At 70.7% G+C, this 103,260-nt stretch carries 101 protein-coding genes and 1 tRNA gene (1 of these 102 running past the window's edge); 39 read left to right on the top strand and 63 right to left on the bottom strand.

What is annotated here, in order from left to right; all coding sequences use genetic code 11:
* Positions 1-96: 96 nt before the first annotated feature.
* The 9 genes from ACFC1W_RS09265 to ACFC1W_RS09225 all read right to left on the bottom strand — a co-directional run bounded on the left by ACFC1W_RS09265 (position 97) and on the right by ACFC1W_RS09225 (position 9,499).
* Positions 97-181 (bottom strand) — tRNA-Tyr (locus ACFC1W_RS09265).
* 99 nt (positions 182-280) lie between these two features.
* A complete protein-coding gene (locus tag ACFC1W_RS09260; protein ID WP_375991319.1) occupies positions 281-1,201 on the bottom strand; it encodes a PfkB family carbohydrate kinase in 921 nt (306 codons plus the stop codon).
* The gene (locus ACFC1W_RS09255; RefSeq protein ID WP_375991316.1) at positions 1,198-1,698 is read right to left on the bottom strand and encodes an FBP domain-containing protein; all 501 of its coding nucleotides are present in this window, start codon (positions 1,696-1,698) and stop codon (positions 1,198-1,200) included. Before ACFC1W_RS09255 ends, ACFC1W_RS09260 begins: the two co-directional genes overlap by 4 nt.
* Before the next feature lie 54 nt (positions 1,699-1,752).
* Complete coding sequence (locus ACFC1W_RS09250; RefSeq protein ID WP_375991314.1) at positions 1,753-2,661, bottom strand: bile acid:sodium symporter family protein; 909 nt, start codon at positions 2,659-2,661, stop codon at positions 1,753-1,755.
* 56 nt (positions 2,662-2,717) lie between these two features.
* Positions 2,718-3,503 carry a hypothetical protein gene (locus tag ACFC1W_RS09245; RefSeq protein WP_375991311.1) on the bottom strand — a complete coding sequence of 262 codons (786 nt, stop codon included), beginning with the start codon at positions 3,501-3,503 and terminating at the stop codon, positions 2,718-2,720.
* Positions 3,500-5,470, bottom strand: a complete 1,971-nt coding sequence (locus tag ACFC1W_RS09240) for a glycoside hydrolase family 13 protein (protein WP_375991309.1) — start codon at positions 5,468-5,470, stop codon at positions 3,500-3,502. Before ACFC1W_RS09240 ends, ACFC1W_RS09245 begins: the two co-directional genes overlap by 4 nt.
* Positions 5,471-5,590: 120 nt before the next feature.
* Positions 5,591-6,511 carry a sugar ABC transporter permease gene (locus ACFC1W_RS09235; protein ID WP_375991484.1) on the bottom strand — a complete coding sequence of 307 codons (921 nt, stop codon included), beginning with the start codon at positions 6,509-6,511 and terminating at the stop codon, positions 5,591-5,593.
* A 47-nt stretch (positions 6,512-6,558) separates the two neighbouring features.
* Complete coding sequence (locus tag ACFC1W_RS09230; protein ID WP_375991306.1) at positions 6,559-8,154, bottom strand: ABC transporter permease subunit; 1,596 nt, start codon at positions 8,152-8,154, stop codon at positions 6,559-6,561.
* A gap of 100 nt (positions 8,155-8,254) precedes the next feature.
* A complete protein-coding gene (locus ACFC1W_RS09225) occupies positions 8,255-9,499 on the bottom strand; it encodes an extracellular solute-binding protein (RefSeq protein WP_375991303.1) in 1,245 nt (414 codons plus the stop codon).
* Positions 9,500-9,770: 271 nt separating this feature from the next.
* On the opposite strand from ACFC1W_RS09225, the gene ACFC1W_RS09220 reads away from it, so the two are divergent.
* Positions 9,771-10,259 carry a YajQ family cyclic di-GMP-binding protein gene (locus ACFC1W_RS09220; RefSeq protein ID WP_375991301.1) on the top strand — a complete coding sequence of 163 codons (489 nt, stop codon included), beginning with the start codon at positions 9,771-9,773 and terminating at the stop codon, positions 10,257-10,259.
* Positions 10,260-10,292: 33 nt separating this feature from the next.
* Here the strand turns inward: ACFC1W_RS09220 and ACFC1W_RS09215 are convergent, their stop codons facing one another.
* Positions 10,293-11,885, bottom strand: a complete 1,593-nt coding sequence (locus tag ACFC1W_RS09215) for a serine/threonine-protein kinase (protein ID WP_375991298.1) — start codon at positions 11,883-11,885, stop codon at positions 10,293-10,295.
* Between the two features lie 287 nt (positions 11,886-12,172).
* Between ACFC1W_RS09215 and ACFC1W_RS09210 the strand changes: the two genes are divergently transcribed.
* Positions 12,173-12,673 carry a hypothetical protein gene (locus tag ACFC1W_RS09210; protein WP_375991295.1) on the top strand — a complete coding sequence of 167 codons (501 nt, stop codon included), beginning with the start codon at positions 12,173-12,175 and terminating at the stop codon, positions 12,671-12,673.
* Between the two features lie 55 nt (positions 12,674-12,728).
* Positions 12,729-14,594 carry a lipase family protein gene (locus tag ACFC1W_RS09205; RefSeq protein ID WP_375991292.1) on the top strand — a complete coding sequence of 622 codons (1,866 nt, stop codon included), beginning with the start codon at positions 12,729-12,731 and terminating at the stop codon, positions 14,592-14,594.
* 341 nt (positions 14,595-14,935) lie between these two features.
* Here ACFC1W_RS09205 and ACFC1W_RS09200 read toward each other — a convergent pair whose 3' ends face one another.
* The 5 genes from ACFC1W_RS09200 to ACFC1W_RS09180 all read right to left on the bottom strand — a co-directional run bounded on the left by ACFC1W_RS09200 (position 14,936) and on the right by ACFC1W_RS09180 (position 19,958).
* Positions 14,936-15,943, bottom strand: coding sequence for an alpha/beta hydrolase (locus tag ACFC1W_RS09200; protein WP_375991290.1), 1,008 nt, complete (start codon positions 15,941-15,943; stop codon positions 14,936-14,938).
* Positions 15,944-15,999: 56 nt separating this feature from the next.
* Positions 16,000-17,370, bottom strand: a complete 1,371-nt coding sequence (locus ACFC1W_RS09195; protein WP_375991287.1) for an FAD-dependent oxidoreductase — start codon at positions 17,368-17,370, stop codon at positions 16,000-16,002.
* Between the two features lie 78 nt (positions 17,371-17,448).
* Positions 17,449-18,504, bottom strand: a complete 1,056-nt coding sequence (locus tag ACFC1W_RS09190) for a polyprenyl synthetase family protein (protein ID WP_375991285.1) — start codon at positions 18,502-18,504, stop codon at positions 17,449-17,451.
* Between the two features lie 84 nt (positions 18,505-18,588).
* Positions 18,589-19,335, bottom strand: a complete 747-nt coding sequence (locus ACFC1W_RS09185; RefSeq protein ID WP_375991282.1) for a demethylmenaquinone methyltransferase — start codon at positions 19,333-19,335, stop codon at positions 18,589-18,591.
* 74 nt (positions 19,336-19,409) lie between these two features.
* Entirely contained in the window at positions 19,410-19,958 is a 549-nt protein-coding gene (locus tag ACFC1W_RS09180) for a DUF402 domain-containing protein (RefSeq protein ID WP_375991279.1), read from the bottom strand.
* A 22-nt stretch (positions 19,959-19,980) separates the two neighbouring features.
* Here ACFC1W_RS09180 and ACFC1W_RS09175 point away from each other — a divergent pair, with 22 nt between their 5' ends.
* Positions 19,981-21,273: an isochorismate synthase MenF gene (locus tag ACFC1W_RS09175; protein WP_375991276.1), complete on the top strand. Its 1,293-nt coding sequence runs from the start codon at positions 19,981-19,983 to the stop codon at positions 21,271-21,273.
* Between the two features lie 191 nt (positions 21,274-21,464).
* On the opposite strand, the gene ACFC1W_RS09170 is transcribed toward ACFC1W_RS09175, so the two are convergent.
* Together ACFC1W_RS09170 and ACFC1W_RS09165 are read right to left on the bottom strand one after the other, a co-directional pair.
* Positions 21,465-22,361: a permease prefix domain 1-containing protein gene (locus ACFC1W_RS09170; RefSeq protein WP_375991274.1), complete on the bottom strand. Its 897-nt coding sequence runs from the start codon at positions 22,359-22,361 to the stop codon at positions 21,465-21,467.
* On the bottom strand, positions 22,358-22,711 hold the full coding sequence (locus ACFC1W_RS09165; protein WP_375991272.1) for a PadR family transcriptional regulator: 354 nt from the start codon (positions 22,709-22,711) through the stop codon (positions 22,358-22,360). Before ACFC1W_RS09165 ends, ACFC1W_RS09170 begins: the two co-directional genes overlap by 4 nt.
* Positions 22,712-22,791: 80 nt before the next feature.
* Between ACFC1W_RS09165 and ACFC1W_RS09160 the strand changes: the two genes are divergently transcribed.
* Positions 22,792-23,556 carry a class I SAM-dependent methyltransferase gene (locus ACFC1W_RS09160; protein WP_375991269.1) on the top strand — a complete coding sequence of 255 codons (765 nt, stop codon included), beginning with the start codon at positions 22,792-22,794 and terminating at the stop codon, positions 23,554-23,556.
* 15 nt (positions 23,557-23,571) lie between these two features.
* On the opposite strand, the gene ACFC1W_RS09155 is transcribed toward ACFC1W_RS09160, so the two are convergent.
* The 3 genes from ACFC1W_RS09155 to ACFC1W_RS09145 all read right to left on the bottom strand — a co-directional run bounded on the left by ACFC1W_RS09155 (position 23,572) and on the right by ACFC1W_RS09145 (position 26,924).
* A complete protein-coding gene (locus ACFC1W_RS09155; protein WP_375991267.1) occupies positions 23,572-24,435 on the bottom strand; it encodes a polyphosphate kinase 2 family protein in 864 nt (287 codons plus the stop codon).
* 192 nt (positions 24,436-24,627) lie between these two features.
* Positions 24,628-26,439, bottom strand: a complete 1,812-nt coding sequence (menD, locus tag ACFC1W_RS09150; protein ID WP_375991481.1) for a 2-succinyl-5-enolpyruvyl-6-hydroxy-3-cyclohexene-1-carboxylic-acid synthase — start codon at positions 26,437-26,439, stop codon at positions 24,628-24,630.
* A gap of 5 nt (positions 26,440-26,444) precedes the next feature.
* A complete protein-coding gene (locus tag ACFC1W_RS09145) occupies positions 26,445-26,924 on the bottom strand; it encodes a PLD nuclease N-terminal domain-containing protein (RefSeq protein WP_375991264.1) in 480 nt (159 codons plus the stop codon).
* Between the two features lie 109 nt (positions 26,925-27,033).
* Between ACFC1W_RS09145 and ACFC1W_RS09140 the strand changes: the two genes are divergently transcribed.
* Positions 27,034-27,324: a DUF4229 domain-containing protein gene (locus ACFC1W_RS09140; protein ID WP_241112050.1), complete on the top strand. Its 291-nt coding sequence runs from the start codon at positions 27,034-27,036 to the stop codon at positions 27,322-27,324.
* Positions 27,325-27,354: 30 nt separating this feature from the next.
* Here ACFC1W_RS09140 and ACFC1W_RS09135 read toward each other — a convergent pair whose 3' ends face one another.
* Positions 27,355-28,335 (bottom strand): 1,4-dihydroxy-2-naphthoate polyprenyltransferase, encoded by a 981-nt coding sequence (locus tag ACFC1W_RS09135; RefSeq protein ID WP_375991261.1) that lies wholly within the window; start codon positions 28,333-28,335, stop codon positions 27,355-27,357.
* A 115-nt stretch (positions 28,336-28,450) separates the two neighbouring features.
* On the opposite strand from ACFC1W_RS09135, the gene ACFC1W_RS09130 reads away from it, so the two are divergent.
* Positions 28,451-28,834: a VOC family protein gene (locus tag ACFC1W_RS09130; protein WP_375991259.1), complete on the top strand. Its 384-nt coding sequence runs from the start codon at positions 28,451-28,453 to the stop codon at positions 28,832-28,834.
* A 37-nt stretch (positions 28,835-28,871) separates the two neighbouring features.
* Here the strand turns inward: ACFC1W_RS09130 and ACFC1W_RS09125 are convergent, their stop codons facing one another.
* From ACFC1W_RS09125 to ACFC1W_RS09105, 5 genes are all read right to left on the bottom strand, one after another.
* Positions 28,872-30,026 (bottom strand): AMP-binding protein, encoded by a 1,155-nt coding sequence (locus ACFC1W_RS09125; protein ID WP_375991257.1) that lies wholly within the window; start codon positions 30,024-30,026, stop codon positions 28,872-28,874.
* A gap of 4 nt (positions 30,027-30,030) precedes the next feature.
* Positions 30,031-30,927, bottom strand: coding sequence for a 1,4-dihydroxy-2-naphthoyl-CoA synthase (locus ACFC1W_RS09120; RefSeq protein WP_375991254.1), 897 nt, complete (start codon positions 30,925-30,927; stop codon positions 30,031-30,033).
* Between the two features lie 32 nt (positions 30,928-30,959).
* A complete protein-coding gene (locus tag ACFC1W_RS09115; protein ID WP_375991252.1) occupies positions 30,960-31,760 on the bottom strand; it encodes an LLM class F420-dependent oxidoreductase in 801 nt (266 codons plus the stop codon).
* A 62-nt stretch (positions 31,761-31,822) separates the two neighbouring features.
* Entirely contained in the window at positions 31,823-32,785 is a 963-nt protein-coding gene (locus tag ACFC1W_RS09110) for a permease prefix domain 1-containing protein (RefSeq protein ID WP_375991249.1), read from the bottom strand.
* A gap of 3 nt (positions 32,786-32,788) precedes the next feature.
* Positions 32,789-33,124 (bottom strand): PadR family transcriptional regulator, encoded by a 336-nt coding sequence (locus ACFC1W_RS09105; protein ID WP_191763904.1) that lies wholly within the window; start codon positions 33,122-33,124, stop codon positions 32,789-32,791.
* 134 nt (positions 33,125-33,258) lie between these two features.
* Here ACFC1W_RS09105 and ACFC1W_RS09100 point away from each other — a divergent pair, with 134 nt between their 5' ends.
* Genes ACFC1W_RS09100 through ACFC1W_RS09085 form a run of 4 tightly spaced genes read left to right on the top strand, consistent with a single transcriptional unit; the run spans position 33,259 to position 37,135 of the window.
* On the top strand, positions 33,259-34,224 hold the full coding sequence (locus tag ACFC1W_RS09100; RefSeq protein WP_375991246.1) for a TIGR03885 family FMN-dependent LLM class oxidoreductase: 966 nt from the start codon (positions 33,259-33,261) through the stop codon (positions 34,222-34,224).
* A complete protein-coding gene (locus ACFC1W_RS09095; RefSeq protein WP_375991244.1) occupies positions 34,221-35,882 on the top strand; it encodes an alpha-amylase family protein in 1,662 nt (553 codons plus the stop codon). The genes ACFC1W_RS09100 and ACFC1W_RS09095 overlap by 4 nt, the downstream gene beginning before the upstream one ends.
* 58 nt (positions 35,883-35,940) lie before the next feature.
* Entirely contained in the window at positions 35,941-36,117 is a 177-nt protein-coding gene (locus ACFC1W_RS09090; RefSeq protein ID WP_375991242.1) for a hypothetical protein, read from the top strand.
* A gap of 10 nt (positions 36,118-36,127) precedes the next feature.
* Positions 36,128-37,135, top strand: a complete 1,008-nt coding sequence (locus tag ACFC1W_RS09085; RefSeq protein ID WP_375991478.1) for an o-succinylbenzoate synthase — start codon at positions 36,128-36,130, stop codon at positions 37,133-37,135.
* A gap of 25 nt (positions 37,136-37,160) precedes the next feature.
* Here the strand turns inward: ACFC1W_RS09085 and ACFC1W_RS09080 are convergent, their stop codons facing one another.
* The gene (locus ACFC1W_RS09080) at positions 37,161-37,802 is read right to left on the bottom strand and encodes a TetR/AcrR family transcriptional regulator (protein ID WP_375991240.1); all 642 of its coding nucleotides are present in this window, start codon (positions 37,800-37,802) and stop codon (positions 37,161-37,163) included.
* A gap of 130 nt (positions 37,803-37,932) precedes the next feature.
* Here ACFC1W_RS09080 and ACFC1W_RS09075 point away from each other — a divergent pair, with 130 nt between their 5' ends.
* A complete protein-coding gene (locus ACFC1W_RS09075) occupies positions 37,933-40,860 on the top strand; it encodes an MMPL family transporter (RefSeq protein WP_375991237.1) in 2,928 nt (975 codons plus the stop codon).
* A complete protein-coding gene (locus tag ACFC1W_RS09070) occupies positions 40,857-42,878 on the top strand; it encodes a YhgE/Pip domain-containing protein (RefSeq protein ID WP_375991236.1) in 2,022 nt (673 codons plus the stop codon). The genes ACFC1W_RS09075 and ACFC1W_RS09070 overlap by 4 nt, the downstream gene beginning before the upstream one ends.
* 632 nt (positions 42,879-43,510) lie before the next feature.
* Here ACFC1W_RS09070 and ccsB read toward each other — a convergent pair.
* From ccsB to ACFC1W_RS09035, 7 genes are all read right to left on the bottom strand, one after another.
* Positions 43,511-44,572 carry a c-type cytochrome biogenesis protein CcsB gene (gene ccsB, locus ACFC1W_RS09065; RefSeq protein WP_375991233.1) on the bottom strand — a complete coding sequence of 354 codons (1,062 nt, stop codon included), beginning with the start codon at positions 44,570-44,572 and terminating at the stop codon, positions 43,511-43,513.
* A 4-nt stretch (positions 44,573-44,576) separates the two neighbouring features.
* Entirely contained in the window at positions 44,577-46,280 is a 1,704-nt protein-coding gene (locus tag ACFC1W_RS09060; RefSeq protein ID WP_375991230.1) for a cytochrome c biogenesis protein ResB, read from the bottom strand.
* The gene (locus tag ACFC1W_RS09055) at positions 46,261-47,124 is read right to left on the bottom strand and encodes a cytochrome c biogenesis CcdA family protein (protein ID WP_375991227.1); all 864 of its coding nucleotides are present in this window, start codon (positions 47,122-47,124) and stop codon (positions 46,261-46,263) included. The genes ACFC1W_RS09060 and ACFC1W_RS09055 overlap by 20 nt, the downstream gene beginning before the upstream one ends.
* On the bottom strand, positions 47,121-47,756 hold the full coding sequence (locus ACFC1W_RS09050) for a TlpA family protein disulfide reductase (protein WP_375991224.1): 636 nt from the start codon (positions 47,754-47,756) through the stop codon (positions 47,121-47,123). The genes ACFC1W_RS09055 and ACFC1W_RS09050 overlap by 4 nt, the downstream gene beginning before the upstream one ends.
* A complete protein-coding gene (locus ACFC1W_RS09045; RefSeq protein WP_375991221.1) occupies positions 47,756-48,385 on the bottom strand; it encodes a histidine phosphatase family protein in 630 nt (209 codons plus the stop codon). The genes ACFC1W_RS09050 and ACFC1W_RS09045 overlap by 1 nt, the downstream gene beginning before the upstream one ends.
* A 42-nt stretch (positions 48,386-48,427) precedes the next feature.
* A complete protein-coding gene (locus tag ACFC1W_RS09040; protein WP_375991219.1) occupies positions 48,428-49,141 on the bottom strand; it encodes a DedA family protein in 714 nt (237 codons plus the stop codon).
* Positions 49,142-49,255: 114 nt separating this feature from the next.
* Positions 49,256-49,627 (bottom strand): hypothetical protein, encoded by a 372-nt coding sequence (locus tag ACFC1W_RS09035; protein ID WP_375991216.1) that lies wholly within the window; start codon positions 49,625-49,627, stop codon positions 49,256-49,258.
* A 35-nt stretch (positions 49,628-49,662) separates the two neighbouring features.
* Between ACFC1W_RS09035 and aspS the strand changes: the two genes are divergently transcribed.
* Positions 49,663-51,003, top strand: a complete 1,341-nt coding sequence (aspS, locus tag ACFC1W_RS09030; protein WP_375991213.1) for an aspartate--tRNA(Asn) ligase — start codon at positions 49,663-49,665, stop codon at positions 51,001-51,003.
* A 245-nt stretch (positions 51,004-51,248) separates the two neighbouring features.
* Here aspS and ACFC1W_RS09025 read toward each other — a convergent pair whose 3' ends face one another.
* From ACFC1W_RS09025 to ACFC1W_RS09005, 5 genes are all read right to left on the bottom strand, one after another.
* Entirely contained in the window at positions 51,249-51,494 is a 246-nt protein-coding gene (locus tag ACFC1W_RS09025; RefSeq protein ID WP_375991211.1) for a glutaredoxin family protein, read from the bottom strand.
* Between the two features lie 7 nt (positions 51,495-51,501).
* Complete coding sequence (locus ACFC1W_RS09020) at positions 51,502-51,795, bottom strand: rhodanese-like domain-containing protein (RefSeq protein ID WP_241112081.1); 294 nt, start codon at positions 51,793-51,795, stop codon at positions 51,502-51,504.
* 79 nt (positions 51,796-51,874) lie between these two features.
* A complete protein-coding gene (locus tag ACFC1W_RS09015) occupies positions 51,875-51,973 on the bottom strand; it encodes a 30S ribosomal protein bS22 (RefSeq protein WP_003792170.1) in 99 nt (32 codons plus the stop codon).
* A gap of 82 nt (positions 51,974-52,055) precedes the next feature.
* A complete protein-coding gene (locus ACFC1W_RS09010; protein ID WP_019182077.1) occupies positions 52,056-52,247 on the bottom strand; it encodes a helix-turn-helix domain-containing protein in 192 nt (63 codons plus the stop codon).
* Positions 52,248-52,365: 118 nt separating this feature from the next.
* Positions 52,366-53,295, bottom strand: coding sequence for a TetR/AcrR family transcriptional regulator (locus ACFC1W_RS09005; RefSeq protein ID WP_375991207.1), 930 nt, complete (start codon positions 53,293-53,295; stop codon positions 52,366-52,368).
* An 82-nt stretch (positions 53,296-53,377) separates the two neighbouring features.
* Between ACFC1W_RS09005 and ACFC1W_RS09000 the strand changes: the two genes are divergently transcribed.
* Positions 53,378-54,292 (top strand): ATP-binding cassette domain-containing protein, encoded by a 915-nt coding sequence (locus tag ACFC1W_RS09000; RefSeq protein ID WP_375991204.1) that lies wholly within the window; start codon positions 53,378-53,380, stop codon positions 54,290-54,292.
* Positions 54,289-55,095, top strand: a complete 807-nt coding sequence (locus ACFC1W_RS08995) for an ABC transporter permease (protein ID WP_375991201.1) — start codon at positions 54,289-54,291, stop codon at positions 55,093-55,095. The genes ACFC1W_RS09000 and ACFC1W_RS08995 overlap by 4 nt, the downstream gene beginning before the upstream one ends.
* A gap of 191 nt (positions 55,096-55,286) precedes the next feature.
* Here the strand turns inward: ACFC1W_RS08995 and ACFC1W_RS08990 are convergent, their stop codons facing one another.
* A complete protein-coding gene (locus ACFC1W_RS08990) occupies positions 55,287-55,691 on the bottom strand; it encodes a metalloregulator ArsR/SmtB family transcription factor (RefSeq protein ID WP_241112085.1) in 405 nt (134 codons plus the stop codon).
* 63 nt (positions 55,692-55,754) lie between these two features.
* Between ACFC1W_RS08990 and ACFC1W_RS08985 the strand changes: the two genes are divergently transcribed.
* From ACFC1W_RS08985 to ACFC1W_RS08975, 3 genes are read left to right on the top strand one after another with little or no spacing between them, the layout of a single operon-like run.
* Positions 55,755-57,194 (top strand): TrkH family potassium uptake protein, encoded by a 1,440-nt coding sequence (locus ACFC1W_RS08985; RefSeq protein WP_375991197.1) that lies wholly within the window; start codon positions 55,755-55,757, stop codon positions 57,192-57,194.
* Positions 57,187-57,858 carry a TrkA family potassium uptake protein gene (locus ACFC1W_RS08980; protein ID WP_241112087.1) on the top strand — a complete coding sequence of 224 codons (672 nt, stop codon included), beginning with the start codon at positions 57,187-57,189 and terminating at the stop codon, positions 57,856-57,858. The genes ACFC1W_RS08985 and ACFC1W_RS08980 overlap by 8 nt, the downstream gene beginning before the upstream one ends.
* A gap of 32 nt (positions 57,859-57,890) precedes the next feature.
* On the top strand, positions 57,891-58,277 hold the full coding sequence (locus ACFC1W_RS08975; RefSeq protein WP_375991194.1) for a nuclear transport factor 2 family protein: 387 nt from the start codon (positions 57,891-57,893) through the stop codon (positions 58,275-58,277).
* A gap of 61 nt (positions 58,278-58,338) precedes the next feature.
* On the opposite strand, the gene proC is transcribed toward ACFC1W_RS08975, so the two are convergent.
* Positions 58,339-59,181: a pyrroline-5-carboxylate reductase gene (proC, locus tag ACFC1W_RS08970; RefSeq protein ID WP_375991191.1), complete on the bottom strand. Its 843-nt coding sequence runs from the start codon at positions 59,179-59,181 to the stop codon at positions 58,339-58,341.
* A gap of 82 nt (positions 59,182-59,263) precedes the next feature.
* Between proC and ACFC1W_RS08965 the strand changes: the two genes are divergently transcribed.
* The 5 genes from ACFC1W_RS08965 (at position 59,264) to ACFC1W_RS08945 (ending at position 63,537) form a co-directional block, all read left to right on the top strand.
* A complete protein-coding gene (locus tag ACFC1W_RS08965; protein WP_375991188.1) occupies positions 59,264-59,683 on the top strand; it encodes an ArsR/SmtB family transcription factor in 420 nt (139 codons plus the stop codon).
* Between the two features lies 1 nt (position 59,684).
* A complete protein-coding gene (locus tag ACFC1W_RS08960) occupies positions 59,685-60,359 on the top strand; it encodes an SRPBCC family protein (protein ID WP_375991185.1) in 675 nt (224 codons plus the stop codon).
* A gap of 115 nt (positions 60,360-60,474) precedes the next feature.
* On the top strand, positions 60,475-61,587 hold the full coding sequence (locus ACFC1W_RS08955) for an alpha/beta hydrolase (RefSeq protein ID WP_375991182.1): 1,113 nt from the start codon (positions 60,475-60,477) through the stop codon (positions 61,585-61,587).
* A 51-nt stretch (positions 61,588-61,638) separates the two neighbouring features.
* Complete coding sequence (locus ACFC1W_RS08950; RefSeq protein WP_375991179.1) at positions 61,639-62,604, top strand: cation diffusion facilitator family transporter; 966 nt, start codon at positions 61,639-61,641, stop codon at positions 62,602-62,604.
* A gap of 3 nt (positions 62,605-62,607) precedes the next feature.
* Complete coding sequence (locus ACFC1W_RS08945) at positions 62,608-63,537, top strand: LLM class F420-dependent oxidoreductase (protein WP_375991177.1); 930 nt, start codon at positions 62,608-62,610, stop codon at positions 63,535-63,537.
* Between the two features lies 1 nt (position 63,538).
* On the opposite strand, the gene ACFC1W_RS08940 is transcribed toward ACFC1W_RS08945, so the two are convergent.
* Positions 63,539-64,273, bottom strand: coding sequence for a DUF2306 domain-containing protein (locus ACFC1W_RS08940; RefSeq protein ID WP_375991175.1), 735 nt, complete (start codon positions 64,271-64,273; stop codon positions 63,539-63,541).
* A 153-nt stretch (positions 64,274-64,426) separates the two neighbouring features.
* Between ACFC1W_RS08940 and ACFC1W_RS08935 the strand changes: the two genes are divergently transcribed.
* Complete coding sequence (locus ACFC1W_RS08935; protein ID WP_375991172.1) at positions 64,427-65,401, top strand: alpha/beta hydrolase family protein; 975 nt, start codon at positions 64,427-64,429, stop codon at positions 65,399-65,401.
* Between the two features lie 49 nt (positions 65,402-65,450).
* On the opposite strand, the gene ACFC1W_RS08930 is transcribed toward ACFC1W_RS08935, so the two are convergent.
* Complete coding sequence (locus ACFC1W_RS08930) at positions 65,451-65,882, bottom strand: nucleoside deaminase (protein ID WP_375991475.1); 432 nt, start codon at positions 65,880-65,882, stop codon at positions 65,451-65,453.
* 107 nt (positions 65,883-65,989) lie between these two features.
* Here ACFC1W_RS08930 and upp point away from each other — a divergent pair, with 107 nt between their 5' ends.
* The gene (gene upp / locus ACFC1W_RS08925) at positions 65,990-66,622 is read left to right on the top strand and encodes a uracil phosphoribosyltransferase (protein ID WP_241112097.1); all 633 of its coding nucleotides are present in this window, start codon (positions 65,990-65,992) and stop codon (positions 66,620-66,622) included.
* Positions 66,623-66,652: 30 nt separating this feature from the next.
* Here the strand turns inward: upp and ACFC1W_RS08920 are convergent, their stop codons facing one another.
* The 4 genes from ACFC1W_RS08920 to ACFC1W_RS08905 all read right to left on the bottom strand — a co-directional run bounded on the left by ACFC1W_RS08920 (position 66,653) and on the right by ACFC1W_RS08905 (position 72,619).
* On the bottom strand, positions 66,653-67,981 hold the full coding sequence (locus tag ACFC1W_RS08920) for a type III PLP-dependent enzyme (RefSeq protein WP_375991169.1): 1,329 nt from the start codon (positions 67,979-67,981) through the stop codon (positions 66,653-66,655).
* Positions 67,978-68,508, bottom strand: coding sequence for a hypothetical protein (locus ACFC1W_RS08915; RefSeq protein ID WP_375991167.1), 531 nt, complete (start codon positions 68,506-68,508; stop codon positions 67,978-67,980). The genes ACFC1W_RS08920 and ACFC1W_RS08915 overlap by 4 nt, the downstream gene beginning before the upstream one ends.
* A 205-nt stretch (positions 68,509-68,713) precedes the next feature.
* Entirely contained in the window at positions 68,714-69,034 is a 321-nt protein-coding gene (locus ACFC1W_RS08910) for a DUF3467 domain-containing protein (RefSeq protein WP_241112100.1), read from the bottom strand.
* Between the two features lie 42 nt (positions 69,035-69,076).
* Entirely contained in the window at positions 69,077-72,619 is a 3,543-nt protein-coding gene (locus tag ACFC1W_RS08905) for a TM0106 family RecB-like putative nuclease (RefSeq protein WP_375991164.1), read from the bottom strand.
* A gap of 133 nt (positions 72,620-72,752) precedes the next feature.
* Between ACFC1W_RS08905 and ACFC1W_RS08900 the strand changes: the two genes are divergently transcribed.
* Entirely contained in the window at positions 72,753-74,819 is a 2,067-nt protein-coding gene (locus ACFC1W_RS08900) for an NAD(+) synthase (RefSeq protein ID WP_375991162.1), read from the top strand.
* A gap of 148 nt (positions 74,820-74,967) precedes the next feature.
* Here the strand turns inward: ACFC1W_RS08900 and ACFC1W_RS08895 are convergent, their stop codons facing one another.
* Positions 74,968-75,546 carry a hypothetical protein gene (locus ACFC1W_RS08895; RefSeq protein WP_375991160.1) on the bottom strand — a complete coding sequence of 193 codons (579 nt, stop codon included), beginning with the start codon at positions 75,544-75,546 and terminating at the stop codon, positions 74,968-74,970.
* A gap of 243 nt (positions 75,547-75,789) precedes the next feature.
* Between ACFC1W_RS08895 and ACFC1W_RS08890 the strand changes: the two genes are divergently transcribed.
* The 3 genes from ACFC1W_RS08890 to ACFC1W_RS08880 all read left to right on the top strand — a co-directional run bounded on the left by ACFC1W_RS08890 (position 75,790) and on the right by ACFC1W_RS08880 (position 79,448).
* Complete coding sequence (locus tag ACFC1W_RS08890; RefSeq protein WP_375991158.1) at positions 75,790-77,253, top strand: phytoene desaturase family protein; 1,464 nt, start codon at positions 75,790-75,792, stop codon at positions 77,251-77,253.
* Between the two features lie 4 nt (positions 77,254-77,257).
* Positions 77,258-78,781, top strand: a complete 1,524-nt coding sequence (locus ACFC1W_RS08885; protein ID WP_375991156.1) for a lipase maturation factor family protein — start codon at positions 77,258-77,260, stop codon at positions 78,779-78,781.
* Positions 78,782-78,890: 109 nt separating this feature from the next.
* Entirely contained in the window at positions 78,891-79,448 is a 558-nt protein-coding gene (locus tag ACFC1W_RS08880) for a nucleoside phosphorylase (protein ID WP_375991154.1), read from the top strand.
* A gap of 3 nt (positions 79,449-79,451) precedes the next feature.
* On the opposite strand, the gene ACFC1W_RS08875 is transcribed toward ACFC1W_RS08880, so the two are convergent.
* Positions 79,452-79,628: a hypothetical protein gene (locus ACFC1W_RS08875; protein ID WP_375991152.1), complete on the bottom strand. Its 177-nt coding sequence runs from the start codon at positions 79,626-79,628 to the stop codon at positions 79,452-79,454.
* Between the two features lie 79 nt (positions 79,629-79,707).
* On the opposite strand from ACFC1W_RS08875, the gene ACFC1W_RS08870 reads away from it, so the two are divergent.
* A complete protein-coding gene (locus ACFC1W_RS08870; protein WP_375991149.1) occupies positions 79,708-80,766 on the top strand; it encodes a hypothetical protein in 1,059 nt (352 codons plus the stop codon).
* Positions 80,767-80,825: 59 nt separating this feature from the next.
* On the opposite strand, the gene ACFC1W_RS08865 is transcribed toward ACFC1W_RS08870, so the two are convergent.
* The 3 genes from ACFC1W_RS08865 to ACFC1W_RS08855 all read right to left on the bottom strand — a co-directional run bounded on the left by ACFC1W_RS08865 (position 80,826) and on the right by ACFC1W_RS08855 (position 85,986).
* Positions 80,826-81,680 (bottom strand): SGNH/GDSL hydrolase family protein, encoded by an 855-nt coding sequence (locus ACFC1W_RS08865; protein WP_375991147.1) that lies wholly within the window; start codon positions 81,678-81,680, stop codon positions 80,826-80,828.
* Positions 81,681-81,832: 152 nt separating this feature from the next.
* Positions 81,833-84,835, bottom strand: coding sequence for an AAA family ATPase (locus ACFC1W_RS08860; protein WP_375991144.1), 3,003 nt, complete (start codon positions 84,833-84,835; stop codon positions 81,833-81,835).
* Positions 84,832-85,986, bottom strand: a complete 1,155-nt coding sequence (locus tag ACFC1W_RS08855; protein ID WP_375991142.1) for an exonuclease SbcCD subunit D — start codon at positions 85,984-85,986, stop codon at positions 84,832-84,834. The genes ACFC1W_RS08860 and ACFC1W_RS08855 overlap by 4 nt, the downstream gene beginning before the upstream one ends.
* Before the next feature lie 93 nt (positions 85,987-86,079).
* Here ACFC1W_RS08855 and ACFC1W_RS08850 point away from each other — a divergent pair, with 93 nt between their 5' ends.
* From ACFC1W_RS08850 to ACFC1W_RS08835, 4 genes are all read left to right on the top strand, one after another.
* Positions 86,080-86,553, top strand: a complete 474-nt coding sequence (locus ACFC1W_RS08850; RefSeq protein WP_375991139.1) for an NUDIX domain-containing protein — start codon at positions 86,080-86,082, stop codon at positions 86,551-86,553.
* 63 nt (positions 86,554-86,616) lie between these two features.
* Positions 86,617-87,174, top strand: coding sequence for a hypothetical protein (locus ACFC1W_RS08845; RefSeq protein ID WP_375991137.1), 558 nt, complete (start codon positions 86,617-86,619; stop codon positions 87,172-87,174).
* A gap of 22 nt (positions 87,175-87,196) precedes the next feature.
* The gene (locus ACFC1W_RS08840) at positions 87,197-87,931 is read left to right on the top strand and encodes an alpha/beta fold hydrolase (RefSeq protein ID WP_375991134.1); all 735 of its coding nucleotides are present in this window, start codon (positions 87,197-87,199) and stop codon (positions 87,929-87,931) included.
* 100 nt (positions 87,932-88,031) lie between these two features.
* Entirely contained in the window at positions 88,032-88,274 is a 243-nt protein-coding gene (locus tag ACFC1W_RS08835) for a hypothetical protein (protein ID WP_375991131.1), read from the top strand.
* Between the two features lie 87 nt (positions 88,275-88,361).
* Here the strand turns inward: ACFC1W_RS08835 and ACFC1W_RS08830 are convergent, their stop codons facing one another.
* The 10 genes from ACFC1W_RS08830 to ACFC1W_RS08785 all read right to left on the bottom strand — a co-directional run bounded on the left by ACFC1W_RS08830 (position 88,362) and on the right by ACFC1W_RS08785 (position 98,282).
* Positions 88,362-88,961: a hypothetical protein gene (locus ACFC1W_RS08830; protein ID WP_375991128.1), complete on the bottom strand. Its 600-nt coding sequence runs from the start codon at positions 88,959-88,961 to the stop codon at positions 88,362-88,364.
* A complete protein-coding gene (locus ACFC1W_RS08825) occupies positions 88,961-89,188 on the bottom strand; it encodes a hypothetical protein (protein WP_375991126.1) in 228 nt (75 codons plus the stop codon). The genes ACFC1W_RS08830 and ACFC1W_RS08825 overlap by 1 nt, the downstream gene beginning before the upstream one ends.
* 71 nt (positions 89,189-89,259) lie before the next feature.
* On the bottom strand, positions 89,260-89,700 hold the full coding sequence (locus ACFC1W_RS08820; RefSeq protein WP_375991472.1) for a DUF1622 domain-containing protein: 441 nt from the start codon (positions 89,698-89,700) through the stop codon (positions 89,260-89,262).
* Positions 89,701-89,741: 41 nt separating this feature from the next.
* Complete coding sequence (locus tag ACFC1W_RS08815) at positions 89,742-90,041, bottom strand: GNAT family N-acetyltransferase (RefSeq protein ID WP_375991124.1); 300 nt, start codon at positions 90,039-90,041, stop codon at positions 89,742-89,744.
* A 187-nt stretch (positions 90,042-90,228) separates the two neighbouring features.
* On the bottom strand, positions 90,229-91,683 hold the full coding sequence (locus ACFC1W_RS08810) for a GH1 family beta-glucosidase (protein WP_375991121.1): 1,455 nt from the start codon (positions 91,681-91,683) through the stop codon (positions 90,229-90,231).
* Positions 91,680-93,917, bottom strand: coding sequence for an alpha-xylosidase (yicI, locus tag ACFC1W_RS08805; RefSeq protein ID WP_375991118.1), 2,238 nt, complete (start codon positions 93,915-93,917; stop codon positions 91,680-91,682). Before yicI ends, ACFC1W_RS08810 begins: the two co-directional genes overlap by 4 nt.
* On the bottom strand, positions 93,917-94,804 hold the full coding sequence (locus ACFC1W_RS08800) for a carbohydrate ABC transporter permease (RefSeq protein ID WP_375991116.1): 888 nt from the start codon (positions 94,802-94,804) through the stop codon (positions 93,917-93,919). Before ACFC1W_RS08800 ends, yicI begins: the two co-directional genes overlap by 1 nt.
* The gene (locus tag ACFC1W_RS08795) at positions 94,804-95,775 is read right to left on the bottom strand and encodes a carbohydrate ABC transporter permease (protein WP_375991113.1); all 972 of its coding nucleotides are present in this window, start codon (positions 95,773-95,775) and stop codon (positions 94,804-94,806) included. The genes ACFC1W_RS08800 and ACFC1W_RS08795 overlap by 1 nt, the downstream gene beginning before the upstream one ends.
* 52 nt (positions 95,776-95,827) lie before the next feature.
* Positions 95,828-97,135 (bottom strand): ABC transporter substrate-binding protein, encoded by a 1,308-nt coding sequence (locus ACFC1W_RS08790; RefSeq protein WP_375991110.1) that lies wholly within the window; start codon positions 97,133-97,135, stop codon positions 95,828-95,830.
* A 106-nt stretch (positions 97,136-97,241) separates the two neighbouring features.
* On the bottom strand, positions 97,242-98,282 hold the full coding sequence (locus ACFC1W_RS08785; protein WP_375991107.1) for a LacI family DNA-binding transcriptional regulator: 1,041 nt from the start codon (positions 98,280-98,282) through the stop codon (positions 97,242-97,244).
* 606 nt (positions 98,283-98,888) lie between these two features.
* On the opposite strand from ACFC1W_RS08785, the gene ACFC1W_RS08780 reads away from it, so the two are divergent.
* Complete coding sequence (locus ACFC1W_RS08780; RefSeq protein WP_375991104.1) at positions 98,889-99,665, top strand: winged helix-turn-helix domain-containing protein; 777 nt, start codon at positions 98,889-98,891, stop codon at positions 99,663-99,665.
* Between the two features lie 356 nt (positions 99,666-100,021).
* Positions 100,022-101,002, top strand: coding sequence for a DNA-3-methyladenine glycosylase family protein (locus ACFC1W_RS08775; protein ID WP_375991101.1), 981 nt, complete (start codon positions 100,022-100,024; stop codon positions 101,000-101,002).
* A gap of 187 nt (positions 101,003-101,189) precedes the next feature.
* Here the strand turns inward: ACFC1W_RS08775 and ACFC1W_RS08770 are convergent, their stop codons facing one another.
* Positions 101,190-102,359, bottom strand: a complete 1,170-nt coding sequence (locus ACFC1W_RS08770; protein ID WP_375991098.1) for an RtcB family protein — start codon at positions 102,357-102,359, stop codon at positions 101,190-101,192.
* Between the two features lie 392 nt (positions 102,360-102,751).
* On the opposite strand from ACFC1W_RS08770, the gene ACFC1W_RS08765 reads away from it, so the two are divergent.
* Positions 102,752-103,168, top strand: coding sequence for a VOC family protein (locus ACFC1W_RS08765; RefSeq protein WP_375991095.1), 417 nt, complete (start codon positions 102,752-102,754; stop codon positions 103,166-103,168).
* A 46-nt stretch (positions 103,169-103,214) separates the two neighbouring features.
* A protein-coding gene (locus tag ACFC1W_RS08760; protein WP_241112133.1) for a hypothetical protein crosses the window boundary here: on the top strand, positions 103,215-103,260 show its 5' end (the start). The gene runs 179 nt beyond the window's last position; 46 of the gene's 225 nt are visible here — the first part of the coding sequence; its start codon is at positions 103,215-103,217; its stop codon lies off the right edge, out of view.

The following is a 103,260-nucleotide window of genomic DNA, read 5'->3' as shown; positions in this document are numbered from 1 at the left end:
CGCAACACGATGAAAGCCCCCGGCCGCTGGCCAGGGGCTTCCAAAACGTGACCTATGACGCGACTCAGGTGAGACCTATGTCGCGACTCATCACAATGGTGGCGAGTGAGGGATTCGAACCCCCGAATGCTGAGCAGTCTGATTTACAGTCAGATCCCTTTGGCCGCTTGGGTAACTCGCCAGACGCACCCGTCCGACTTTTACAGCCGACCGGAGGCGCGATTACACATCTTACGCTGTCTCGCGCGCTTGCTCGAAATCGAAGTGGCGCGAGCGGCGATCAGGTGCCGATCCGGTCCAGATCGAGCGCCTCGAGAGCCGCCGGCGTGCGCAGCAGCGCGCCTTCGAAACGGCAGGTCGCGGCCGCGGCATCCATCGCGCTCTTCAGTGTCTCAGCCCACTCGTCCTCGCCCTCGGGGTCGCGGTCGAGCACCGACTCGATCGCCGCGGCGAAGGCGGCGTCGCCCGCGCCCATCGTGTCGATGATCTTTCCCGGCAGCGCCGTCACCGGCGCGGTGACGACGACGTCGCCCGCCTCGAGCGTCCCGCCCGCCGCCCCCTCGGTCGCGAGAACCGCGCCCACACCGAGGTCGACGAGCCGCTCGCGCAGCCAGTCGAGCGGACGGTCATAGAGCAGAGTCGCGTCGTCCTCGCCGACCTTGACCAGCGTCGCACCGGCTGCAAGCGCCTCGAAGCCCCGGACGAACTCCTCCGTGTCGCGCATCATGCCGCTGCGCGGGTTCGGGTCGATCGCGACGGGCACGCCCGCGCTCTTCACCGCGTCGATGAGTTCCGCCGCCTGTTCGGCGTCGTCGAACGCGAAACAGCTGACGACCACGATGGGGGCGTCCGCGATCGCGCGCTGCGCATCATCACCGAATCGGATGCGGCGCCGCCGGGACGCCTCGTTGAAGTCGTACTCCGGCTCACCGCCGCCCGTGCGCACGCTCGCTGCGCGGGCGGTGCCGAGCGGCGACTCCGTGGCGACGAGCTCGACACCGTAGTCCGCCAGATACGAGCGGATGTGCGCTCCGGGCTCGTCGTCGCCCACCATCGCGATCAACGTGGCCGGCACACCCAGCCGGGAGAGGCCGACCGCGACGTTCAGGGCAGCACCTCCGACGAACTCGCGCACGCCGTTGTCGTCGCGCAGCTCATCGATGAGCGCATCGCCCACCACGACCACACGCCCGGCGGTCATCGGCGGCTTCCGGCGGTCTCGAGCACGCGCTCGACGAACGCCTCCGCGCGACGGCGGGTGCCGTCGATCTTCAGGTCGACGCTGGCCCGCACCTCGTTGGGGGCGAGCGGCAGGGCGAGCCGCACGTTCTCATGGCACGACAGATCGGTGCAGATGTAGGTGCCGACGCTGTCACCGGCGTGACCGGCCTCCCCCGCCTTCCGTGCTGTGAAGAGCGCGACCTGGTCGGCGGGCTGCATCGTGTGGCACAGGTTGCACATCGCCGAGCGGGCGCTCGAGGTGCCGTCGGCGGCGCGCAGCACGATGCCGCGGGGTTCGCCCTCGACCTCGGCGATCACGTAGCCACGACCACGCGTGCGCGGATCGCGCCACGCGAAGAAGTCGAGGTGATCCCAGTCGGTGAGCAGGAAGTCGGTCGGCAGGGCGACCAGGCGGAGCTCTTCGGGTGAGGCGTTCGCGAACGCGGAACGCACGTCGTCTTCGGTCAGTGGGCGCATGGCACCTCCTCGCGCCCCCAGTCTACGAAGGACGGATGCCGCCGCCACCCCGGGTCAGGGGCGCGCGGCGGCCTCGGCGTCGCCGGCGGCGACGGCGATCTCGTCGTCGGACGCACCGCGGCGCTCCCGGATCAGGAAGCCGAACCCGAAGGCGATGAAGAACATCAGCACACCGTAGACGGCGGCGGGAAGGCTGAGCTCGACCGACCCGAGCACCGTCTGCGCGATGACGATCGCGAGAGTGGCGTTGTGGATGCCGATCTCGAACGACGCTGCGATCGCCTGACGCTTGCCCACCTTGAGCAGACGCGGAACGAGGTAGCCCACCGAAAGGCTGATCAGGCAGAAGACGATCGTGATGACCGACAGGCGCGCGAAGTTCTCGACCAGGAGGGTCCAGTTCGAGGCGACCGCACCGGCGATGACGACCACCAGGATGATGATCGACGCGATGCGCACCGGCTTGTCCATCGCCTTCGCGAACGCCGGCCACAGGCGCCGCACGACCATGCCGATCGCGACCGGCACGAGCACGATCGCGAACACCTCGAGCACCTTCGACCACTGCATGCCGAGCTGGCTGTCGAACGGGTCGAAGTAGATGATCGCGAAGTTCGTGATGAGAGGCAGGGTCACGACCGAGATCACCGAGTTGACCGCCGTCAGCGAGATGTTCAGGGCCACATCGCCCCGGAACAGGTGACTGTAGAGGTTCGCGGTCGTGCCGCCGGGCGATGCCGCCAGCATCATCATGCCGACGGCGAGCACCGGAGGCAGCTGGAACGCGAGCACGAGACCGAAGCAGATCGCCGGCAGGAGCACCAGCTGACAGAGCAGGGCGACGATCACCGCCTTCGGCTGCTTCAGGACGCGGGCGAAGTCGCCGAGGGTGAGGCTCAGGCCGAGCCCGAACATGATGATTCCGAGGGCCACGGGCAGGCCGATGGTGGTCAACGCTGACATGGCACTCAGTGTGCCCGATGCCGCGACGGCGTGTCACGCCCCTGTGGAAACCGCTGTCACCAGCCGAGGCGCGCGGCCACCGCGTCCGCAGCCGCCGTCGGGAAGTCGGCCCACCCCGGCTCGAGGATCTCGCGCGTCAGCGCGAACAGGTCGCGCGCAGCGTCTTCGGCGGGCTGGGCCACCACCTCCGCGATGCGACGCCCACACTCGGGGTGGTCCAGCTCGAAACGACGCACTGGATCGATCGTGTCCCTCCGGGTCATCGAGGCATCGTCGAATCGGCCGCGGATCGCCCGCACGAGCAGCTGCGGCGCCCACTGGCGGATGAACTGGCCGCCGTTCAGCACCTCGCCGCGGCGCACCCGGCCGGTGCCGATCAGCAGCTTCACGAGCACGAGGCGCACATCGTTCGCCGGATCGAACCGGTCCGCGGCTGCGGCCCGCGCGCGCGACTCCGCGATGAGCGTCGCGGTGGTTCCGGCGTCGTCGTCGACGACCACCGTCGCGTCGCCGGCCAGTGCGCCCGAGAGCTCGGCCGCGTCGGAGAACGCGAACTCGAAGACATGCCCGTCGTCGTACAGCGCGGCGAAGCCGATGTCGCCCTCTCGCGCGATCAGCACGACGCGCTCCTGATCGGGCAGCCATGACAGATCCGGCCGGATCTCCCGCCCGCGCCCTTCCGAGGTGATCGCGAAGAAGTCGTGATCCGACCATTCGTCGCGACGATCGGATGCCTCGTCCGACGCCGACCCGAGCAGCACGAGCCCGATCAGCCCGTCGCGGGCGCGCACACCTGCGGCGAGCCCCTCACTCAGCGCGGCGAACCGCTCCGGCGAGGTCACTCCCCTCTCACCTGCTGCGCGGGGGTCTCGTCGTCGGCGTCGACGACGCCTCGCGAGACCTCGTCGGTCGCGTCGGCGGGGAACGCCTCCGGCGCCGCGACGCCCGGCAGAAGCCACACGGCGAACGCCGGGCCCTCCGCCGTCAGCAGCACCGCGCCGTCGTCCGCCACCGCGAGCGTGGCGTCGCCGTACAGGACCTCGGCCGCCGCGGCACCGGGCAGCGCACCGGCGTCGATCGAGGCATCCGCCCCTTCTCTCGTCGCCAGCACGAGCAGCGTCTCATCGACGGACTCGCGCACGAACACGACCGTCTCGTCGTCGGTGTGCACCCAGCGCATCCCGCCCGTCTGCAGCGCGGGGTGGGCACTGCGCAGGCCGATGAGGTCGCGGTACAGCGCGATGCGCTCCGCCACGTCGGGCTCACCCTCGGTGCCCCACGGGATGGGGGTGCGGCTCGCCTCGCCGTCGGCACCCACGAGCCCGAACTCGTCGCCCGCGAACACGACCGGCAGTCCCGGCATGGTCATCGAGAGCCCGACCGCGACCGGGATCGCGCCGGGCGCCGCGTTCGTCGCGAAGCGCGCGGTGTCATGGGTGTCGAGCGGCTGCATGTTGCCGAGGCGCACCCGCCACGGGATGCCGGCGGTGAACCGCGTCACGGCCTCGGCGAACTGGCGCGCCGAGTAGCGCGGGATGCCGCCGATCGGCTGGCCGAAGAACCAGGACTCGGTCAGCTCGCCGCCGTCCGCGTCGAGGTAGGGCACCCCGGTCGGCTCGCTGAGCCACCCCCACAGCGGCCGCGTGAACGACGGGTACGTCATCGCGCCGTGCCAGCCGTCGCCCTGCAGGTCGCTGACGGCGTCGTTGGTGGACTCGCCGAGCAGGATCGTGTCGGGGTTGATCTCGAGCATCGTCTCGCGCAGCAGCTGCCGCACTTCGGCGTTCAGGTCGACGGCGCCGAGGCGGCCGGTCATGTTCGCCACATCGATGCGCCACCCATCGGCGTTGTAGGGCGGCTTCAGCCACTTCGCGACGACCGAGTCCTCGCCCGAGATGAACCGGCGTCGCAGCTCCTCCGACGACCAGTCGAACTTCGGCAGACTCGCGTAGCCGAGCCACGAGACGTATGCGGTGTTGGCCTCGTCGGTGAAGTAGTAGAAGTCCTCCTCGGGGGCTCCCGGGTTGCCGAGCGCGGCCCGGAACCACTCGTGGCTGTCGCCGGAATGGTTGCTCGTGAGGTCGCCGATGACCCGGATGCCGCGGGCATGCGCCTCCTCGACGAGCCGGATGTACGCCTCCTCCCCGCCGAGCAGCGGGTCGATGCGATCGAAGCTGGCGGCGTCGTAGCGGTGGTTCGACTCCGCCGGGAACACCGGGGTGAGGTAGAGCAGGTTCACGCCCAGCGAGACCAGGTGATCGAGCTTCTCGATGATCCCGGGCAGGTCACCGCCGTAGAACTGCTGCGAGCGTGCCGGCATCACGGGGTCCACCGGGTCACTCCACGTGGCAGGGATCGCCCATTCGGGGGTGGGGTGCTCGTCGGCCGCCGCGGAGCGCGCGAACCGGTCGGGGAAGACCTGGTACATCACCGACTCGTTCAGCCAGGCGGGCGGTGCCGGGTGGGCCACGAGCGCGAAGTCCTCGGAGTCGAGGGTCTCGATGCAATACAGGCCGGTCTGGTTGAGCCATTCGACGCGGCCGTCGGCGTGCTGCAGCATCCATCGATATCCGTGTCGCGGGTTGCGGACTGTCACCGGCGCATCCCACCACTCCCACGCGTCGGCGGCACCGACGCGCACGGCTTCGGTCCACTCGGGCTCGTGGTCGGGGTTGGAGCGCGTGCGCACGGCCGCGAGCGGTCCGTACCCGGCGGGCACGCGCAAGCGAACCGTGACGACCTCGCCGAGCGCCGGCGCGAGGTTCGACACGTGCAGCGATGAGCCGTCGTGGTGGGGAGCAGGAGTCATGGCATGCCTTTCGATCGGTCGGCAGCGCGCGCCGCCGGGTGCGACGTGGTTGCACGGCCGGAAGCCATGACAGAGCCCTTGAGTTGTGTGATCCAGGATGCCGCGCCCCGCGGCATCCGTCTACTTGACGCTGCCGGCCGTGAGGCCGCCCGCGATGTATTTCTGCGAGACCAGGAAGAAGACCATCACCGGGAGCGCGGCGAGCACGGCGCCGGCCGCGAAGATGCCCCAGTTCTGCGACATGAAGCCCGACACGAGCTGGAAGAGGCCGATCGCAACGGTCTGCTGGTTCGGGTCGGTGAGGATGACGCTCGCGATCGCGAACTCGCCGATGATGCCGATGAAGGTCAGCAGCCCGATCACGATGAGGATCGGCGTCACGAGGGGGAGCATGATCGTGAAGAAGACGCGGGCGTGCCCGGCGCCGTCGATCTTCGCGGCCTCGTCGATCGCCGTCGGCACGGTGTTGAAGAACCCATACATGAGGAACGTGTTCACCCCGAGCGCGCCGCCGAGGTAGATCATGATGAGGCCTGCATGCGTGCCGAGGCCGATCGCAGGGAACACATCGCCGATCTGGATCATCAGCAGGAAGATCGCCGTGATCGCGAGCAGCTGCGGGAACATCTGCAGCACGAGCAGAGTCGCGAGCCCGAACCTGCGTCCCTTGAAGCGCATGCGCGAGAACGCGTACGCGCCGAGCGCGCACAGAAGCACCGTGAACACGCTCGTGATGACCGCGATGATCAGCGAGTTCACGTACCAGCGGCCGTACGGGATGTCGGGGCTGTTGAACAGCCGCACATAGTTGGAGATGTCGATCGTGCGGAACAGCTGGTTGGATCCCGTCAGCGTGCCGATCGGGTTGAGTGACACAGACAGGATGTACAGCAGCGGGAAGAGCGCGAACACGATCGCGATCCACGCGATCACGTGCCGCCATCCGGTGTCGGTGAACCATGCGCCGAACGAACGGCGCCGGTCGGTCTTGGTGCGACGCAGGGTCTTCTCGCCGAAGGCGGTGACGCCGCCGGCGCCCATCGTCTCGATGCGCTCGAATTCGCGCACGTTCTGGCCGAGATCGGACATCAGTTCAGGTCCTCCAGTGCCTTGGTCTGCCGGAAGCTGATCACGGCGACGATCGTGACGATGATGAAGATCAGGATCGACAGCGCCGACGCGAGGCCGAGATCGCGGCCGCCGCCACCGCCGAACGCCACCTTGTAGACCATCGTGATCATGATGTCCGTCGCGCCGATGTCGAGCGTCGTGTCGGTGAACCGCGGATTGCCTCGGGTGAGCATGTAGATCACGCCGAAGTTGTTGAAGTTGTACGCGAAGGTCGCGATGAGCAACGGGGCGACGGCCACGAAGAGGAGCGGCATCTTCACTGAGCGGAAGATCCGCCAGGCGCCGGCACCGTCCATCTTGGCCGCCTCGACGATGTCGTCGGGCAGCGACTGCAGCGCGCCCGTGCACACCAGGAACATGTACGCGTAGCCGAGCCACATGTTCACGAAGATGACGCTGAATCTCGCGAGCCACGGATCACCGAGCCACGGGATCTGCGCTCCGCCGAGCAGCACTTCGTTGATGAAGCCGAACTCCGTGTTCAGCATGCCCGCCCAGACGAGACCTGTTAGGTACGCGGGGAACGCGTACGGCAGGATCACCAGTACGCGGTAGGCCTTCTTGCCGCGCAGCGTCGGGTGGTTGAGCACGATCGCGAGGAACAGGCCCAGGGCGAAGCAGACCAGGGTCGACAGCGCGGCGAACGCGAACGTCCAGATCGTCACACGCAGCAGCGGATCGCGGATCTGCTCGTTGGTGAAGGCGAACGCGAAGTTGTCCCAGCCGATCACCACGCGCCAACCTGGCGTCAGCGTCTCGCCGCTCTCGGCGCGGAAGTTGCCCTCGCCGTCGTCGGAGTAGACCTGTCCGCTCTCGGTGTCGGTGAAGGTGTCGGCAGCCTCGTCGTACTCGAGGCTCGAGGTGAAGACGAACGCCTTGCGCCCGTCGGACGTGCGGAGGGTGCCGTCGTTGAGGTCGTCGCTCACCGGCACGTTGAGCGCGAGCACCTCGTCCTGGAAGCGGATGATCTGGTTGAGGTTGAGCTGCTCCCAGCCATCGGGTGCGCTCGATGCGTCCTGAAGGGGCTGCTCGTTCGTGCCGAACGAGGTGCCGCCGCCCGGCTCGGCCACGAGGAGCCCGAACTGGTCGGCCTGCTTGTAGACCTCGACGGTGTACTCGGGCGAGTCGGGCACGCGCTCCTGCGAGGTGCGGATGATCTGCTCGATCGCATCCTGCTTGGTGCTGTTGTGCTGATCGCCGGCGTTGGTGAACGCGATGTAGCCGGTGTAGATGATCACGAAGATCTGGAAGACGGCGAGGAACGCGAGGCCGGGAGTGAGGTACTTGCCCGGCAGCAAGCCGGGACGCAGATAGAGGTAGTTCACGCCTGCCACGACGAGGAGGAGCACGCCGGCGGCGATCCAGTCGCCCTTCGCGACCAGCACCCACGCCCCGAAGACGGTGAGGGCATCGATGATCGCGAGCAGCACGACCTTGACGATGAGGGCGACCAGACCCCCGGTCGTGAGCCGCCGAGCAGGCTTGTGGAACGGGTCGTCGCCCCAGGCGCTGGGTGCCGTGGGTCTCGTCGCGGCGGTCTTGACGTCGGCCATGGAGGGACGCTCCTTCATCGCAGGTCGTGGAGGTTCAGAGAGAGTAGAAGAGAAGGCGGGTGGAGCCGCGGAAGGCCCCACCCGCCTGTCACTGCGGCTGTCAGCCGATCTTGGACTGGATGTTCGTCGCAGCGGTCTCCCAGACCTGCGCGGGCTCACCCTCGCCCTTGATGAGCTGGAGCTCGGCGTTGCCCCAGTCCGACCACACGGCACCCATCTCGGGGATCGCGGGCATCGGAGCACCTGTCTGGCCGATCGCCCCGAACGCCTCGACATCGGGGTCCGACGCAGCGGCGGTCTCGTAGGCCGAGACAAGTGCCGGCGGGCGACCGCCGACCTCGAACAGGCTCAGCTGAGCGTCCTCGGTGCTGAGGTAGTTGACGATGAAGTCGGTCGCGGCGAGCGCGTTCTCCGACTTGCTCGACAGGAAGAAGCCGTTGACGCCGACGAACGGGCGGGCCTCCTGGCCACCGGCGCTCGGAAGCGGGTCGATGACGTAGTTGATGCCGGCCTCGGCGATCGCGGGGATGTTCCACGGACCCGTGAGGTAGTACGGCGACTGGCCGGCGACGAAGAACTCACGCGCCTTGTCACCGTCGATGTTGGCGTTGAGGATGCCCTCGGCGCCCCACTGCTTCAGAGCGGTCGCGAACTCGACACCCGCGGCGTCGCCGAGCACCAGCTGGGACGGGTCGTACGAGCCGTCGGCGTTCTGCGCGAACACCTGCGAGCCGAACGAGGTCTGTAGCGGGTACAGGTGGTAGGGGTCACCCTGCTCGGGCGAGAGACCCACGAGGAAGGGGTACTCCGTGCCGGCGGCCTTGCCGTTGGCGATGACCTCGTCGAACGTCTCGACGGGCTCCGACACGAGGTCGGCGTTGCGGACGAGCGCGACGTTCTCGATCGAGTACGGGACGCCGTAGACCTTGCCGTCGTACGTCATGGCCTGGACGGCCGCCTCGGCGAAGCCGTCGGCGACGTCGCCGAGCTCGAGCGGCGCCACGACGCCGGCCGACACGTAGGCGCCGAGCTTGTCGTGGGGGCTGACGATGACGTCGGGGCCCTTGCCGGTGGGAACCTGGCTGATGAAGTCCTGGTCGACCGTGGCGAAGTCCTTGGTGACGAGCTTGACCTCGACGCCGGTCTCTTCGGTGAAGGATGCCGCGACGTCCTCGAGCGCGGGCTTGCGCTCGATGTCGACCCAGACGGTGATGGGGGTCGTGTCCGCGTTCTCGTTGTTGTCGCCGCCGTTGTCTCCGCCGCCGCTTGCGCAGCCGGAGAGCACGAGCGCGCCGCCCGCGATGAACGCACTGATCGCGAGCGCGCTCTTCTTGTTCACCTTCATCGGTGTGTGCCTCTCTTAAGTGCTGTTGGGGTTAGACCGGCCCGGGCCGGCGCCAAGCACCGTCGAAGGCCGTTCTTCTGCTCGCAGAAGATGCAAGCGCTTACATTGTTATCATCTTCGGCCAGAAACGCAACCCACGATTGGGATGATCGATACGCGTTCGTGACTTGCGGCATAACGCGGATCATCCGCGAAACCCCGTCGTTTGCAAGCGCTTCCAAGACCTGCTCGGTCTTCGCGGCGTCACGCGAGCGCGGATAGACTGCCCGTCATGGCCGATTCTTCGTTCGACATCGTCAGCAAGGTGGACCACCAGGAGGCCGAGAACGCCCTCAACCAGGCGCGCAAGGAGATCGAGCAGCGCTACGACTTCAAGGGCACCGGCGCCTCGGTCGAGTGGAGCGGCGAGTCCATCCTGATCAAAGCGAGCACCGAGGAGCGCGCGAAGGCGGTGCTCGACGTCTTCCAGTCGAAGCTGATCAAGCGGGGGATCTCGCTGAAGAGCCTCGACTCGGGCGAGCCGTTCGCCAGCGGCAAGGAGTTCCGCATCGTCTCGACGCTTAAGGACGGCATCTCCTCCGAGAACGCCAAGAAGATCTCGAAGCTCATCCGCGACGAGGGCCCCAAGTCGGTCAAGTCGCAGATCCAGGGCGACGAGCTGCGCGTGCAGTCGAAGAGCCGCGACGACCTCCAGGAGGTCCAGCGCATGCTCAAGGCCGCCGACCTCGACGTCGACCTGCAGTTCGTCAACTACCGCTGACGCCGACCAGTACGCCGGGCGCCGGCCGTCGGGTCAGCCCGAACGCTCCGAATCCTTAGCCGCGCCCTTGCCCTTGCCTCGCTGAACCTTCTCGGCGTCCTTCGCCGCCTTCTCGGCGTCCTTGGCGGCCTTCTCGGCGTCCTTCTCCCCGGCCTTCGCCGCCTTGCGCTCCTCCTTGGCGAGGTCGCGTGCCGCCTTGTCGGCGGCTTTCTCGGCCTTCTTGGCTGCCTTGCGCTCCTCCTTGGCGAGGTCTTTCGCAGCTTTGTCGGCCGGCCTATCGGGCCCGCCCTTCGACAGCTCGACGACATTGGATGCCGGCTCGATCGACAGCTCGTCGTCCGCGACAGGGCTCACATCGGCGATCGATGACGCCGCCTCCTTCGCACCGCCGTCGATCAGAGGCGCCGGCACGGTCGAGGACGTGGCGTCGCGCAGTTCGCCGTACGAGGTGGCAGGGGTGGCACCGGGCACGCCTGCGCCAAGGACGAGGCCGAGTGCGACAGTTGCTGCGGCCACCGCCCCGCCTCCGGCTGCCAGCATGCGGCGTCGGCGAGCGGCGAGCGCCCGCGCACGCCTGCGCCGGGCGGGCCGGGCACGCAGATTCGGGGCCGCGAGCGTGAACCCGCCCACGGCGACCGCGGTCGCGGCCGGTGCGACGGGGACCGCAGCCAGGGGTGCCACCGGAACCGACGGAAGGGTCGGCGCGGGGGGAATCGACGGGAGATCGCCGACCACCGGCATCGCCGGCTGCGTCACCTCGGGGTCGCCGATCACTTCTGGGGCGATGTCGATCGGCAGAGCGGCGGCGCGCAGAGCGATGTCCAGCGCAGCGGGCCGGTGCGCAGCATCCGTCGCCGTCATCTCGGTCAGGAGGCGAGCCCACTCGGGTCCCACCCACCCCGGGACCGGCGGCGGATCGATGAGCCGTGCCATCACCGCGGCGATCCCCGACGACTGCCCGTAGGCGCGCACTCCGGTCAGCGCCTCGAGGAGCACGAGTCCGAGCGCGTAGACATCGGACGCCGGTCCGGCCGCTTCGCCCCGCACCTGCTCGGGGGCGAGGTAGGCGGCGGTGCCGACGATGGTGCCGGCGGCGGTGATCCGCGTGCCGTCGACGAGTTGGGCGACGCCGAAGTCGCCGAGCTTCACCTGCTCGCCGAGACCGGGCACCGGGTTCTCGGCGAGCAGGATGTTCGAAGGCTTGAGGTCGCGATGCACCACTCCCGCCCTGTGGACGACGTGCAGTGCCGAGGCGAGCTCGGTGGCGAGATGACGCACCCGCGCGGCGGGCAGCGGACCACGACCGAGAGTGGCCGCAAGGGTCTCGCCGTCGACGTATTCCATGACGAGGTAGCTCGGCCCGTCCGACCGCACCCGGCCGTCGTAGAGCTTGACCAGCGCCGGGTGGCTCAACGAGGCGAGCACGGTCATCTCGTTCTGCGCGCGCTCCGGGGTGCAGAGATCGTCGGAGCCGTCCCGCATGAGCTTGACGGCGACGGTGCGACCGAGCTGCTCGTCGACGGCGCGATGCACCCGCGCCACACTCCCCGAGCCCACGCACTCTTCGAGCCGATACCGGCCATCCAGACGCCCGGTCACCGCGGCGCCCTGCTGCACGACTGCCACCGTTGCCTCCCCCGCGCCACTCATCCGGGTGACGACCGTTCACACGCTATTCGGAGCAGGGTCCAGGCCGTCCCCTCTTGACAAATCGTCAGAAGTCCGCATGACCCGAAGGCCCGGCGTGCGTGGACTGTCGACTGCGCCTCGGAGGGATGGACACGCCGGGTGTCAATACCGCGCGGGACCCCGGCAGAGGGCGTAGTCTCAGCCGCGCCCCGAGCGAAGTGGGGCGATGGTGAGCCGGGAAGCCTGGTCGGCACAGTGTGAACCGACGATTGCGAGGCCGATCCATGACCGAGACCGCCGACTACATCGTGCGGGGCGACCACCTTGCGGTCCTGAGCGCGCTCGCCGTGAGCCAGGCCAGTGGTCTGGAGTCGCCGAAGACCCTGGTGTGGGGACTGGACCTCGCGTCGGCTCCGACCCGGCGAGCAGCGCACAAACAGCTGCGGCTCGAATCGCGCGGCATCGCGCGGGCGTGCCAGGCTCAGTCGAGCCTCACCCACCTCTTCGTCGTGTACACCCACGGAGCCTCGCTCCCGGAAGGCAGCTGCCTGTCCGCTGCCGCTCAGACCGCGACCAGGCTCCACGCCGAACTCGAGCGCTCGCGCGGCCGCTTCATCGAAGTGATCCTCATCGACGCGACCGGGTGGGAGAACGGCGACGATCTGCGCGACCGGGTCGTGCAGTCTGCGTCCACCCCGGCAGGCGTCGCGGGCGACCTCGCCCTCGGGTGGCACGACATCACCGACATGTCCATCCACCAAGCCGCCACCGCGAAGATCTGCTGACGGCGACGGGCGCCGTCGGCGGAGCGCGCCCTCCTGGCGCGAATATCATGTGGCGATGGCGCGAAAGCCGTCCGTGAGACTTCTCCCGCGCAAGGGCGCACTGCCCATCCTTCTCGACCGCGCGCCCGTCCCGGTCGCGATCATCGTCGGGTTCGGCCTGATCCTGCTCGGCGCTCTGATCGTCACACGACCGCTCACCTCGATCGTCCTCCTCGGGATCTACGTGGGGTGCAGCGCGGTCGTCTCCGGGCTGGCCGAGCTGCTGGGCCGACGCGGCGAGCGCGCGTGGTGGCCGCGACTGGTGGCGAGCGCATGGCTCCTCGCGGGCGCGATCATCCTGCTGTTCCTCGAGCGAAGCCTGCAGCTCCTGCCTCCTGCGATGGCGCTGCTCCTGGTGCTGGGCGGGCTCGCCTCGCTCGGCGACGCACTGTCCCCGGCGTCGGTCAGCCAGCGCGTCCTCACCCTCGCGTGGGGTGTGAGTCAGATCGTCTTCGGGATCCTCGCGCTCGCGTGGCCGGACGTCACGGTCCTCGTGGTGGCGGTCGTGTTCGGTATCCGAACCGTGCTGTACGGGGGCTCCCTCGCCGCCCGCGCGATTCGAGCGGAGGGCGCCCAGGGCACCGCGTCGCCGGAAGCGAACGCACCGCTGGCGGCGAGCACCGACCGTCTGCATCAGTCGAGCTTCTGGATGGCTGCGGGCCGCTATGCGCTCACCGCTGTCCTGCTCGCCGTCTGCGCAGCGGGTTGGGCGCTCAACAGCTGGCTCGCCGAGGGAGCGCCCGTCGCCGACGCGTTCTACGATCCGCCCGCCACCGTTCCCGCGGAGCACGGTCGCCTCATCCGCGCGGACGAGTTCGCCGGCCAGAGCCCGCCTGATGCCGACGTGATGCGGATCCTCTACACGACCCGCGACGCGTTCGGCGCGCCGGCCGTCGCCAGCGCGTTGGTCATCGCTCCCCGTGAAGACCAGGCCGGCGCTCGGCCCGTGGTCGCGTGGAACCACGGTACGACCGGCGTCGCCCGTGGCTGCGCACCGAGTCTGCGCGACGCTTCCGCGACCCACTGGGCGATTCCGGCGCTCAACGACGCAGTGGCCCGGGGATGGGTGGTCGTCGCCACGGACTACTCCGGCCAGGGGGCCCCGGGGGTCTTTCCCTATCTGATCGGCGCCGGCGAGGCGCGCTCGTCACTCGACGCCGTCCTGGCCAGCCGCGAGCTCGAGGGTCTCGCCCTCCGTCCGGAGACCGTCGCGTGGGGACACTCGCAAGGCGGTCACGCGGCGCTGTGGATGGCGCAGCTGGCCGAGCGCTACGCGCCCGAGATCGACTTCCGCGGCACGGCGGCGCTCGCGCCCGTCACGGCGCCGCTGGAGCTCGCCCAGGAGCTGTCGGTTCGCGATGCCGACCCGCTCCTGTCCGTCTTGGTGTCGTGGGTGCTCGTGCCGTACGCCGACACGTACCCCGAGATCGACCTGAGGAACTATGTCGCCCCGGGATCGCGGACGATCGTCCGCGAGATGACACAGCGATGCCCCAGCGAGCCCGGCGTCATGGTGTCGGTCCTGACGTCGCTCGGGGTCTCGGAGGACCGACCGCTCTACGTGGGCGATCTCACTGCCGGTCCACTCGGCGAGCGGCTCGCACAGAACGCGGTCACCGGTCCGTTCACGACGCCCGTGCTCGTCGCCTGGGGCGATGCCGATGAGGTCATACCCCCGCGCCTCCAGCAGCGGTTCGTCGACCGTCTCTGCGAGCAGGGCGACCGTGTTCGGTGGGCCGTCTACGGCGGCTATGACCACCTGCGACCGCTGCTGCCCGGATCGCGCTTCCTGCCCCTGCTCGTGAACTGGACCGAGTCTCAGCTTCTCGGTCGCGACGCGCCGACGGACGACTGCGCGCGCTACGGTGCCGGATCGCCCTGACCGGCGGCCAGGCCTGGTACGCCGACGACGCCGGGTGGACAATGAGCCATGGCCGTCGACCCTGCCGCCGACGACGCCTCGCCGGCGCCGGACACCGCGGAGTCCGACGCCGCCCTGGGTCGGCGCGCGCAGATCCTCGCGACCGAGCACTGGGGACTGCTCGCCGCCCGCGGCACCGCGCAGAGCGAGGTGCTCACCCGCATCACCATCTGGGATGGGCGATCGCCACCGGCATCCTCGTTGCCCTGGTGCTCGTCGCGTGCTTCATGGCCTACGGCTTCTGGACCTATCGCACAGCGTGGTCGAACCACCGGCCGCTGCGGACGACCCCGCTCTCGCAGTCAGACAAGAGGACGGATGCCGCGTCCGACGGCGTCGACGACCCACCGCCGCAGGACCCGGTACGCCTCCGCACGCGCCGCCGGTCCTGAGAGGAACACGTCGTGGACGGCATCCGGGATCCGCGCGATCGTGACGAGCCGCCCGATCCGCGTCGCGCTCTTGGCGATGTCGTCCACCACGAGCACCGAGTCCGACGTCGTCATCGCCTCGTTCCACGCAAGCGGCGGCGTCGACCGGGATGAGAGGAGGACGAGCGCCGGGCACCCGACGTCGACGCCTGCCGCGATCCGCCGGTGCCCGTCCAGGATCGCCGCCAGCCACGCCGGCCGTGTGGGGAAGCCTCGTTCGGGCCGCCAGTCGGGATGGTCGACGGCGAGCGGCAGGACGCCGAGCTCTGTCAGCGCTCGCGTGTAGAAGCCGAGGTCGACCGCGGGCTGGTTGCCCCGCGGATCGAACCGCGCCCGCGCGTTCACGAGCGGCGCGATCGCCTGCCGACCCACCGCCCCGAACTGGAACTCGAGCCACGGGCTGTTCAGAACCACCGCACTCGCCCGGCCCGGATGCCGGGCCGCCCAGAGCGTGAGCGTGAGGCCGCCCGTCGAGTGGCCGACGAGTACGAGCCGGCGGCGGGGCGCGGCATCCGTCCCCTGTCCCATCACCGTGAGCGCCGCCTCGATGTCGACGTCGTAGTCGTCGAGCGCATCGATGTAGCCGGGCGAGTTCCCGGCACGGAGGCTGCGGCCGTAGCGACGAAGGTCGAGGGCGTGGAAGCGCGCGCCGAGCCCGGTCCAGAAGCGCGCGAGCTCGGCCTGGAAGAAGAAGTCCGACCAGCCGTGCACGTACAGCACGTCGACGTCGCGGAGCGGCTGCAGCACGGCCACGACGGGATTGGGCAGGAGGCGCACGAGGCTCGCCGCGAGCGGTCCGTCTTCCTCGTCGAGGCCGAGATCGAGCGTGAACTGCTCGAACGGCTCCCCGAGCACGTCGGTCTGCCACTGGCCCGCCATGACGCGAGCCTATCCAGCCGCGCGCCGGCTGGAGGAACCCGCGACCCGGGCGGCCGTCAGTCGCGCGAGATCGTGACCATCTCGTCGCGGGGGACGACCTTGATGCGGGCACGACCGTGCGGGGCACCGAGCGCGACCTCGTGGGAGTCGAGGCGATGCCAGCCGTCGAGGTCGGTCCAGATCACGCCACGCGACGCGAGCAGCGCAGGGATCGCGTCTTCCGACGGATCGGCCGGCTGCCACCACGACCCCTGGTCGTTGATGAGGTGGCGGATCGTCTCCATCGCATCGGACTTCGTGTGACCGATGAGGCCGACCGGGCCGCGCTTGATCCAACCGGTCGCGTAGACGCCGGGCACGCGCTCGTTCGATTCGCGTCGCAGCACCTGGCCCTCGTGGTTCGGGATCACGCCGTGGCGCTTGTCGAACGGCACGCCGGGCAGCGGCGAGCCGAAGTAGCCGACGGCGCGATAGATCGCCTGGATCCCCACCTCGCGGATCTCGCCGGTACCGACCACGCCGCCCTCGCCGTCGGGCCGCGTGCGCTCGTACCGGAACGCGCTGACGCGGCCGTCGGCATCCTTCACGACCTCCAGGGGCTTCGCGTAGAAGTGCAGATGCAGGCGGCGGGATGCCTCTCCCCCGGCGTTGTTCACCGAAGGGCGCTGGCGCCACGACTGCAGCACGCGATCGATGACCATGACCTGCTTGTTGCTGGCGATCGCCGTCCTCGACGCCTCGTCGTAGTCGAAGTCCTCGTCGTAGACGACCATGTCGACGTCGCGCAGCTCGCCGAGCTCGCGCAGCTCGAGCGGCGTGAACTTCACCTGCGCGGGACCGCGGCGACCGAAGATGTGCACGTCGGTGACGGGGCTCGCCGCGAGGCCGGCGTGGACGTTGTCGGGGATCTCGGTCGGCAGCAGGTCTTCGGCGTGCTTGGCCAGCATGCGCGCGATGTCGAGTGCCACGTTGCCGTTGCCGATCACGGCGACCGATTCGGCGTCGAGCGGCCACTCGCGCGGCACGTCGGGGTGGCCGTCGAACCAGCTCACGAAGTCAGCGGCGCCGTACGACCCCACGGCGTCGATTCCGGGGATGTCGAGATCGGTGTCGCGCACGGCGCCCGTGGCGAAGATCACGGCGTTGTAGTGGTGCTTGAGGTCTTCGAGGGTGATGTCCTCGCCGAAGCGCACGTTGCCGAAGAGACGGATGTCACCGCGGTCGAGCACCTCGCGGAGGGCCGTGATGATGCCCTTGATGCGCGGGTGGTCGGGGGCCACGCCGTAGCGGACCAGGCCGTACGGGGCGGGGAGCTGCTCGAAGAGGTCGATCGAGACATCGAACTTGCGCTCGGCCTTCAGCAGGATGTCGGCCGCGTAGATGCCGGCCGGGCCCGCGCCGACGATCGCCAGTCGGAGCTTCGTCATGGTGGTCCTTTCGTGTCTCGAGTCGCGGCGCCGCCGCTGCTCGACAAACCAGGTGAGGTGGACTGCCGGGTCGGCGCCTCAGCTCGAGCGGTCGGCCACAGCCTGCGCGAAGCGCGTCAGCGCCTCGCGCACCGGGCCGTCGGGGAGGGGGGTGAGCGCGTCGACGGCCTCGCGCGACCACGCGTTCGCGAGATCGAGCGTGGCCTGCGTGGCCTCGTGGTCGCGGAGCTCCGCGAGCGCATCGTCGAGGATCGCCGGGTCGGCGCCGTCGGAGATGCGCGCGACGCCGTCGTCGATCTGCGCGCGCAGGGCGACGGAGCCGGCGTCGGTGCGCTGCCCGAGCACGAGGTACGGCATCGTCGGCACACCGGCGCGCAGGTCGGTGCCGGGCACCTTGCCGGTCTCGTCGGGGTCGGCCGAGAGGTCGATGACGTCGTCGAGCAGCTGGAAGGCGACACCGGCCTTCTCGCCGAAGGTCACCATCGGCGCCTCGAACTCGGTGGGGCCGTTCGAGAAGATCACGCCCGCCTGCGCGGCCGCGGCGATGAGTGAGCCCGTCTTGTCGGACAGCACCTGCAGGTAGAAGTCGACCGGGTCGTCGCCCTCCTGCGGACCGACCGTCTCGTGCATCTGGCCGAGCACCAGACGTTCGAACGTGTCGGCCTGGAGCTTGATGGCATCGTCGCCGTACCGGGCCATGATCTGGCTCGCACGCGAGAACAGGATGTCGCCGGTGAGGATGGCGATGCTGTTGCCCCAGATCGCGTGCGCGCTGGGGACTCCGCGGCGCTTGTCCGCGGCATCCATCACGTCGTCGTGATACAGCGAGCCGAGGTGCGTCATCTCGAGCGCGGTCGCACCGTCGATGACGCGCTCGGTCGCGCCGTCGCCGAGCTGAGCGGTGAGGAGGGCGAGCATCGGGCGCACGCGCTTCCCACCGGCCTCGTAGAGGTAGCGGCTGGTGGCGTCGGCGAGCGAGTCCGCTACGCGCAGTTCGCGCTCGAGCGCGTGGTCCACACGCTTCAGGCCCGCCTCGACCGCGGAGAGGAGCTTGCGGGACCTCGGCCCCGCGAAGACACGGTCGGTGAGGCCCAGCTTGCCCGCGATGCGCGAGCCCGGCGCTGAGGGAGTCACACGCCCAGCCTACCGGGGCTGCGATTCGCCTCGGTCCGCGCGGTCCCCCACGGCGGCCGGGGATGCTTGTCTCGCGTCCCCCGCTCACCGACCGGGGGCGACGAGCGGCTTGGTGGCGCGGTGCAGGGCGACGATGCCCATCGAGAGGTTGCGGTGCGCGACATCCGTCCACCCCGCCTTGCGGATCCACGCCGACAGCGTGCGCTGATCCGGCCAGTCGCGGATCGACTCGTTGAGGTAGTCGTACGCGTCGGCGTTCGAGCTCACGGTCTTGGCGACCACCGGCAGCACGCGGTCGTTGTAGAAGCGGTAGAGACCGTTGAAGACCGGCGACGGCGGGTGCGAGAACTCGCAGATCACGAGGCGGCCGCCGGGTCGGGTCACGCGCAGCAGCTCGGCGAGCGCCTTCTTCGGCTCGTTCACGTTGCGCAGCCCGAACGACATCGTGACCGCGTCGAACCCGTCGTCGTCGAACGGCAGGTCGGTCGCGTCCGCCTCGACGAAGGTCAGATTCGGGATGCCGCCGTGCCGCCGGCGTCCTTCCGCGATCATCCCCGGCGAGAAGTCGGCGGCGACGACGCTCGCGCCGCTGCGAGCGAGCGCGACACTCGAGGCACCGGTGCCGGCCGCGAGGTCGAGGATGCGCTGACCCCGCCGCGGCGCGACGGCCCGCGTGGTCGCCGCCCGCCAGAAGCGGTCGTTGCCCATGCTCAGCACGGTGTTGGTGCGGTCGTACGCCGGCGCCACCTGGTCGAACATGCCGCTCACGCGCGACGGGTCCTTATGCAGGTCGGCGCGATTCGGCTCGTGCTCGGAGGGGTGCGATGCCACCCGTCGAGTCTAGGCGGCGAGCCGGGCACGGCGCCCGGGGTCACCGGAGGCCGAGCTCCGCCAGTCGGGTCAGGTCACTGGAGGCCGAGCTCCGCCAGTCGGGTCAGCCACACCTCGGCCGTGGCGTCGTCGAAGGGCGGGATGCGTCCGAGGACGCGCGTCTCGAGGTCGGCGGCGAGCGCTTCGAGGCGCACGACGACGTCGAGCGGGTAGCCGTACGCGACGCGGTGCTCGTCCCATTCGTCCTGATCGTCGATGTAGACGCCGCGGTCGACGTGGTCGACGACGTCGAGGTCCATGTCGATGCCGGTGGGCTCGCCGTGCTGCCAGCGGAGGTCCCAGGCGATGTCGATGTAGATGCGGGTGCGGTGGGGAGCGGCATTGTGCGTATAGGCGAAGTCGCCGCTGGGCGGGAGGAGGGTGACATTCGGATGCTGCGGCTCGAACACCCTGCCGGGCCGCGAGCTGTCCCACCCGGGCAGCTGGCCGAACCAGTCGCCCCAGCGGTCGCGGCCGAGGTAGACGCACTCGTGCACCCAGTGCGGCCCGCCGTCCCATTTGCGCCAGCGGAACAGCAGCCGGGTGCCCGGGGCGGGACGTGCGGAGACGGCGTCGTCGGTCACGGGGCGAGTCTAGGCTTGACGTGTGACCTCTTCGCTCCGCCCGCCGAAGCTGGTGGTCGAGACCCGTGAGATCGCGACCGTCGACGATCTGCTGTCGTACACCGATCCGGGGTCCCCGCTCGCCTGGCTGCGGCGCGGCGAGGGCATCGTCGGCATCGGCACGGTCGGCGGCTACGAGACCGGCCTGCCGGGGGCGCTTCCCGGGGCCGGGCAGCCGAGCCCGGCCGACTGGTGGCGCGGACTCTGCGCCCATGCCGAGATCGATGACCCGATCGGACTGCATGGAACCGGCCTCGTCGCCTTCGGCACCCTCGTGTTCGACGCCCGCTCGCAGGCGTCCAGCCGCCTGATCATCCCCCAGCTCGTCGTCGGACGGCGCGACGGACGCTCGTGGATGACCCGCATCCGCTGGTCGGACACCGAGCTGCCCGAGCCGCCGGCCGAGCCCGTGCCCTACGGTCCGTACTGGTCGGCCACCCTCGGGCCGGGCGCGCTCGACCCCGAGGGCTACCAGGCCGCCGTGCGCGCCGGGCTCGACGCCATCGCCGCCGGCGAGGTCGACAAGGTCGTGCTCGCCCGCGACCTGGTGGGAACCGTTCCCGCCGGCTCCGACCTTCGCCGGCTCGTGCGCGCGCTGTCGACCGGCTATCTCGACACCTGGACCTTCGCGGTCGACGGCCTCATCGGCGCGAGCCCCGAGACGCTCGTGACCGTGTCGGGCGGCGAGGTCACGGCCCGCGTGCTGGCGGGGACGTTCCCGCGCGGCGCCGACGCAGACGACGACGCCGCGGCATCCTTCCGCCTCTCGCACAGCGGCAAGGACCTCGACGAGCACCAGTTCGCCGTGCAGAGCGTGCTCGATGCGCTGGCGCCGCACGTCAGCTCCGTCCGCGCCGACGATGAGCCGTTCGCGCTCGAGCTGCCCAACCTCTGGCACCTCGCGACCGACGTGGCCGGCGAGATCGCCGACCACGCCTCCGCGCTCGACCTCGTCGCGGCGCTTCACCCGACCGCGGCGGTGGCGGGGACGCCGACGGATGCCGCACTCGAGCTCATCCGCCGGCTCGAGCCGTTCGACCGCCGCCGCTACGCCGGCCCGGTCGGCTGGGTCGACGCCCACGGCGACGGCGAGTGGGCGATCGCGCTGCGGTGCGCGCAGATCGGCGCGGAGCCGGCGCGGCGCTTCGCCGAGTACAGCGACACCATCCCCGTCGTCGCGCACGCCGGCGCCGGGATCGTGGCGGGCAGCGACCCCGAGACCGAGCTGCTCGAGACCCGGGTGAAGTTCCGCCCGATCGTCGACGCCCTCGCCTGAGGCCGGGGCCGGGCGGGGCCCGGCGTGACGCCCGACCGTCCGTCCGTCCGTCCGTCGCAACATCGGAGATCGTGACGACACGCCGGGGCGCGTGCTCACCGGCCCGGCGTGGCGGCCGCGGCATCCGATTCTGCGCACACGCCCGCCGCGCCACCCCGCACCCGCGCCCGCCGCACCCCCGGCGCCCGGGGTCAGGACATCCGGTCGGAGGCGAAGAGCATGCGTGCGAGGACGAGCATCATGACCGCGAAGCCGCCGGCGAACGCCAGGGGCGCCCACCACCAGCCCACGGTGAAGACGAGCACTGCGATGACGGCGAAGGTGACGATCCAGATCGCGACGGTGTAGAGGCCGAAGCGCGCCGCGGTCTCGGGCTCGCGCTCGAATCGGTTCGCGGGCTCGCGGGCGAGCGCCTGGCGCGTCCACGCCTTGTGCCGGTTGGTCTGGCTCGCCCCCAGGAAGGCGAACAGGATGATCGACGCGATCACGCCGAGCGCGGCGAAGACGACGCACCAGACCGGCAGCGCGCCGACGGCGACCAGGAATCCGAACGCCACGCCGTAGGCGGCGAGGAACGTCGCGCCGGCGAAGCCGCCGGCCCGGTTCTCGGGCATCGGGTGGTTCGTCGTGGTCTCCTGCGCGAGGGTATCGCCGACGAGGAGTCCGAGTCCGGTCGACGCCATGCCGAAGAGTCCGATGAGGGGCCCGGCGACGAGCGGGAGGACCCCGGTCGCTCCGAGCACGCCGAGCACGACGCCGACGATCGCGGCGAGCGACCAGACCACGGCGCGCACGACATAGCCGACCTTGGGCTTCACCCGGTGGCGCTGCTGCAGGGCCGCGTAGTCCTCGCGCGGCGTCGTGGCTGCGGCATCCGTCGACTCGGCGACCAGATCACGCACGTCACCCAACTCCGCGACCGCCCGTCGAGCGGCATCGGCGGGCGTGCTGCCCGCCTCCTCCAGTTCGGCGGCGCGTGCGAGAAGGTTGGCACGCATCTCCTCCTTGAGATCCTGCGCGTCGGCGGTCATGTCGATGCTCCGGAACGCTTCGTCGAGAAGGCGGTGGATGTCTGTGTTCTCTGTCATTTCTCCGTGCCCTTCACGTCGAGGAGCGAGTCGATGATGCGGCGGGTGGCGTTCCACGCCGTGACGTTGTTGCTGAAGACCGCGCGGCCGGCGTCGGTGATGCGGTAGTACTTCCGGCGGCCGCCCTGCGTCTCGTCGCCCCAGTACGACTCCACGAGTCCGTCCTTCTCGAGGCGGCGATACGTGGCGTAGAGGGTGGCTTCCTTGATCTCGTGGTCGCCACCGGTCGCGTCGCGGATCGTCTTGTAGATCTCGAACCCGTACCGGTCGCCCCGCCGGAGCACGCCGAGCACGATCGTGTCGGTGTGGCCGCGCAGCAGGTCTGCTGCGAACGCATCGTCCTTTGCCATGTCGGGTACTATATCAGATCAAGTACTCGATGCAACACGCTTCTATGTCCGATCCACCACCCTCGTCCTAGACTGCGGGCATGTCGTTCGATGTGGCGGCGGATGCCTACGACCGGTTCATGGGGCGCTACTCCGCGCCGCTGGCCGAGAGCTTCGCCGAATGGGCGCGACTGCCCGAGCACGGCCGCGCGCTCGACGTCGGTTGCGGTCCGGGCGCGCTGCTCGCGGTGCTGTCGCGACGGTTCGGCCCCGACGAGGTCGCGGGTGTGGATCCGTCCGAGAGCTTCGTCGCGGCGGCGCACGACCGGCACCCGTGGGCGGACGTACGGCACGGCACGGCCGAGGCGCTGCCGTTCGAGGACGACACGTTCGACGCCGCGGTCGCGTCACTGGTGGTGCATTTCATGACGGATGCCGCGGCCGGCGCCCGCGAGATGGTGCGCGTCACCCGCCCCGGCGGTGTCGTGGCGGCCTGCGTGTGGGACTTCCCGGGGCGGCGCGCACCGCAGTCGGCGTTCTTCTCGGCGCTGTCGGCGGTGGTCGACGGCATCGACGACGAGACCGACCGCATGGGCGCCGCGTCCGGCGACCTGGTCGCGCTCCTGCGGGGCGCCGGCTGCACCGAGGTCGAGGAATCCGAGCTGTCCGTCGCCGTCGACTTCACCGGGTTCGACGAGTGGTGGGAGCCGTACACGCTCGGGGTCTCCCCCGCCGGCAGGCAGCTGCAGGCGCTGTCAGCGGAACAGCGCTCGCTCGTGCGCGAGCGGTGCGTCGAGTCGATGCCCGCCGGGCCGTTCACCGTGACGGCCACCGCCTGGGCGGCGCGGGGCGTGGCGCCGCGTTGAGCGCGCGTCGCTCAGTCAGGTCAGCGCAAGCCGCTTCTTCTCGGCCTCAACGTCGAAGTCCGCCTTCGGCCACTGCGGGTCGATCGCCTCGAGTGCTTCGAGCAGCAGGTGCTGCACCGCGAGGCGCGCGTACCACTTGCGGTTCGCGGGCACAACGAACCAAGGCGCGTGATCGGTCGACGTACGCTCGAACACCTGCTGGTAGGCGTCCATGTACTGCGGCCACAGCTGGCGCTCGTCGACGTCGCCGGGGTTGTACTTCCAGTGCTTGTCGGGGCGGTCGAGCCGCTCGGTCAGCCTCGCCTTCTGCTCGTCCGACGAGATGTGCAGCATCACCTTGACCACGCGGGTCCCGCTGCCGGCGAGCTGTTCCTCGAACGTGTTGATCGCGCCGTAGCGCCGCTCGATCTCCTCGTGCGGGGCGAGTTCGCGCACTCTGCCGATCAGAACGTCCTCGTAGTGCGACCGGTCGAAGACGCCGATGATGCCCGGCTCGGGCACCCGCTTCGCGACGCGCCAGAGGAAGTCGTGCTCGAGTTCCTCGGGCGTCGGCTTCTTGAACGCGGTGATCGATACGCCCTGCGGGTCGACCGAGCCCACGACGTGACGCACGATCCCGCCCTTGCCGGCGGAGTCCATCGCCTGCAGCACGAGCAGCACGGCGGCGTTCGTCGCATCGACGCGGCTGCGGGCGTAGAGGCGCTCCTGGTACTCGTCGAGCTGCATCGAGCCCGCCGCCAGGTCCTCGGCCGCCTGCACCTTGCCCTCCTCGTATCCCGGCGTGGCCTGCGCGTCCACGTCGGCGAGCACGAAGCCCTCTCGTACGCGGAGCATGTCTGCGACATCGCCCGACCAGTGCTTCTGACTCTTCGCGATCATGTGCCCATCATGCCGACCCCGGCCGGGTGCGCGCGTGCCCGATTCAGGAGACACGCCGCGCGGGGCGCGAGCGGCGACCGCCGGCCGCGGCGCGTCTCCTGCCGGTGTCACGCGAACCGTCGCCGGCGCGGCGCGTCTCCTGCCGGAGTCACGCGAACCGGGGGTGCGGAAGAGCGGCGAGCGGATGCCGCGCTACCGCGCGAGCGGGACTTCGATGAGCTGCCGCCCGCCGGCGGGTGCGGTGAGCGCCTGGTCGAGCGCAGTGCGGGTCGTCACGCGCTGGTACTCCCAGCCGTACGCGAGCGCGAGGTGCTCGAGTCGCACCGAGTGCGGCGTGTACAGCACGCGGTCCATCGCGTCCGCACCGGCGACTCCGGCGACCTCGAGACCGTCGAAGATCGTGCCGCCGCCGTCGTTGCCGACGATGACCTGGATGCGCGGCTCGGTCTCGCCGGGTGGGAGGAGCAGCGCACCGACGTCGTGCAGCAGCGCGAGGTCGCCGAGCAGCACGCGCGTGACGCCGGGACGCCCGGCGGTCTGACTCGCGATCGCGATGCCCGTCGCCGTCGCGACCGTGCCGTCGATGCCGGCGAGACCCCGGTTGGCATGCACCGGCACCTTCTTGCCACCGAGGAGGTCGTCGGCGACGCGCACCAGGCGGGATGAGCCGAACATCAGCCGGTCGTGCGGCCAGGTCGCGCGCCATACCGCGTCGGCGAGCACGGCCCGGTCGATCGGTGCGCGCGCCGCCGCCAGCTCGGCGGCGATCGCGCCGAGGCGTTCCTGCGGCACCGCGGACGTGAGCCCCTCGGCGTCGGGAGGCGGCGGAGCGAGATCGACGGATGCCTCGCGCGACGCGTGCAGCCAGGCGCCGAGCCATTCCCGGTCGGCGTCGCCGGTCGCGACGGCGACGGTGTCGACCGCGGTCGTGGCACCGTTGAGGTTGAGCGGCTCGCCCGGGCCGCGCAGCGCGATGACCTCGACCGCGGGGTCGGAGAGGAGCGCTGCCACCTCGCGGCTGAGGGTCGGATGGCCGAGCACGATCGCGCGCTCCACGCGGCCGCCGAGCTCGGGATCCCGCAGCAGCGCGCGGTAGCCGTGGACGAGGTACCGGCCGAAGCGAGCCCCGCTGACGATCTCGGCGATGAGCGGCCACCCGCCCGCATGCGCGAGCACCTCGGCGTCGGGGCCGGCGTCCGATCCGGCGACGACGACCGTGCGCGGTCCGCGCACGACGACGAACGGCTGCTCCTCGGGATCATCGGGCACGTCCGAGACGCCGATCCCGCCACCGCCCTGATAGAGCGCACCGGATGCCTCGTCCTCTGCCGCCTGGTCGGGAGCAGGTGGACCGTCGGGGTCGTCGCCGGCGGTCGACGCGAGTTCCGCGGTCGGCACGCCGAACCACGCGGGCAGGTCACCGGCGAGCGGCTCACGGTAGGGGAGGTTGAGGTGCACGGGCCCGGCCGAGCGCAGGCCCGCCCCCAGCGCTGCGGCGACGGCCTCTTCGGCGACCCGCCGCAGCATGACGCTCTGCTCCTCGTCGCCCTCGGTGTCGCAGCCCTCGGGCACCGGGAGGTCGGCCTCGTAGCGCACGCTCGGCGAGAACATGCCCGGCTGCCGTGTCGTCTGGTTCGCGCCGACACCGCGCAGCTCGGGAGGCCGGTCAGCCGTCAGCAGCAGCAGCGGCACACCGGCGTGGTGCGCCTCGAGCGCAGCGGGCATGAGGTTCGCGACGGCGGTGCCGGACGTGCAGACCACGGCCGCCGGCATGCGTGATTCTCGTCCGATGCCGAGCGCCGTGAAGCCGGCCACGCGCTCGTCCACGCGCACATGCAGGCGAGCTGCTCCACGCCGCTCGAGCTCGGCGGCGACGAGGGCGAGCGCCTGCGAGCGTGATCCCGGGCTGAGCACGATGTGCTCGACGCCGAGTTCGACCAGTCGGCACAGCAGCGCCGCGGCGGCATCGGTGGCGGCGGAGGCGAGTCCGCTCCCGCCGCTGATCTCGGTCAGTTGACGGCTCCGCGCTGGCCGCGCTCGTCACCTTCGTCCGACGGGCGGACGGGCGGATCGGCGGGGGCGTCGGCCGGCGGTGCCGAAGCGGTCGGCGACGTGTCGGCCGTGGCGGGTCCGGCTGCGGCGTCGGGTCCGTCGATGCTCCACCGCGGGTCATCGGCCTCGGCGTCGAGCTGTGCGAGCTCTTCCTCGAGGCGGCGGATGCGCTCGTCCTGGTCGCTCACCACGCCGATGCGTCCGAGGAACTCGGGATCGTCGTCGGGTGCCCGCCGTGCGGCGAGCGTGGCGCGGCGCGTGCGGCCGACGAGCAGCCAGAGCACACCGCCGAGCACGGGGATGAACACGACGATGAGGATCCAGATCGGCTTGCTCACACCGCGGTGCCTCGTGGGAGGCTGCACCGCGCAGTCCACGATCGTATAGACCCAGAAAGCCGTCGCCACCAGGGCCAGGATGAGCAGGGCCCGTGTCATGCTCCCCATCCTAGGCGAGCATCGTGGAACGCGGCCCTGTCGTGACCGAACCGTCGTCTGGCAGGACCGCCCCGCCGGAGCGCACCGCCGGCTCGATTACGATGGACCCGTGAAAGCCCGCTCCGCCCTCGTGTACACGGTGCTGCGGCTCCTCGCGTTCCTGGTGCCGTTCGGCCTGCTGATGCTGCTGCCGATCATGCGCGAGTACTACTGGCTCGCCGCGATCTTCGCTGCGCTCATCGGCTTGAGCCTGTCGATGCTGTTCCTGCGTCGTCCGCTCGACGAGATGAGCGCAGGCATCGCCGAGCGCCGTGACCGTTCGCGCGCGGAGCGAGCGGTGAGCGACGAAGATGCGGAGGATGCCGCGGCCGGCTCGACCGAGTCCCGCTCCGGCGACTGATCCCGGGCTGCGCCGGCACTCAACGGGCGCTCAGCCGATGAGGGCCCAGGCGAGAAACGCCGCGTAAGCGAGCGAGGTCAGCGACGTGAGCCCGAGCGCGACCACGAGTTCACGCGGGTCGCGGTAGGTCCAGACGATCAGGATGGCCGGCAGCGCCGCCAGCAGCACGAGCAGCGACAGCCACGCGATCGGATAGAAGAGCGCGAGATAGGCGGCGATCACGAACGGCGCGAGCACGAAGATCGTGAACAGCCAGCGCGTGGCCGTGCGTCCGATGAGGGTCGTGAGGGTGCGCTTGCCCGAGGCGCGGTCCTGGTCGATGTCGCGCAGGTTGTTCGCGAGGAGCACGGCACACGCCAGCAGCCCGATGGCTACTGCGCCGCACCACGCCTCCTGCGGCAGGGCGAACGCCTGCACCCACGTCGTGCCGAGCGTGGCGACCAGGCCGAAGAACACGAAGACGAAGAGCTCGCCCAGGCCGTAGTAGCCGTACGGCCGCTTGCCGCCGGTGTAGAACCACGCGGCGTGGATGCACGCGGCGCCGACGGCGAGGAACCACCACTGCTGGGTGCGGATCGTGATCGCCAGCCCGGCGATCGCGGCGATTGCGAAGAAGACCAGCGCGACCGTCAGCACCGCGCGGGGCTTCGCCTTTCGCGACGCCGTAAGCCTGGCCGGACCGACCCTGTGGTCGTCGGTTCCCCGGATGCCGTCGCTGTAGTCGTTGGCGTAGTTGACGCCGATCTGCAGCGACACCGACACGATGAGGCAGAACAGCGCGATCACCCAGTGGAAGACGTCGACGACGAGGATCGCCGCCGCGGTGCCGACGATGACGGGGCTGACCGCGAGGGGCAGCGTGCGCAGGCGGGCCGCGCCGATCCAGTCCCGCGCGGTGGCCGGCTCGACGGCGCGGGGATCACCGGACTGACGCGCCTTCTGCGGGTTGCCGCGGGAGGGCTGCTTCTTCGGACCCGGATGCTTGCGCTTCTTGCTGGAGGTGCCTGCCACGAATCGCCATCCTAGAGGGCGCCGCCATGAGCCGCCCCGAGGCGACGCCGGGTTGCGGGCACGCGTACGCACAAGCCCCTCGCGGGACGCGTCGTGCGGGCGCACACTGGCTGCCATGCTGAGCATCGGAACGATCGTGCTGACGGTGGAGGACATCACCCGCGCCGGCGACTTCTGGCGGCGCGCCTTGGGCTACGTGAACCGGGGCGAGCCGAGCGACGACTGGCTCATCCTCGACCCGCCGGACAAGGCGGACTGGGCGTCGCCGGGTGCGAGCGTCGCGCTCTCGGTCACGGGGTATCCGCAGCACTATCCACCTCGTATCCACCTCGACCTCTACGCCGAGGACCAGGCGGCGGAGGTGCGCCGGCTGCTGGCGCTCGGCGCGCGCGAGGTCGACTGGCACGACTACCCCGACGACGCCGACTGGATCGTGCTCGAAGACACCGAAGGCAACCGCTTCTGCGTGGTCGACACCGGCCCCTACCCCGGTCACTGAACGAGCACGGCGAGCTCGGCGGGGCCGAGGCACGGGGTCAGTGGAGGGACGCGACGGCGCGTCGGATCGCCTCGCGATCCGGCTTGCCCGACGGCAGGGTCGCCAGCTCGTCGACGAGCACGAGCCTCGCCGGGCGCGCGTGCGGGCCGATCGCGTCCTTGACTGCGGCCCGCGCTTCTTCGAGCTGCACGGACTCGCTGCGGCGCAGCACTTCACCCCGGATGGCGACGACGACGGATGCCTCGCCCCAGCGCTCGTCGGGCACGCCGACGACCACCGCGCCCGACAGTCCGGGCACGGTGCGCACGATGCGCTCGACGCGATCCAGCGAGATGTTCACGCCGCCCGAGACGATCACGTTGTCGATCCGGCCGCGCACGCGCAGGACGCCGTCTTCGAGGATGCCGGCGTCACCGGTGCGGTACCAGCGGGCCCCGTCGGGGGTACGGGGGAACACGGCATCCGTCAGCTCCGGATCACCGAGGTAGCCCTCGGCCAGCACCGGCCCCGAGACCTGGGCCTCGCCGCGCATGATCCGCAGGCTCACGCCGCGGAGCGGCACGCCGTCGTAGACGCAGCCCCCGCAGGTCTCGGTGGCGCCGTAGGTGCGGACGATGCGCGCGCCCGCGGCCTGAGCCCGCTCGAGGGTCACCGGCGGCAGTGCCTGCCCGCCGACGAGGATCGTCTCGAACGATCGGAGGGCGGTCAGCACCGTGCTGTCGTCCTCGGCCGCATCGAGCAGGCGCGACAGCTGCGCCGGCACGAGCGACGTGTAGGTGGGGATGCGCTGGCCTCGGTCGCTCGACGCCATCATCAGCGCGGCGGCCGCGAACCCCTGGGGGGTGAACGATCCGCTGAGGACGGCGGGCTCGCGATCGGCGACGATCGAGCGGACGAGCACCTGCAGACCGGCGACGTAGCTCGCGGGGAGCGCCAGCAGCCAGGCCCCCTCGCCGACGCGGTCCGCCGTCGCCAGCGCGCTGGCGGTGAGGGCGTCGCGGCTGAGCACCACGCTCTTGGGCACGCCGGTGGATCCGGAGGTCGTCACCACGACGGCCGTGCCCGGCCGCACGTCGCCGGGCAGCTCGCTGACCATGCCGAGCCCGAGCGCCGGACCGGCGCCGTGCAGTGCGCTCTTCAATGCCCTCAGGATGTCGCGGGGGTCGTCGCCGATGACGGGCTCGAGCTTCATCGCTTCAGTACTGCCAGGGGTACGGGGCCCAGTCGGGTTCGCGCTTCTCGAGGAACGCATCGCGTCCTTCGATGCCCTCGTCGGTGCCGTAGGCGAGGCGCGTCGCCTCGCCGGCGAAGACCTGCTGGCCGACCAGGCCGTCGTCGACGGCGTTGAACGCGAACTTCAGCATGCGGATCGCGGTCGGCGACTTCGTGAGGATCGTGCGCGCCATCGCGACCGCCTCGCGCTCGAGCTCGGCGTGCGGCACCACCCGGTTCACCGCACCCATCGCGTAGGCACGCTGCGCCGAGTACTCCTCGGCGAGGAAGAACACCTCGCGCGCGAACTTCTGGCCGATCTGCCGGGCGAAGTACGCCGAGCCGTAGCCGGCGTCGAAGGATCCGACATCCGCGTCCGTCTGCTTGAACCGTCCGTGCTCGGCGCTCGCGATCGACATGTCGCACACCACGTGGAGCGAGTGGCCGCCGCCAGCCGCCCAACCCGGGATCACGGCGATGACGACCTTGGGCATGAAGCGGATGAGCCGCTGCACCTCGAGGATGTGGAGCCGGCCGGCGCGCGCCGGGTCGGTGACCGTGTCGGTCTCGGAGTACTTGTAGCCGTCGCGCCCGCGGATGCGTTGGTCGCCGCCCGAGCAGAACGCCCAGCCGCCGTCCTTCGGGCTGGGCCCGTTGCCGGTCAGCAGGATGACGCCGATCCGCGGGTTCTGGCGCGCGGTATCGAGCGCCTGGTACAGCTCGTCCACGGTGTGCGGGCGGAAGGCGTTGCGCACCTCGGGCCGGTCGAATGCGATGCGCGCGATGCGCCCGTCCTTCGACACGTGCGAGGTGATGTCGGTGAAGCCGTCGGCGCCGGGTGCCGGCATCCACTCGGCTTCGTCGAAGAGCTCCGAGACCATGGGCTCCAGCCTAGAGCGCGGGATGCCGCCGCTCACCCGCCGTTCTTGGCATCACGCCACCGCAGCCACGACTTCACGAGGTCGTAGTCCCAGTCCGGACCGCCGAAGCCGAGCGTGAACAGCCGCACCCCGGCGTCATACAGCTCGTCGGCGACGTCCTCGCCGCGTCTCTTGAGCTCGTTCGAGACGACGAGCCCCGAGGTGTCGCGCCCTTCGCGGTCGGCCCAACGCTCGATCACGTCGAGCTTGTGCTCAAGGTCGTCGGGCCGCACGAAGCTGTGCCAGATGTCGGCGTGGCGCGCCACCAGCCGGAGGGTCTTCTGCTCGCCCTTGCCGCCGATCATCACCGGGATCCGCCGGGTCGGCGCCGGGTTCAGCTTCTGCCAGCGCGCCTCGATGCGGGCGAGCCCGTCGGCGAGGTCGTCGAGGCGCGAGCCTACGGTGCCGAACTCGTAGCCGTACTCGTCGTAGTCGCGCTCGAACCAGCCCGAGCCGGTTGCGAAGATGAAGCGGCCGGTGCCGCCCTTGGCCGAGATGTGGTCGATCGTGCGGGCCATGTCCGCCTGCAGGTCGGGGTTGCGGTAGCTGTTGCAGTTGACCAGCGCCCCGAACTCGACCCGCTCGGTCTGCTCGGCCCACGCGGCGAGCATCGTCCACGACTCGAAGTGCATCCCCTCGGGATCGCCCGACAAGGGGAAGAAGTGATCCCAGTTGAAGAGGATGTCGACGCCCATCTCCTCGAGCCGGATGACGGCGTCGCGGAAGGCGGAGTAGGGGGCGTGCTGCGGTTCGAGCTGCACGCCGAGGCGCACGGGGGTGTCCAGAAGGGGCATGGGAAAAGCCTAAGCGGGTGGGATGCCGGGGGCTCCGGCATCCCACCCGCCCTTCTCCTGCGTCAGCGGGCGCGGTACGCCTTCAGGTACGCGTCGACGGAGTCCCACGCGGCGATCGCGATGACGCCGAATCCGAACACGGTGGTGACGACCGCGGTCACGGTGCCGGCGTCTTCGGGCACGAGCGTGGGGAACAGCGCGGGGTTGACCAGCAGCTGCTGCGAGAGCAGCCACAGCGCACCGCCGGCGATCACGAGGTTCAGGAACAGGTTCACGGTCGCGGATCCCATGTTCCAGCCGCCCTTGGCGTAGACCGAGATGGCCAGCAGCGCCTCGAAGACCATGAGCACGAAGAGTGCACCGATCCACCAGGGCCACAGCGCCGGCGAGAGGAAGGGCATCCAGCCCTCCGGCGCGGCGTACACGACGCCGACGAAGTGGTCCCACAGGATCGCGCCGGCCGCGATCGCCAGGAAGACCAGCGACGCGACCAGGTCGCTGAGACTCGCGCCCCGGTCCTTCGGCTCGGGCAGGTCGTCGGGTGTCCAGGGTTCGACGATGCCCGATCCTGATGCGCGCTCGGAGCGTTCGACGATGAAGAACACCAGCGTGACCCAGAACGCGAGGTGCACGATGACAGCCAGCGTGACGCTGACGACGTTGCCGACGATGGTGCCGAACGGCTCGCCCGCCAGCGTCTGGCCGAGTGCGACGCCGAACGCAGCGCACGCCGGCACGATCGCCCACAGCAGCTTGAGCAGGCGCCACCACGTCAGGTAATAGCGCGGGCCGATGAGCCAGAGCGGCCGATCGGTGTAGCCCGCGGCGAGCTTGTCGGGGTCGCCGAGATCGGTCAGGACCGCACGCTCGGCCGCCTCCCGCGGCTCGCCCTGGGCGATGCGGGCCTCGACCTGGTCGTCGATCGAGCCGCGCAGCTCGGCGGACAGGTCGGCGCGCTGCGCCTCGGGAACGGTGCGCATCGCGGCCGCGACGTATCGGTCGGTCAGGGTCGTCTTCATTGCCATGTGTCAGTCCTCCTGCGGAAGGGAGTCGATCGCGGTGGCGATCGCGTGGAACTCGTCGGTGAGGGCGGCCGCGAGGCGCGAGCCTGCGGCGCTGGTGCGGTAGAACTTGCGGGGCCGGGCCTCGTCGGTGTTCCACTCGCTCGTGAGGTGCCCCTGCTTCTCGAGCCGGCGCAGCAGCGGGTACAGGGTGTTCGCGTCCGTCGGGAATCCGCGATCCCCGAGCTGTTCGAGCAGGCCGTACCCGTACCCCGGCTGCTCGAGCAGGCGGAGGCAGGCCAGCACGATCGTGCCGCGCCGCAGCTCCTGCAGGTGCGTGTCGAGGATCTCGGATTCGCTCATGGCTCACACTGTACTGTGTGTCACACACTATCGTCAATGGCACTATGTAAGCGATGACACCTTGTTTGCGGAGACCCACTCCTGTCGCCCGCAAGTGCCTTGAGCAGGGCGGGATCCCCGTCGAGACTCGGACGATGGTCTTCGTCGGATACCACGCCTCGCACGAACAGCTCCCTCCCAGCGCACTGCTGACCTCCGTCGTCGGCGCCGAGCGCGCCGGCTTCGACGGAGCGATGTGCTCCGACCACCTGGCGCCGTGGGGTGTGCGGCAGGGCGAGTCGGGCTTCGCCTGGTCGTGGCTCGGTGCTGCGCTGGCCTCGACCTCGTTCTCCCTCGGCGTCGTCAACGCCCCCGGACAGCGCTACCACCCCGTCGTGATCGCGCAGGCCATCGCGACGCTCGAGGAGATGTTCCCCGGACGGTTCTGGACGGTGCTCGGCAGCGGTGAGGCGATGAACGAGCACGTCACCGGCGACCCGTGGCCCTCGAAGGACGACCGCAATGCGCGGCTCGACGAGTCGATCGACATCATCCGGCGCCTGCTCGCGGGGCACGAGGTCTCGCACGACGGGCACGTCCGCGTGCACCGCGCGCGCATCTGGTCGCTGCCCGATCAGCCTCCCCCGTTGTTCGGCGCCGCTGTCAGCGCCGAGACCGCCGGATGGCTCGCCGGACGAGTGGACGGCCTGGCCACCGTCGCGCAGGAGCCGGCTGCGCTGCGCCGCGTCGTCGACGCATACCGCTCCGCCGGAGGCGCCGGACCGTGCACCCTCCAGGTGCATCTGTCGCTGGCGGAGACGGATGCCGCGGCCCTGGCCCTCGCGAAGGATCAATGGCGCAACGGCCTGATCGGGCCCCCGGAGGCGTGGGACTTCGACCAGCCCGAGGACTTCGACGCCGCGGTCGGCGAGCCGGACGAGGGCGAGCTGCGCAAGGCGGTGCTGGTGGACTCGGATGCCGCCTCCCTCGCCGAGCGCATCACCGAGCTCACCCGCATCGGCTTCGACCGCGTCTACCTGCACCACGTCGGCAAGGACCAGAACGCGTTCCTCGACCGCGCCGCGTCCGAGCTGCTCCCGGCCCTGCGGAGGACCCTGTGAAGATCACCGACACGAGCGACCTGTGGTGGAAGACCAGCGTGGTCTACTGCCTCGACGTCGAGACCTACCTCGATTCGAACGGCGACGGGATCGGTGACTTCACCGGCCTCGGCCGGCGCATCGACTACCTCGCCGACCTCGGCGTGACCTGCCTGTGGCTCATGCCGTTCTACCCGACCGCCGACCGCGACGACGGCTACGACGTGACCGACTTCTACGGCGTGGACCCGCGGCTGGGCACGCACGGCGACCTCGTCGAGGTGGTGCGCACGGCGCGTGACCACGGCATCCGGGTGATCGTCGACCTCGTGGTGAACCACACGAGCGACAAGCACCCCTGGTTCGTCGCCGCGCGTCGATCGAAGACCTCGCCGTTCCGCGACTTCTACGTGTGGCGCGACGAACCGCCGGCGAACAACGTCAACGCGGTGTTCCCGGGCGAGGAGAGCACGCTGTGGGAGCTCGACGAGAAGACCGGCCAGTACTACCTGCACAGCTTCTACAAGCACCAGCCCGACCTCAACATCGCCAACCCCACGGTGCGCGACGAGATCGCGAAGACGATCGGCTTCTGGCTCCAGGTCGGCGTGTCGGGCTTCCGCGTGGACGCCGTGCCCTTCCTCCTCGAGGTGCCCGAAGGTGAGGCCTTCGCCGATCCGCACGAGTACCTCCGGGATCTGCGCCGCTTCCTGCGGCGGCGATCGAAGGAAGCCGTGCTGCTGGGCGAGGTCAATCTCCCCTACAAGGAGCAGCTCGACTACTTCGGAGCCGGGAAGGGCGAAGAGCTCACGCTGCAGTTCGACTTCATCGGCATGCAGGCGCTCTATCTCTCGCTGGCCCGCTCCGATCCCCGGCCGCTCGCCAAGGCGCTGCGCTCGCGTCCGCCGATCGAGCCCGAGGCGCAGTGGGCGAACTTCGTGCGCAACCACGACGAACTGACGCTCGACAAGCTCACCGACAAGGAGCGCGACGAGGTCTTCGAGGCCTTCGCCCCCGACGAACGGCAGCGCGTCTACGGCCGCGGGATCACCCGCAGGCTTCCTCCGATGCTCGGCGGCGACCCGCGCCGCATCCGCATGGTCTACAGTCTCCTGTTCTCCCTCCCCGGCACCCCGGTGCTCTTCTACGGCGAGGAGATCGGCATGGGCGAGAACCCCGAGATCCCGGGCCGCCTGGCCGTGCGCACGCCCATGCAGTGGAACGACACCCGTAACGGAGGCTTCTCGACCGCCCCGCCGTCGCGGCTGACGGCGATGCCGCCCGAAGGCGGCTATGCGCCCGCGCACGTCAACGCATCGGCTCAGCTCAACGACGAGGGCTCGCTGCTGCAGTTCATCCGCCGGCTCGCGGCGCGCTACCGCATCTCGCCCGAGATCGGGTGGGGCGAGGTCGAGATCCTCGAGCACGACGCCCCCGCGGTGCTCGCCCACTCCGTCGCGGCCGACGTCGGACGCATGATCGCACTGCACAACTTCTCCGAGGAGCCGACCCGCGTGCAGCTGACGCTGGACGACGAACCGGAGGGCACACAGCTCAGCGACCGCTTCGGTCCCGACCGTCGCGAGCTCGACGACCGCGGGCGCGTCGACATAGAGCTGCCGGCGTACGGCTGGACGTGGCTGCGCGTCGCGCGCCCCGGAGACGGACGCCTCGGCTGAGCGGAAAGTGATTGCCGTGGCCGCGGCGCCGTGCGACGATGACCCGAAGGAGGCCACCATGACCGCCACGCCCTCGTTCTTCACCCGCATCCGCCACGCCCTCTTCGGCAAGCCGCTGACCCACGAGCAGGCGCAGGCGCAGCGCGCGGCGCAGGCGGGCGCGGCGCGCGGTTCAGCCTCCTTCGAGAACGGCGCGCGCGCACGTTCCGTGCAGAGTCAGACCTATTGGTTCTGACCCGGGCATGATGGGTCGCGTGAGCCACGCCACCCCGCCGCTGTCCGAAATCCTCGCCTCGGCCCGCGTGGTCGCGCTGCCGCTGGCGACGCGCTTCCGTGGCGTCGACGTGCGCGAAGCGCTCCTGTTCGAGGGGCCTGAGGGCTGGACCGAGTTCTCCCCGTTCGCCGAGTACGACGACCGCGAGGCGGCGACGTGGCTGGCCGCCTCCGTCGACTTCGGATGGATGCCGCAACCCGCGCCCGTCCGGAACGAGATCCCCGTCAACGCCACGGTGCCGGCGGTGGCCGCGGCATCCGTCTCCGCCGTCCTCGCCAGGTTCGACGGCTGTCGCACCGCGAAGGTCAAGGTCGCCGAGGCGGGTGAGCGACTGTCGGACGACGTCGAGCGGGTGCGGGCGGTGCGCGAGGCGATGGGCCCGGAGGGGCGCGTGCGGATCGACGCGAACGGGGCCTGGAACGTCGACGAAGCCGAGCGGGCGCTCCATGCCCTCGCCGAGTTCGACCTCGAATACGCCGAGCAGCCGTGCGCCACGGTCGAAGAGCTCGCCGAGCTGCGTCGCCGCGTGAAGTACATGGGCATCCCGATCGCCGCCGACGAGAGCGTGCGCAAGGCGGCGGATCCGCTCGCCGTCGCCCGCGCCGGCGCGGCGGACCTGCTCGTCGTCAAGGCGCAGCCGCTCGGCGGCGTACGGCGAGCGCTCGCGATCGTTGCGGAGGCCGGGCTTCCTGCCGTCGTCTCGAGCGCGCTCGACACGTCGATCGGGCTCTCGATGGGCGTCGCCCTCGCCGCCGCCCTGCCGGGCCTGGAGTACGACTGCGGACTCGGCACGGCGTCGCTGTTCACCGCCGACGTGACCGCGCGCCCGCTCGCTCCGGTGGGCGGCGTGCTGCCGGTCGGCCGCGTGCAGGCCGATCCGGCGCTGCTGGCTCGGCATGAGGCATCCGCCGATCGCCGCGACTGGTGGCTCGACCGGCTCGCGCGTTGTCACGCCCTGCTCATCGAGCGCGCCGGCTGAGACGCGGTTCTGCGATGCTCCCGACTCAGCCTTCGGAGGGGGCGATGAGCAGCTGTGCGACCCGGGCGAGCTCTTCGTTCGTCGCCTGGCGCAGCTCGGCCTGACCGGCTCCCGCCATGACCGACCGCACGGCGGCGCCCTCCCAGACGGTGAGCAGCAGGCGCGCCGCGTCGAGGGGCGGCAGCCGGAAGGTGAAGGACTCGGCCCGCCCGATGTCGTCGATGATCTGCGCGACGCTGCGGAGCATCTCGTCGGTCTGCGCCAGATAGGCGGCGGCGAGCGCGGGCGTGCGGAGCGCGTGGATGCGGATCTCGCTCAGGAGCAGGACCCCCAGGCGATCGTCGGCCGACATGTCCAGCACCTGCTGCACGATCTGCAGCGCGTTGGAGGGCACGTCGGCGAAGGCACCGTCACGCTCGAGTTCGGCGACGCGATCCCGTACGGCGGCGACGCGACCGAGTGACACTCGTCCCGCCAACTCGAGGAAGAGCTCGTCCTTCGTCTCGAAGTTCGAGTAGAAGGCGCCGCGGGTGAAGCCTGCACGCTCGCAGACCGCTTCGACGGATGCCGCGTCGAGCCCCACTTCGGCGAAGACCTGGGCAGCGGCATCCAGCAGCTTCTGGCGCGTCGCCTCGCGGCGGGGCGACGTGACGCTCGTGTCGCTCAAGAGATCCTCCTTCGCCAGTCTCACACGCACTACTCAGTTTCAAGGCGCCGACCCCCTTTACGATACACTCATGTATCCGATACAGCGCTGTATCGACAGATCGTGAAATCGTCCGGAACGCGGAGGCGCTGTGTCCACCCTGCTGTATGCCCTCGGTCGCTGGTCCTACCGTCACCCGTGGCGGGTGCTGGTCGCATGGGTGCTCCTCCTCGGCCTCGCCGGTGGCGGGGCGCTCGCCTTCATGAAGGGCACCGACAACTCGTTCTCGATCCCCGGCACCGAGGCGCAGGAGGGCATCCAGCTGCTCGACCGCAGCTTCCCCCAAGCAAGCGGCACGAGCGCCCAGCTGGTGATCGTCGCCGCCGACGGCGACACGGTCGCCGAGGCGCCCTACGCGGGTGAGATCGACGACACCGTCGCGGCGCTGGAAGACATCGACGGCGTCATCGCGGTCACCGATCCCTTCAATGAGATGGTCACCGGGATGGTCTCCGACGACGAGTCGGCCGCGATCATCCGCCTCCAGTTCGATGGGCAGTCCACCGACGTCTCGGACGAGACGAAGGATGCGCTCACGCTGGTCGCCGACGATCTGCGCGACACATTGCCCGAAGGCTCGCAGGTGGCGATGGGCGGCGACTTGTTCTCGACGTCGGTCCCGGCGCTCTCGCTCATCGAGGCCGTCGGCGTGCTCATCGCGCTGTTCGTGCTCATCGTCACCTTCCGCTCCTTCGCGGTCGCCTGGTTCCCGCTGATCTCCGCGATCATCGGCGTCGGGCTCGCGATCGCGCTCATCTACGTCTCCACGGCGTTCGCCTCGATCTCTTCGACCACCCCCATGCTCGCGATCATGCTGGGGCTCGCCGTCGGCATCGACTACGCGCTGTTCATCGTCGCTCGACATCAGGATCAGGTGCGCACCGGCGTCGAGCCCGAGGAGTCCGCTGCCCGCGCCACCGGCACCGCGGGCTCCGCCGTCGTGTTCGCCGGAGCCACCGTGCTCATCGCCCTCATCGGCCTGGGCTTCGCCGGCATCCCGTTCCTCACCACGATGGGCATCGCCGCGGCCGTGGCGGTCGCCATCGCCGTGGTCGTCGCCCTGACGCTCACGCCCGCGCTCCTCGGCTTCGCAAAGGGTCGCGTCGCAGGCTGGGGCCACGGCAAGGCGCGTTCGGGCGTCGCGCTGCCCGCGCGGCGCCGCTCGTCGAGCGCGGATGACGACCGGGCGTCTGTGGCGGCGGGCGAGGAGCCCGTCGCCGACGAGGCAGTCGCCGAGGAACTCGACGCTGCTGCGCCCGTCGGCACCGCGCCGAAGAAGACCAACCGCTGGGTGATGCTCGTGACGAAGCATCCGGTGATCACCACTGTCGCGGTGATCGTGACGCTGGGTGTGATGGCGATCCCCGCCGCCAGCCTCGCGCTCGCGCTCCCCAACGCGGGCCAGCAGCCCCAGTCGAGCCAGGCGCGTCAGGCCTACGACCTCACCGCCGAGCACTTCGGCGCGGGATCCAACGGACCGCTCATCATGACGGGCACCATCGTCACCTCGACCGATCCGCTCGGGCTGATGGCCGACCTCGCCGAGGAGCTCGAGCAGGTGCCGGGCGTGAAGTCGATCGCGCTCTCGACCCCCAACGAGACGGCCGACACCGGGCTCATCCAGATCGTGCCCGAGACGGCTCCCGACGACCCGGCGACCGCCGAACTCGTGCGCGAACTGCGCGCGCTCGCGCCGGAACTGGAGGAGGAGTACGGCGTCGATCTGAAGGTGACGGGCTTCACCGCCGTCGGCATCGACATCTCCGACCGCCTGGGTGCGGCGCTGCTGCCGTTCGGCATCTTCGTCGTCGGCCTGTCGCTGGTGCTCCTGATGATCGTGTTCCGGTCGATCTGGGTGCCGGTCAAGGCTGCGCTCGGCTATCTGCTCTCGGTGCTCGCCGCCTTCGGCGTCGTCGCGGCCGTGTTCGAGTGGGGCTGGGGCGCCGAACTTCTGCACGTCGATCGGACGGGCCCGGTGATCAGCTTCATGCCGATCATCCTCATGGGAGTGCTCTTCGGTCTCGCGATGGATTACGAGGTGTTCCTCGTCAGCCGCATGCGCGAGGACTACGTGCACGCGCGCCGGGCCGCGTCGGGGCACGCCACGCGCAGCGATCGCGACATCGCCCTCGGGGCCGTGCGCTCGGGCTTCTCGGCCTCGGCGCGGGTGGTGACGGCGGCGGCGGTCATCATGTTCGCCGTGTTCGCGGCCTTCGTACCCGAGGGCGACTCGTCGATCAAGCCGATCGCCCTGGGTCTCGCCGTCGGCATCGCGGTCGACGCGTTCCTCGTGCGGATGACCCTGGTGCCGGCCGTCATGGCCCTGCTCGGCGACAAGGCATGGTGGATGCCGCGCTGGCTCGAGCGCATCCTCCCCCACTTCGACATCGAGGGCGAGGCCGTCGAACGCGAGCTCTCGCTCGCGGAGTGGCCCGAGCCTCACACGACCGCCGCGGTCGTCGCGGAGGACCTCGCCGTGCGCGCCGAAGGGGGTGAGGACTCCGTCGCACTGTTCGACGGCGCGACGTTCCGGGTCGAGCCGGGCGGCACGCTCATCGCGACGGGCGACCCCCGTGCAGCCCGGGCGTTCGGGCTCGCGGTCGCCGGCCGCATCACGCCGAACGACGGGTGCCTGCGCGTCGCCGGCCACCTGCTCCCCGAGCGGGCGGCCTGGGTGCGCGCCCACGTCGGCGTCGCGATCCTCGGCGGCTCCGACGACCCCGTGCGCGAGCTGCGCCGTGCGCTGAGCGGCCGCACCACCCTCGTGGTGATCGACGGCCTCGACGCGCTCGACCCCTCCGACCGCGATCAGGCGGCAGCGCTGCTGCGGGATGCCGAAGCCGCGGTCCGAGCGCGGCCCGGCGCGGCATCCGCTCGCCTCACCGTCATCGCGACCGCGAAGGCCGACGGCCCCGCGCTCGCCCTTCTCGCCGATGCCCGCCGCTCCGACGTGAGCTCGCTCGCGCTGCGCACCGGCACCGCCCCTGCTTCCCCTTCCATCGCCGAGGTGACCGCATGACCCTCCACATCGAACGCGCGCGCTCGCGCCGGCCCGTGACGTGGCTGACGCTGATCGGCGTCCTGCTGCTGCCCGTCGTGATCGGGGGCGTGCTCGTCGCGGCGCTGTACAACCCGGTCGAGCGCCTCGACGGCCTGCAGGCTGCCATCGTGAACGAGGACGAACCCGTCACGATCGACGACCAGATCGTCCCGCTCGGTCGTCAGCTGACCGCCGGGCTCGTCGAAGGCTCCGAAGACCAGCCCAGCAACCTGACGTGGACGATCTCGAACGCGGATGACGCCGCCGAAGGCCTCGCCGACGGCACGTATGCGGCCGTCGTGACCATCCCCGAGAACTTCTCGGCGGCCGCGACATCGACCCAGCCCGGCGAGACGCCGCAGCGCGCGACCATCGAGGTGCAGACGCCGCCCGACAGCCTGATCGTCGACGACGCCATCACGGCGCAGGTGACGACGGCCGCGGCATCCCTCATGGGAGAGCAGCTCTCGCAGGTCTACCTCGAGAACGTCTTCCTCGGCTTCACGACGCTCGGCGACCAGCTCGGCGAGGCCGCCTCGGGGGCGGCTCAGTTGGCCGACGGCGCATCGCAGGCGGCGGACGGCGCGACCCAGCTCGCCGGCGGCATGCCGCAGCTCGCGTCGGGCGCCAGCGGCCTGTCGTCCGGAGCCGGCGACCTGCAGAGCGGGCTCGGGCAGATCGCGGGCGGCATCGGCGGTGCGGCCGGCGGTGCGCGCGACCTGGGGGCGGGACTTGACACAGCCGCGGCGAAGGTCGTCAACCAGCAGCTGCAGGATGCCGCGGACGCCACAGCGAGCTACGCCGGCGCGGCCGCGGACGAGACCCTCGCCCTCGCCCTGCTGCTGGGCAACGACGACCCCGCCCGCGGCCCGCTGGGCCTGGCGCAGACGCTCGGCGGCCTCGCCCAGCAGTGCATCGCGTCGGGCGGCTCGATCGACTTCTGCACGCAGCTCGGCGCCGCCGCGGCGACGGCCGGGACCGCCGCTCAGAACGCCGGAGCGGCGGCGACGAACGCCGGGTATGCCGACGGATACGCCGGCGGGACCGCATCGGGCATCTCGGAGCTCATGTCGCAGACCAGCGCCGGGCTCACCGAAGCCGCGGACGGTGCGCGCGCGCTCGGCTCGGGCCTCGACCAGCTCGCCGCCGCGACCTCGCAGTCGGCCGACGGCGCGGGTCAGCTCTCGTCGGGCGCCGCCCAGCTCGCGGGCGGCATCGGCCAGGCCGGCGAGGGGGCGGACTCGCTCGCCGGGGGCGTGTCACAGCTCGCCGAGGGGACCACGACGCTCGCAGACGGCCTGGAGGAGGCATCCACCGCCCTTCCGTCGTACTCGGATGCGGAGGCCTCGAGCCTCGCGGAGGTCGTCGCGAACCCGGTCGAGGCCGACGGCGTCGGCACGTCTTTGTTCGGCGCGTCGGCGATCCCCCTGCTGGCCACCCTCGCGCTGTGGTTCGGCGGTCTCGCGACGTTCGTCGCGCTCCAGGCCGTGTCGCGGCGAGCGCTCACCGCACGCGAGCCGTCCGTGCTGCTGGCGCTGCGCGGGTTCGCCCCGGCGGCGGCGCTCGGCGCCGCCCAGGGCCTCCTGGTCGCCGGCGTCGTGCAGCTCGCCGCCTCGTATGAGTGGAGCCAGTGGTGGGTGTTCGCCGGCGTGAGCGTCGTCGCGGGCATCGCCTTCGCGGCGGTCAACCAGGCGCTCGTCGCCGTCTTCGGCGGCGCCGGCCGCTGGATCTCGGCGCTCATCGGGGTGCTCGCCGTCGCGACCGGCGTCGTCTCCACCGTGCCGGGCGTGCTGGCGGACCTCGCCGCGCTCATGCCGATCTCCCCCGCGTACCAGGGGATGGTCGCCGCGCTCACCGACGCAGGTGGCATCGGCGCGGCGTTCGCCGGGCTGATCGTCTGGGCGCTGCTCGCGTTCGGAGCGACGATCCTCGCCGTCGCCCGCCGCCGCACGACGTCGGCCCGCGCGATCCTCGACGCCGCCCCGGCCACGGCGTAGCGCGAACGCACTGCGCCCGGCCACGCGCTGTGCAGGCCGGGCCGGGGCGTTGCCTCAGCTCGCCTGTCACAAGATGCCGCCCACACCGACGCTTTGTGACAGGTGAGCCTCCGGCCGCCGCCCGCACCTTTGCTCACCTGTCAAGAAACGCCGCCTGCGCCGACACATCGTGACAGGTGAACCCAGGCGGGGAGACGTCGCACCGCCCGCGGCGCCGGGGCGGAGGCATCCGATCGCCTGTCACGAAACGCGGCCTGCGCCGACACATCGTGACAGGTGAACCCGGGGGGGTGACGTCGCACCGCCCGCAGCGCCGGGGCGGAGGCATCCGATCGCCTGTCACGAAACGCCGCCTGCACCGACGCTTTGTGACAGGTGAACCCAGGCGGGGAGACGTCGCACCGCCCGCAGCGCCGGGGCGGAGGCATCCGGTCGCCTGTCACAAAACGCCGGCTGCGCCGACACATCGTGACAGGTGAGCCTCCGATCGCCGCGCGCACCTTGCTCACCTGTCACGAAACGCCGCCTGTCCCGACACATCGTGACAGGTGAACCCAGGCGGGGGAACGTCGCGTCGCCCCGGCACGACGCGGGCGGTGCCACGAGCGCACCTCGATCGAGGCCGCGCCGCGTCAGCTCAGGCCGGAGTAGGCGTGAAGTCCCTTGAAGAACATGTTCACGATCGTGAAGTTGAAGAGCACCGCGGTGAAGCCGATGATCGACAGCCAGGCCGATCGGGCGCCGCGCCAGCCGCGCGTCGCGCGGGCGTGGATGTAGCCGGCGTACAGCACCCAGATCACGAAGGTCCAGACTTCCTTGGTGTCGAAGCCCCAGTAGCGGCCCCACGCGTCGTTGGCCCAGATCGAGCCGGCGATGAGCGTGAACGTCCAGAAGATGAACCCGAGGATCGCGAAGCGGTACGCGAGCGACTCCAGCGCCTCCGAGCCCGGAAGGGTGGCGAGGAACCGCGGCCCCGTCTTGACGGGCTGAGCGGATGCCTCGGCCGACGCCGCGAGGAGTGCGCGGCGCTCGCGCCGCGCCTGCATGAGCTGCATCACCGACAGGCCGAAGGCGAGGGCGAAGAGCGCGGTCGACAGCGTCGCCACGAACACGTGGATGACGAGCCACACCGACTTGAGCGGGTCGGCGAGCGGCGTGATCTCGACGTAGAAGGCCAGCGTCGAGGCCCCGAGCAGCACGACGGTGAGTCCGGTGATGAATGAGCCGAGGAACCGCAGGTCGTAGCGGATCAGCACCGCGAGATACACCGCGACGATGAGCATGGTGCCGGTGAGGGCGAACTCGTACATGTTCGACCACGGCACGCGTCCGGCCGCGATGCCCCGCGTGACGTCGCCCGCGACGTGGAACAGGAAGCCGAGCACCGTCAGCGACGTGCCGATCCGCGCCCACACGAACCGCTTCCGGCGCCCCAGCGGGGCGTTGAGGTTCTCCTCAGCCGCCTTCTCCTGCGCGCGCAGCTCACCGATCGAGCCGCCGTTGGCGGCGCCGCCTGCCGCGACCAGTTCTCGTTCGCGCACCTGCAGCTGGGCGTCCTTGGCGTCGACCGCGTCCGCGCCGCGGCGCGCGAGGTCGACGGCGTACGCGATGAAGGCGAGCGCGTAGATCGTGATCGCGGTCCACACCAGCAGCACCGACACGGAGTCGAGCGTGAGAGCGGAGGATTCAGGCATTGTCTCAGTCTACTTTCGGGGACGTCGGGGACTGCAGGCCGTCGAAGTGGCGCTGAGCGAACTGCGCCACCGCGGCATCGAGCGTGGGATCCTCGCCACGGGCGAGTCCCGCGTACTCGAGGTGGAGCGACCCGCCTCGCGGCGTCGCCTTCACCCACATGCGGCGGCGCGGCACGAAGAGCGCGGCGAGCAGGCCCGCGGTCGCCAGCACCGCGAACACCAGCACCCACGTGGCCGCGGCATCCCGGTGGATCGACAGCGACACGTACCGCTTCACCGACTCCTCGTAGCCCTGCGCACCCTCGGGCGCCTCGTTCTCGAACGTGATGCTGCCGAGCCCGTCCGGAAGGTCGGCGGTCTCGCCCGGCGCGAGCTCGATCGGCTCGACGTCGGTGCCGCGTCCCGCGAGCTGCGTCATCTCGGACGGATCGAGCGTGTATACGGAGCGGGGGGTGCCATCGTCGATGCCGAGGTCGCCGACCCACACGTTGAGCGACACGACCGGGTTGATCAGTGCGGGGTAGGCCGATGCGAACGCACCCGTGTGCAGGGGCGCCTGGGTCGGGTAGAAGAAGCCCTGCAGCGCCATCTGGTCGGGCAGGCCGTCGGTGATCTTCACGACGCCCAGCGAGGTCATGTTGGTGTCCTGCGGGAGGAACGGCACCGACTCCGAGAAGACGATCTCGCCGTCGGCGTCGCGCACGGTCAGCGTCGGCGCATAGCCGTTGCCCATCAGGTAGATGCGGTCGCCGCCCATGTCGAGCGGGTGGTTGACCCGCACCTCGCCGGCGACCGGCTGCTCCCCCGCGTACTGCGTGGTGAGGTTCGCGACGAAGTCCCCGGCCTGACCCTGACCCTGCGCGCCGAGCGGCTGGTATGTGACGTCGAAGCGGTCGAGCGTCAGCGCGTACGGCTCGAGGGCCTCCTCGTCCACGAACCGGCCCGGGTTGAAGGACGTGTAGTCGAGCATCGTGTTCACGAAGGTGCGTCCCTCGAGGATCACGGTCTGGCCGGTGTAGGTGAAGCCGCCGCCGAACCCGACCGCGAGCAGCACGCCCACCAGCGAGGCGTGGAAGACGAGGTTCCCGGTCTCGCGCAGGTAGCCGCGCTCGGCCGACACCGACAGCGTCGCACCGGAGTCGTAGCGCTCGACGCGGTACCCGGCCTTCTTCAGCTGCTGCTGCGCGGCCTCGATCGCGGAGGTCGCGGCGGCCGCGGCATCCGTTTCGGAATAGAACTCGACGGTCTCGGAGCGATGCGCGTCCAGACGCGCGAGGCGCGCGGGCGTGCGGGGCGGCTTGGCGCGGAGGGCCTTCCAGTGGTGCTTGGTCCGCGGGATGACGCAGCCGATCAGCGAGATGAACAGCAGGATGTAGATCGCGGAGAACCACGGCGACGAGTAGACGTCGAACATGCTGAGGTTGTCGAGCACCGGCGCGAGATCGGGGTTGTCGGCGAAGTACTGGGTGACGCCGTTGGGGTCGGCGCTGCGCTGCGGCACGAGCGAGCCGGGGACCGCGGCGATCGCGAGCAGGAGCAGCAGCACGAGCGCGGTGCGCATCGACGTGAGCTGGCGCCAGCCCCAGCGCAGCCAGCCGACCACGCCGAGTGCGGGCTGGGTGATGTCGGACGCCTCGGCCTCGGCGTGATCCGACGGCCGCAGCGGGTCGGCCGTCGCCGTGGCGGATTCAGAGCGGGAGCGGGACATCGGCGAACACCCCCTGCAGGCTCGCCATGATCTGGGTCCAGACTCCGGTCACCATCAGCAGGCCCAGCACGATCAGCAGGGCTCCTCCGATCAGGTTCACGACGCGGATGTGCCGGCGCACGAAGGTCACCGAGCGTGTCGCCCACCCGAAGCCGAGAGTGAGGAGGATGAACGGGATGCCGAGGCCCAGCGAGTACGCCAGGCCCAGGGTCGCCGCGCGTGCGGCGGAGCCCGAGTCGAACGCCATCGCGAGGATCACGGCGAGGGTGGGCCCTATGCACGGCGCCCACCCGATGCCGAGCGCAATGCCGAGCAGCGGGGCGCCGATGAGGCCGAGGCTGCCGCGCACCTGCGGGCGCGCGATGCGCTGCGCGAGGCCGAAGACGCCGATGAAGACGAGTCCCATCGCGATGACCACGACGCCGAGGATGCGGGTGATGAGGTCGGCGTACTCGATGAAGAACCGGCCCAGCGTGCCGCCGAGCGTCGCGACGCTCACGAACACGAGGGTGAAGCCCGCGATGAACAGCAGCACGCCGAGGAGGAGCTTGCCGCGCGTCGGGGCCTCCGGCTCGACGGCCTCGGCCGTCCCCGTCGAACGCCCGGGAGAAGTCGCCGCATTCGCCGCGGAATCGGCCGTGCCAGCCGGGATCTCCCGGCCGTTCGACACCGCCGCCCCGCGAGCCGTGGCCGGCCGCGCGCTCACCGCGCCGCCGATGAAGCCGAGGTAGCCGGGGACGAGCGGCAGCACGCACGGCGAGAGGAACGAAAGCAGCCCAGCGAGGATCGCGATCGGCACGGCGATGAACAGCGATCCGCCGGCTACCAGGTCGGCCGGGGTCACGACTCCTCCAGCGCGTCGCGCACGAGCGTCTGCAGGATCGAGGCGCTCTCGAGCTGCCCGATGATGCGCGCGGCGACGCGACCCTGCTTGTCGAGCACGAGCGTGGTGGGCGTGGCGTTGATCGGCGTCTTGTCGGCGAAGGCGAGCTTGATCGCGCCGTCCTGCGCGGCCATGAGGCTCGGGTAGGTGACGCCGTACTGCTCGGCGAACGCGGTCGCGGTCTCGGGCGCGTCGCTCGTGTTGATGCCGATGAACGAGACGTCCTCACCCTCGAACGACGCGTTCACCTCCTCGAGCGCCTCCGCCTCGGCCCGGCACGGACCGCACGCGGCGTACCAGAAGTTCACGACCACCACGTCGCCGGCCACGTCATCGCTTCCGAGCTTCTCCCCAGTCTCCGTGGTGCCGTCGAACACGACGGGCTCGGTGCGCTCACCCTCGGGGATCTCGACGATCTGGAACCCGTTGGCCGCGATGAAGCCCTTGTTGTCGCCGGCGCGGTACTGCTCCGCGAGCGGATCGTTCGCGCAGGCGGCGAGACCCCCGATCAGTCCGAAGACGAGCAGAGCGGATGCCGCGCCCCGCGCTCGCCGGATGCCCGAGCGCCCACGCGCCGATGCCTGTGACCCCATCACACCGCTCCCACATCGACCGAGCCCGACAGCGACGCCGGCTCGGCGTACGCGGTCTCGGACCATTTGCCGTCCGTCATCTCGAAGCTCGTCACGCTCGACAGCGCGCAGCGCCGCGCGCGGGGGTCGTGACGCAGCGGCAGCGAGGCCACCGCGAGATGCGTGATCCAGATCGGGAGCTGATGCGACACGATCACGACGTCGCCGGAGTCCGCGGCATCCCACGCCTCCGTCATCGCCTCATTCATGCGGCCCACGACGTCCGCGTACGGCTCGCCCCAGCTGGGGAGGGCCGGCTTGCGCAGGTGACGCCAGTTCCAGGGGTTGAGGAGCGCGCGCGCCATGCGCCGCCCCTCGAAGACGTTGGTGGGCTCGATCACGCGCTCGTCGATGCGCGGCTCGAGGCCGAAGAGCTCGGTGAACGGCTCGGCCGACTCCTGCGTGCGCTGCAGCGGCGAGCACACGAGCGCGGCGACCGGACGATCGAGCGACTGGATGTACTCCGCCGCCTGCCGGGCCATGCCGCGGCCGTCCACGCTGAGGCCGTATCCCGGCAGTCGCCCGTAGAGCACGCGTCGGGGGTTGTGGACCTCCCCATGGCGCACGAGATGAAGGCGATCAGCGGGCACCCGCCCAGTCTACGTGGGCGCGTTCTGTGGGGCGGCTGAGCGTCAGTCCCGACGGGAGGAGGTCGACGAGGCGAGCTCGCGGTCGTCCTCGTGCTGCGCAGCAGACCGCCGGTCGCGGGACGCCTCGACCAGGGCACGGGTGCGCACGAAGACGAACCACGCGCCGGCCACGGCGACCACCGCGATCACGACGTACTGCAGGACGTCGACGTACTGCTCGACCACGTGCCACGACTCGCCGAGCAGGTAGCCGGAGAGCACGAAGATCGTGTTCCAGATGAGGCTTCCGGCCGCGGTGAGCAGGCCGAACCTCCATAGCGGCATGCGGGTCACGCCCGCCGGAATGGAGATGAGACTGCGGAAGATCGGGATCATGCGACCGAAGAACACGGCCTTGCCGCCGTGGCGCTGGAACCATCCGACGGTGCGGTCGATGTCCTCCGGGTGGAGCAGCGGCACGCGACCGGCGATGCGGCGCAGCCGTTCGACGCCGAGCCAGGCGCCCAGGCCGTAGAGCAGGAACGCCCCGACGATCGAGCCGCCGGTGGTCCAGGCGAGGGCCTCGAACAGCGTGAACGAGCCCGTGCTCGCAGCGAGCCCCGCCATGGGCAGCACGACCTCGCTCGGCAGCGGCGGGAACAGGTTCTCGAGCGCGATGGCCACTCCGGCGCCGGCCGGGCCGATCACGTCCATCAGCGAGACGGACCAGTCCAGAAGGGCGGAGAGCCAGGAGGTGTCGGACGAGGTTTCGGTCATCGGGGGCTTCGCTCTCGGTGATCGGATGCCGCGGCGAGGCCGGGCGGGACTCCTCCACGCTAGGCGCCCCACGTGTGCTCTTCCTGGGTGCTGGCCCCCGGATCCCGCTTCCGGTCAGCCCGTCGGCACTCCCGCCGCGGCGATGAACGCGCCCAGGAACCACGACGCGACGACGAGCGGGGCGGCGGCGAGCGGCACCCAGAAGGCGAGCCTGCGGAGCACGAGCAGCAGGATCGTGACGACCGCGGCCGCGAGCAGGAACACCCAGGGCAGGGCGACCGCGGTGATCAGCCCCGCGCCGATCAGCTCCGAGCTGCAGTCGCGCACGCCGCAGGGGTCGGACGCCATCGCGAGGAAGAAGCCGAAGAACGACATCACCGCGGCGAGCAGGGCGAGCAGCACCAGGAGGATCGACGAGACGACGATGTCCCACACGCGCACCGGCCGGCGGGTCCGTGCGGGGCCCGGGGCGGCGTACGTGGTCACGGCGCCATCCTAGGGCCCACGTACACTGGTTCCTCGTGAGTGAACGCGTCCTCGTCAACCAGCTCCTCGGCCTCGCCGACGGCCCCGTCTCCGTCTCCGGATGGGTCGAGACCGTCCGCGATCAGAAGAAGGTGCAGTTCGTCATCCTCCGGGATGAGACCGGCGCGGTTCAGCTGGTGAATCCGGCCACCCGTCCCGCCGAGGACGGGTCGGAGCAGGATGCCGCGGCCCTCGCCCTCACCGACCTCATCTCGAACCTGTCCACGGGCACGTTCCTCACGGTGCACGGCGAGCTCAAGCACGACGAGCGCGTGAAGCTCGGCGGCGTCGAGATCAAGATCGGCGCGCTGGACATCGCGGCCGCAGCGCTGCCCGAGACGCCCATCGCCGCGGACTCGGGTCTGGACAAGCGCATGGACTGGCGGTTCCTCGACCTGCGCCAGCGTCGCAACAACCTCATCTTCCGCGTGCAGACGACGCTCGAGCACGCCATGCGCACCTACTGGATCGAGCGCGACTACATCGAGGTCCACTCCCCCAAGCTGATGGCGTCGGCATCCGAGTCCAATGCCGAGCTGTTCGAGGTGCCGTACTTCGAGGACAAGACCGCGTACCTCGCGCAGTCACCCCAGTTCTTCAAGCAGATGGCTCAGGTCGCCGGCTTCGGGAAGATCTTCGAGATCGCGCCCGCCTTCCGCGCCGACCCCTCCTTCACGAGCCGTCACGCCACCGAGTTCACGTCGATCGACGCCGAGATCAGCTGGATCGACTCGCACGAGGACGTCGCGAAGATGCAGGAGGAGCTCCTGCAGACCGCGTTCCAGGCCGTCAAGGACAAGCACGGCGCCGAGATCGAGGAGCTCTTCGGGCTCGAGGTGCAGGTGCCGGCCATCCCGTTCCCGCGCATCCCGCTCGCCGAGGCGCTCGAGATCGTGAAGAGCCGAGGCTACGAGGTGCCGCGCACGGACGGCGACCTCGACCCCGAAGGCGAGCGCCAGATCTCGGCCTACGTCGAGGAGACCTACGGCCATCAGTTCGTCTTCATCACCGACTACCACCCGGAGATCCGCGCGTTCTACCACATGCGCAACGAGGAGACCGGGCTCACCAAGAGCTACGACCTCCTCTTCAAGGGCGTCGAGATCACGACGGGCGCGCAGCGTGAGCACCGCGTCGACGTGTTGATCGAGCAGGCGAAGGAGAAGGGCCTCGAGCCCGAGCACCTCGAGTTCTACCTCGACTTCTTCCGGTACGGCGCTCCGCCCCACGGCGGCTTCGGCATGGGCCTCGCCCGCGTGATGATGCTGCTGCTCGGTCAGGATTCCATCCGCGAGGTCACGTACCTGTTCAGAGGCCCCACGCGCCTCGCCCCCTGACGGCACTTCCGCGGCCCGACGCGCCCTGCGCTCGCGCCCTGGCGTTCGCGCCCTGGCGTTCGCGCCCCGGCTTTCCGCGCCCGCAGCCGCCGCTTCACTTCGCCAGATCAGGGGATCTTGCCCAGTCAGGACGCTTTTCAACGGATCATCCTGATTGCGCCAGATCCCCTGATTTCGGAGACGGATGCCGCGCCTCGGCCGCGGAGACGGAGGGTGCGGCAGAGCCGGCCGCGGGATGCTGCGGCTCAGGCGCTCAGCGCGGCGCGCAGCCGGTCGGGCGACACACGCCAGTGGCCGTGCAGCTCGCCGTCGATGAGTACGACCGGGATCTTCTCCCACCACTGGGCGTAAAGGGCGGGATCGTCGGCGATCGACAGTTCGTCGACCTCGACGGAGTCCTCGGGCAGGTCGGCGAGGACCGTCTCGACGACCTCCCGCGCGACGTCGCACAGGTGGCAGTCGGGCTTGCTGATCAGGGTGAGTGTGGTCACGGCGCGCTCATGCCTCGACGGGATACCCGGCTGCGATCCACTCGTCGGTGCCGCCGTCGACATTCGTGGCGTCGTAGCCGCGCGCAGCGAGGGCCTCGACAACACGCCCCGAACGGCCGCCGACCTTGCAGATGACCGCGAAGGCACCGTCGGGAAGCTCATCGAGGTGCTCGCCGATCGTCGACATCGGCAGGTTGACCGCGCCGGGCACCCTTCCCCCTTCGAACTCCCACGTCTCGCGCACGTCGATGACGGGCGTGCCGGGGTTCTCGCGCAGCTGGTGGACGGTGATCGACTGCATGGCGGCCTCTCGGGTAGCGGGGTGTCGGGCGCATACACGAAGCGCCCATCCGGAGACAGGCGCTTGGTGTCGATGCCGCTTACTTCTTGTTGCGGCGCTGGTGGCGAGTCTTGCGAAGCAGCTTGCGGTGCTTCTTCTTCGCCATGCGCTTGCGGCGCTTCTTGATGACTGAACCCACGGAAAACCTCACAATGTCGGGGTCTGGGCGCGACGCGTGCGCGCCCGGGAACGGGCAGATGCGGAAAATGCCTCGGGACAGTCTAGCCGACGTCGGCGATGGGCCGTTGCAGAGCCTCGGTGACCGCCGATTCGGGAACCCGGTAGCTGCGACCGAAGCGCACCGCAGGCAGCTCGCCCGAATGGACGAGGCGATAGACCGTCATCTTCGAGACGCGCATGAGCTCGGCGACCTCGGCGACGGTCAGGAAGCGCACGTCGGGCAGTTCCGCCATGTCGACCCTTTCCCCAGAGAGTGATCGGGGTTTTCCCCAGTTCTGAGCACACTCTAGAGCGCCGGAGGGACGCGTGTAAACCTGTGTGACTCGTGGTGATGCTGTGATCCTCGCCGAGTCATTTCTCAGGGCGTTGCCGGGCACGACGCTCTCGGGCCTCCCGCGCGACCTGCCGCTCGATCCGGCGGGCGTCGCGCAGCGCCTTCTCCGCCTGGCGTACGGCTTTGCGCGCCTCACGGAACTTCTTGTCGTCGGCGATGTCGGCGTCGTCCATCCCGGTCCAGGGCGCGCGATCCGCGCGCCGTCCCTTGTCCACTCCGGCGATGTAGGCCGCCACGCCGTCGAGGCTGCGCTCGAGGTTGAACGCGAAGGGGTCGGACTCGTCGAGGAAGACACCGGCATCGATCGCCGCACGCAGGTCGGGGTAGGCGTCAGCCGTGATGAGCTGGCGGTAGAGCGCGTCCTCCGTACGCGTGATGTCGGCGTCGGTCACGCCGCGCTCGCGCTCCACGCGCGCGTAGCCTGCGAGGACCATGCCCGTCCATCGGGCGTGACCGGTGACCAGCAGCATCACCGACAGGCGCTCCTCGTGAGTGAGCGGAGTGTCCGCGAGGGCATGGAGCCCGGCATCCATCCATGCCGCGCTGTTCGGCGTCGTGGGCGATCCGGTGATCGGGACGTCGAGCACCCACGGATGCTCGAGGTATCGCTGGACCTGCTCACGATAGACGGCGTGCAGTCCCTCGCGCCAGGTGCCGGAGGCGCGGATCTCTTCGGAGGGCAGACCCGTCGCCTCCTCCTGCATGAGCAGCAGAAGGTCATCCTTGGCGGTGACGTAGCGGTAGAGCGACATCGGCGTGTAGCCCAGCCGCGCGGCGACCGCTGCCATCGACACGGCGGCGAGCCCGTCGGCATCCGCGATCTCGACGGCGGCCTCGACGATGCGCTCGACGCTCATCTCGCGCTTGGGGCCACGCTGCGGGTTCGCTGCGACGCCCCAGGCGAGGGCGACTCCACGCGGAAGCTCGGTCTCTGAGGCATCCGTCATGCCGTCAGTCTAGGACTGTTTATCTGATAAACAGTGTGTTAGCGTCATAAACAGTTTCGACCATACACAGTGGAGGTATCGCATGACCCCCGAGATCAGCACTCCCGCCATCGACGTCCGCGGCGCACGAAAGGCGTTCGGTGCGCAGGTCGTGCTCGATGACCTCGACCTCGTCGTCCGCCGCGGCGAGGTCTTCGCACTGCTCGGACCCAACGGGGCGGGCAAGACGACGACGATCAACGTCCTCTCCACTCTCACTCGCCCCGACGCGGGCGCTGTGGCGGTCGCCGGCATCGACGTCGTCCGCGATCCCGACGGCGTGAAGCGACGCATCAGCCTGACCGGTCAGGCCACCGCCGTGGACGATGTGCTGACGGGCATCGAGAACCTCACGATGCTGGGCCGGCTGTCGGGGCTCTCTCCCCGGCGCGCACGACGCCGGGCCGCCGAGCTGCTCGAGCGCTTCGACCTCGCCGATGCTGCGACCAAGCGCGTCGGCGCCTACTCCGGTGGTATGCGGCGTCGACTCGACCTGGCGCTGAGCTTCATCGTCACCCCCGAGGTGCTCTTCCTCGACGAGCCGACCACGGGGCTCGACACGCGCAGCCGGCGCGAGCTGTGGGACGTGATCCGCTCGCTCGCCGACGCGGGCACGACGGTGTTCCTCACCACCCAGTACCTCGAGGAGGCCGACCAGCTCGCCGACCGCATCGCCGTGCTGGACGGTGGCCGCATCGTCGCCACCGGCACCGCCGCCCAGTTGAAGGCGCGCGTCGGCGGCGACACCGTCGAACTGCATGACTCCCACGGCGACCTGCTGCGCGAGGTGCCGACCGACGGCACCGTCTCGGGCCTGCGCCGCGCGCTGGACGTGCTCGATGAAGCCGGCGCCGAGGGCGTCGTGACACTGCGGCGCCCGAGCCTCGACGACGTGTTCCTCGCCCTCACCTCACCCGACACCCGCCACACGGCGCCCGCAGCGAAGGAGATCGCATGACCACTCTGACCCTCTCCCCCGACGCGCCCGCGCTGCGGCCGCGCGTCGGCGGGCTCGTCGCCGAGAGCGTGTTCGTCGGCCGCAGTCTGCGTCACTCCCTGCGCGACGGCGAGTCGCTCCTGATGGCGATCATGCTCCCCGTCCTGCTGATGCTGCTGTTCACCTACGTGTTCGGCGGCGCGATCGACCCCACCGGCGGCTACGTCGATTACGTCGTGCCCGGGATCATCCTGCTGTGCGCCGGGTTCGGAGCATCCAGCACCGCGGTCTATGTCGCGAGCGACATGAAAGCGGGCATCATCGACCGGTTCCGCACGATGCCGGTACGGGCGAGCGCCGTGCTGACCGGCCACGTCGTGGCGAGCCTGCTGCGCAACCTCGTCGCGACCGGGCTCGTCGTGTGCGTCGCGCTGCTGGTCGGATTCCGGCCCACCGCCGACGCGTGGGGGTGGGCGGGTGCGCTCGGGATGATCGCGCTGTGGATCCTCGCGATCACCTACCTGTTCGCGGCCCTCGGCCTCGCGTCGAAGAGCCCCGAAGGCGCCAACGCCTACGGGTTCATCATCCTGTTCCTGCCGTACCTGTCGAGCGCGTTCGTGCCGGTGGACTCGATGCCGCAGTGGCTGCAGTGGATCGCCGAGAACCAGCCGGTGACGCCGATCATCGAGACCATCCGGGGGCTGCTCATGGGCACGCCGATGAACGGTCAGGCGTGGTGGGGAGTCGGCTGGTGCGTCGCGATCCTGTTCGCGTCGTTCGCGTGGGGCGCCTGGCTGTTCCGCCGCAAGGCAGGGCGCCGCTGAGGCTGGTAGCCGCTGAGGCTGGGGGCGCTGAGGCTGGATGCGCTTCGGGACGTCGCGTCAGCGAAGCATGCCCCCGGCGGCCTCCTTCGTCGGTCGCCTCCCGCCAGACCCGATGCCAGCTTCGCTGACGCGACATCCCTCCGCTCCGGCGTCGGGCGCGCGTCGCATGCGGCTCGGGTAAGAGAAGAGATCTAGCGGCCGGGGAGCTTCTTGAAGGCGTTCTCGATCGCGTACTTGGCGGATGCCGCAGCCCGTCCCACCACGTCGGCGGCATGCGCCGCCGAGTCGGGCAGCGTCGAACCTGCGTACTGCGGGGCGTCGTCGTCGCCGAGAAAGGGGAGCAGCCAGTCGTCGACCTCGTCGAGAGGCTCGGCCGACAGACTGTAGTACCGGTGCTGTCCTTCCTCTCGCACCGAGACGAGGTGCGCTTCGCGCAGCACCTTGAGATGCTTCGACACGGTGGGCTGGCTCGCCCCGAGCTCATGCACGATGTGCGAGACGCTCGTCCCCCGTTCTCCGGCGGCGGCGCGGTCGAGCAGGAGTCGCAGGATGTCGCGACGTGTGCCGTCCGCGATCACGTCGAAGATATCCGCCATGTGCTCAGATTAGTCAAGAGCCCCGCGGAGTACCATGACGGGAGTCTCGGCGAAGGGGGCGACATGGCGACTGACCCGGCAGGGTCGATCGTGCGCCGCGTGCCATCGGCGCTGAAGGCCGCGTGGGACCGCCTGCGCAATCTCACGACATCGTCGCCCGCGCGTTTCGCCGTCCTCGTCTTCGCGTCGCTCGTGCTGCTGTTCACGGCGCTGCTGTCGCTTCCTGCGGCGAGCGCCGACGGCCGTCGGCTGCCCCTCGCCGACGCCCTGTTCACTGCGGTGTCGACGATCTGCGTGACGGGACTCACGACGGTCGACATCGCCACGACGTTCTCGCTGCTCGGCAAGGTTTTCATCTTCATCGGCGTCAACATCGGCGGGATGGGGGTGCTGACCCTCGCCTCGATCCTCGGTCTGGTGATCTCGAAGCGGCTCGGCCTGCGTGCCAAGCTCATCGCGGCGAGCGACTCGAACCCGCTGCGCTCGCACGGCGGCCCGGTGAACGAGGGCCAGACCGTGAGGCTCGGCGAAGTCGGCACGCTGCTGCGCACGGTCGCACTCTCGACGCTCCTCATCGAGGCGCTCGTCGCGATCGCCCTCTACCCCTCGCTCGTCTTCGCGGGGATCCGCCCCCTCGAAGCCCTGTGGGAGGCGCCGTTCTACGCGGCGATGGCCTTCACGAACACCGGCTTCACCCCGAATCCGGGCGGCCTCGTGCCGTTCGCCGACGACTACTTCCTGCTCACGGTGCTCATGGCCGGTGTGTTCCTCGGCAGCATCGGCTTCCCTGTCATCTACGCACTGTGGAAGCACTACTGGCACGTGCGCCGCTGGCCGCTGCACACGAAGCTCACGATCATCACCACAGTGCTGCTGTTCTTCGCCGGCGCGGCGGCGTTCCTCGCGCTGGAGTACGGCAACCCCAAGACGTTCGGCTCGATGGACGCGTGGGACACGACGTTCCAGGCGTTCTTCCTCTCGGCGATGACCCGCTCGGGCGGGTTCGCCGTGGTCGACATCGGCGACCTGTACGGCTCGTCGCTCATCGTGGGCTGCATGCTGATGTTCGTCGGCGGCGGATCGGCGTCCACCGCCGGCGGCATCAAGGTCACGACGCTCGCCGTCCTCGCGCTGGCCGTGTGGTCCGAGGCCAAGGGCCGCCAGTCCGTCGAGGCGTTCGGGCGCCGCATCCCGAGCGACGTCCAGCGCGTCGCGCTCTCCGTCGTCGCCTGGGGCGCCACGATCGTCGCCCTGTCGACGATCACCATCGCCCAGATCAGCCAGGCTCCGGTCTCCGACGTCCTCTTCGACGTCATCTCCGGGTTCGCGACCGTCGGCCTGTCGACCGGACTCACCTCCGAGCTCACCGACCCCGCGGTGTACGTCATGGCCCTGACGATCTTCATGGGGCGCATTGGTACAGTGACACTCGCCGCGGCGGTGGCCGCGACATCCCGTTCGCAGCTCTACTCGCTGCCGGTGGAAAGGCCGATCGTTGGTTGAGCGCATCAGGAGCGACGCACCGGTTCTGGTGATCGGACTCGGACGATTCGGCGCCGCCTGTGCCGGCGAGCTCGACAGGCTCGACCGCGAGGTGCTCGCGATCGACGAGAACCTCGAGCTGGTGCAGAAGTGGTCCGAGCGCGTCACGCACACCGTGCAGGCCGACGCGCGCAACATCGAAGCGCTCAAGCAGATCGGCGCGCAGGACTTCCAGGTGGCCGTGGTTGCCGTCGGCTCGTCGATCGAGGCATCCGTTCTCATCACCGCCAGCCTCGTCGACTTGAAGGTCCCCCAGATCTGGGCCAAGGCGGTGTCGCAGTCGCACGGCAAGATCCTCGCCCGCGTCGGCGCGAACCACGTCATCTATCCCGAGCGCGAGGCCGGCGAGCGTGTCGCGCACCTCGTGAGCGGACGCATGCTCGACTTCATCCGCTTCGACGACGACTTCGTGCTGGCCAAGATGTACCCGCCGAAGTTCATCCGCGGCGTGGGCCTCAACGAGTCGGGCGTGCGCACCAAGTACAACGTGACGGTCGTGGGCGTGAAGAGTCCCGGCAAGCCGTTCCGCTACGCGGAGGCGAACACCGTGGTGACCAACCACGACCTCATCATCGTGTCGGGCACGAACTCCGACATCGAGCGCTTCGCCGCCCTCGACCGGTAGCCGATGTCGCAGGCCCGGAGAAGACTCGGGTGATGATCGAGAGAGCTGAAGCGGATGCCGCGGCCCGCCGCTGGATCGCGCGGTACGTCACGGCGTGGAACAGCAACGACGAGGCCGATATCCGCGGCCTGTTCACCGACGACGCGCGATACCGGTACGAACCGTGGCGCCCGGCCATCGAGGGGTCCGACGCGATTGTCGCCTCGTGGCTCGAGCGCCGCGACGAGCCCGGCACATTCACGTTCGAAGGCGACGTCGCCGGGATCGACGGACGCACGTTCTTCTACAGCGGCGTGACGCGCTACGACTCCGGCACCGTCTACAGCAACCTCTGGGTCGTCGCGCTCGCCGACGGTCTCGAGCGGGCCGAGTCCTTCACCGAGTGGTGGATGGACCAGGCCGAGAAGAGCGGGGACTGAGCGCCGTCGGCGAGGGTCTCGATACACGGCTGCGCCGCACTCGACCGCCGGGGAACAGCAGCTAGGCGCCCGCCGCCAGCTCCTTGGCCCGGGCCAGGGCGGCGTCGGTCGCCCGGGCGAACACGTCGTCGAGCCGGGCATCGTGCAGCACCGCCACCGCACGCTCGGTCGTGCCCTTCGGGCTCGTCACGCGGCGGCGCAGCTCGGCGGGGTCATCGTCGGAGGCCTCGAGCAGCGCGGCGGCGCCGATGAACGTCTGCTCGGCCATGAGCCGGGCGTCCGCATCGGAGAAGCCCTTGCCGATCGCGGCCTTGGTGAACTCCTCGACCACGAGGAAGAAGTAGGCCGGCCCCGAGCCCGAGATGGTCGAGAGCGCGTCGATCTGCCCCTCCGGAACCTCCACGACCGTGCCGACCGTCTCGAACAGCCGCCGGACGACCGCGACGGCGTCCGCCTCGGCGTGCGTTCCGGCCGCCAGCCCCGTCACGCCCCGCCCGACGAGCGACGGGGTGTTCGGCATCGAGCGCAGCACCGCCACGTCGTCGCCGAGCAGTGACTCGAACGTCGCGATCGTGACGCCCGCGGCGAGGCTCACGACGATCGTGCCCGCGCGCAGGCTCGGGGCGATCTCTCGCAACAGGTCGGGCACCATGGCGGGCTTGACGCCGATGAGCACGATGTCGGCAGCGGACGCGGCATCCGTGTTGCCCGTCGGCTGCGCCTCGAGCGCGATGCTCGTCACACCTGTGAGGCCCTCGAGCTCGGCCGCCTTGGCGGCAGAGCGATTGGTCGCGGTGACGCCGCCCGCCGCGAGTCCCGAGCGCACGAGCCCGTGAAGGATCGCGCCGCCCATCGAGCCGGCGCCGAGGATCGCGATCGGAGGAAGGGCAGGGGTGTCGGTCATTGCGCCATCCTACGAGCGCGGGGCGCGGCATCCACTTGCCTTCAGTCTTGACTTATATAAGTAGCAATGCAAATATTGCCTCATGCACGCACTCGACGTCCTGGGAGACCCGGTGCGCCGCCGCCTGCTCGAGCTGCTGGCGGGCGGCGAGCGCAGCGCGGGCGACCTCGGCGAGGTCGTGCAGCGCGAGTTCGGCATCTCACAGCCGGCCGTCTCGCAGCACCTCCGGGTGCTGCGGGAATCGGGGTTCGCGACCGTGCGGCCGGACGGCACACGTCGCCTGTACGCGATCGACCCTGCCCCGCTGGAAGCAGCGGACGGCTGGTTCGATCCGTTCCGGCGGATGTGGCAGCCGAAGCTCGATGCGCTCGGCACCGAGCTCGCGCGCGGGCGGCGAGCACGGCGCCAGGCGGCGCATCAGCCCGCCGACGACCGCGAGACAGCCGACAACGGAAGCAGCAACAGCAGCAGCACCAACGACGATGATGATGAGGTGAACTGACATGGTGGACGTCAACGCCCAGATCGGTGCGGTCGACCGCACCCTGCGCACGACCGAGCTCGACGGCGAGGAGGCGCGGGTCCAGTCGCTCGCGCAGACGTACCCGTCGACGATCGACGACGTGTGGGACGCCGTCACCACCGGTGAGCGCATCGCGCGCTGGTTCGCGCCCGTTGAGGGCGATCTGCGCCTCGGCGGCCGGTACCAGGTGGTCGGCAACGCCGGCGGCGAGGTGCTCGCCTGCACTCCCCCGCACGACGGCGTCGCGTCGTACCGCGTCACCTGGGAGTACGGCGGCGGCATCTCGTGGCTCGAGATCGGCCTCACGAGCCTCGGCGACGCCCGCACGCAGCTGGTGCTCACCCACACGGCGAAGACCGAGGGACTCCCGCCCGGATTCTGGGAGACGTACGGCCCCGGCGCCACCGGCGTCGGCTGGGACATGGGGCTCCTCGGACTCTCGCTCCACCTCACCGGCGGCGAGCGCATTGCGCCGGAAGAGGCCGAGGCATGGCAGGTGAGCGACGAGGGCAAGCGGTTCTCGCGCGCCGCCGCCGATGGCTGGGCCCAGGCGCACATCGCCGACGGCGGGGATGCGGATGCCGCGGCCACAGCTGCGACGAACACCTACCTGTTCTACACCGGGCAGACCGCCGACGAGACGCCGGAGGCCTGACCCGCGGCAACCGCGGCGCGCTGAACGTGAAAGTCGGTTCACCCATGGGTCGGGCGGGGCTATAGTCGAGTCAGCGGGGGCGGGGCGTCCCCGTGCGACAGCGGAGGACCCGATCATGACCCTCTTCGACGGCATCACGCAGCGCGTCATCGAAACGCCGCGGCTGAACGTCAGCATCCTCGAGCGGGAGGGCGACAGCGATGCCACGCCCGGCGATCGCACGGTCATCCTCGTCCACGGCAACGTCTCGTCGTCGCTGTTCTGGCAGGAGCTGATGCAGGACCTGCCGAGCGATCTGCGGGTGATCGCGATCGACCTCCGCGGCTTCGGCGGCTCCGAGCACGCGCCGATCGACGCCACACGCGGTGTGCGCGACTTCAGCGACGACGTGCACGCCACCCTGGAGGCCCTCGGCATCGGCCGCGCGCACTTCGTCGGCTGGTCCATGGGCGGCGGGGTGATCATGCAGTACGCGCTCGACCACGGCGCACTCAGCCTCACGCTGGAGTCCCCCGTCTCACCGTTCGGCGTCGGGCCCACGCGCCGCGACGGTTCGCGGCTCACCGACGACGACGCGGGCTGCGGCGGGGGCGGGACCAACCCCGACTTCGTGCAGCGCATCATCGACCACGACGAGACGGACGAGGCTGCGACCTCTCCGCGGAGCGTGTTCCGCGCGAGCTATGTGGCGCCCGGGTTCACCTCGGAGCACGAGGACGTGTGGGTGACGTCGATGCTGTCGACCTCGACCGCGACCGGCAACTACCCGGGCGACAGCACAACGAGCGAGAACTGGCCCGGGTTCGCGCCCGGCACCATCGGCGTCCTCAACACGATGGCGCCGAAGTACTTCGACGTGTCGGGCGTCGTCGACCTCGCCGAGAAGCCTCCGATCCTGTGGGTGCACGGCCTCCTCGACGCGATCGTGTCCGACGCCTCGCTGTACGACTTCAACAACCTCGGCAAGCTCGGCATCGTGCCGGGGTGGCCGGGCGACGAGGTCGCGCCCCCGCAGCCGATGGTGTCGCAGATGCGCGACGTGCTGGCTCGCTACTCGGATGCCGGCGGCGACGTGACCGAGCTCGCCCTCGAGAACGTCGGTCACACCGCGCACCTCGAGCGTCCCGCAGAGTTCCGCCACGCGCTGCTGACCGTGATCGGCTATGTCGGACCGTCCGCCCACCCGTCGCCGCCGACCGAGGCGATCATCATCCGCTCCTCCGACTGAGGCCACGTCAACCGGGCGGACGCACCACGGCGGCATCCGTAGACTCGTCGCATGAGTGCTTCCGGCGGCGGCAAGGCGATCATCGCGGCGTTCCTGGCGAACATGGGCATCGCCCTCGCGAAGTTCATCGCATGGTTCATCTCGGGCTCGGCGTCGATGCTCGCCGAGGCGATCCACTCGGTCGCCGACTCGGGCAACCAGCTCCTCCTGCTGCTCGGCGGGCGGCGCGCGAAGCGCGCGGCCGATCGCGAGCACCCTTTCGGCTACGGGCGCGAGCGCTACGTCTACGCCTTCGTCGTGTCGATCATCCTGTTCTCGGTCGGCGGCCTGTTCTCGATCTACGAGGGCATCGAGAAGCTCACCCATCCCCACGAGGTCACCAACTACTGGGTGCCGATCGTGGTGCTCGTGATCGCGATCGTGCTCGAGTCGTTCTCGCTGCGCACGGCGATCAAGGAGAGCAACCTCGTGCGTGGTCCGCGCCAGTCGTGGGTGTCGTTCGTTCGGCACTCGAAGGCTCCCGAGCTGCCCGTCGTGCTGCTCGAGGACGTCGGCGCCCTCACCGGACTGGCGTTCGCCCTGTTCGGCGTCGGCATGACCGCCATCACGCACAACCCGCTCTTCGACGCGCTCGGCACACTGATGATCGGCACGCTGCTGATCATCATCGCCATCGTCCTCGGCATCGAAACCAAGAGCCTCCTCGTGGGCGAGGGCGCGACCACCGCCGACCACGACCGCATCGTCACCGCGATCCTCGAGGGCCACGAGATCGAGAAGCTCATCCACATCAAGACGCTCTACCTCGGGCCCGACGAGCTGCTCGTCGCGGCCAAGCTCGGGTTCGCGTCCGACAAGCCGCTCGCCTCGGTCGCCGCCGACATCGACCGCATCGAGACCCGCGTGCGCGACGCGGTGCCCACGGCCCGCGTTCTCTACTTCGAGCCCGACATCTACCGACCGGGCGACGATCCCACTCCCCCGACGTCGGACTTCGTCATCCGCTCGGCCGACTGAGCGATGGAGTACTGCCTCTTCACCGAGCCGCAGCAGGGCGCGACCTACGACGACCAGCTCGCATTCGCGCAGGCCGGCGAGCGTCTCGGATTCGACGCGTTCTTCCGCTCCGACCACTACCTGCACATGGGCGCCGGCGATCCGCTGCCGGGCCCGACCGACGCATGGACGACCCTCGCGGGGCTCGCGCGGGAGACGTCGCGCATCCGTCTCGGCACGCTGGTGTCGTCGGTCACCTACCGGCAGCCGGGCATCCTGGCGATCCAGGTCGCGCAGGTCGACGCGATGTCGGGCGGACGAGTCGAGCTCGGGCTCGGCACAGGCTGGTTCGAGCGCGAGCACCGGGCGTACGGCATCCCGTTCCCCGCGAAGCGGTTCGACCTGCTCGAGGAGCAGCTCGCGATCGTCGCGGGTCTGTGGCGCACCCCCGTCGAGGAGACATTCTCGTTCTCGGGAAGACACTACGAGCTGACGGATGCTCCGCCCCTGCCCCGCCCGGTGCAGGAGCGGATCCCGCTGATCGTGGGCGGCGCCGGCCCCCGACGCACGCCCGAGCTCGCCGCCCGGTTCGCCACGGAGTTCAACATCGGGTTCCGCCCCGAGCACGAGATCGCCGAGCGCTTCGCCGGGGTGCGCGCCGCGTGCGAGCGCATCGGCCGCGACCCCGGCACGCTGAAGCTCTCGGTTGCGCTGCCGACGCTGGCCGCGGCATCCGCTCCAGAACTCGACCGCAGGGCGGCGAACATCGGTCGCACGGTGGACCAGCTGCGCGGCGACACCGACATCGTCGGCTCGCGGGATGAGATCATCGCCAAGGTCGAGCGGATCGCCGCGCTCGGCGCCGATCGCCTCTACCTGCAGCTGATGGACCTGCAGGACGTCGACCAGGTCGAGTACCTCGGTCAGGACGTGCTGCCGCATCTCCCCCGCTGAGTCAGCCCCGCGTCACCGGCAGACGGTACGACGGGAGACCGCGCCGGCGCACGAGCCATTCCGCGACCACCAGGTTCGGCAGCCAGCAGAGGAAGGGCACCGCCGCGTATGCGTTCGCGAACGCCGTTCCCATGTCGACGGACTGCCCGAGCAGCATCGGCGACATCATGAGCAGCGGCAGCCATAGCCGCAGCGTCACGCCCGCATACGTCAGTGCGTAGTTGCGGATCATCCAGGCCTGATGGCTCGGCACGTCGCCGCGACGGATCGCACGGTAGGCACGCCAGCCGGTGACGAGCCACAGCACCGCCAGCGCGCCGAATCCGAAGAACCCGACGTAGCCGGCAGGGCTGGACGGCGCGATCATGAGCCCCGCCGTCCCGCCCACGGCGACGCCGGCCAGATAGAGGCGGCCGCTCCAGCGATGCACGCGCGGTGCGCGCTCGCGCAGGCCGCGCCAGAACTGCAGTGCGCCGAGGACGAGCGCCGTCGCGCCGCCGACGATGTGCGCGTAGAACGCCGCTTGCACGAAGACCGACGTCTCGGCGTACGTCGGGGCGAGCCCGACGCCGTCACCGGCGAGCTCGCGCAACGACGCGGTGAAGTACGGCATCGCCGAGAACGCCACCACGGCGAGGGCCGAGAGCAGCACGAAGGTCCAGCCCACACGGCCGGCGGCGCGCGACCCCGGGGTGCCGACGGGAGCGGTGCGGACGGGTTCGATGAGGCGAGTCATGGCTGTCACGGTAGGGACGCCGCGGCGTGGCGGGCAGGGTGCAGACCCCCGGATGCGCGGTGCGCGAACCCCCCGATCTCGAGCGCATGAGCGAGCTCTGTCGCTGCGCGCACTGCGGGAGTACTGTTCGCTCATCGATTGCGGGGTGGCACCATGCCCGACGGAATCAACGCGCGGCCACTGGGGGCCGCGATCGCAGCGTTCGTCCTGATCACAGTCTGCGGCTGCACTGCGGCGTCGCCGATGCCGACTCCGGTGGACGTCAGCCTCCCGGGCGACCGAACGCTTCGCTCGATCATCGAGGCCGAGCCGGAGCATCCCGTGTTCGAGGTCGTGCAGGAGACCACCGACTTCGATGGCGATCACGCCGACGTCGTCTCCTACGAGAGCGGCGGCCTGCTCCTGCGTGCGGTGATCCGCCGGCCGCCGAGTGGCGCAGTCGAGAGTCCCGCCATCGTGTTCGTGCACGGGTCGGTGGATCCCGACGAGTACTCGGGCCTCACGGAGTACGACGAGCTCGCGGATGCCCTCGTCGACAGCGGCTACACGGTGGTGGTCCCCGATCTGCGCAACCACGGGGAGTCGGAGGACGACCCCGCGTGGGAGACGGACATGGATGTCGGCGCGACCCTCGACGTCGTCAACGCCGCGCGGGCGACCGCGTCCGATCCGCAGGTGGATCCCGAGCGGGTGGCGATCGTCGGGCACTCCCTGGGCGGGGCGATGGCCGTGAAGGCCGCCGTCGTGGCGCCCGACGTCGCGCGCGCCTTCGTCGCGCTGGCGCCGTCTCATGTCTCGCCCTGGGAGGACGTCAAGCGCTTCGCGTCGGGAACCCCGTTCTACGACACGATCACGGCCGCGCACGGAGACCCCGAGGAGTCACCGGACTACTGGCGTGACGTGTCGGCGCTCACCTTCGTCGATCGAATGGCGTCGCCGCTCCTCGTCGTCCACGGCACCCATGACGACGTCGTTCCCATCGGCTGGTCGAGATTCCTCAACGCGCAGTGGACCGGTGCCGGCAAGGACGTCGAACTCATCGAGGTCGAGGGTGCGGACCACTTCTTGAACGGCACCGCGCCGGTAACCCAGCGGATCACCGAGTTCCTCGCCGAGCGCATGCCCTGATCCAGCGCCGCGCGTCAGCGCCGCGAGTGCCGCGTGTCCGCGCCGCGCCTCAGCGGCGGGCGTCGAAGAAGGCGCGGAGGAGCGCGGACGCCTCGGCCTCGCGCACGCCCGCGATGACCTCCGCGCGATACGGCAGGCGCCGGTCGCGCACGACGTCGTACATCGAGCCGGCCGCGCCCGCCTTCTCGTCCCAGGCGCCGAACACCAGCCGCGAGACGCGCGACTGCAGCACGGCGCCGGCGCACATGACGCACGGCTCAAGGGTCACGACGAGCGTGCACCCCTCGAGGTTCCACGAGCCGGTGGCGGCCGCGGCCGCGCGCAGCGCGACCACCTCCGCGTGCGCCGTCGGATCGTGCTCGACCTCGCGGAGGTTCCGGCCCTCGCCGATCGGCCGGCCCGCGGCATCCGTCACCACCGCCCCGACCGGGACGTCGCCGGCCTCACCCGCAGCCGCGGCCAGCGCGAGGGCGCGGTCCATCGCGGCGAGGTCGGCGGGGTCGAACGTCACAGCACGAGCGTACGGCCGTCAGGCTCGTGCGCGAACCCGCTTCCGGCGCGCGGCCCGCCACGCACTACCCTGGGCGTATGCGCCTGCACGTCGCCGATCACCCCCTCATCACCCACAAGCTCACGGTGCTGCGCGACGAGCGCACGCCGTCGCCGGTGTTCCGCCAGCTCACCGAGGAGCTCGTGACGCTTCTCGCCTACGAAGCGACCCGCAGCGTGCGGGTGTCGCCCCTCGAGATCCAGACGCCCGTCACGACGACCACCGGCGTGAAGATCAGCGAGCCTCGCCCGCTCGTCGTGCCCATCCTGCGCGCCGGCCTCGGCATGCTCGAGGGCATGGTCAAGCTCATCCCCACCGCCGAAGTGGGCTTCCTCGGCATGGTGCGCAACGAAGAGACGCTCGAGCCGTCGACGTACGCCGAGCGCCTGCCCGACGACCTCAGCGATCGGCAGTGCTTCGTGCTCGACCCGATGCTCGCGACGGGCGGCTCGCTGGGCGCGGCGATCGAGTTCCTCTTCGCGCGCGGCGCGCAGGACGTCACGGCGATCTGCCTGCTGGGCGCCCCCGAAGGCGTCCAGGCGATCGAGAAGCAGGTCGAAGGCCGCGACGTGACCCTCGTGCTCGGCGCAATGGACGAGCGCCTCAACGACAAGGGCTACATCGTGCCCGGGCTGGGTGACGCCGGCGACCGCCTGTACGGGACGGTCTGACCGACCCTCGGACGACGGTCTGGCCTATCCTCACACGATGCTGACGGCACGGGGGTCGGATGCTCCGACCGCCGTGACCTCGCCGGTCACGAGTCCACGCCCCATGACCGCGATGGGCGTGAGCGCGCGGCCGTTGAACCGCGTCGCTGTCACCGATGTGTAGGCGCCCATCACCGGGCTCACGAGCAGATCGCCCACGGCGAGTTCGGGCAGCAGGGTCTCGCGCGCGATCACGTCGGTCGAGTCGCACGTCGGCCCGCCCAGCGTCGCCCACCGGTGAGCCTCGGTGCCGGACGCCCCGTCACGCAGCTCCTTCTCGGCGATCACGATCGGATGCACGTCTTCGGCGACGACGTTCGAGTACGAGCCGTACACTCCGTCGTCGAGGTAGTACCAGCGTCCGTCGCCGCGTTCGGCGACGCCGACCACACTCGTCACGAGGGTCATCGCCTCGGCGACCAGCACACGGCCGGGTTCGGCAATGATGTCGAGTCGCCCGACATGCGGCTCGAGGATCGGCCGCAGGCGGGCGGCGACCTCTTCGATCGTCGCGCTGGGCCGGTCGTACGAGACGGGGAACCCGCCCCCGATGTCGAGCGTGTCGAAGCGCACGCACAGCCGGCGCTCGAGGTCGACCATCAGCGCGAGGGTCTCGCTCACCGCGACGGCGAACCGGGCGGGGTCATCGAGCTGGCTGCCGACGTGGAAGCTGAACCCGGCGATGCGGGTGCCCTGCCGCTTCGCCTGCTCGACGAGGCGGGCCGCTTCGAACGGGCCGACGCCGAACTTGCTCGACAGGTCGCTCTTCGCGTGCGGGCTGCGGTAGGCCAGCCGTACGAGGAGGCCGACGTCGGCGGGTGCGCCGGCGAACTTGGCCAGTTCGACCTCGTTGTCGACGACGAACGTGCGCACTCCCGCGGAGAGCGCCGCCGCGATCTCGGACGGCTTCTTGACGGGATGCGTGTGGATGATCCGCGCCACATCGATCCCGCGCCGGGTGAGCAGCTCCAGTTCCTCTCCCGTGGCGATGTCGAAGCCGCTGCCCGCGTCGTCGAGTGCACCGACGACAGCGTCGTGGGAGAGAGCCTTCACCGCGTAGTGGAAGCGCACGAACGGCAGCGCGTCGCGTAGCCGGCGGTACTGCCGCCGCACTCGCTCCGGATCGAGCAGCAGCAGCGGGGTGCCGTGCAGCGCGAGCGCGGCACGGGCGGCGTCGGTGGAGAGGAGAGCGGATGCCTCGGCCCGCCGCCGTTCGACGAGCGTGCGGGTTGCGCGGCGGTCGGCGCGGGTGTCGGTGGGCGCGACGGCACCGGCGTCGGTGCCGGTGTCGGTGTCGGTGCCGGTCACGGTGCCGGTCATGAGACCTGCTCCTCGGTGCGCGATCCGCCGCGGAGACCTATGCGGGCGGTGATCGTGAACGCCCCGGCGGCGATCGCGTAGAAGACGATGTCGGCGACGATCTTGCCGGCGAGCAGGCCCCATAGCGGGTCGGCCAGCAGCCAGACTCCTGCCATCAGCAGAGCGGGCCGGATGAGCAGGGTGTCCAGGAGCTCGGCGACGCCGAACTCGGCGACGAGCAGCAGCATGGTGCGCCCGAGCGCCACACGGCGGTTGCGCGAGACCGGCGCCTGCTCGATGTAGATGGTGATCGCGAGCACGGCGTAGAAGCCGACGGTCTCGCCGAGGAGTCCGGCGAGGGCGATGACGGCCGCGTTGCCTGTCCAGATCGTCACGCCCAGCCCCGCGATGAGCATCGCCGCAGTGCCGACGATCTCTGCCGGGAGGTACCGCGTGATCCAGAAGCCCAGACCGCGGCGCCGCGCGCCGGGCGCAGCGCCTTCGTCGGTCTGCTCCGTTGTGGCGGGGCTGTGGGCGATCGTGGTCATGTCGCACCCCCTCACCCGTGGAAGAGGGCAGGGCGGAGCGCGTGATACCGACGCCGGCGGCCTAGGACACCGGCAAGAAAAGGTGCGGCATCCGCCCCTCGCCGAACGAATGCCGCACCCGCGCCTATGCGACGCTACGTCAGCGTACGCTTGCGAGCGGAACCTCGAGACGGGGTTGACATGCTCGCCGCCGTTGTCTAGAGGATCAGTTGTCGAGAAGGGGTTCCTGCGGGTTGCGTCGACCCGTCTCCTGCTCCCAGAACTCCAACTGCTGGGTCAGTGCCTTGGCGAGTTCGAAGACCTGCTCCGGGGGGATCCGGATGCGGCTCACGACCCGCGCGGGGACGATGGTGTGCCGTTCGCCGGTCTCGGCGTCGACCTGTTCGCGCGGCGGCTGCGCGAGGGTGAGGAAGTCCATCACGAACACGGTGGGCGTGTGCCACACGTTGGCGAAGTCGGCGTATGCGCCGCCGATGTGCTCCGGCGGAAGGTCGATCTCGAACTGGCGCGGCGCTTCGTCGGCCATGCGCACCTCCTGGGTCGCTGTGTGCGCGAGTCTACGCGCGGGTCAGCCCCGCCCGACCAGCCGGGCGAATCCGCTGAGCCGCGCCACGCCCTCGGGCGTGTACGGCAGGTCGTCGAGCAGCGCCGGCGAGTGCACCAGGTAGGCGGTGTGCTTGGCGCGGGAGATCGCGACATTGAGCCGATTGCGCAGCAGCAGGAACTCGAGACCGCGCGGTGCGTCGCGCCCCGCGGACGCCGCGAGCGACACGATCGCGACGGCGGCCTCCTGCCCCTGGAAGCGGTCGACCGTTCCCACCGGGATGTCGGAGAACCCGGCGGCGGCCAGAGCCTCCTCGACCGCGACCTGCTGGGCGTTGTAGGGCGTCACGACGATGATGTCGCCCTGCTGAAGCGCCCGCGGCGCGAGCGGTGTCGTCACGCCGTCGTCGTCGACGCTGATATCGGTCCAGGCACGGCCGACGACGTCTCTCACGATGTCGACGACGGTCGCAGCCTCCTCGACGGACTGTGTGGCGTTCCCGCGGTGGCGGACCGGCACTGGATGCAGTCCGGGCTCGACCCCCTCGAGGGTGCGCAGTGCGGTCGACGGATGGGCGGCGAGCTCACCCCGATACGACAGCCGCGAGACGGGCTCGGCGACGGCGGGATGCATGCGCCACGTGCGCGCGAGGAAGTAGCCGTACTCGGGCGGGACGACGTCGGCGCCGTCCATGACCCAGCCGAGCGCCGACGTGTCGACCGGCTCCGGGTGGGTACCCTGGCTGACCTGCGGAAGCTGCTGCGGGTCGCCGATCAGCAGCAGGCGCGGCGATGCGAGTGACACCGCGATGGTCGACGCGAGCGAGAACTGCCCGGCCTCGTCGATGACGAGGAGGTCGAGACTGCCGCGCGGGATGCGCCCCTCGTGGCTGAAGTCCCAGGCCGTGCCCCCGACGACGAATCCCGAATCGGCCCGCTCGACGGTGAACTCGGCGACGCCGTTCTTGCGCAACGGGGTGAAGCAGTAGTCCTCGCGCTCGGTCTTGGGCGCCTTGCCCACGAGATCCTTCGGGACGCCCGCTGCGACGATGCGCTCGAGCATGTTCTCGACCACCGCGTGCGACTGCGCGACCACGCCGACCTTGAACGCGCGCTCGCGGACGAGCCGGGCGATGACGTGCGAGCCGACGTACGTCTTGCCGGTACCCGGCGGGCCCTGCACCGCGAGGTAGCTGCGGTCGAGGTCGACGACCGCGCGCACGATCGCGTCGACGTCGTCGCCCGTCGACGCGGGCAGTCCGCCGCCGACGGTGCGCGGCGGACGCCGAGCGAGGATGTCGGTCGCCGGATCGGCGGGGAGCGACGGCGCCGCGCCGACCACCGCGTCGGCCCACGCGTCGATCGCCGACTGCTGGTTCCCTGCGGACGGCGGCGCCATCGGCGTGAGCGCGACCGGCAGTCGCGACCAGGTCACGCCGTCGACCGCTGTCTCTTCGACGATCGCCCCGTTGTCGAGCACCTCGAGCACGGTGATCGACCGGTACGAGTGGATCCACCGTGGCGACCCCTCGAACGGGTACGGTGCCGGCAGCTCGTACAGCGCGAAGGGCTGGCCGCCCTCGCTGAGGCGCGTCCCGGGCGCCAGTTCACCGCGCAGCTCGATCGTGCGCCGCTCGCCGCCGCGGCCACTCTCGGCGAAGTGCCAGTCCTCGACCACCCGGGAGCGCGCGGGGTCGATGACCACGACATCGCGCGTCTCCTCCCACAGCGACACCGGTTCGCGCAGCCGGAGGAAGTGCGTCGCCCAGAAGGTCTTCGACTCACGCGGGTAGTAGTCGATGGCAGCGGCACCCAGTCGCAGCGACTGCGCGTCGGCGGAGTCGGCGGGATGCTCGAGGGCGAGCCGCTCCAGGGCGAGTGCGCGGTGCGACGGCTCATACGCGCGGTCGTCGGCCTCGCCGTTGGGCGAAGGGCGCAGACCCGCCTCGCGGGCGCGATCGACCAGCCAGTCGCGCAGGCGCCGCGTGGACACGCAGTCGTAGCGGTTGTAGTCGGCGAGGTCGTCGAGGATCTCCTGCGCGGCCGCCTCGTCGCCGTCGGCGGCGAGCGCGCGGGCCTCGACGTAGCGGACGATCGAGTCGTCACCCTTCTGCACGTCGCTCGTGCGCACCTCGGCGCCCATGTAGAGCGGCTCGAGCTTCTTGATCGAGTAGGAGCGCGAGCCCACGCGCAGCGAGCGCCGCACGATCGGATACAGGTCGACGAAGACCCCGTCGCGCAGGAGTCGGTCGACATCGGCCTCGCGGACTCCGTGCCGAGCGGCCATGGCGAGCAGGTGCGACGGCTCGTAGGGCGCGTAGTGGTAGATGTGCATGCCCGGATGCTGCCTGCGGCGCAGGTCGACGATGTCGAGGAACGTCTCGAGGGCGCGCTTCTCATCGGCGAACGAGTGCGCCCACAGCGCGCTGTACTGCTCGCGGTCGTCGACCCAGCCGAAGAGGTAGTCGATCCCCCATTGCGTCGGCTCGCCCTCGCGGCCCGGCGGCTGCGGCTCACTGTGCAGCGGGTCGCCCTCGAAGTCGAAGAACAGATCGCCATGGTCGGGGCGGGGCAGCGCGCCCAGCGCGGTCGGGGCCACGACCTCGAAGGTCGGCAGCGGCGGGGGGCCGGCGTGACCCGACGGTGGTGACACGAGCGGGGGCGTCCCGGCGGGACTGTCGAGCTGCAGCCTGGCCTGGGTGCGCAGCATCCCGAACGTGTCGGGGTTCATGCCCGCAGGACCCCGCGGCGCGACGGCGAGCTCTTCGATCGTGCGCACCCCGGCCGCGCGCAGCCGCTGTCGCTGAACCGGTCGCATACCGGCGACGAGGAGGAGATCGCGGGATGCCACGACCTCGGCGTCGCAGGTCGCGCAGCGCCCGCACGCGACGACGTCGAGCTCGTCGCGCGGGTCGCCCCAGGCGATCGCCTCGCCGGCGACGCGCAGGTCGAGGCGGCGGTCGGCGATGAGCGCGGCAAGGCGCTCGCGCCGCAGACGGAACACCGGCAGCAGGTCGTCGACCTCGTGCTCGCTGACGCTGCCGTCGCCGAGGAGGAGCTCGACACGATCGGATCGCGGAACGCCGAGACGGTCGAGCTGGTCGACGTACGCCGCGAGCTGCATGAGCGCGGTGACCCGCGCATGCCGGGCGAGCTTGGTGTCTTGCACGACCCACCGGCCGTCAGCGTCGCGGACGAGGAAGTCGGCGAACCCGACGAAGTCGTTCGTGGCGAAGGCGGCCTGGTAGACGACGTCGGCGTCGGAGACCAGGGCGGCGTTCGTGAGGGCGACGGCCTCGGCGAGCGCCGCGGCGTCGGACGACCGCGCCTCGGGAACCTCGACGACCCCGTCGCCGAACCGCTCGACGTACTCGGCGAGCACACGGCGCTCGTGCAGGGTGCCCAGCCGCCCGGCACGGAGCAGCGTGAGGTCTTCGGGCTCTTCGACCGCCGCCACCCGCCCCAGCTTCGCGTCGATCGCTCGCAGCCACGCGAACTCGCACTCCGCCGCCGCCTTGAGGTCGCTCGCGCTCCAGACGATCCGGCCCTCGTCTTCGATGTATCGCATTCCCGCCCTTCTCCTCCACGACCCTAGCCGCGGCCGCCGACACCCCCGTCCACGCAGGCGCGGCACGGAAGCCCCGCGCAGGCCCCCGCGCAAGGTCTCGCCCGCGGCCGAGCGCGCCTGACAGACTGAAGGCATGAGCCTCCCCTTCGAGAGCGCCTACCGGCACGGGTTCGCACGCATCGCGGCCTGCACGATCCCGATCACGATCGCCGATCCCGTCGCGAACGCCGACGCCGTGCTCGCCACGGCGCGCGAGTGCGACGCCGAGGCGGTGGCGGTCGCCGTCTTCCCCGAGCTGTGCCTCACCGGCTACTCCATCGAGGACCTGGTGATGCAGGATGCCGTGCTCGACGCCGTCGAACGCGCGATCGAGCGGCTGGTCGAGGCATCCGCTGATCTCTTCCCGATGCTCGTGGTCGGCGCGCCGCTGCGCCACGGCAACCGGCTCTACAACTGCGCCGTCGTGATCCACCGTGGCGAGCTTCTGGGCGTCGCCCCCAAGTCCTACCTGCCGACCTACCGCGAGTTCTACGAGCGCCGCTGGTATGCGCCGGGCGATGACCAGGTGGGCGAAGACATCCGCGTGGGCGAGCTGGAGGCTCCGTTCGGCCCCGACCTTCTCTTCGAGGCGCTCGACGTGCCCGGGCTCGTCGTGCACGCCGAGGTGTGCGAAGACGTGTGGGTGCCGATCCCGCCGTCCGCCGGCGCAGCCCTCGCCGGCGCCACCGTGCTGCTGAACCTCAGCGGCAGCCCGATCACCATCGCCCGCGCCGAGGACCGCAAGGATCTGTGCCAGTCGCAGTCGCTCCGCTGCCTCGCCGCGTATGCATATGCCGCCGCGGGAATGGGCGAATCCACGAACGACGTGTCGTGGGACGGCCAGACGATGATCTACGAGGGCGGCAGCCTGCTGGCCGAGACGGAGCGGTTCCCCGACGGACCGCGCCGATCGGTAGCCGACGTCGATCTGGACCGTCTGCGACAGGACCGCCTGCGCCAGGGAACGTTCGACGACAACCGCCGCACGTACGACCCGCGGTTCCGCGTCGTGCACTTCGAACTCGACCCGCCCGCCGCCGACATCGGGCTGCGGCGCACGCTCGACCGCTTCCCGTTCGTGCCCGACGACCCCGACCGGCTGGCGCAGGACTGCTACGAGGCGTTCAACATCCAGGTCTCGGGCCTGGTCCAGCGCATGCAGGCGATCGGTGGGCCCAAGCCCGTCATCGGTGTCAGCGGCGGACTCGACTCGACGCACGCGCTGCTCGTCGTCGCGCGCGCTATGGACCGCATGGGCCGCCCGCGCAGCGACATCCTCGCGTACACGATGCCCGGATTCGCGACCAGCGCGCACACCAAGTCGAACGCCATCGCCCTGGCCGAGGCGGTGGGGGCCTCGATCGAGACGATCGACATCCGCCCCCTCGCGACCGAGATGCTCGAGCGCCTGGACCACCCGTTCGCCGACGGCGAGCCGGTGCACGACATCACGTTCGAGAACGTGCAGGCCGGCCTCCGCACCGACTACCTCTTCCGCCTCGCGAATCACCACGGCGGCATGGTGATCGGCACGTCCGATCTCTCGGAGCTCGCGCTCGGCTGGGCGACATACGGCGTCGGCGACCACATGAGCCACTACGCGGTGAACGCGGGCGTGCCGAAGACGCTCATCCAGCACGTGATCCGCTGGGTGATCTCGCACGAAGGCGAGGGCTCGACCGACCTGTCGCCGGATGCCAAGCGCGTGCTGCAGTCGGTGCTCGACACGGAGATCTCGCCCGAGCTCGTGCCGGCGGGGCAGGACGGCAAGCTGCAGTCCACCGAGGACCGCATCGGCCCGTACGCGCTCCACGACTTCGCGCTGCACCACATCCTGCGGTTCGGGTTCCGCCCGTCGAAGATCGCCTACCTCGCCGCGCACGCGTGGGGGGACAAGGATGCGGGCGCCTGGCCGCCCGGGTTCCCCTCCGAGGACCGCTACGCCTACGACCTGCCGACGGTCGCGAAGTGGCTGCAGGTCTTCCTGCGGCGCTACTTCGCGTTCGCGCAGTTCAAGCGCTCGGCGATCCCCAACGGCCCGAAGGTCTCGCCGACCGGCTCGCTGTCGCCGCGCGGCGACTGGCGCGCGCCGTCGGACGGCAACGCGAACGTGTGGATCGCGGAGCTCAAGGCCGCTCTCCCCGAGCTCGTCGAGGAGTGAGCGGAAGGATGCGGTCGCGGCCGCGTCCCGTGCACAGAATCGGAGATCGTCGCCGACACGCCGCCGGCCCGGGCCGGCGCGCGGCGTGTCGCTCAGGATCTCCGATTCTGTGCCGGGCTCAGGTCCCGGCGACGCCGGATCGGGAGGGTCAGACCGGCGCTGCGCCGTAGGCGAGCGTGATGATCCAGCTGTCGCGCGACAGGTCGGCGAGCGTGTAGTAGACGCGGCGATCGGGGATCCAGCCCCGCGTGCGCGGACTGTCGAGGCGCACATGGTCGGCCGCGACCCGCGCACCGCGGCCGTCCGCGTCGCGCACGGCCTGCACGCGCGTCCAGTGCGCGAGCAGCTGGTCGACGTCGCTGTCGTCGTACAAGTGGGAGTGCCGCTTCATCTCGCGCAGCGTCGGCTCGTCCGGGTGGGCGTCGCGCAGGTCGAGGCCGAGCGGGATCGCGGGGTCGGCGACGGCGACCACCGTGGCCGCCCGGTAGTTGGCGTTGCGGATGCGCAGCGGCACCTCCTGGCCATCCACTTCGGCGATGAGCTGGGTGTGGAAGCCGAACGTCCCCGGCGCCTCGCGCTCGACGCGCACGGTCTGGGGATCGACGCCGAGCTGCGCTGCGACGATCTCCTTCGCCAGAGCGCGCTTGCGATCGTGCTCCGGAAGCTTCGGGTCCCAGCCGAGCCGCGCCGTGATCCCCTCCGGAGTGTCCAGCAGCACCGATTCCATGGTCCACCTCTTCCCGCGGCCACCCGCTTCCTTCATCATGTCGCGGGTTCCCGGAACGAGGAAGTGCGCCGCGCGAGGGATGCCGCAGCCCCCGGCATCGCCCGCGTTCCGGGTCCCGCAACCCCCGGGCTTCGCCCACGTTCCGGGCCCCGCAACCCCCGGCTTCGCCCACGTGCCGGGTCCCGGAACCGCCCGCAGCGGCCCCCGTGTGCGGCGCGCCGGGGGCGGTGCCAGGATGGTGCCATGGCCAGACGCGCGACCGTGGTCGGCAGTGGGCCGAACGGGCTCACCGCCGCTGTCGCGCTCGCCCGCGCGGGCTTCGAGGTGCGCGTGCTCGAGGCCGCCCCCGCTGTCGGCGGCGGCGTGCGCAGTGCGGAGCTGACCCTGCCCGGGTTCGTCCACGACGTGTGCTCGGCGGTGCATCCCGCCGCCCTGTCGTCACCGGTCTTCCGCGCCTTCGGGCTCGGCGAGCGCATCGAGTGGGTCCGCCCCGAGGCGTCCTACGCCCAGCCGCTCGACGACGGGCGGGCAGCGATCGCGTGGCGCGACATCGAGCGCACCGCGTCGGGGCTCGGCCGCGACGGCCGGATGTGGCTCGCGGCGCTGCGGCCACTGAGCACGCACCTCGACGCCGTGGTGGACTTCACCGGATCCCAGCTGCTGCGCTGGCCGCGGCATCCGGTCACCACCGTCCGTTACGGGCTGCGCGCCCTTCAGCTGGGCTCGCGCCTCGGCCGCGGCACCTTCGCGACGGAGGAGGCGAACGCCCTGCTCGCGGGTGTGCTGGCGCACTCGAACTCACGGCTGCCGAGCGTGGGCGCGTCGGCGTCCGGACTCTTCCTCGCGGCGCACGCGCACGCGGCGGACGGGTGGGCCTTCCCCCGCGGCGGGGCGCAGCGCATCGCGGATGTGCTCGCCGACGACCTGCGGGCGCACGGCGGCGCGATCGAGACCGGACAGTACGTGACCACGCTCGAGGGTCTCGACTGGGGCGACCCCGCCGCGGGCGATGTGCTGCTGCTCGACACGACGCCGCGGCTCGCGCTCACCCACCCCGATATCCCGGCGCGGTATGCGAAAGCGATCCGCCGCTACCGCTACGGGGCAGCCGCCGCCAAGGTCGACTTCGCGCTCGACGGCCCGGTGCCGTGGGCGCACCCCGCCGTGGCGCACGCGCCGACGGTGCACCTCGGAGGGACCCGCGCCGAGGTCGAGGCGAGCGAGAACGCCGTCGCCCGGGGTAGGGTCACCGACCGTCCGTACGTGCTCGCCGTACAGCCGACGGTGCTCGATCCGAGCCGGGCGCCGGAGGGCAAGCACGTGCTGTGGACCTACATCCACGTGCCGGCGCACTCGACGCTCGACGCCACCGAGCTCGTGACGCGTCAGGTCGAGCGCTTCGCCCCCGGCTTCCGTGACCGGATCCTGGCGTCGAGCTCCATGACCGCGGTGCAGCGCGAGGCCTACAACCCGGCTGACATCGGCGGCGACATCCTGGGCGGGGCGTTCACCTTCGCGCAGGCGATCCGCCGGCCGACGGTCTCGCCGACGCCGTGGCGCACGCCGATGCCCGGCGTGTACCTCGCGTCGGCCGCATCGCCGCCCGGCCCCGGGGTGACGGGCATGCCGGGGTGGTACGCGGCGCGGCGGGCGCTGCGCGACACGCAGGGGCTGCGGCTCGAGCCCGAGGACCTGTTCCGGACGTGACGGCATGGATGGTTTCGCTGCAGTCGACTTCGGGTTCGCGCGGGAGGTGCTCCAGCGGGGCATCGCCGCGATCTACGTCGTCGCCTTCATCTCGACGCTGAACCAGTTCCGGCCACTGCTCGGCGAGCGCGGCCTGCTGCCCGCGCCGGAGCTGCTGGCGTGGGCGAAGGCGTCGGTGCCCGGGCGAGGCCAGGACGCCCAGGGGCCCCGCCGCGCGCGCAGATCGGCCTGGCGGCTGCGCCCGACGCTGTTCCGCTGGGTGACGTACACCGACCGCCGGCTGGTGGCGCTCTGCTGGGCGGGCGTCGTCGTCGCGGCGGCCCTGGTGTGCGGCATCCCGCAGCTGTTCACTCCGTGGGCTCCGATGGCCTGCTTCCTGGCGCTGTGGCTGGGCTACATGTCGATCGTCAGCATCGGGCAGACCTTCTACGGCTTCGGCTGGGAGATGCTGCTGCTCGAGGCCGGCTTCCTCGCCGCGTTCCTGGGATCCGCCGCCGAGCCGCCGCCCACGGTCGTGATCGTGCTGTTCTGGTGGCTCGTGTTCCGGCTGGAGTTCGGCGCGGGCATGATCAAGATCCGCGGCGGACGCGAGTGGCGCGACCTGACGGCGCTCACCTACCACCACGAGACCCAGCCGATGCCCGGTCCGCTCAGCCGGCAGGCGCACCTGCTCCCCCGCTGGTTCCACAAGGGCGAGGTGGTGGGGAACCACGTCGCCCAGCTGATCGTGCCGTGGTTCCTCTTCGCCCCGATCCTCGGGCTATGGGTGCCCGGACCCGTTCCCGCGATCGTCGGTGCGGTGGCCGGCGCGATCATCATCGCGACGCAGCTGTGGCTGGTGATCACCGGCAACTTCGCCTGGCTGAACTGGATCACGATCGTGCTCGCCTTCTCGGCGATCGGGCTGCCCTTCGGGCGTGACGCGACCCTCGCGCACGAACCGCCGTGGATCGTCGACGGGCTGCCGCTCCCCTGGCTCGTCGTCACCTGCGCTGTCGGAGTGGTCTACGCCGTGCTGAGCTGGTGGCCGCTGCGCAACCTCTTCGCGCACCGGCAGCTCATGAACGCGAGCTTCAACCGCTGGCAGCTGGCGAACGCCTACGGTGCGTTCGGCACGGTCACCAAGCAGCGGATCGAGATCGTCGTCGAAGGGACGACAGACGAGGATCCGGATGCCGCGACCTGGCGCGAGTACTCCTTCAAAGGCAAGCCGGGCGATGTGCGGCGCGTGCCCCGGCAGTTCGCTCCGTATCACCTGCGTCTCGACTGGCTGATGTGGTTCCTGCCCCTCGGCCGCTCTCTCGACGACTGGTTCACGGTGCTCCTGATCAGATTGCTCGAAGCGGATGCCGCGACCCTGCGGCTGCTCGCCGACGATCCGTTCCGCGGCGAGCGGCCGATGTGGGTGCGCGCGGTGGCCTATCACTATCGGTTCACCACGCACGCGGAGTTCCGCATCGCCCGGGAGCGGTGGCATCGGCAGCGGCGCGGCGACGTGCTGGGCCCGATGGCCCTGCGCCGCAGCTGACAGCGCATGCCGCAGGGGCCGGGTCGCGGGGTGGCTGAGGCGACCGGCGGACGCATCCGGGCGGGCGCGACCGGCAGACGTTCAGGTAGAGCCGGGGGAGAATAGGGGGGTGAAGCTCCTCGTCGCGGCCCTCGAGGCCGAACTCGTCGCGTTCCCCGCCGACCTCCCCGGCTTCGACCGGCTCGTCACCGGTCCCGGGAAGCTGCAGGCCACGTACGCACTGACGCGCGCGCTCGACGCCCGCGCGTACGACGAGGTCGTCGTCGTCGGCACGGCCGGCGCCATCGACGCGACCCTCGAGGCGGCCGTCTACGACATCGAGGCGGCGATCCAGCACGACGTCACCGACATCGACGGCCAGGTCGGCCAGCACGTGTCGCTTCCCCCGCGCGTGGAGCTCGGTCGCGACGGCGTCATCATCGCCACCGGCGACCACTTCGTCGACGACGCCGAGGCCGTGTCGGTCATCCGCCCGCTCGGAGCGCGCCTCGTCGACATGGAGACCTACGCGTACGGGTGGGTCGCCGAGCAGTTCGGCGTGCCGATCCGCGTGCTCAAGGCCGTGTCGGACCGCGCACAGGACGACGCGATCACGGACTGGCGCGCCACCGTGACGGCCTGCAGCCACCAGCTGCGCGACACGATCCGCGCCGAGTACGGCGTCTGACCGTCAGTCCCTGCGCGAGAACAGTCCGCGCAGGATGAAGAACACGATCGCGGCGACGACGGCGACGATGACGAGTTTGCCGATGAACCACAGCAGCGAGAACAGCACGTCGACGAGCACCCAGGCGATGACGATCGCCGCGATGACTCCCAGAACGGTCCACACAGTGCTCTTGTTCACCCTGACAGCCTAGATAGTCTGAGAGGCCGCGGGGATCGTCCTGGCTTCCGCGCGACCTCTTCTCGGCAGCAAGGAAACCATGAGCGACCCCACCCCTCCCCCCTCCGACGACGCGACCCCGGCCGACGCGCAGCCCACGCCGGCGCCCGACGCGCAGCCCACGCCGGGCGACGCGCAGCCCACCGAGGCCTACGCGGCGCCTGCCGACGCGCAGCCCACGCCGGGCGACGCGCAGCCCACCGAGGCGTACGGGGCGCCCGCCGATGCGCAGCCCACCCAGGCGTACCCGCCTGCCGACGCGCAGCAGACCGAGGTGTACCCGCCCGCGTACGGCCAGCCGACCGCCGGCCAGCCCGCCGCCGGTCAGCCGTACGGACAGGCGTCCGACCCGGCCGCGTACGGCCAGGCGGCCTACGGCCAGCCCGCGTACGGGCAGCCCGCGTACGCCGCCCCGGCGCCCGCGGATCTCGCCACCCGACCGCGCACGCTCGGCTGGGTCTCGCTCGGTCTCGCGATCGGAGGCCTCGTGCTCGTCGGCACGGCCTATCTGCCGCTGGCATGGGTCTCGCTCGTCCTCGCGATGATCGGCGGCCTGCTGCTGCTGGCGGCGCTCGTCTTCGGCATCGTCACCCTCGCGAGCAAGAAGCAGGGCGCCAAGGGCCTCGGCATCGGCGCGATCGCGGTCTCGGTGCTGGGCGGGCTCGCCTGGATCGGCGCCATCACGCTCGCCTTCGTCTGGATCGGACTCGCCGCGGTGGGGTCGGACTCGGCAGGCGGGCTCGATCCCGCGCCGACCGTCTCGGAGTCGGCGCCCGTCGAGGACGGCAGCGACGAGGGGTCGGAGGGCGAGGCGACCGGAACCTACGACGAGGCCGCGTACCTCGCCGCCGTGCGGCCCGAGATCCTCGCGATCATGCAGGAGATCGAGCCGAGCATCACCGAGGAGGTCACGGCGCAGTTCTACACCGACGAGATGCTGATCTCGATCGGTCAGAGCACTCTGGTCATGGGCGACGCCGGCGTCGAGGCAGCGATCGACGGCATCGTGGAGGGCTCCGACGGCATGTTCGGTGAAGAGCAGGCCACCCGGTTCATCACCACGATCTACGACGCAGCGCAGCAGCACCTCGTCGAGTAGTCGACGAACGAGAAGGGCGGGCCGGTCTGCGTACCGGCCCGCCCTTCCGCGTCATCGCCTCACGACGCCCACTGCGTCCTCGGCCAGGTGATGGCGGCCAGATTCGCCTGACCCGACAGCGACGGGTGGAAGTAGTCGCGCGTCGAGATGTCGGCCCGGGTGAACGCGTAGTTCGCTACGGCCCCGCCGTCGTACCGGCACCACGCGTACGCCGCACATGCCTCCGCGAGCGCCTGGTTGTACTCATTGACCCGCTGCTGCACCGCGGCACGACGCTCGACGTCGACTGCCTTCGTGCTCGTCGGATTCGCCAGCATCGACTTGCAGATGCCGAGCAGAGCCCAGGTGAGTCGCGCGCTCGCGCTGGACTTGTTGACCTCGTACATCCGCAGCAGGTTCGGGACGCTCGCGATGAAGACCCGCGGCGCGGCAGTGCTCGTCGACAGCGTGACGAGGGCGTTCTGCACGTTGGTCTTGAACGTGGCGGTCGGCGTCATGGCCCCGACGGTCTTGGTGCACGCGTCGTTCGCCCCGATCTCGATCGTGACGTACTGCGCGCCTTGCGTCACCGCTTTGGCGGCCTGCGCGTTCAGGGCTCCGGAGGCGGCCCCGGCGACGGCGTTGTTGTAGCCGACGGCGTTGTCGGGCGCGGCGGTCGCCCGGAGGCGGAGCAGATGCGAGTTGACCGAGGTCGTCGATCCGGTTGCCCAGCTGTTCGCCGGACAGTTGACCAGACTGCTGCAGGTCATCGACGCCTGGGTGATCGAGTCGCCCAGCGCGGCCATGACGCGCACGTTGTCAGGTGGAAGCGGAGCCGCGTGGGCGGCGGACGCCGTGAACAGGCTGCCGGTGACGATGATCGCCGAGGCGGCGAGGGTGGCGAGGGCGCGGCGCCCCCAGGATGAGGTGCGCATGTGGAGGTACTCCGTACGACGGTGTGGATGGAGCGTGCGCGGCGCGCAGCCGCGGCCGGACGGGGCCGGCGGTTCGGGCGTGATCGGTCCCCCAGGAACGATTCTGCGCGAACGCTACACCCGCGTATCCAGGCGGGGCAATGGGGGTCGCGTCACGCGCGCAGTGCGGCCTCTTGGCGGATGATGCTCGGCCCCTGGGGTGTGGCCTCGACGGCCAGCTGCGCGGGCAGCTGCTCCTTCATCGCTGCGACGTGACTGATGAGGCCGACCGTGCGGCCGCCCTGCCGCAGCTCGTCGAGCGTGCGCATCGCCAACTCGAGCGTGTCGTCGTCGAGCGAGCCGAACCCCTCGTCGATGAACAGCGTGTCCAGTCGCACTCCGCCGGCTCGTGCGGTGACGACCTCGGCGAGGCCGAGCGCCAGCGCAAGCGACGCGAGGAACGTCTCTCCGCCCGAAAGCGACTGCGCCGGACGGGCGAGGCCGGTGTGCGCATCCATGATCGAGAGTCCGAGCCCGGACGACGCGCCGCGCGCCGCGAGGGCGTCGCTGTGCTGCAGGCGATAGCGCCCGGACGACATGTCGTCGAGCCGCAGGTTCGCGGCCTCGACGATCTCCTCCAGCTCAGCGGCGAGGACGAACGACTCAAGGGTCATGCGATGCGTGTTCGGTGCTCGGCCGGCGACGGTGTTCGCAAGCCTGGCGATCACGGCGTGGTCGGCGGCGAGACCGCTGATCGCGTCGTGCGCGGTCGTCGCGCGCCGGACGAGGTCGGCGAGCCGCTCGGCGACCTGTGACGCGTGCGCCGCCCGGTCGACGGCTGCGCTCCACCGGTCGCGGGCCGCCTCGAGCGCGAGCGCGGTCGCGGCGACGTCGATCAGCTCGTCGGGCGCCCCGGCGAGCTCGAGCTCGAGGTCGCGCAGACGATCGCGCTCCGCGCGCAGGGCAGCGTCGTGCTCTCGGATGCGCTCGTCGAGGGAGCTCCTCGCCTCGCTCGCGCGCAGGGCCGCCGCCGCATCCAGGACGTCGGAGAAGGCGGATGCGGCGATCCGGGCGTCGCGGTCGTCGGCGGAGCGCCGGGCGGACGCCTGCGCGGCGTCGGCCTCCGTCAGTGTGTCGTGCAGCGCGGTCGCGAGGGAACGCCCCGCTGTGGCGTCGGCGATGCGGTCGGCGACGCCTGCGAAGTCACCACGTGCGTCGTCGACGGCACGGCGCGCGGAGGCCGCATCGGCCGTGAGCGCGGCCAGGCGCTCCCGCAGCGCACTGAGCTCCGCCGCCAGCGACTCGCGCTCTGCTCGTGCCTCAGCCTCGGCGGCCGCGAGCTGCCCGCGCTCCCTCGTCAGGCGATCGCGACATGCGGCTGCGTCGGACGCCGCGACCACCGATGCCTCGGCCACGGCGAGCTCGGTCGTCAAGGTGTCGGCATCGGCGCCGCCCGCGCGCGCGACGGCGTCCGCGCGGCGCTCGCGTGCATCCTTCGCGCGCGCGGCCACCACCTGCTCCGCCTCGGCGGCGACGTCGCGCGCGTGCTCGGCAGCGGTGATCTCGTCATCGGAGACGGGGTGATCGGAGGCCGGGGCCGGAGCCGGGTGCTCTGTCGCGCCGCAGACGGCGCACGGCTCGCCGTCGACGAGCTCCGCGGCAAGCTCGCCGGCGCGGCCCTCGAGCCGGCGCCGCAGCAGCGCGGTGACGGCCGCACGCGCGGCATCGAGCTCGGCGCTCGCCTGCAGATACGCTGCTTCCGCCGCGCGTGCGGCGGCGTCGAGGCGCGCGGCCTCCTGCGCGGCGGCGAGGCGGGCCGCGAGGGCGTCGCGGTGCGCGATCGCCGCGTCGAGGGCGCCTGCGGCTCCTTGCGCAGCGCTCAGGTCGGCGTCGAGCTCAGCGAGTCGTGCGGGGAAGGCGCCTCGCAGCTCGTCGATCCGGCCGAGGTTCCGGGCGTGCTCCGCCGCGCGCGCCTCGCCCTCGGCGAGCTCGGCGGTCAGCCAGACGAGATCGCGCTCACGGGCCTCGGCGGCTGACCACACGGCGAGGTCACCGGTCTGCTGCTCGATGAAGGCGGCGAGGGCTTCGACCGACAGGTCCGCGTCAGCGGGGCCTGCAGCCTCGGCCCAGGCCGCACGGGCACGCTCCACCTCGGCGACGGCGGCCGCCGCCGCCTCGGCCGCCCCGGCCGCGGCCTCGATCGGCGCCCGGAGCGCTTCGGCCTCGAGCGCGCGCCTCAGCGTCTCGCGGTCAGCAGCGATGGCGGGCTCGGCCGCCTCGAGGTCCGCGAGCGCCGACCGGGATCGCGCGCGCTGCTCCTGCTTGCCGCGCAGCGTCTTCGCCGCGGAGTGGGCGCTCTCGGCTGCACGATGCGCCGCGTCGGCATCGGCGCGCTCGCGCACGAGCGTCTCGCCGCGGTACTCGGCGCGCTGCACCCCCACACCCGCCGCGGCGAGGCGCTCCGCCGGGGCGCCTCGCTCGACGGGCGACCCACCCTCGAGCTCTTCGGCCGCGAGGAGCCGCTCGGCCTCCGCCAGCAGCATCTCGACGCCGTCGCCGGCCGCAGCGAGCGCCCGTTCGGCGTCTTTCCTCCGCTCCTCGAGCGCGAGCTGATACGCCTCATAGGTGCGGGTGCCGAACAGCCGGCGCAGCAGCCGCTGCCTTTCGTCGTTCTTCGCGAGGAGGAACTCGGCGAACCGGTTCTGCGCCAGCAGGATCACCTGGAGGAACTGCTGCTGGCTGAGTCCGAGGATCTCATCGAGCGCATGCGCGACGTCGACGGGGCGCGCGGCACGGCCGACCCATTCCCCCTCGACCTGCTCGTCGAGCTGAGCCCGGTGGGGCTCGGTCGTCATGCCGGTGCCGCGCTGCTTCGGGCGCTCGTACTCCGGCGAGCGCGTCACGCGCCAGCGGCGTCCGGCCGCGCTGAACTCGACGGTCACGCCGGTGGGGTCGTCGGGAGCGCAATGGTCGCTGCGCAGCCGCTTGTCGGCTCCGTCGTAGCGCGGGACCCCGCCGTAGAGCGCGAAGGTCACCGCGTCGAGCACGCTCGACTTGCCCGCGCCCGTGCGGCCCGCGATGAGGAAGATGCCGTCGTCGGCGAACGCGTCGAAGTCGACCTCCTGCCGCTCGCGGAACGGCCCGAACCCGGTGACCTCGAGTCGGTGCAGCCTCACGCTCTCGCCTCCGCGAGCGTGCGCTCGTCGATGACGTCGCGGATGACTTCGGCCTCGCGCTCGGAGGCCCCCTCACCCTCGCGCACGTGAACGAGGAAGGCATCGACGAGCTCGGCGTCGCTGCGGGCCTGGCGCACGCGGCGCGAGTAGGTGAGGCCGTCGTCGCCGCGCAGACCCTCGGGCGTGTGCATGACGGTGGCGCAGTGCGGGAACCGTGCCTGCAGCCGACGCATGGGATCGAGCTGCGGGGTGGCGTCGGTGTACTGCGCGCACACCCAGGCGTCGGTGACATCGGCGAAGCGCTCGTCGCCGAGCAGCTCGTCGAGCGAGCCTCGGATCGTGATGAGCCGGCGCGGCACCGGCAGGTCGAGCCACTCCACCGCGGCGAGACCGTCGGCATCGAGGTCGATCAGCCAGGAGCCGCGGGGCTTGTCCCCCTCGCCGAAGCTGTAGTGCAGCGGGGCGCCGGCATAGCGCACGCGGTCGGACAGACGCTGGCGGCCGTGGATGTGGCCGAGCGCGACGTAGTCGGGCCCGTCGAACGCGGCCAGCGGAACGACGTCGAGGCTTCCCTGCCGGATCTCGCGCTCGACGCCGGGCGTGGCATCGACGCCGGCCGCGAAGCAGTGGGCGATCGCGACGGAGCGTCCGCCGCGACGCACGGCATCGGCGCGGACGAGCCCCATTGCGTGCTCGATGGCGAGACGCTGCGAGCGGATCTCGGCGTCGGGCCACAGGTGGCGCACGAGCGCGGGCTCAAGGAACGGGATACCGTAGAAGTGCACCGGCCCGTGCTCGTCGTCGACGGTGACGGGCGTGCCCGTCGCCATCGGGTCGGTCATGACGTGGATGCCCTGCCGCAGCAGCGAGGACTGGAACCCGAGGCGTGCCGACGAGTCGTGATTTCCGCTCGTCACCACCACGGTCGCACCGGCGTCGGAGAGTGCGGCCAGCGCGTCGGTGAGTACGCCGTAGCAGGCGGCGGCGGGCGCAGCGGAGTCGAACACGTCGCCCGCGACGACCACGACGTCGACCTCGTGCTCGCGCACCTGGGCCACGAGCGCCTCGAGCACACCGCCGAGCGCATCGAGCGTGGCGTGGCCGTGGAACGACCGCCCGATGTGCCAGTCCGACGTGTGCAGGATCCGCATGTTCACACCGTACGTTCGCGCGCCGACATCGCGGTCGAGGCAGGCCGGGCGAGGCCGATGGGAGGGCGCGTCGGCGGGGCGTAGCCTGCTCCCATGCCCTTGCCCGAGGTGTGCGTCGTCTTCATGATGCGCACCGGCGCGGACGGCCTCGAGGTGCTCCTGGGCGATCGGCTGACGGGCACCGCGCGGGGGCGGGTCGTCGGCGTGGGCGGCGCTCTGCAACGGGACGAGACAGCGCGCGGTGCCGCGGTGCGCGGCCTTCTCGAAGAGGTCGGCGTCGGGGTCGCGGCATCCGATCTCCGCGAAGCAGGCGTCGTGGAGCGGCACTTCCCGACGCGGCCGACGCTGTCGGAGCAGGCGACGGTGTTCGTCTGCCGGCGCTTCACCGGCATCCCGGCGGCGAGCGCGACGTTCGCGCCCCGGTGGTTCCCGCTCGCCGAGATCCCCTACGGACGCATGCGCGCCGACACCGTGCGGTGGCTGCCGGGGGTGCTGCGGGGAGGCGGTGTCGACGCGAGGTTCACGTTCGGGGCCGACCTTTCGACGGTCGTGATGGAAGCGAGCTGAGCGGATGCCGCGACCCGGCGGCGCGTGCCGCCCGCCCGCGTGCCCGCAGACGTATCGTGGAATATGGCGCCCTCGACGGAACCCGCTCCGCGATCCACGGTCGTCGCCCTGGTCGGCGGCGACAGCGAGCCGCTGCTGAGCGGACTCGCAGACGTTCCTGCCATCCGCGCGCTGTCGCTGCGCGAGGCCGATCCCGCCTACGCCGCCCGTGCAGTCGTGTCGGCGGCCTCTCCCTATGTCGTGCACGATGCCGACCCCCTCGAGCACGTCGCCGCGGCATGGGTCGAGCTGTACGAGGAGCGCGCCACGCTCGGCACGCTCGAGATCGAAGTGCAGACCCTCCTCGGACTCTTCGCCCACGGCGATGCGGTCATGCCCGACTACTACGTGGTCGTCGAGCCCGAGTCGATCGAGGGCACGTGGCGGCACTGGTGGCTCGGCGCGCTCGCGCATCGCGCGCCCGCGCGCGTGCTGCCGGTCGAGGCCTCGGCGACCGCGCTGCGCGCCCGCCTGCGCGCGCTTCCCACGTCGCGGCCGTGGCCGGATCCGGAGTGGCTGCGGCGGGTGCAGTTCGACATCCCCGACCGGGTGGGGCTGCGCGACGAGTCCGGGGCCGCATGATCCGGTCGAATACGCTTCTGGGGTGAGTCCGGCCCGAGAATTCTCCTTCGCCGGCGCGACCCTCGTGGTGGAGCGCCGCGGCGCCGGCGACCCCGTCTACCTGCTCATCCACGGCATCGGCATGGGCCGCAGCGTCTTCGCCGACCTCATCGCGCACCTCGACGATCGCGCCGAGGTCATCGCGATCGACCTGCCCGGATACGGCGAGGCGCCCGAGCCGCGCCGGGTCCTCACGATGGAGCGCACGTCGGACCTGATCGCCGCCTACCTGCGCTGTCACGCCGATAGGCCCGTGATCGTGATCGGCCACTCGATGGGCGCGCAGATCGCCCTGGAGCTCGGGGCGCGGCATCCGTCCGTCGTCGCCGCCCTCGTGCTCGTGGGGCCGACCGTGGATCCGGACGCGCGGTCGGGGCCCCGGCAGCTGTCGCGGCTGCTGCGCGACATCGCAGGCGAGAGCCCGACGGTGATCGCCCGCGGGGCCCGCGAGTACGTGCGCGCCGGCCCGAAGCTGCTCACGAAGTTCCGCGCGATGCTCGTCCACCGCCCGGAGGACGTGCTGTCCGCCGTCCCGGCTCCGACGCTCGTGCTGCGCGGCGAGAACGACCTGGTCGCGCCCCGCGCGTGGTGCGAGCGCATCGTCGCGTCGATGCCCGACGCGCGTCTCGAAGAGGTGCCCGGCCGTGGTCACGAGACGATGATCCGGGATGCCGCGCCCGCCGCCGCGCTCGTCCGGGCGTTCGCCGGCGACCGCTGACGGACTGCCGCGATCGAGCGGATTCCTGCCACCTCTGCGGGATCGGGCAATGTCGGACCCCCGGCGTACGTTCGACTCATCGGAACCAACGGAGGAAACAATGCTCTCGCTCGTCACCGCCGCCGAACAGCAGTACCGCCACGAGACCGAGTGGCGCGATCGTGAACTCGCCCTGCTGCGCTCCATCCGCGCACGCCGCGAGTCGCAGGCCGCCGCGCTCACCGCATCGGCCGTCGCGCCCGCACCGGCCGCCCCTGCCCGCCCGCGCGGCGTGTGGGCCCGACCGATCGGGGTCCATGCCGCTGCGGCCGACGCCTGCCCGACCGCTTGCGCGATCGCCTGACGTTACTGCGACCACGCCCTCGCCGAGGGCGTGGTCGCCGGGCTGCACGATTCCCGCCCTCGCGTCGAGGGCGGGCATCGCTCGTTCCTACGCCTGCTCGGGCGACGCCGCGTCACCCGTGGCGATCTGGTTCGCCAGTTCGTCCACGTCCGCCGCCGGGAGGTCCACACCGGCCTGATCGAGTCGCTGCTGCAGCACCTCGGCGATGCGTCCCACCGGTTCCGTGCCGACGTCGGCTCGCGTCTGCGCGGCGATGCCCGCCACCTTGTCGATCGCGCTGGCGTCGTTCTGCGACATCGCGGGCAGCCGCTGCTCCTGTTCCGTCCCGAGACCGCCCTCCCGGCGCTGGGCCTCTCCGACGGTGAGCGTGTCGCGCCCTTCGTCCTGACCGTGATGGTCCTGCCCGTCCGCGGATCCCACCACGCCGATGCCGACGGCCTCGTGGCTGGGCTCCGCGGCCGCGGCCGCCGCCGGCTCGGCGTCCTGCGCGGGCCCGTCCGCCGTCGTCGGCGCACCCTCCGCGCCGTCCTCGGCCGCCTCGAGGTGGCCGCCGCTCGTCCGCTCGGGCGTGACGCTGCCGTCTCGCTTCGGCTCCTCCGCATCGGGGGTTCCCGTCGCGCCGGTCGCGTCGCCCCGGTCGGGGTAGTTGACGCCGGGCTGCTCGAACTCGTTGCCTGTCGTGCTCATCACGGCTCCTCCTCGCCTCGTTCTTCGGGCACCCCGAGATCGGGGTCGGCTCCCTGTCGCGCGGCCTCGCCCTCGACGGGGTCGTCGGGCTGCAGCGCGGTGTCGGTCAGCAGCATCTCGGAGTCGGCCTCCTCAGCGCTGCGCTCCTGTGCTTCGGTGTCGCCGACCTCGTCCCACCCGCCGGGCGGATCTGCGTCGATCACTCCATCGGGAAGATCACGGTCCATGAGGCGCTCCTCTCGTCACCCTCCACCCTGCGGGGAGCCCCGTGCGGGCATCAGGGGGTTGACAAGCCGAGTCAGCGACTCTCCGCGGCGCCGACCGCATCCGGGCCCGACGCGGCGCGGCCGGCGGCACGATCGCGGGCGACCGCATCGCCCAGCATCTGACCGCCGGTGCGGGTGAGGGCGCGACGCCACGGCAGCGTGCCCTCGATCTCGATCTGGATCGACATCGACAGCAGTGTGCGGATCAGCACGATCAGCCCGAGGATCGCGGCGTCTTCGAGCGACGGCTTGGATGTGATGGTGCGGATGAGGTCGGCGGCGACCAGCACCTCGAGCCCGAGGAGGATCGCGGCGCCGAGCGTCGTGCGCAGGACGGTGAACGCCGCACCTCCGCCCTCGTGGCGCACCAGCGACCGGGCGCCGAGCACGACGGCGATGACGAAGCCGACGATCATCGCGGCGGCGCCGACGGCCTCGAACCCCACGGCGACGGCGGTGAACACCTCTTCCATGCGCACGCGGCCAGCATAGGGCCGGGCGGCGCAGCGGGTGGCTAGGCGGAGCGGCGTCCGGCGAGGATGCCGCTGCGACCGGGGTGGGCCGCGAACCAGTCGGCCACGTACCAGCACACCGGGATGACGGTCCGCGAGCCCGAGCGCTCGAGCTCGGCGACCGCCCGGTCGACGAGCTCGCCGGCGTAGCCGTGCCCGCGGAACGTGGGCACGGTGTACGCGCGCGTCATGGCGACGGTGCGGCCGTCGTCGCGATAGTCGAGCACGCTCACGAGGTCGTCGCCGCGGTGCAATGTGTAGCGCGAGGCATCCGGTTCGTGGGTGAAGCGAAGCTCAGTCACCCCGTCAGGGTATGCCCGCCCGCCGACGCCGGGACGCGGACGGGCGGGATGTCGCGGCGTTCGCGCGGCGACCTCCCGGGTCGCGTCCAGGTGCCGGTGCACAGAATCGGAGATCGTGCGCGACACGCCGGCTGCAGCATCCGTCACCGGCGTGTCGACGACGATCTCCGATCCTCTGCGACCGGCCTCAGGCGGGGAGCACTCCGGTCTTCGCCAGCTCGGAGTACCAGCGTCCGCTGTCCTTGACCGTGCGCTCGAGCGTGTCGAAGTCGACGCGCACGATCCCGAAGCGCTTGGCGTAGCCGTAGCCCCACTCGAAGTTGTCGAGGAGCGACCACACGAAGTAGCCCCGCAGGTCCACCCCCTGCTCCATCGCGCGGTGAGCCGCTGTGAAGTGGCGACGCAGGTAGTCGAGCCGCTCCGGATCGGGAACCGTTCCGTCGTCGGCGACGACATCGGCGAAGGCCGCGCCGTTCTCGGTCACCATCAGCGGCTGGTCGGGGAACTCCGCCTTCAGCGCCAGCAAGAGCTCCTCGAGTCCCTCGGGGGCGATGTTCCAGCCCATCTCGGTGTACGGGCCGGGCTGCGCCACGAACTCGACGAGCTGATCGCTTCCCGGCCACGCCGTCCCGCCGGCGGCGCCCTTGTGCCCGTCGTTCATCTGCTTCGGCGAGACGCCGTCCCACAGCTGAACGGTGGCCGTCGAGTAGTAGTTGACGCCCAGCACATCGATCGGCTGGTGGATCGCGGCGAGGTCTCCATCGCGCACGAACGACCAGTCGGTGACGGATGCCGTGTCCGCGACCACGTCCGACGGATACTCGCCCGTCAGCAGGGGGTGCGTGAAGACGCGGTTGGCGAGGCCGTCGATGCGGCGCATGGCCTCACCGGCCCCGTCGCCCACGCCGCGGAGCACGTGGAAGTTGAGCGTGATCGAGTAGTCGGGGTCGCCCGTCGACGTCGCACGCAGCGCCTGGACGGCGCGACCGTGGCCGAGGTTGAGGTGGTGCACCGCGGCGAGCGCGGCGGCGGGCTCATGCCGACCGGGCGCATGCCCGCCCTGACCGTAGCCGAGGTAGGCCGAGCACCACGGCTCGTTCAGCGTCGTCCAGGTGTGCACGCGGTCGCCGAGCGCGGCGCCCATGACCTCGGCGTAGCGCTCGAAGGCGTCCGCCGTCGCGCGCACCGGCCAGCCGCCGGCATCCTCCAGCGCCTGCGGCAGGTCCCAGTGGTAGAGCGTCGCCACCGGGCGGATGTCGCGCTCGAGCAGACCGTCGACGAGCCGGGAGTAGAAGTCGATGCCGGCCCGGTTGACCTCGCCGGTGCCCGTCGGCATGATGCGCGGCCACGCGATCGAGAACCGGTAGGCGCCGAGTCCGAGCTCCTTCATCAGGTCGAGGTCGGCCTCGACGCGGTGGTAGTGGTCGCAGGCGACGTCGCCGGTGTCGCCGTTCCAGACCCTTCCGGGCGTCTTGCTGAACGTGTCCCAGATCGAGGGTCCGCGGCCGTCCTCGTCGAACGCGCCCTCGACCTGGTACGACGCCGTCGCCGAGCCGAACGTGAAGCCGGGCGGGAACACGAGGCCCGCGTCGCGGTAGTCGGGGCTGCCCTGGGTGATCGTCGCAGAAGTCACGGGTGTCATCGTGTCACCTCCGACAGGTCGGCCGTGAACGTCTCGCTCCGGCCATCGGGGGTCGTGACCGTCACGTCTCGGGCTCCCGAGCCGCCGGGGAACACGCGCAGCGTGAGCCCGTCGAGGTAGTCGTAGTCGGGTCGGTCGCTCCGCGCGCCCCACGGGATGACCGCTCCGGGCCGCACATACAGCGGCAGACTGTCGAAGCCGTGCGTCTCACGACGCCATCCGCCGCCCGTCACTGTCTCGCCGGTGAGCAGGCTGGTCCACTCGCCGGCGGGGAGGTAGAACTCGACCTCGCCCGCCTCCGAGAAGACAGGAGCCACCAGGATGTCGCCGCCGAGCATGTACTGACGGTCGAGGTGCCGCACGGCCGGGTCGTCGGGGAACTCCAGCAGCATCGGCCGCAGCAGCGGCAGGCCCGTGGCCGCGGCATCCACTCCCGCCTGGAACAGGTACGGCATGAGGTGCATCTTCAGGTGCGTGAAGCGCCGGGTGACCTCGACGGCCTCCTCGTCGAACGCCCACGGCACGCGATACGAGCCCGAGCCGTGGAAGCGGCTGTGACTGCCGAGCAGGCCGAACGCGGTCCAGCGCTTGTAGACCGCGGCATCCGGAGTCCCTTCGAATCCGCCGATGTCGTGACTCCAGTGCGCGAATCCGCTGTATGCGAGCGACAGGCCCCCGCGCAGCGTCTCGGCCATCGACACGAACGTCGATGTCGAGTCGCCGCCCCAGTGCACGGGCATCGTCTGACCGCCCGCGGTCGCCGAGCGGGCGAAGAGCACGGCGTCGCCCTCGCCCCGCTTCTCGACCAGCACCGCGTGGACGGCCTCGTTGTAGATCTGCGTGTACAGGTTGTGCATGCGCTGCGGGTCGGAGCCGTCGGCCCACTCGACATCAACGGGGATCCGTTCGCCGAAGTCGGTCTTGAAGCAGTCCACGCCTTGGTCGACCAGTCGTCGCAGGTGCGACTGGTACCAGGCCGTCGCGTCGGGGTTCGTGAAGTCGACGAGGCCCATGCCGGCCTGCCACAGGTCCCACTGCCAGACCGAGCCGTCCGCGCGCTTCACGAGGAAGCCCCGCTCGGCGGCCTCGGCGAACAGCGGCGAGCGCTGGCCGATGTAGGGATTGAGCCACACGCAGACGCGGAGATCCTTGGCGTGCAGTCGGGCGAGCATGCCGTCGGGGTCGGGGAAGGTGCGCGGATCCCACTCGAAGTCGCACCAGTTGAACTCGCGCATCCAGAAGCAGTCGAAGTGGAACACCGACACCGGCAGCTCGCGTGCCGCCATCTCGTCGATGAACGAGGTCACGGTCGCCTCGTCGTAGTCCGTGGTGAACGATGTCGACAGCCACAGCCCGTACGACCAGGCGGGGACGACCGGCGGACGCCCGGTCAGCGCGGTGTAGCGGGTCAGCACGTCCTTGGGCGTCGGTCCGTCGATCACGAAGTACTCGAGCACCTCGCCGGGCGTCGAGAACTGCACGCGCTCCACGGCCTCCGAGCCGATCTCGAACGAGACGTGGCCCGGGTCGTTGACGAGCACGCCGTAGCCGCGATCCGACAGGTAGAACGGCACGCTCTTGTAGGCCTGCTCGCTCGAGGTGCCGCCGTCGGCGTTCCAGATCTCGACGGTCTGGCCGTTCTTCACGACGGGTCCGAACCGCTCGCCCAGCCCGTAGATGAGCTCGCCCACCCCGAGGTCGAGCTGCTCGTGGACGAACACGCGCTCGATCGGCGCCGGTGCGCCGGTGCGCGCGTTGTCGACGATACCGCGGTCGACCTGGGCGCCGGGCGCCAGCTTCACGTAGCCCTGCGCCTTGTGCCCGCTCGAGGTCAGCACGCGGTCGCCGTGCGCGAACGACAGCGACCAGGGCGCGCCCGCAGCCACGCGCGCGGTGAGGCCTCCGGTGGTCAGGACCCCGCCGTCGTCGGTGGCGACGGCCTCGCCCGCACCTCCTTCGACGGCGCCGGGAAGCACGAATCCGCCGTGCCACCGACCGCCCTCGTGATGGGCGATCCGCACGCGCACCACGCCCTCGAGCGGCGAGGAGAGGGTGACCGTGAGCACCGGGCGATTGAGGGTGTCGCCGCGTTTGCCGATCACGGACGTGGGTGCGGTGACCACGAGACCGGGGCCGTCCGGAGTGCGATCGGTCTGCCAGACGTCGTACGCCTCCTGGGCGTACAGTGCTTCGACCCCGGGCCGGAGCTGCCAGAACCCGTCGGTGAACTTCATTACTTGACTGCTCCTGCCGTGATGCCCCGAGTGAGGGTGCGCTGGAAGATGAGGAAGAAGATGATCGTCGGCACGATGCTGATGAGCGCCGCTCCCGCCGTGGTGGTGACGTCCATGAGCCGGTCACCGGTGAGCACGCTGATCGCCACCGGCACCGTCTGATTGGCGTTGGAGGGCAGGAAGGTCAACGGGATCAGGAACTCGTTCCACGTCCAGATGAAGAAGAAGATGAGCAGCACCGACAGGGTCGGCCGGCTGATCGGGAAGACGACCCGCCACAGGATCTGCCATCGCGTCGCACCGTCGAGCGAGGCGGCCTCGAGGATCTCCTTGGGGAAGGTGCCGTACACCGACGCCAGCAGATACGTGCCGAACGCCGCCTGGACGACGGTGAAGACGATGATGACCGACCACACGCTGTCGTAGAGCCCCACCGACTTGAACATGTAGTAGAGCGGGTAGAGGAGCGCCTCCTGCGGGAGCAGGTTCGCGAGCAGGAAGAGCAGCACGATCCACGTGCGGCCGCGGACGCGCCCGATGCCGATCGCGAAGGCGTTGAGCACCGAGATCAGCACGGCGAGCACGGCCACGACGCCGGAGATGAAGATGGAGTTCCACACCTTCTGCGGGAAGTTCACCCGCTCCCAGAACGCCTGGATGCCCGAGAAGTCGATCGCCTGCGGAAGGGCGAACGGACCCGACGTCGCATAATCGACCGGCGACTTGAAGGCGTTGACGAGGATCAGGTAGAAGGGCACCAGCACGATGAGTGCGCCGACGATCACGGCGGCGAGCAGCAGCCAGTCGAGCGCGCGCTTCTTGGTCATGCCGCCGCGCGGGCGCACGCGGGTCTTGCCCGCGGTGATGATTGCGGTCGTCGCGGCCATCAGAGTCCGGCCCTTTCCTTGCGCTCCAGCGAGTTCTGCACGCGGATGAAGATGATCGAGACGATGACGACGAGGATCGTGAGCACCGTCGCGATGGTCGCGCCGTAGCCGATGTTCCGCTTCGTGAAGAACTCCGTGTAGGCGTAGTAAGCGGGGACGAGCGTCGCTCCGGCGGGCCCGCCCTGCGTGATGACGTACACCGGGCCGAACACCTTCAGTGCGGCGATGGTGCAGGTGAGGGTGACGACGAAGACTTCGGGCCGGATGATGCTGAGCGTGATCGCACCGAAGCGCTGGAACCAGTTCGCACCGTCGAGCTCGGCCGCCTCGTAGAGCTCGGGGTCGACGCGCTGGAGTGCGGCCATGAACACGACGATCGGATAGCCGATCTGAACCCACACCAGCACGAGCATGAGGACGAGCAGGGCCGACGGCATCTGGCCGAGCCAGTCCACGGCGGGGATGCCGACCACGCTCAGGATCTGGTTCATCGCGCCCGTGTCGCCTGGACGGAAGAGCCAGCCGATGACGATGCCGGCGACGGCGATGGGAAGGATCTGCGGGAGGTAGTAGCTCGCGCGCAGGAAGCTGCCGACCTTGCCCCCGAACTTGCGCCCGACGACGTCGAACAGAAGGGCGGCGACGATGAGGCCGACGACCGTCGGGACGACGACCATCGCGATGACCATCCAGATCGAGTTCGCGAACGAGGTCCAGAACTTCTCGTCGGTGAAGATCTTCAGCCAGTTGTCGAGGCCGATGAACTCCGGCTCGCGCACTCCGCGCCACTTCGTGAACGTCAGATAGACGTTGAAGAGGAGCGGGATGACGATGATGACGAGCAGCAGGACGAAGCCGGGCAGGAGATAGATCCAGTACCCCGCGGTCCCCCCTCGGCGCTGCGGGATCGCCGGTTCTTCGGCGGGCGTTCGCGTGCGGGTGCTCCGCTCGGTGCGCGTGATGACGGTCATGATGACTCCTCTGGGGCGGCGGGCGGCGCTGCCGCCGCCCACCGCCGTCGGGTCAGCGGAAGTCCGCTGTCCCTGCGTCGTACTCGGAGCCGAGGTTGGCGTTGGTCGTCTCGGCGTCCTGCGTACCGGTCACGAGGCCCTGGAGCTGCTGGACGATCACGTCGTAGAAGCCGGCCGCGGGCCAGTCCGGGTAGAACGACAGTCCGTCGTCGTCGAGCACGCCGTTGAACGCCGCGATGAGCTCCTGGCTCTTCGGGTCGGTGATGTCGGCCGGGTCGGCGGCGACGGGCACACCGCCGTTGTTGCCGATGATCGCCTGGATCTCGGGACGCATCGTGATGTCGATGAACTCGTAGGCGAGCTCCTTGTTCGCGGCGTTCTCCGGGACGACCCAGAGGTTGCCCGACGAGCCGAGCGACAGCTGCGTGTCGGGGAACGACTGCAGCGTCCAGTCGAAGCCGGCCTCCTCGACGAAGCGGCCGTACCACCACGAGCCCGACACGAAGATGGGCGCGGTGCCGTTGATGAACGAGACACCGGCGTCCTCGGCCTTGACCGACGACACGTCGGAGGCGATGTAGCCCTTGTCGACGTACTCGGCCAGAGTCTCGGTCGCGTAGGTGAGCTCGGGACCCTGCCAGTCGACCGGGTTCTCGTACAGCTGGTAGTCGTTGACGAACTGGCGGTCGCCCTGCGTCAGCGCGAGCTGGTACCAGAGCTGGCCGAGCGGGTACTCGGCACCGGCCTCGGCGAGCGGTGTGACGCCCTGCGCGACGAACGCGTCGAGCACGTCCACGAACTCGTCGTAGGTGGTCGGGATCTCGAGGCCGGCCTCGGCGAAGGCATCCGTGTTGTAGTAGACGCCGACGAACTCGCCGTAGTTGGGGATGCCGTACCAGGTGTCACCGCCCATGACGCCGTCTTCGGAGTACTTCGCGGTCGTCTGCAGCGACGGCGCGAGCTTGTCGGCCCAGACGTACTCGTCGACGGCGTCCGAGATGTCGGCGATGAGCCCCGTCGACGCGAGGAACCCCGCGGTCGCGTTGCCCTTGTTGAACTCCATGAGGTCGGGCGCGGCGTCCGAGTCGAGCACCTGACTCGCCGTCTTCTGGATCTGCTCGAACGACTTCTGCTCGAACTCGACGGTCGCCCCGGTCTCCTCCTCGAAGACCTCGATCGCCTCGTTCCAGGCCTTGGTCATCGCGCTGTCTTCACCCTCGTAGTGCCACAGCTTGAGGGTGTCGCCGTCGCCGGAGTCGGACGAGCCGCCCGCGCAGCCGGCGAGCGCGAGCGCGCCGACGGTGAGGGCGCCGACGGCGGCGAGGCCGCGCCGGGCGTTCTTGCGTGTGAATCGTGCCATCAGTGGCACTCCTTTCATGGTGACCTGCGTCGGTCGAGGTGGAGGATTCAGTTGTGTCGAAGCGCTTCGATGGCGGGCAGCGAAGCGAGGATCGGATGCCGCGGCCTCAGTCCGCCGCGGCTCCCGACGGGCGGGAACCCGGCGGCGCGGCGATCGTGCCCCGGGATTCGTAGGTGGGCGGGATCAACCGCAGCCCGGGCTCCGGGCGGTTCGGCCCGAGCATCTCGAGCGCAAGCTCGACGGCGAGATCGCATGACTCCTCGGGGACGAGTGGGATGGAGTCGAGCGGCACGGCCAGCGTGCTCAGGTCGAAGGACGCGCCGACCGAGATGACCGAGACGTCTTCGGGGACACGCAGCCCGCGGGTGTCGAGCTCGGCGAGCACCGCGGCGTGCGCCTCGTCGGCGCAGTGCAGGATGAGCGCGGTCGCGCCGCCGTCGAGCAGCTGCGCGGCCGTCCGCCGGGCGGCGGCGCGGTCGGCGTGCTTCTTGCCTGTGGTGCCGTACGCGACCTCGAGTCCCTGCTCGCCGGCACGGGCGAGCACGCTCGCCCGCACACGCGGCGGGAAGTTCGACTTCACGTACGCCGTGTCGGTCTGGCCGACGAGCCCGATCGAGCGGTGCCCCGCAGCGGCGAGCAGGTCGACGGCGCGGGCGGCCGCCGCCTCGAAGTCGAGGTCGACGCAGACGAGCCCGTCGTTGTCGTCGGGGATGCCGATGAAGACGGTCGGGGTCGCGATCTGCCGGGCGAGCGCGACCCGGGCGTCGTCGGGGGCCACGTCGAGGACGAGGATCGCGTCGACCAAGCCGTTGGCGGCGACCCGGCTCATGCCGGCCTGGGCCTGCTCGTCGGTGAGGAGCAGGATGTCGTAGTCGTTGCGTCGCGCGGCGACCGCCGTGGCGAGCACGAACGACATGTGCGTGGGCGCGTGCGTGTCTTTGCGCAGCGGCTCGGTGAGGGCGAAGATCTGCGTGCGCGAACCGGCGAGCATCCGGGCGCCGGCGTTCGGGCTGTAGCCGAGCTCGCGCACCGCCTCCTCGATGCGACGACGGGTGTCGGGAGCCACGGGGCGCTTGCCGCTCAGCGCGTACGAGACGGTGCTGATCGACACCCCGGCGGCTTCTGCCACCTCGTTGATGTTCGCCACGTTCGACCTCGTCGTCTGTCGGAAGTTCATGCTCGAAGCGCTTCGCGGAAACGCTTCGACAGGCATGTTACGCACAGGTCGGGCACCCGCGCAACACATTTGTGGAATTTGGCAACATATCCCCGGACGCGCGGCATGCAGAAGTCCGCGGCACAGCGACCACCACCGCTGCCTCGGGCGACTGAGCAATGTGTCACATTTCGTCATGCTCGGGATGCCGCGCCAGGGCGATTTGACGCATTGCGACGCACTCCGTCATAATCGGCCACATGACTGACAACGCACGCTCACTGTCCGCCTGGGAGGCGAACGGAGCTGCCGGCATGATGATGGCCGGTCGCGTTGCCATGTGTTGTCGAATGTGCCACTAGCACGGTGACCCCCGCCGGACCCGCACGCCGCTTCTGAACCACGGCCGAGCGTGTCCCCCGAAGCACCGGGATTCGTGCGTAGACCACGCGCACCCGGATGCCTCGAACATCGCCCGACGACGGGCCGCCCGCACCGGGCACCGCCCTCCCTGGGCACCGCCCTCTCCGGGCATCAGCACATCCGAACCTGTTCGCGCCGCATCGGCCCGGGTTCCCTCCCGCAAGGACCATCATCATGTCGACCACCGCTCTTCTCGACCGCCCCGCCGCCGCCCCGGCCCCCGCCCCCGTCCGCCACCTGCGCGCGGTCACCCGTCCGGTTCCGACCATCGACACCTCGGCGCCCGCCGCCGCTCCGGCCGCTCCCGCCCCGGCTGCCGCGCAGCCGTCACGCCACCTGCCCCCGGGAACTGCACCTCGCGGGTTCGCGCTCTACGTCGGAATCGACGAGGCGAAGGCCGCGGCATCGGGTGTCAGCCTCGGCGTCCTCGTCGAGGCGCTGCGCCGCACGCTGGGCGAGCTCGCGCCCGAGGCCGAGACGTACGCCACCGTCGCCCTCGCCCCGGTCGGCTCCGGCGGCCGCGACGTCGACGTGGTGCGCCTGGCGCTGCACGAGCCGTCGGCCATCGCCCGCACCAAGAGCGAGGAGCCCGAGGACGAGGACCGCGCCGCCGGCGGCGTCGTCGTCGACATCTCGCGCAAGCGCGTGCTCATCGACGGCGAGTCGGCCGCCTTCACGTTCAAGGAGTTCGAGCTGCTGCAGTACCTCGTGCTGCGCGAGGGCCGCACGATCGAGCGCACCGAGCTGGTCGCCTCGCTCTGGCAGGGCGCCACCGAGGATGAGGCTCCCGGTGAGCGCACGATCGATGTGCACGTGCGCCGCCTGCGCGCGAAGCTCGGCCGGTACGAAGACATCGTGCGCACGGTCCGGGGCGTCGGCTACCGCTTCGACCGTCACGCCGACGTCGTCATCCGCTACGGCCACGGCACGCCGTCGCCCGACCGCTTCTGACCCGCGCTCCTCGTCGGCCCCGCCTCCCCACCGCTCCCCTGTCACAACACGCCGTCACACCCGGCACCTCGTGACAGGTGAGCCCCAGAACGCCCGAGTCCCCCTGCGCTGCTCCCCTGTCACAACACGCCGTCACACCCGGCACGTCGTGACAGGTGAGCCCCAGAACGCCCGGGTCCCCTGCGCTGCTCGCCTGTCACAACACGCCGTCGCACCCCGCACTTCGTGACAGGTGAGCCCCAGCACGCCCACTCCCCACCGCTCACCTGTCACAACACACCGCGCCGCGCGGCACCTCGTGACAGGTGAGCAGAACGCGGGAGGGGATGTCGGAACCTGAGGCGTATCGTCGAGGCATGACCTTCGTCGCGCCGACCCGCCGCTCCGGTGCGGTCGTGCGCGACCCGCGGCCCGCCCCGGACCAGCCCCTCCAGACCGAGTACCGGCCGCGGCATCCGCTCGACCTCGCCCGCACCCTGCTGTTCCTGCGGCGCGGCGCGAACGACCCCACCATGACCGTGTCGGGCTCCGTGATCTGGAGAGCGAGCCGCACGCCCGAGGGGATCGCGACCCTCGCGATCCGCGAGACGAGTCCGGGAGTCGTCCGCGGCGCGGCCTGGGGCCCGGGCCGCGACTGGGCGCTCGCCCAGCTGCCCGAGCTCTGCGGCGCCGCGGATGATCCGTCGTCTTTCGACGGGTCGCGGCATCCGCTCATCGCCGAGTCCCACCGCCGCAACCCCGGCCTGCGACTGGCGCGCACCGGGCTCGTCTTCGACGCTCTCGCGTGCGCGATCTTCGAGCAGAAGGTCACCGGCATGCAGGCCTTCGCCGCATGGCGGCGCGTCGTGACCTGGCACGGCGAGCGCGCCCCGGGGCCGACCCCGCGACCGATGTTCGCGCCCCCGTCGATCGACGGCTGGCGCGACGTGCCGTCGTGGGCGTGGCACCGCGCCGGACTCGAGCCGCCGCAGTCGAAGACCGTCGTGCGCGCCGCGCGCCGCGGCGACGCACTGGTGCGCGCCGTGCTCGCGGCCGAAGACGGCGAGGCCATCGACCGGGTACTGGTCAGCCACCCCGGCATCGGACCCTGGACGTCGGCCGAGACCCGCATCCGGGCCCTCGGCGACCCCGACGCCGTGAGCGTCGGCGACTTCCACCTGGCTCACGAGGTCGGCTACGCGCTGACCGGCGAGCGCGTCGACGACGATGGGATGCTGCGACTCCTCGCCCCGTGGGCCGGCCAGCGCCAGCGCGTGGTCCGGCTGCTGTACGCGAGCGGCGTCCGCGAGCCGAGGCGCGCTCCACGCCTGCACCCCGAAGACCACCGCGCCCACTGACCCACCCCGCAGCCCGGCAGGCGCAGCACGCACAGGCTCGCTCGCGAGGCGATGCCGGCGTGACGCAGTCGTGCACCGCCGGCGCGCGCCGTCGACGTCGGGGCACACCTGACCGCCCGGCCCGCCGAGTTCACGAGATCGGGAGGGATGCCGCGACCCGGCCCGGGGCGCGGGCCGCGGCATCCGCTCAGTCGCCTTTCACGTTGACGAGCTGGCGCAGCGTGTGGCGGATCGACACGAGGTCGGCGGCGTCCGCCATGACCCGATCGATCGGCTTGTACGCCTGCGGGATCTCGTCGATGAACGCATCGGTGTCGCGGAACTCGATCCCCGCCATCGCCTCGCGCAGCTGCGCGTGCGTGAAGGTCCGCCGGGCGGCCGACCGCGAGTACTCCCGGCCGGCACCGTGCGGCGACGAGTTCAGCGACAGCGGGTTGCCGAGCCCCTCGACGACGTAGGACGCCGTGCCCATCGAGCCGGGGATGAGCCCGGGCCGGCCCGCGTCCGCCTGGATCGCTCCCTTCCGCGAGACCCACACCTGCTTTCCGAAGTGCTTCTCGGACTCGGTGAAGTTGTGGTGGCAGTTGATCCGCTCGTGCTCGACGACCGTCTCGCCCATCACCTCGGAGAGCTGCCGCGCGACACGGTCCATCATCTCCTCGCGGTTGAGGAGTGCGAAGTGCTGCGCCCACCGGAGCTCCCGGATGTAGCGCGTGAACTCCGGCGTGCCCTCCACCAGGTACGCGAGGTCGGGGTCGGGGAGCTCGATCCACCACTTCTTCGCGAGCCGCTGCGCGACCGCGATGTGATGCGTCGCGATCTTGTTGCCGACGCCTCGCGAACCCGAGTGCAGGAACATCCACACCCGGTCGAGCTCGTCGACCGACACCTCGATGAAGTGATTGCCCGAGCCGAGCGACCCGAGCTGCAGGCGCCAGTGCCCGGCGTACGTCGACGGGTCGAACCCGGCCTTCTCGGCCAGGGCCTCGAGCTCGGCGACCCGGGGCTCGGCGGTCGCGACGACCTTGCGGTTGGCGTGACCCGCCGACAGCGGGACGGCGCGCTCGATCTGCTCGCGCAGCACGCTGAGGTCGCGCGCGACGAGTTGCTCCCGCGTGAACTGCGTGCGGACGGCGATCATGCCGCAGCCGATGTCGACGCCGACGGCGGCCGGCATGATCGCGCCGAGGGTCGGGATCACCGATCCGACGGTCGCGCCCTTGCCGAGGTGCGCATCCGGCATGAGCGCCAGGTGCGGGTGGATGAACGGCATGCTCGACGAGGTGCGGGCCTGCTCGACGGTCTTGTCGTCGAGCATGCTCGCCCACGAGAGCAGCCGGGTGGAGAGCCTCTCCATGGTTCCTTTCCTTCTGGAGGGTCCTGACGGACCTGCGCGGCGGACTCACGGTCCGCTGCGCACCCCTGGAAAAGAGGAACGCCCCGGACCTGTGCGGTGCGGGGCGTGGAGAGCGGATGCTGCTACACGGCCTGCGCCGGAGGGGACGACTCGTGGCGGTCGCCGGGCTGCGTGCCCAGGACCGGCTCGACACGGAGTCCGCGCTGCGCGTTCATCCGTCGTCCTCTCGGCTCGCCTGTGGTTCCGTGCCGGTCGGCACGGACTCGCCAACATAGTGGAGCGGTCGGCGCGAGGTCAAGCGCGGCTCGCGGATGTCGGTGGCCCGGACGACACTGGGTCGTGCCACGCGGCCGGGCGCGGCATCCCACCCCCATCGTCCTTCTGGAGTCGTCATGCCGAGCCTCAACCCGTACCTCTCGTTCAAGAACCAGGCCCGCGAGGCGATGACGTTCTACCAGAGCGTCTTCGGCGGCGAGCTCGACATCTCGACCTTCGGCCAGTACGAGGGCATGGTGCAGGACCCGTCCGAGAACGACCTGGTGATGCACTCGCAGCTGTCGACGCCCGACGGCTTCGTGCTGATGGGGGCCGACACCCCCAGCGGGGTCGAGTACCGCGAACCCGCCGGCATCTCGGTGTCTGTCAGTGGCGACGACGAGGCCGCGCTGCAGGCCTACTGGAACGCGCTGGCTGCGGGCGGAACCGTCGTGATGCCGTTCGAGACCCCGCCGTGGGGCGGTCGCTTCGGCATGCTCACCGACCGGTTCGGCATCGACTGGATGCTCGCGCTCAACGCCCCGCCCCAGTGAGCCGTGGCGCGGTCGCGCTCCTCGCGGCGCACCCTAGGCTGTCGCCATGACCACACCTCGCAAGCGCTGGACCCGCGGTCACTCCGGATGGG

This window comes from Microbacterium sp. NPDC056003 (assembly GCF_042274785.1).
In the GTDB taxonomy this organism is placed as follows: Bacteria; Actinomycetota; Actinomycetes; order Actinomycetales; family Microbacteriaceae; genus Microbacterium.
The sequence above is the reverse complement of the archived record's forward strand: the minus strand, read 5'-3'. Positions and strand labels throughout refer to the sequence as shown.

Excerpts from the sequence above, each read along its gene's own strand:
- ACFC1W_RS09260 (WP_375991319.1), bottom strand. The coding sequence starts at position 1,201 with ATGACCGCCGGGCGTGTGGTCGTGGTGGGCGATGCGCTCATCGATGAG.
- ACFC1W_RS09255 (WP_375991316.1), bottom strand. The coding sequence starts at position 1,698 with ATGCGCCCACTGACCGAAGACGACGTGCGTTCCGCGTTCGCGAACGCC.
- ACFC1W_RS09250 (WP_375991314.1), bottom strand. The coding sequence starts at position 2,661 with ATGTCAGCGTTGACCACCATCGGCCTGCCCGTGGCCCTCGGAATCATC.
- ACFC1W_RS09240 (WP_375991309.1), bottom strand. The coding sequence starts at position 5,470 with ATGACTCCTGCTCCCCACCACGACGGCTCATCGCTGCACGTGTCGAAC.
- ACFC1W_RS09235 (WP_375991484.1), bottom strand. The coding sequence starts at position 6,511 with ATGGGCGCCGGCGGCGTCACCGCCTTCGGCGAGAAGACCCTGCGTCGC.
- ACFC1W_RS09230 (WP_375991306.1), bottom strand. The coding sequence starts at position 8,154 with ATGGCCGACGTCAAGACCGCCGCGACGAGACCCACGGCACCCAGCGCC.
- ACFC1W_RS09225 (WP_375991303.1), bottom strand. The coding sequence starts at position 9,499 with ATGAAGGTGAACAAGAAGAGCGCGCTCGCGATCAGTGCGTTCATCGCG.
- ACFC1W_RS09220 (WP_375991301.1), top strand. The coding sequence starts at position 9,771 with ATGGCCGATTCTTCGTTCGACATCGTCAGCAAGGTGGACCACCAGGAG.
- ACFC1W_RS09210 (WP_375991295.1), top strand. The coding sequence starts at position 12,173 with ATGACCGAGACCGCCGACTACATCGTGCGGGGCGACCACCTTGCGGTC.
- ACFC1W_RS09205 (WP_375991292.1), top strand. The coding sequence starts at position 12,729 with ATGGCGCGAAAGCCGTCCGTGAGACTTCTCCCGCGCAAGGGCGCACTG.
- ACFC1W_RS09200 (WP_375991290.1), bottom strand. The coding sequence starts at position 15,943 with ATGGCGGGCCAGTGGCAGACCGACGTGCTCGGGGAGCCGTTCGAGCAG.
- ACFC1W_RS09195 (WP_375991287.1), bottom strand. The coding sequence starts at position 17,370 with ATGACGAAGCTCCGACTGGCGATCGTCGGCGCGGGCCCGGCCGGCATC.
- ACFC1W_RS09170 (WP_375991274.1), bottom strand. The coding sequence starts at position 22,361 with ATGACAGAGAACACAGACATCCACCGCCTTCTCGACGAAGCGTTCCGG.
- ACFC1W_RS09165 (WP_375991272.1), bottom strand. The coding sequence starts at position 22,711 with ATGGCAAAGGACGATGCGTTCGCAGCAGACCTGCTGCGCGGCCACACC.
- ACFC1W_RS09160 (WP_375991269.1), top strand. The coding sequence starts at position 22,792 with ATGTCGTTCGATGTGGCGGCGGATGCCTACGACCGGTTCATGGGGCGC.
- ACFC1W_RS09155 (WP_375991267.1), bottom strand. The coding sequence starts at position 24,435 with ATGATCGCGAAGAGTCAGAAGCACTGGTCGGGCGATGTCGCAGACATG.
- ACFC1W_RS09145 (WP_375991264.1), bottom strand. The coding sequence starts at position 26,924 with ATGACACGGGCCCTGCTCATCCTGGCCCTGGTGGCGACGGCTTTCTGG.
- ACFC1W_RS09130 (WP_375991259.1), top strand. The coding sequence starts at position 28,451 with ATGCTGAGCATCGGAACGATCGTGCTGACGGTGGAGGACATCACCCGC.
- ACFC1W_RS09125 (WP_375991257.1), bottom strand. The coding sequence starts at position 30,026 with ATGAAGCTCGAGCCCGTCATCGGCGACGACCCCCGCGACATCCTGAGG.
- ACFC1W_RS09120 (WP_375991254.1), bottom strand. The coding sequence starts at position 30,927 with ATGGTCTCGGAGCTCTTCGACGAAGCCGAGTGGATGCCGGCACCCGGC.
- ACFC1W_RS09115 (WP_375991252.1), bottom strand. The coding sequence starts at position 31,760 with ATGCCCCTTCTGGACACCCCCGTGCGCCTCGGCGTGCAGCTCGAACCG.
- ACFC1W_RS09110 (WP_375991249.1), bottom strand. The coding sequence starts at position 32,785 with ATGGCAATGAAGACGACCCTGACCGACCGATACGTCGCGGCCGCGATG.
- ACFC1W_RS09105 (WP_191763904.1), bottom strand. The coding sequence starts at position 33,124 with ATGAGCGAATCCGAGATCCTCGACACGCACCTGCAGGAGCTGCGGCGC.
- ACFC1W_RS09100 (WP_375991246.1), top strand. The coding sequence starts at position 33,259 with ATGGTCTTCGTCGGATACCACGCCTCGCACGAACAGCTCCCTCCCAGC.
- ACFC1W_RS09090 (WP_375991242.1), top strand. The coding sequence starts at position 35,941 with ATGACCGCCACGCCCTCGTTCTTCACCCGCATCCGCCACGCCCTCTTC.
- ACFC1W_RS09085 (WP_375991478.1), top strand. The coding sequence starts at position 36,128 with ATGGGTCGCGTGAGCCACGCCACCCCGCCGCTGTCCGAAATCCTCGCC.
- ACFC1W_RS09070 (WP_375991236.1), top strand. The coding sequence starts at position 40,857 with ATGACCCTCCACATCGAACGCGCGCGCTCGCGCCGGCCCGTGACGTGG.
- ccsB (WP_375991233.1), bottom strand. The coding sequence starts at position 44,572 with ATGCCTGAATCCTCCGCTCTCACGCTCGACTCCGTGTCGGTGCTGCTG.
- ACFC1W_RS09060 (WP_375991230.1), bottom strand. The coding sequence starts at position 46,280 with ATGTCCCGCTCCCGCTCTGAATCCGCCACGGCGACGGCCGACCCGCTG.
- ACFC1W_RS09050 (WP_375991224.1), bottom strand. The coding sequence starts at position 47,756 with ATGGGGTCACAGGCATCGGCGCGTGGGCGCTCGGGCATCCGGCGAGCG.
- ACFC1W_RS09040 (WP_375991219.1), bottom strand. The coding sequence starts at position 49,141 with ATGACCGAAACCTCGTCCGACACCTCCTGGCTCTCCGCCCTTCTGGAC.
- ACFC1W_RS09020 (WP_241112081.1), bottom strand. The coding sequence starts at position 51,795 with ATGCAGTCGATCACCGTCCACCAGCTGCGCGAGAACCCCGGCACGCCC.
- ACFC1W_RS09010 (WP_019182077.1), bottom strand. The coding sequence starts at position 52,247 with ATGGCGGAACTGCCCGACGTGCGCTTCCTGACCGTCGCCGAGGTCGCC.
- ACFC1W_RS09005 (WP_375991207.1), bottom strand. The coding sequence starts at position 53,295 with ATGACGGATGCCTCAGAGACCGAGCTTCCGCGTGGAGTCGCCCTCGCC.
- ACFC1W_RS09000 (WP_375991204.1), top strand. The coding sequence starts at position 53,378 with ATGACCCCCGAGATCAGCACTCCCGCCATCGACGTCCGCGGCGCACGA.
- ACFC1W_RS08995 (WP_375991201.1), top strand. The coding sequence starts at position 54,289 with ATGACCACTCTGACCCTCTCCCCCGACGCGCCCGCGCTGCGGCCGCGC.
- ACFC1W_RS08990 (WP_241112085.1), bottom strand. The coding sequence starts at position 55,691 with ATGGCGGATATCTTCGACGTGATCGCGGACGGCACACGTCGCGACATC.
- ACFC1W_RS08985 (WP_375991197.1), top strand. The coding sequence starts at position 55,755 with ATGGCGACTGACCCGGCAGGGTCGATCGTGCGCCGCGTGCCATCGGCG.
- ACFC1W_RS08975 (WP_375991194.1), top strand. The coding sequence starts at position 57,891 with ATGATCGAGAGAGCTGAAGCGGATGCCGCGGCCCGCCGCTGGATCGCG.
- proC (WP_375991191.1), bottom strand. The coding sequence starts at position 59,181 with ATGACCGACACCCCTGCCCTTCCTCCGATCGCGATCCTCGGCGCCGGC.
- ACFC1W_RS08965 (WP_375991188.1), top strand. The coding sequence starts at position 59,264 with ATGCACGCACTCGACGTCCTGGGAGACCCGGTGCGCCGCCGCCTGCTC.
- ACFC1W_RS08960 (WP_375991185.1), top strand. The coding sequence starts at position 59,685 with ATGGTGGACGTCAACGCCCAGATCGGTGCGGTCGACCGCACCCTGCGC.
- ACFC1W_RS08955 (WP_375991182.1), top strand. The coding sequence starts at position 60,475 with ATGACCCTCTTCGACGGCATCACGCAGCGCGTCATCGAAACGCCGCGG.
- ACFC1W_RS08950 (WP_375991179.1), top strand. The coding sequence starts at position 61,639 with ATGAGTGCTTCCGGCGGCGGCAAGGCGATCATCGCGGCGTTCCTGGCG.
- ACFC1W_RS08945 (WP_375991177.1), top strand. The coding sequence starts at position 62,608 with ATGGAGTACTGCCTCTTCACCGAGCCGCAGCAGGGCGCGACCTACGAC.
- ACFC1W_RS08940 (WP_375991175.1), bottom strand. The coding sequence starts at position 64,273 with ATGACTCGCCTCATCGAACCCGTCCGCACCGCTCCCGTCGGCACCCCG.
- ACFC1W_RS08935 (WP_375991172.1), top strand. The coding sequence starts at position 64,427 with ATGCCCGACGGAATCAACGCGCGGCCACTGGGGGCCGCGATCGCAGCG.
- ACFC1W_RS08930 (WP_375991475.1), bottom strand. The coding sequence starts at position 65,882 with ATGGACCGCGCCCTCGCGCTGGCCGCGGCTGCGGGTGAGGCCGGCGAC.
- upp (WP_241112097.1), top strand. The coding sequence starts at position 65,990 with ATGCGCCTGCACGTCGCCGATCACCCCCTCATCACCCACAAGCTCACG.
- ACFC1W_RS08920 (WP_375991169.1), bottom strand. The coding sequence starts at position 67,981 with ATGACCGGCACCGTGACCGGCACCGACACCGACACCGGCACCGACGCC.
- ACFC1W_RS08915 (WP_375991167.1), bottom strand. The coding sequence starts at position 68,508 with ATGACCACGATCGCCCACAGCCCCGCCACAACGGAGCAGACCGACGAA.
- ACFC1W_RS08910 (WP_241112100.1), bottom strand. The coding sequence starts at position 69,034 with ATGGCCGACGAAGCGCCGCGCCAGTTCGAGATCGACCTTCCGCCGGAG.
- ACFC1W_RS08905 (WP_375991164.1), bottom strand. The coding sequence starts at position 72,619 with ATGCGATACATCGAAGACGAGGGCCGGATCGTCTGGAGCGCGAGCGAC.
- ACFC1W_RS08900 (WP_375991162.1), top strand. The coding sequence starts at position 72,753 with ATGAGCCTCCCCTTCGAGAGCGCCTACCGGCACGGGTTCGCACGCATC.
- ACFC1W_RS08895 (WP_375991160.1), bottom strand. The coding sequence starts at position 75,546 with ATGGAATCGGTGCTGCTGGACACTCCGGAGGGGATCACGGCGCGGCTC.
- ACFC1W_RS08890 (WP_375991158.1), top strand. The coding sequence starts at position 75,790 with ATGGCCAGACGCGCGACCGTGGTCGGCAGTGGGCCGAACGGGCTCACC.
- ACFC1W_RS08885 (WP_375991156.1), top strand. The coding sequence starts at position 77,258 with ATGGATGGTTTCGCTGCAGTCGACTTCGGGTTCGCGCGGGAGGTGCTC.
- ACFC1W_RS08870 (WP_375991149.1), top strand. The coding sequence starts at position 79,708 with ATGAGCGACCCCACCCCTCCCCCCTCCGACGACGCGACCCCGGCCGAC.
- ACFC1W_RS08865 (WP_375991147.1), bottom strand. The coding sequence starts at position 81,680 with ATGCGCACCTCATCCTGGGGGCGCCGCGCCCTCGCCACCCTCGCCGCC.
- ACFC1W_RS08855 (WP_375991142.1), bottom strand. The coding sequence starts at position 85,986 with ATGCGGATCCTGCACACGTCGGACTGGCACATCGGGCGGTCGTTCCAC.
- ACFC1W_RS08850 (WP_375991139.1), top strand. The coding sequence starts at position 86,080 with ATGCCCTTGCCCGAGGTGTGCGTCGTCTTCATGATGCGCACCGGCGCG.
- ACFC1W_RS08845 (WP_375991137.1), top strand. The coding sequence starts at position 86,617 with ATGGCGCCCTCGACGGAACCCGCTCCGCGATCCACGGTCGTCGCCCTG.
- ACFC1W_RS08835 (WP_375991131.1), top strand. The coding sequence starts at position 88,032 with ATGCTCTCGCTCGTCACCGCCGCCGAACAGCAGTACCGCCACGAGACC.
- ACFC1W_RS08830 (WP_375991128.1), bottom strand. The coding sequence starts at position 88,961 with ATGAGCACGACAGGCAACGAGTTCGAGCAGCCCGGCGTCAACTACCCC.
- ACFC1W_RS08825 (WP_375991126.1), bottom strand. The coding sequence starts at position 89,188 with ATGGACCGTGATCTTCCCGATGGAGTGATCGACGCAGATCCGCCCGGC.
- ACFC1W_RS08820 (WP_375991472.1), bottom strand. The coding sequence starts at position 89,700 with ATGGAAGAGGTGTTCACCGCCGTCGCCGTGGGGTTCGAGGCCGTCGGC.
- ACFC1W_RS08810 (WP_375991121.1), bottom strand. The coding sequence starts at position 91,683 with ATGACACCCGTGACTTCTGCGACGATCACCCAGGGCAGCCCCGACTAC.
- yicI (WP_375991118.1), bottom strand. The coding sequence starts at position 93,917 with ATGAAGTTCACCGACGGGTTCTGGCAGCTCCGGCCCGGGGTCGAAGCA.
- ACFC1W_RS08800 (WP_375991116.1), bottom strand. The coding sequence starts at position 94,804 with ATGGCCGCGACGACCGCAATCATCACCGCGGGCAAGACCCGCGTGCGC.
- ACFC1W_RS08795 (WP_375991113.1), bottom strand. The coding sequence starts at position 95,775 with ATGACCGTCATCACGCGCACCGAGCGGAGCACCCGCACGCGAACGCCC.
- ACFC1W_RS08790 (WP_375991110.1), bottom strand. The coding sequence starts at position 97,135 with ATGGCACGATTCACACGCAAGAACGCCCGGCGCGGCCTCGCCGCCGTC.
- ACFC1W_RS08780 (WP_375991104.1), top strand. The coding sequence starts at position 98,889 with ATGTCGACCACCGCTCTTCTCGACCGCCCCGCCGCCGCCCCGGCCCCC.
- ACFC1W_RS08775 (WP_375991101.1), top strand. The coding sequence starts at position 100,022 with ATGACCTTCGTCGCGCCGACCCGCCGCTCCGGTGCGGTCGTGCGCGAC.
- ACFC1W_RS08770 (WP_375991098.1), bottom strand. The coding sequence starts at position 102,359 with ATGGAGAGGCTCTCCACCCGGCTGCTCTCGTGGGCGAGCATGCTCGAC.
- ACFC1W_RS08765 (WP_375991095.1), top strand. The coding sequence starts at position 102,752 with ATGCCGAGCCTCAACCCGTACCTCTCGTTCAAGAACCAGGCCCGCGAG.